98 protein-coding genes and 2 tRNA genes (1 of these 100 cut by a window edge) are annotated in these 96608 nt (G+C 69.0%); 41 read left to right on the forward strand and 59 right to left on the reverse strand.

Going from position 1 to position 96608, the window contains the following annotated elements; genetic code table 11:
• Together EJV46_RS23335 and EJV46_RS17820 are read left to right on the forward strand one after the other, a co-directional pair.
• On the forward strand, positions 1-452 hold the 3' portion of the coding sequence (locus tag EJV46_RS23335) for an SAF domain-containing protein (RefSeq protein ID WP_240782623.1). 52 nt of this gene lie to the left of the window's left edge; only the last 452 of its 504 coding nucleotides appear in the window; its start codon lies beyond the left edge, outside the window; the stop codon is at positions 450-452.
• Between the two features lie 29 nt (positions 453-481).
• On the forward strand, positions 482-1267 hold the full coding sequence (locus EJV46_RS17820) for an SDR family NAD(P)-dependent oxidoreductase (RefSeq protein WP_131550040.1): 786 nt from the start codon (positions 482-484) through the stop codon (positions 1265-1267).
• Between the two features lie 465 nt (positions 1268-1732).
• Here EJV46_RS17820 and speE read toward each other — a convergent pair whose 3' ends face one another.
• The 9 genes from speE to EJV46_RS17865 all read right to left on the reverse strand — a co-directional run bounded on the left by speE (position 1733) and on the right by EJV46_RS17865 (position 9938).
• Positions 1733-2596 carry a polyamine aminopropyltransferase gene (speE, locus tag EJV46_RS17825; protein ID WP_131550041.1) on the reverse strand — a complete coding sequence of 288 codons (864 nt, stop codon included), beginning with the start codon at positions 2594-2596 and terminating at the stop codon, positions 1733-1735.
• Positions 2597-2686: 90 nt separating this feature from the next.
• Positions 2687-3154 (reverse strand): adenosylmethionine decarboxylase, encoded by a 468-nt coding sequence (speD, locus tag EJV46_RS17830; RefSeq protein ID WP_131550042.1) that lies wholly within the window; start codon positions 3152-3154, stop codon positions 2687-2689.
• A gap of 179 nt (positions 3155-3333) precedes the next feature.
• Positions 3334-6378: a hypothetical protein gene (locus EJV46_RS17835; RefSeq protein WP_131550043.1), complete on the reverse strand. Its 3045-nt coding sequence runs from the start codon at positions 6376-6378 to the stop codon at positions 3334-3336.
• Positions 6378-6983 carry a protein phosphatase CheZ gene (locus EJV46_RS17840; protein ID WP_131550044.1) on the reverse strand — a complete coding sequence of 202 codons (606 nt, stop codon included), beginning with the start codon at positions 6981-6983 and terminating at the stop codon, positions 6378-6380. The genes EJV46_RS17835 and EJV46_RS17840 overlap by 1 nt, the downstream gene beginning before the upstream one ends.
• On the reverse strand, positions 6976-7362 hold the full coding sequence (locus EJV46_RS17845) for a chemotaxis response regulator CheY (RefSeq protein WP_131550045.1): 387 nt from the start codon (positions 7360-7362) through the stop codon (positions 6976-6978). Before EJV46_RS17845 ends, EJV46_RS17840 begins: the two co-directional genes overlap by 8 nt.
• Positions 7363-7398: 36 nt before the next feature.
• Positions 7399-8010 carry a MotE family protein gene (locus EJV46_RS17850; protein WP_165585598.1) on the reverse strand — a complete coding sequence of 204 codons (612 nt, stop codon included), beginning with the start codon at positions 8008-8010 and terminating at the stop codon, positions 7399-7401.
• Positions 8011-8012: 2 nt separating this feature from the next.
• On the reverse strand, positions 8013-8423 hold the full coding sequence (locus EJV46_RS17855; RefSeq protein ID WP_131550047.1) for a DUF6468 domain-containing protein: 411 nt from the start codon (positions 8421-8423) through the stop codon (positions 8013-8015).
• Complete coding sequence (fliM, locus tag EJV46_RS17860; protein WP_131550048.1) at positions 8420-9487, reverse strand: flagellar motor switch protein FliM; 1068 nt, start codon at positions 9485-9487, stop codon at positions 8420-8422. Before fliM ends, EJV46_RS17855 begins: the two co-directional genes overlap by 4 nt.
• A 10-nt stretch (positions 9488-9497) precedes the next feature.
• Positions 9498-9938 (reverse strand): flagellar basal body-associated FliL family protein, encoded by a 441-nt coding sequence (locus EJV46_RS17865; protein ID WP_240782624.1) that lies wholly within the window; start codon positions 9936-9938, stop codon positions 9498-9500.
• Between the two features lie 278 nt (positions 9939-10216).
• On the opposite strand from EJV46_RS17865, the gene flgF reads away from it, so the two are divergent.
• The 5 genes from flgF to EJV46_RS17890 all read left to right on the forward strand — a co-directional run bounded on the left by flgF (position 10217) and on the right by EJV46_RS17890 (position 15215).
• Entirely contained in the window at positions 10217-10960 is a 744-nt protein-coding gene (gene flgF, locus EJV46_RS17870; protein ID WP_131550050.1) for a flagellar basal-body rod protein FlgF, read from the forward strand.
• 71 nt (positions 10961-11031) lie between these two features.
• On the forward strand, positions 11032-11817 hold the full coding sequence (gene flgG, locus EJV46_RS17875; protein WP_131550051.1) for a flagellar basal-body rod protein FlgG: 786 nt from the start codon (positions 11032-11034) through the stop codon (positions 11815-11817).
• Positions 11817-12749, forward strand: a complete 933-nt coding sequence (gene flgA, locus EJV46_RS17880) for a flagellar basal body P-ring formation chaperone FlgA (RefSeq protein ID WP_131550052.1) — start codon at positions 11817-11819, stop codon at positions 12747-12749. Before flgG ends, flgA begins: the two co-directional genes overlap by 1 nt.
• Positions 12746-13480, forward strand: a complete 735-nt coding sequence (gene flgH, locus EJV46_RS17885) for a flagellar basal body L-ring protein FlgH (RefSeq protein WP_131550053.1) — start codon at positions 12746-12748, stop codon at positions 13478-13480. The genes flgA and flgH overlap by 4 nt, the downstream gene beginning before the upstream one ends.
• A gap of 106 nt (positions 13481-13586) precedes the next feature.
• Positions 13587-15215 (forward strand): GMC family oxidoreductase, encoded by a 1629-nt coding sequence (locus tag EJV46_RS17890; RefSeq protein ID WP_131550054.1) that lies wholly within the window; start codon positions 13587-13589, stop codon positions 15213-15215.
• A gap of 37 nt (positions 15216-15252) precedes the next feature.
• On the opposite strand, the gene EJV46_RS17895 is transcribed toward EJV46_RS17890, so the two are convergent.
• The 5 genes from EJV46_RS17895 to EJV46_RS17915 are packed head-to-tail and all read right to left on the reverse strand — an operon-like array spanning position 15253 to position 21800.
• A complete protein-coding gene (locus EJV46_RS17895) occupies positions 15253-16449 on the reverse strand; it encodes a M20 aminoacylase family protein (RefSeq protein ID WP_131550055.1) in 1197 nt (398 codons plus the stop codon).
• A gap of 22 nt (positions 16450-16471) precedes the next feature.
• Entirely contained in the window at positions 16472-18010 is a 1539-nt protein-coding gene (locus tag EJV46_RS17900; RefSeq protein ID WP_131550056.1) for a M81 family metallopeptidase, read from the reverse strand.
• Positions 18011-18013: 3 nt separating this feature from the next.
• Complete coding sequence (locus EJV46_RS17905) at positions 18014-19258, reverse strand: M20 family metallo-hydrolase (RefSeq protein ID WP_240782625.1); 1245 nt, start codon at positions 19256-19258, stop codon at positions 18014-18016.
• Positions 19255-20514, reverse strand: coding sequence for a Zn-dependent hydrolase (locus EJV46_RS17910; RefSeq protein ID WP_131550058.1), 1260 nt, complete (start codon positions 20512-20514; stop codon positions 19255-19257). Before EJV46_RS17910 ends, EJV46_RS17905 begins: the two co-directional genes overlap by 4 nt.
• A complete protein-coding gene (locus EJV46_RS17915) occupies positions 20511-21800 on the reverse strand; it encodes an ArgE/DapE family deacylase (RefSeq protein WP_131550059.1) in 1290 nt (429 codons plus the stop codon). The genes EJV46_RS17910 and EJV46_RS17915 overlap by 4 nt, the downstream gene beginning before the upstream one ends.
• A gap of 65 nt (positions 21801-21865) precedes the next feature.
• Between EJV46_RS17915 and EJV46_RS17920 the strand changes: the two genes are divergently transcribed.
• The 4 genes from EJV46_RS17920 to EJV46_RS17935 all read left to right on the forward strand — a co-directional run bounded on the left by EJV46_RS17920 (position 21866) and on the right by EJV46_RS17935 (position 24608).
• Positions 21866-22885 (forward strand): histone deacetylase family protein, encoded by a 1020-nt coding sequence (locus EJV46_RS17920; RefSeq protein ID WP_131550060.1) that lies wholly within the window; start codon positions 21866-21868, stop codon positions 22883-22885.
• Entirely contained in the window at positions 22885-23880 is a 996-nt protein-coding gene (locus tag EJV46_RS17925) for a dipeptidase (protein WP_131550061.1), read from the forward strand. Before EJV46_RS17920 ends, EJV46_RS17925 begins: the two co-directional genes overlap by 1 nt.
• Before the next feature lie 83 nt (positions 23881-23963).
• Entirely contained in the window at positions 23964-24257 is a 294-nt protein-coding gene (locus EJV46_RS17930) for a hypothetical protein (RefSeq protein WP_131550062.1), read from the forward strand.
• Positions 24258-24260: 3 nt separating this feature from the next.
• Complete coding sequence (locus tag EJV46_RS17935; RefSeq protein ID WP_131550063.1) at positions 24261-24608, forward strand: hypothetical protein; 348 nt, start codon at positions 24261-24263, stop codon at positions 24606-24608.
• Here EJV46_RS17935 and EJV46_RS17940 read toward each other — a convergent pair.
• The 7 genes from EJV46_RS17940 to minC form a co-directional block, all read right to left on the reverse strand.
• The gene (locus tag EJV46_RS17940) at positions 24605-25390 is read right to left on the reverse strand and encodes an FkbM family methyltransferase (protein WP_131550064.1); all 786 of its coding nucleotides are present in this window, start codon (positions 25388-25390) and stop codon (positions 24605-24607) included. The two genes, EJV46_RS17935 and EJV46_RS17940, sit on opposite strands and share 4 nt — an antisense overlap.
• Positions 25391-25398: 8 nt before the next feature.
• A complete protein-coding gene (ggt, locus tag EJV46_RS17945; protein WP_240782626.1) occupies positions 25399-27084 on the reverse strand; it encodes a gamma-glutamyltransferase in 1686 nt (561 codons plus the stop codon).
• Between the two features lie 31 nt (positions 27085-27115).
• Entirely contained in the window at positions 27116-28639 is a 1524-nt protein-coding gene (locus tag EJV46_RS17950; RefSeq protein WP_131550065.1) for a YifB family Mg chelatase-like AAA ATPase, read from the reverse strand.
• Positions 28640-28731: 92 nt separating this feature from the next.
• A complete protein-coding gene (locus EJV46_RS17955) occupies positions 28732-29772 on the reverse strand; it encodes a serine hydrolase (RefSeq protein ID WP_131550066.1) in 1041 nt (346 codons plus the stop codon).
• 109 nt (positions 29773-29881) lie between these two features.
• Complete coding sequence (minE, locus tag EJV46_RS17960; protein WP_131550067.1) at positions 29882-30163, reverse strand: cell division topological specificity factor MinE; 282 nt, start codon at positions 30161-30163, stop codon at positions 29882-29884.
• On the reverse strand, positions 30160-30981 hold the full coding sequence (gene minD / locus EJV46_RS17965) for a septum site-determining protein MinD (RefSeq protein ID WP_131550068.1): 822 nt from the start codon (positions 30979-30981) through the stop codon (positions 30160-30162). Before minD ends, minE begins: the two co-directional genes overlap by 4 nt.
• Before the next feature lie 43 nt (positions 30982-31024).
• Positions 31025-31780, reverse strand: coding sequence for a septum site-determining protein MinC (gene minC / locus EJV46_RS17970; protein WP_131550069.1), 756 nt, complete (start codon positions 31778-31780; stop codon positions 31025-31027).
• 127 nt (positions 31781-31907) lie between these two features.
• Here minC and EJV46_RS17975 point away from each other — a divergent pair, with 127 nt between their 5' ends.
• From EJV46_RS17975 to atzF, 9 genes are all read left to right on the forward strand, one after another.
• Positions 31908-32807: an ABC transporter substrate-binding protein gene (locus tag EJV46_RS17975; RefSeq protein ID WP_165585599.1), complete on the forward strand. Its 900-nt coding sequence runs from the start codon at positions 31908-31910 to the stop codon at positions 32805-32807.
• On the forward strand, positions 32804-33238 hold the full coding sequence (locus tag EJV46_RS17980) for a thioesterase family protein (protein ID WP_240782627.1): 435 nt from the start codon (positions 32804-32806) through the stop codon (positions 33236-33238). Before EJV46_RS17975 ends, EJV46_RS17980 begins: the two co-directional genes overlap by 4 nt.
• Positions 33239-33289: 51 nt before the next feature.
• Positions 33290-34246: a D-2-hydroxyacid dehydrogenase family protein gene (locus tag EJV46_RS17985; protein ID WP_131550071.1), complete on the forward strand. Its 957-nt coding sequence runs from the start codon at positions 33290-33292 to the stop codon at positions 34244-34246.
• A gap of 147 nt (positions 34247-34393) precedes the next feature.
• Complete coding sequence (locus EJV46_RS17990) at positions 34394-35347, forward strand: ABC transporter substrate-binding protein (RefSeq protein WP_131550072.1); 954 nt, start codon at positions 34394-34396, stop codon at positions 35345-35347.
• Complete coding sequence (locus EJV46_RS17995; RefSeq protein WP_131550073.1) at positions 35344-36141, forward strand: ABC transporter permease; 798 nt, start codon at positions 35344-35346, stop codon at positions 36139-36141. The genes EJV46_RS17990 and EJV46_RS17995 overlap by 4 nt, the downstream gene beginning before the upstream one ends.
• The gene (locus tag EJV46_RS18000) at positions 36134-36892 is read left to right on the forward strand and encodes an ABC transporter ATP-binding protein (RefSeq protein ID WP_131550074.1); all 759 of its coding nucleotides are present in this window, start codon (positions 36134-36136) and stop codon (positions 36890-36892) included. Before EJV46_RS17995 ends, EJV46_RS18000 begins: the two co-directional genes overlap by 8 nt.
• A complete protein-coding gene (locus tag EJV46_RS18005) occupies positions 36892-37758 on the forward strand; it encodes a polysaccharide deacetylase family protein (protein ID WP_131550075.1) in 867 nt (288 codons plus the stop codon). Before EJV46_RS18000 ends, EJV46_RS18005 begins: the two co-directional genes overlap by 1 nt.
• Entirely contained in the window at positions 37755-38576 is an 822-nt protein-coding gene (locus tag EJV46_RS18010; protein ID WP_240782628.1) for an alpha/beta hydrolase, read from the forward strand. The genes EJV46_RS18005 and EJV46_RS18010 overlap by 4 nt, the downstream gene beginning before the upstream one ends.
• Complete coding sequence (atzF, locus tag EJV46_RS18015; protein ID WP_131550077.1) at positions 38573-40327, forward strand: allophanate hydrolase; 1755 nt, start codon at positions 38573-38575, stop codon at positions 40325-40327. The genes EJV46_RS18010 and atzF overlap by 4 nt, the downstream gene beginning before the upstream one ends.
• A 15-nt stretch (positions 40328-40342) precedes the next feature.
• Here atzF and EJV46_RS18020 read toward each other — a convergent pair whose 3' ends face one another.
• Both EJV46_RS18020 and EJV46_RS18025 read right to left on the reverse strand, forming a co-directional pair.
• On the reverse strand, positions 40343-41542 hold the full coding sequence (locus EJV46_RS18020; protein WP_240782629.1) for a Zn-dependent hydrolase: 1200 nt from the start codon (positions 41540-41542) through the stop codon (positions 40343-40345).
• The gene (locus tag EJV46_RS18025) at positions 41535-42734 is read right to left on the reverse strand and encodes a Zn-dependent hydrolase (RefSeq protein ID WP_131550079.1); all 1200 of its coding nucleotides are present in this window, start codon (positions 42732-42734) and stop codon (positions 41535-41537) included. Before EJV46_RS18025 ends, EJV46_RS18020 begins: the two co-directional genes overlap by 8 nt.
• A gap of 63 nt (positions 42735-42797) precedes the next feature.
• On the opposite strand from EJV46_RS18025, the gene EJV46_RS18030 reads away from it, so the two are divergent.
• Complete coding sequence (locus tag EJV46_RS18030; protein ID WP_131550080.1) at positions 42798-43187, forward strand: RidA family protein; 390 nt, start codon at positions 42798-42800, stop codon at positions 43185-43187.
• Here the strand turns inward: EJV46_RS18030 and EJV46_RS18035 are convergent.
• From EJV46_RS18035 to htpX, 9 genes are all read right to left on the reverse strand, one after another.
• Complete coding sequence (locus tag EJV46_RS18035; protein WP_131550081.1) at positions 43184-43948, reverse strand: SDR family NAD(P)-dependent oxidoreductase; 765 nt, start codon at positions 43946-43948, stop codon at positions 43184-43186. The genes EJV46_RS18030 and EJV46_RS18035 overlap by 4 nt on opposite strands.
• Entirely contained in the window at positions 43945-44922 is a 978-nt protein-coding gene (locus tag EJV46_RS18040; protein WP_131550082.1) for a 3-hydroxyacyl-CoA dehydrogenase family protein, read from the reverse strand. The genes EJV46_RS18035 and EJV46_RS18040 overlap by 4 nt, the downstream gene beginning before the upstream one ends.
• A gap of 52 nt (positions 44923-44974) precedes the next feature.
• Positions 44975-45451 carry a MaoC family dehydratase gene (locus tag EJV46_RS18045; protein WP_240782630.1) on the reverse strand — a complete coding sequence of 159 codons (477 nt, stop codon included), beginning with the start codon at positions 45449-45451 and terminating at the stop codon, positions 44975-44977.
• Positions 45448-47067, reverse strand: a complete 1620-nt coding sequence (locus EJV46_RS18050) for a hydantoinase B/oxoprolinase family protein (RefSeq protein ID WP_131550083.1) — start codon at positions 47065-47067, stop codon at positions 45448-45450. Before EJV46_RS18050 ends, EJV46_RS18045 begins: the two co-directional genes overlap by 4 nt.
• The gene (locus tag EJV46_RS18055; protein ID WP_131550084.1) at positions 47067-49100 is read right to left on the reverse strand and encodes a hydantoinase/oxoprolinase family protein; all 2034 of its coding nucleotides are present in this window, start codon (positions 49098-49100) and stop codon (positions 47067-47069) included. Before EJV46_RS18055 ends, EJV46_RS18050 begins: the two co-directional genes overlap by 1 nt.
• A gap of 18 nt (positions 49101-49118) precedes the next feature.
• Positions 49119-50483 carry a TRAP transporter large permease gene (locus EJV46_RS18060; RefSeq protein WP_131550085.1) on the reverse strand — a complete coding sequence of 455 codons (1365 nt, stop codon included), beginning with the start codon at positions 50481-50483 and terminating at the stop codon, positions 49119-49121.
• Positions 50480-51088, reverse strand: coding sequence for a TRAP transporter small permease subunit (locus EJV46_RS18065; protein WP_131550086.1), 609 nt, complete (start codon positions 51086-51088; stop codon positions 50480-50482). Before EJV46_RS18065 ends, EJV46_RS18060 begins: the two co-directional genes overlap by 4 nt.
• Positions 51089-51090: 2 nt before the next feature.
• On the reverse strand, positions 51091-52167 hold the full coding sequence (locus tag EJV46_RS18070) for a TRAP transporter substrate-binding protein (protein ID WP_131550087.1): 1077 nt from the start codon (positions 52165-52167) through the stop codon (positions 51091-51093).
• A 123-nt stretch (positions 52168-52290) separates the two neighbouring features.
• Positions 52291-53205 carry a zinc metalloprotease HtpX gene (gene htpX / locus EJV46_RS18075; RefSeq protein ID WP_131550088.1) on the reverse strand — a complete coding sequence of 305 codons (915 nt, stop codon included), beginning with the start codon at positions 53203-53205 and terminating at the stop codon, positions 52291-52293.
• Between the two features lie 36 nt (positions 53206-53241).
• Here htpX and EJV46_RS18080 point away from each other — a divergent pair, with 36 nt between their 5' ends.
• Positions 53242-53436 (forward strand): DUF1674 domain-containing protein, encoded by a 195-nt coding sequence (locus EJV46_RS18080; RefSeq protein ID WP_131550089.1) that lies wholly within the window; start codon positions 53242-53244, stop codon positions 53434-53436.
• Between the two features lie 52 nt (positions 53437-53488).
• The gene (locus EJV46_RS18085) at positions 53489-54385 is read left to right on the forward strand and encodes an MBL fold metallo-hydrolase (RefSeq protein WP_131550090.1); all 897 of its coding nucleotides are present in this window, start codon (positions 53489-53491) and stop codon (positions 54383-54385) included.
• A gap of 22 nt (positions 54386-54407) precedes the next feature.
• Here EJV46_RS18085 and ychF read toward each other — a convergent pair whose 3' ends face one another.
• The 7 genes from ychF to EJV46_RS18120 all read right to left on the reverse strand — a co-directional run bounded on the left by ychF (position 54408) and on the right by EJV46_RS18120 (position 60244).
• Positions 54408-55502, reverse strand: coding sequence for a redox-regulated ATPase YchF (ychF, locus tag EJV46_RS18090; RefSeq protein ID WP_131550091.1), 1095 nt, complete (start codon positions 55500-55502; stop codon positions 54408-54410).
• Positions 55503-55513: 11 nt separating this feature from the next.
• Complete coding sequence (locus EJV46_RS18095; protein ID WP_131550092.1) at positions 55514-55960, reverse strand: hypothetical protein; 447 nt, start codon at positions 55958-55960, stop codon at positions 55514-55516.
• Positions 55960-56535, reverse strand: a complete 576-nt coding sequence (pth, locus tag EJV46_RS18100) for an aminoacyl-tRNA hydrolase (RefSeq protein ID WP_131550093.1) — start codon at positions 56533-56535, stop codon at positions 55960-55962. Before pth ends, EJV46_RS18095 begins: the two co-directional genes overlap by 1 nt.
• Before the next feature lie 9 nt (positions 56536-56544).
• A complete protein-coding gene (locus EJV46_RS18105; RefSeq protein ID WP_131550094.1) occupies positions 56545-57222 on the reverse strand; it encodes a 50S ribosomal protein L25/general stress protein Ctc in 678 nt (225 codons plus the stop codon).
• 178 nt (positions 57223-57400) lie between these two features.
• The gene (locus EJV46_RS18110; protein ID WP_131550095.1) at positions 57401-57934 is read right to left on the reverse strand and encodes a DUF1003 domain-containing protein; all 534 of its coding nucleotides are present in this window, start codon (positions 57932-57934) and stop codon (positions 57401-57403) included.
• A gap of 256 nt (positions 57935-58190) precedes the next feature.
• On the reverse strand, positions 58191-59081 hold the full coding sequence (locus tag EJV46_RS18115) for a hydroxymethylglutaryl-CoA lyase (RefSeq protein WP_131550096.1): 891 nt from the start codon (positions 59079-59081) through the stop codon (positions 58191-58193).
• Positions 59078-60244, reverse strand: coding sequence for a CaiB/BaiF CoA-transferase family protein (locus EJV46_RS18120; RefSeq protein ID WP_131550097.1), 1167 nt, complete (start codon positions 60242-60244; stop codon positions 59078-59080). The genes EJV46_RS18115 and EJV46_RS18120 overlap by 4 nt, the downstream gene beginning before the upstream one ends.
• Before the next feature lie 266 nt (positions 60245-60510).
• Here EJV46_RS18120 and EJV46_RS18125 point away from each other — a divergent pair, with 266 nt between their 5' ends.
• The 4 genes from EJV46_RS18125 (at position 60511) to EJV46_RS18140 (ending at position 63734) form a co-directional block, all read left to right on the forward strand.
• Positions 60511-60690, forward strand: coding sequence for a hypothetical protein (locus EJV46_RS18125; RefSeq protein ID WP_131550098.1), 180 nt, complete (start codon positions 60511-60513; stop codon positions 60688-60690).
• Entirely contained in the window at positions 60687-62051 is a 1365-nt protein-coding gene (locus EJV46_RS18130) for an amidase (RefSeq protein ID WP_131550099.1), read from the forward strand. The genes EJV46_RS18125 and EJV46_RS18130 overlap by 4 nt, the downstream gene beginning before the upstream one ends.
• The gene (locus EJV46_RS18135; RefSeq protein ID WP_131550100.1) at positions 62044-62688 is read left to right on the forward strand and encodes a nucleoside phosphorylase; all 645 of its coding nucleotides are present in this window, start codon (positions 62044-62046) and stop codon (positions 62686-62688) included. Before EJV46_RS18130 ends, EJV46_RS18135 begins: the two co-directional genes overlap by 8 nt.
• Before the next feature lie 83 nt (positions 62689-62771).
• Positions 62772-63734, forward strand: coding sequence for a tripartite tricarboxylate transporter substrate binding protein (locus tag EJV46_RS18140; protein WP_131550101.1), 963 nt, complete (start codon positions 62772-62774; stop codon positions 63732-63734).
• Positions 63735-63976: 242 nt separating this feature from the next.
• Here EJV46_RS18140 and EJV46_RS18145 read toward each other — a convergent pair.
• The 11 genes from EJV46_RS18145 to thrS all read right to left on the reverse strand — a co-directional run bounded on the left by EJV46_RS18145 (position 63977) and on the right by thrS (position 73543).
• Positions 63977-64052: transfer RNA gene (locus EJV46_RS18145), tRNA-Arg, on the reverse strand.
• A gap of 77 nt (positions 64053-64129) precedes the next feature.
• Positions 64130-65242 (reverse strand): 3-isopropylmalate dehydrogenase, encoded by a 1113-nt coding sequence (leuB, locus tag EJV46_RS18150; protein ID WP_131550102.1) that lies wholly within the window; start codon positions 65240-65242, stop codon positions 64130-64132.
• A gap of 10 nt (positions 65243-65252) precedes the next feature.
• Complete coding sequence (gene leuD, locus EJV46_RS18155) at positions 65253-65864, reverse strand: 3-isopropylmalate dehydratase small subunit (protein WP_131550103.1); 612 nt, start codon at positions 65862-65864, stop codon at positions 65253-65255.
• Between the two features lie 3 nt (positions 65865-65867).
• Positions 65868-67298 carry a 3-isopropylmalate dehydratase large subunit gene (gene leuC / locus EJV46_RS18160; RefSeq protein WP_131550104.1) on the reverse strand — a complete coding sequence of 477 codons (1431 nt, stop codon included), beginning with the start codon at positions 67296-67298 and terminating at the stop codon, positions 65868-65870.
• 69 nt (positions 67299-67367) lie between these two features.
• Complete coding sequence (gene rplS / locus EJV46_RS18165) at positions 67368-67775, reverse strand: 50S ribosomal protein L19 (protein WP_131550105.1); 408 nt, start codon at positions 67773-67775, stop codon at positions 67368-67370.
• Between the two features lie 26 nt (positions 67776-67801).
• Complete coding sequence (gene trmD / locus EJV46_RS18170) at positions 67802-68515, reverse strand: tRNA (guanosine(37)-N1)-methyltransferase TrmD (protein ID WP_131550106.1); 714 nt, start codon at positions 68513-68515, stop codon at positions 67802-67804.
• Complete coding sequence (gene rimM / locus EJV46_RS18175) at positions 68512-69036, reverse strand: ribosome maturation factor RimM (protein ID WP_131550107.1); 525 nt, start codon at positions 69034-69036, stop codon at positions 68512-68514. The genes trmD and rimM overlap by 4 nt, the downstream gene beginning before the upstream one ends.
• A 25-nt stretch (positions 69037-69061) precedes the next feature.
• The gene (gene rpsP / locus EJV46_RS18180; protein WP_131550108.1) at positions 69062-69394 is read right to left on the reverse strand and encodes a 30S ribosomal protein S16; all 333 of its coding nucleotides are present in this window, start codon (positions 69392-69394) and stop codon (positions 69062-69064) included.
• Between the two features lie 49 nt (positions 69395-69443).
• Entirely contained in the window at positions 69444-70817 is a 1374-nt protein-coding gene (gene ffh / locus EJV46_RS18185; protein ID WP_131550109.1) for a signal recognition particle protein, read from the reverse strand.
• A gap of 171 nt (positions 70818-70988) precedes the next feature.
• A complete protein-coding gene (gene infC / locus EJV46_RS18190; protein ID WP_131550110.1) occupies positions 70989-71513 on the reverse strand; it encodes a translation initiation factor IF-3 in 525 nt (174 codons plus the stop codon).
• Between the two features lie 71 nt (positions 71514-71584).
• Positions 71585-73543 (reverse strand): threonine--tRNA ligase, encoded by a 1959-nt coding sequence (gene thrS / locus EJV46_RS18195; RefSeq protein WP_131550111.1) that lies wholly within the window; start codon positions 73541-73543, stop codon positions 71585-71587.
• A 25-nt stretch (positions 73544-73568) separates the two neighbouring features.
• On the opposite strand from thrS, the gene EJV46_RS18200 reads away from it, so the two are divergent.
• Entirely contained in the window at positions 73569-74477 is a 909-nt protein-coding gene (locus EJV46_RS18200; protein WP_165585600.1) for an NYN domain-containing protein, read from the forward strand.
• On the opposite strand, the gene EJV46_RS18205 is transcribed toward EJV46_RS18200, so the two are convergent.
• Entirely contained in the window at positions 74459-75370 is a 912-nt protein-coding gene (locus tag EJV46_RS18205; protein ID WP_165585602.1) for a glycosyltransferase family 9 protein, read from the reverse strand. The two genes, EJV46_RS18200 and EJV46_RS18205, sit on opposite strands and share 19 nt — an antisense overlap.
• Positions 75361-76473, reverse strand: a complete 1113-nt coding sequence (locus EJV46_RS18210; RefSeq protein WP_131550114.1) for a glycosyltransferase family 4 protein — start codon at positions 76471-76473, stop codon at positions 75361-75363. The genes EJV46_RS18205 and EJV46_RS18210 overlap by 10 nt, the downstream gene beginning before the upstream one ends.
• A gap of 59 nt (positions 76474-76532) precedes the next feature.
• Here EJV46_RS18210 and EJV46_RS18215 point away from each other — a divergent pair, with 59 nt between their 5' ends.
• Positions 76533-77282, forward strand: coding sequence for a carboxylesterase (locus tag EJV46_RS18215; protein WP_131550115.1), 750 nt, complete (start codon positions 76533-76535; stop codon positions 77280-77282).
• On the opposite strand, the gene EJV46_RS18220 is transcribed toward EJV46_RS18215, so the two are convergent.
• Complete coding sequence (locus EJV46_RS18220) at positions 77235-78107, reverse strand: SDR family NAD(P)-dependent oxidoreductase (RefSeq protein WP_206020861.1); 873 nt, start codon at positions 78105-78107, stop codon at positions 77235-77237. The genes EJV46_RS18215 and EJV46_RS18220 overlap by 48 nt on opposite strands.
• A gap of 200 nt (positions 78108-78307) precedes the next feature.
• Here EJV46_RS18220 and lexA point away from each other — a divergent pair, with 200 nt between their 5' ends.
• The gene (gene lexA, locus EJV46_RS18225) at positions 78308-78997 is read left to right on the forward strand and encodes a transcriptional repressor LexA (RefSeq protein WP_131550157.1); all 690 of its coding nucleotides are present in this window, start codon (positions 78308-78310) and stop codon (positions 78995-78997) included.
• 4 nt (positions 78998-79001) lie between these two features.
• On the opposite strand, the gene EJV46_RS18230 is transcribed toward lexA, so the two are convergent.
• Entirely contained in the window at positions 79002-79865 is an 864-nt protein-coding gene (locus tag EJV46_RS18230; RefSeq protein ID WP_131550117.1) for an N-formylglutamate amidohydrolase, read from the reverse strand.
• Positions 79866-80017: 152 nt separating this feature from the next.
• On the opposite strand from EJV46_RS18230, the gene EJV46_RS18235 reads away from it, so the two are divergent.
• Positions 80018-80824, forward strand: a complete 807-nt coding sequence (locus EJV46_RS18235) for a DUF169 domain-containing protein (protein WP_131550118.1) — start codon at positions 80018-80020, stop codon at positions 80822-80824.
• Positions 80825-81007: 183 nt separating this feature from the next.
• On the opposite strand, the gene EJV46_RS18240 is transcribed toward EJV46_RS18235, so the two are convergent.
• The 3 genes from EJV46_RS18240 to EJV46_RS18250 all read right to left on the reverse strand — a co-directional run bounded on the left by EJV46_RS18240 (position 81008) and on the right by EJV46_RS18250 (position 83788).
• Positions 81008-81982, reverse strand: coding sequence for a tripartite tricarboxylate transporter substrate binding protein (locus EJV46_RS18240; RefSeq protein ID WP_131550119.1), 975 nt, complete (start codon positions 81980-81982; stop codon positions 81008-81010).
• Between the two features lie 147 nt (positions 81983-82129).
• The gene (pip, locus tag EJV46_RS18245; RefSeq protein WP_131550120.1) at positions 82130-83077 is read right to left on the reverse strand and encodes a prolyl aminopeptidase; all 948 of its coding nucleotides are present in this window, start codon (positions 83075-83077) and stop codon (positions 82130-82132) included.
• A gap of 72 nt (positions 83078-83149) precedes the next feature.
• The gene (locus EJV46_RS18250; RefSeq protein ID WP_131550121.1) at positions 83150-83788 is read right to left on the reverse strand and encodes a class I SAM-dependent methyltransferase; all 639 of its coding nucleotides are present in this window, start codon (positions 83786-83788) and stop codon (positions 83150-83152) included.
• A 308-nt stretch (positions 83789-84096) separates the two neighbouring features.
• On the opposite strand from EJV46_RS18250, the gene EJV46_RS18255 reads away from it, so the two are divergent.
• The 10 genes from EJV46_RS18255 to EJV46_RS18300 all read left to right on the forward strand — a co-directional run bounded on the left by EJV46_RS18255 (position 84097) and on the right by EJV46_RS18300 (position 95380).
• Entirely contained in the window at positions 84097-84687 is a 591-nt protein-coding gene (locus EJV46_RS18255; RefSeq protein WP_240782632.1) for a hypothetical protein, read from the forward strand.
• A gap of 52 nt (positions 84688-84739) precedes the next feature.
• Positions 84740-85636, forward strand: coding sequence for a metal ABC transporter solute-binding protein, Zn/Mn family (locus EJV46_RS18260; protein WP_131550123.1), 897 nt, complete (start codon positions 84740-84742; stop codon positions 85634-85636).
• A complete protein-coding gene (gene nfi, locus EJV46_RS18265; protein ID WP_131550124.1) occupies positions 85629-86294 on the forward strand; it encodes a deoxyribonuclease V in 666 nt (221 codons plus the stop codon). Before EJV46_RS18260 ends, nfi begins: the two co-directional genes overlap by 8 nt.
• Before the next feature lie 9 nt (positions 86295-86303).
• On the forward strand, positions 86304-86642 hold the full coding sequence (locus tag EJV46_RS18270) for a DUF423 domain-containing protein (protein ID WP_131550125.1): 339 nt from the start codon (positions 86304-86306) through the stop codon (positions 86640-86642).
• A complete protein-coding gene (locus EJV46_RS18275) occupies positions 86606-87535 on the forward strand; it encodes an SAM-dependent methyltransferase (RefSeq protein ID WP_131550126.1) in 930 nt (309 codons plus the stop codon). Before EJV46_RS18270 ends, EJV46_RS18275 begins: the two co-directional genes overlap by 37 nt.
• Positions 87536-87682: 147 nt before the next feature.
• Positions 87683-87757 (forward strand) — tRNA-Gly (locus EJV46_RS18280).
• Positions 87758-88242: 485 nt separating this feature from the next.
• Complete coding sequence (locus EJV46_RS18285) at positions 88243-90414, forward strand: class I SAM-dependent DNA methyltransferase (RefSeq protein WP_131550127.1); 2172 nt, start codon at positions 88243-88245, stop codon at positions 90412-90414.
• Entirely contained in the window at positions 90411-91655 is a 1245-nt protein-coding gene (locus tag EJV46_RS18290) for a restriction endonuclease subunit S (RefSeq protein WP_131550128.1), read from the forward strand. Before EJV46_RS18285 ends, EJV46_RS18290 begins: the two co-directional genes overlap by 4 nt.
• Positions 91652-92263, forward strand: coding sequence for a hypothetical protein (locus tag EJV46_RS18295; protein ID WP_131550129.1), 612 nt, complete (start codon positions 91652-91654; stop codon positions 92261-92263). Before EJV46_RS18290 ends, EJV46_RS18295 begins: the two co-directional genes overlap by 4 nt.
• 3 nt (positions 92264-92266) lie before the next feature.
• Positions 92267-95380 carry a type I restriction endonuclease subunit R gene (locus EJV46_RS18300; RefSeq protein WP_131550130.1) on the forward strand — a complete coding sequence of 1038 codons (3114 nt, stop codon included), beginning with the start codon at positions 92267-92269 and terminating at the stop codon, positions 95378-95380.
• Positions 95381-95524: 144 nt separating this feature from the next.
• Here EJV46_RS18300 and EJV46_RS18305 read toward each other — a convergent pair whose 3' ends face one another.
• Together EJV46_RS18305 and EJV46_RS18310 are read right to left on the reverse strand one after the other, a co-directional pair.
• Positions 95525-95953, reverse strand: a complete 429-nt coding sequence (locus EJV46_RS18305; RefSeq protein WP_131550131.1) for a hypothetical protein — start codon at positions 95951-95953, stop codon at positions 95525-95527.
• Positions 95950-96477 carry a hypothetical protein gene (locus EJV46_RS18310; RefSeq protein WP_240782633.1) on the reverse strand — a complete coding sequence of 176 codons (528 nt, stop codon included), beginning with the start codon at positions 96475-96477 and terminating at the stop codon, positions 95950-95952. The genes EJV46_RS18305 and EJV46_RS18310 overlap by 4 nt, the downstream gene beginning before the upstream one ends.
• Between the last annotated feature and the right edge of the window lie 131 nt (positions 96478-96608).

Genomic DNA, 96608 nt, shown 5'->3' on the forward strand with positions numbered 1-96608 from the left:
ACTACATCCGCCGCTGCTTTTCCGAATACGGCGTGCACACGGATTCGACCGGCCGCTACGCCGCGCTCTGGCGGCCCTACCACCTGATCGGCCTGGAACTCGGCGTCTCCGTCGCCTCGGCGGCGCTGCGGCGCGAGCCCACCGGCTGCGGCGAGGCCTGGCGCGGCGACGTCGCCGCCACCGCCAAGCGCGATCTGCGCGCCGGCGAGATCCTCGACGGCGAGGGCGGCGCCATGGTCTGGGGCAAGTGCATCCCCGCCGCGCGCAGCCTTGCCGCGAACGCGCTACCCATCGGCCTGGCGCATGGGGTGAAGCTGCTGCGCGACATCCCCAGGGGCGCTTCGCTGCGGCAGTCGGACGTGGCGCTCGACGGCGCGCTTGAGGCGGTGAAGCTGCGACGGGAGATGGAGGGCCTGACGCTGCCCCTTTTGACCGCGGAGCAAGGCGGTTAGGCTCGGGGAAACCGCATCTGGAGGAAGCCTTGCAGAACCTGTTCGACCTGACCGGCAAGGTCGCCATCGTCACCGGCGGCAGCCGCGGCATCGGCCGCGCGATCTGCGAGCGGCTGGCGCAGCACGGGGCGAAGGTCGTGGTGTCGTCGCGCAAGCTCGACGCCTGCCAGGAGGTGGTGGACGCCATCAAGGCCGCGGGCGGTACCGCCATGGCGATCGCCTGCAACATCGGCCGCAAGCCGGAGCTCCAGGCGCTGGTGGACCAGACGGTCGCGGCCTATGGGCAGGTGGACATCCTGGTCTGCAACGCGGCCGTGAACCCCTATTTCGGCCCGACCCAGGACATCCCGGACGAGTCCTACGACCGGATCATGAACTCCAACGTGCGGTCGAATCTGTGGCTCTGCCAGATGGCCATCCCGGCCATGGCCGAGCGCGGCCAGGGCTCGGTCATCATCGTAAGCTCGATCGGCGGGTTCCGGGGCTCGGCACGGCTCGGCATCTACGGCGTCTCCAAAGCCGCGGACATGCAGCTGGCGCGTGCGCTGGCCGTCGAATGGGGGCCCAAGGGCGTGCGCGTGAACGCGATCGCGCCCGGCCTGGTGAAGACCGACTTCGCGCGCGCGCTCTGGGAAGATCCGGCGAACCTGAAGAAGCGCACGCGCGACACGCCGCTGCTGCGCATCGGCGAGCCGGACGAGATCGCGGGCGCGGCGGTGTTCCTGGCGAGCGCGGCCTCCGGCTTCATGACGGGGCAGAGCATGGTGATCGACGGCGGCGTGCTGGCCGGCCCGCCGGTGCTCGACGAGGAATAGACGATACCGGCCGCCACCGGCCCCGACGTGAGCGGGGTGGACGAGATGTCCCCCCAGGCAACTTCTGTCCGCGACGCCCCTCCATCGAGGGGTGCGCCCAGCGGCGGCAGCCCGCGGGCCGCGACCGGTGGTGGCGGGACCGGCCCGCGACTGGCGCGGACCGGACAGGGAAGACGCCGCAAACACGCGCGGGGCCTGGTGGCAGCCGGAAACGGGTCGGGTTGATCGACGTTACCGGCCGCCGCCGGCCGTGACGTGAGCGGGCATCACGCCCTGGCGAGATCTTTCCGCAACGCCCCTCCATCGAGGGGAGCACCCGAACGAGGCGGCCCGCAGGCCGCGCCATCCGGTGGCGGGACCGATGCGCGACAAGATCGCGCATCGGACTGGAACCTCACCGCGAACACGCGCACCAGGCGCGACGGCGGCCGGAACTCGGGGCGTGATCGCGTCACGCCCTCAGCACTATGCCGGGAGATTTTCGGCGATGTACGGCGGGAGCTGGAAGGCGCCCGCATGAATCTCCGGCGTCCAGTACCGGGTCTTGCCGAGGATGCCCGAGGCCTCCGCCCGCTTCCGGATCTCGGCCGCCGGCACGTCCCGCAGGCCCTTGGCCTTTGCCGCCCAACCGAGCGTCATGTAGCCGCCGACATAGGTGGGGACGGCCGCCACATAGGCCCAGATGTCCGGGAAGAATTTTCCACGGCGCTCGGAGGTCTCGCGCAGCTCGTCGGCCTGCATGAAGGGCACGCCGCACTGGTTCACGATCAGCCCGTTAGCGCTCAGCAGCCGCGCGGCGTTCTGGTAGAACTCGTCGGTGAAGAGCACCTCGCCCACGCCGATTGGGTCCGTGCTGTCCACGATGACGACGTCGAAGGAACCGGCCTCCGCCTTGCGGACGTAGTCGATGCCGTCCCCGACGATCACCTCGGCGCGCTTGTCGTTCCAGGCGTCGCCGGCGATGCCCGGAAGGAACTCCTTGGCCAGCCGGATCACCTCGCCGTCGATCTCGACCATGACGGCCTTCTCGACATTGCGGTGCTCGAGCACGCGGCGCAGCACGCCGCCGTCGCCGGCGCCGATGATGAGCACGCGCTTGGCCGCGCCATGCGCCAGCAGCGGCACATGGGTCAGCATCTCCTGGTAGACGAACTCGTCGCGCTCGGTGATCTGGACCACGCCGTCCAGCAGCATCACGCGGCCATGCGTGAAGCTCTCGAAGATCATGATGTCCTGGAAGTCGCTCTTCACGCGGGCCAGCTCACGCTTGACCGCGAAGCGCTGGCCCCATTCGGGGTAGAGGGTCTCGTTCACCCAGGAATCGGTCATGGTCTCACCTCATCGACAGGCGGGGATCAGAAAGAAGAAGGGGCCGGACGTTGCCGCCCGGCCCCGCTTCGTATCCAACTCGGATTTACGTCAGCCGATCAGGCCGCGCTTGTGCTCGGCGAGCTGCACGCGCTCGGGCAGGAAGCCGCGCTTCAGCGCCGGGATCGCCTTGTAGGGATCGCAATCGCCGCAGACGAAGATGTCCAGCGCCGCATAGTCCCGCTCCGGCCAGGTGTGGATCGACACATGGCTCTCCGCCAGCACCAGCACGCCCGACACGCCGCCATTCGGCGAGAAGTGGTGGAAGTGCCCGTGCAGGATCGTCGCACCCGACGCCAGGGCGGCCTCGCGCAGCACCGCATCGATATGGCCGGGGTCGTCCAGGTTGGTGGCGCCCCAGAGGTCGATGATCAGATGCGTGCCGGCGTAGCGGACGCCGTTGCGCTCGACGAAGTAATCCTTCTGTTCCACCAAACCATTGGCAGCCGAAGCATGAGTCGTCTGGGCGTCGCTCGGAAGAAGATCCGAGTCCATCCCCAGTCGGACGAGAGAGTCCATTTCGGGTTCCCTTTCCCACCAGCAGATGACCAGGTGTATCGGCTGTGCGGCCACGGCGGCCGTCGGTTCGATCAGGTCAGCGGAGCGGGCATATGGGGCATGGGGGTCGGGGGGTCAAATGAAAATGCGCCTTTTCGGCCCGAAAAAATCGCGGACCTCCCCCCCACCCCACGCAAGACTCATCCTGTCGTCCGCAGGGCTGTCCGCAATGGCTCCAGACTTTGCGGCAATCGCCGGAAGAGATTCAGTTCCCGGGCCAGACGCGGCAGGTCCGCGAGGCCCCGCACTGGATCGGCCGTCAGCACCTCGAAGGCGGCAGCCAGCTCGGGCCGGGCCATCCGCGCCGCATAACGCGCCCGATGGGCGGCGAGGCCGGGCTCGTCGCCCGCCATCGCCAGAAACACCGCGTTGCGCAGCGCCAGCCGCTGAAGGGGCTCGGGCAGCGACGCCGGCCCTGCGGGGGCGAGGCCGGCCAGGTGACGGGACAGGGCCGCGGCGGCGCCGGCGAAGTCGCGCGCCTCGGCGAGGATGTCGGAAAGCGCCTCGTCTCCAGCCGGGCCGAGGGCCTTCAGGGCTTCGGCCGCCAGTTCGCGATGGCCGCGGCGGGCCTCTGCCTGGGCCGCGAGAAGGCTCCTTCGCTCGATCAGTTCCGGGGCCAGCCGCGGCGCGGAGCTGATCGCCAGGGCTTCCAACGCGCCCGCGGCATCCCGTTCGCCGAGACGCTGGGCTGCAAGCCGCGCTCCGAGGGCGGCGCGGCCCTCGCCGGCCGGAAGGCGCTCCATCGCGCGGCGCAGCAGGCCGGCGGCGCGATCCGGAAGATCGAGCGCGGTCAGGCGGTCGGCCAGCAGGGCGAGCGTCGCCTCCCCGGCCTCGCCGCTTGGCAGCAGCTCGGGATGGGCATCGTACAGGCCCACGGCGCCGAGCGGCGGCTCGGTCTCCAAGGCCTGCAGGAAGGCCTGCTGGGTCAGGTCGCGCAGGGCCGGCGCGCGATCGGGAAAGAGCGCCTCCGTCTCCCGCAGGAGAGCGAGTGCGGCGCGTGGGTCACCCGCCTGGCGACGCAGCGCAGCCAGGCGCTCGCGGGTGCTGATCTCCTGCGCGTCGCCGCGCCAGGCGAAGAGGGTTAGCTCCAGCTGCCTGGCGGCGCCGGCCGCGTCCAGGCGGCCCGTGGCGAGACGGAGCTCGATCCCGCGGCGCACGGCGCGGGCCCGCATCAACCTGTCCCGGCTGGCGGCGGCGGCCTCATAGGCTCCCAGCGCGGCATCGGTATTGCCCTGGGCTTCCTCCAGCAGCCCCTGGGCCAGAAGCAACGGCGGGTCCTCGCCCGCAGCCTCCAGGAGCCGTCGGGACGCGGCCGGCTGGCCTCCCTCGGCCAAGGCTTCGGCCGCGATCGGCAGGAGGCGCCGCCGCAGGCCCTCGGGATAGGACAGCAGCAGGGGAACCGTCGCGGCCAGACCAGGCGCCGCGGCGCCGGCCTCGCCCTGGATGGCGACGCGCAGGGCTCGCCAGAGGATGATCTCGTCCGAAGCCGGCAGCTCCGCATCCAGCCCCCGGGCTTCTGCGGAGCGGCCCGAGAGGAGAGCCGCCATGCCGGAGAGGAAAAGCTGCCGGCCATCCCGGGCGGCAGACGGACTCTCCTGCACCGCCAGGCGCAGCATCGCCTGCGCCTCCTGCGGCAGGCCGAGGGCCAGGAGCGTCTGCGCCGCCGCGATCCGCGGCTCGGCTCGCAGCAGCGGAGCGGCCGCACCGACGCTCGCCTGCTGCGACCGGAGCCGCTCCTGCAGCGCCGGAACGGGCTGCGACGGGATGTCGAAGCTGCGGGTCATGCCCGTCTCCGCCAGCCCGCCCTCGAGCGTCCCGTTCGCCACGGCCACCGCGCCGCCCTCGATGGAGAGCAGGAAGCGCCCGCTGCCGGCGCGCAGCGCGACCCGATCGGCCCGGGCCAGCACGGCGACGCCGAGGAAGGTCTCGAGCAGGTCGAATTCAGCGAGGTTCCGCGTCGCCATCTGGCGCGGTGCCGCCGCCGACACGGTGCCGATGAGAAGCGGCAGGCCGGTCAGCGGGTCGTTCACCGTCACCACGCGGGAGGGCCGCTCCGTATGCAGCACGGCCTGGCCGCCATCGATCTCGGCGCGCAAGGGAGCGGCGATCGTCGGCTGCTCGCGCGGCACCGGCACCACGAACCAGTCCGGCCCTTCCTGCCGCAGGACGAGTTGCCGGTCCGGCGCCAGGGTCCAGGAGATCAGCGTCGCGCCCGCCAGCCGCTGGGCCTGGATGCCGGCGAAGGCCGGGGCGCGGAGCAACGCCCCGAACTCGATGGGGCGTTCGGTCTCGAGAAGCACCAGGGCCTGCTCGCCGCGGCGTAGGGCCGCCGCGGCGACGCCGGCGCCGGCCGGGAGTCGAAGGGCGGCGCCCTGCCCCGCCTCCTCGACGAGACGGGCCCGGATGGGCTGGGGACCGGCCAGGCCGGCCAAGGGCGGGAGGACGCTCAACGGCGGCGGCGCGGAGGCGGTCGGCGCCACGTCCAGGAGCGAGCGCGGACCCACCGCGCCCGGAGTGGCGCGCGCAGCCTCGCGCGGCGGCGCGGCCGTGGCGGCGAGGTTGCGCGGCGTCTCGACCGCCGGAGCGGGCGCGGCCCCGACTGGAGGAGATGCCGGATTTGGCGGAGCTTCGGGCATCGGCGCGGGTCCGAATGCCAGGCGCGTGGACGGCGGCAGGGGAATGGGCGGCGGAGATGGCGGTGCTCCGGCGAGAGGCCCGCGCGCGGTGTCTTCGCGGCCGCTCGCGGGCGCGGGCGCTGCTTCGCGGGCGGGCCGCGCCTCGGCCTGGGCGCCGCCCCGCCGGGGCGCGGTTGCAGCCGCCGGCGGCCGTGCCGCCACATCTCCAGAGGGGTCCATGATGTCGAAGGCGACTTTGGGACCGTTCCGGAAGTGGCGGATGCGGGCCCCGGGGCGCAGCGTCAGCTCGATGGCGCCTGCGGTCCGGTTCACGGCCAGGAGATTGCGCGGAAGCCGGCGCGCGCCCGTCAGGTCGATCGCATCATTGTCGGGGAATCGGAGCAGGACGCGGTCGCCCTCCTGCTCCATCCGATAGCGTGGCGCGGCCGTCCAGTCGAAGACGATGCGCCCGAAGCCTGGGTGATCGCCCGTCCTGACGCCGATCCGGTCCTGCGCCGCGGCCGAGGCCGCGAGCAGGGCGAATGCCAGGCCAACCGTCGCGCGCCGCATCAGTCGAAGCTCGCCAGCAGCTTGTCGATCTCCTGCTGGCTGCTTGCGGAGGCCGGCAGCTGCGGGCCGTTCGCCAGCGCGCGCCCTTCCGTCACGGGGGTGACCGGCACGGCTTCCTCCGGCCGTGGCGGCGCGTCGGCGCCCGAGGAGAAGCGCGCCGTCACCGCGGCAACACGGCCCTCGATCGCCTTGAGCGCCGAGACGACCTTGCTGATGCGCTGCCCGGTGATGTCCTGGAAGCTGCAGGCCTCGTAGATGCGGGTCACCGCCGCCCCGAGCTTCTCACTCTCCGACGCCGGGACGCGCGACTGCATGGCCTCCAGCCCCTCGCAGACATCGAGGATCTCGTTCGTCGCATTGGCCGTGTGCTCGACCACGGCATCCAGCTCGTCGGTCGCGCGGGGGATGTGGCTCGCGTTGATGTCGTCCACGCGCAGCGCGGCGATCTCGGTCTTGGCCCGCTGCACCTCGCGGCCCAGCGCCTCAAGTTCCGAGAGCAGCGTGGCCTCGGTCATAGTCATATCGCCGGCGAGGCTGCCGAGCACCTGGCGCACGGCCTGCTCGATCGCGTCGGGATGGCCCTGGGACGGGTTCACGTCATGCATGGACCAGCACCTTCTCGATCTTCTCGCGCAGGGTCTCGGCGTTGAACGGCTTCACGATGTAGTTGGAGACACCGGCCTGCTTCGCGGCCACGACGTTCTCGGTCTTGCTCTCGGCGGTGATCATGATGAAGGGCAGGTGCTTGAGCCGGGCATCGGCGCGCACCTCCTTCAGCAGGTCGAGGCCCGTCATCGGCTCCATGTTCCAGTCGCTGATGACGAGGCCGAAATTGCCCGCGCGCAGCTTCGCCAGCGCCTCGGCCCCGTCGGTCGCTTCCTCGACATTGTCGAATTCGAGCTGCTTGAGCAGGTTGCGGATGATCCGCAGCATGGTCTTGTAGTCGTCCACGATGAGGACATTCATGCTCTTGTCCATGGCCATAGTCGTGCGGTCCTTTTCGCAACGGGTTCGGGAAGGTCAGTCGTTCGGGCGCGCGCGATGGCGGGCGAGCTCGGTCGTCACGAGCCGCGCCCGCTCGGGACGCATCGCGGCGAGCACCGGGGCGGCCTTGTTCTCGCGCATGCGGTCGACGACCTGGATCAGCACCGGCATGTCGAGATCGTCGAAGATGCCGGCGGCGTCACGCGGCCGCATGCCCTCGTAGAGTCGGACCATCTGGCGCCAGCCCTGCTCGGTGCGCTCGTCGCGCGAGCGGGCTTCCGCCTCCAGCCGCTGCTGCAGGGCCGCCAGCTCCTCGAGCCGCCCAGTCAGGCGGCGTTCCACGGCGGCGGCCAGCATCTCGCGCTGCGAGAGTGCGGCCTCCCGCCCCTCGATCTCGGCCCTGCGGGCCCGCAGGGCCTCGAGCACGGCGCGTTCGGCCAGGGCTTCGGGCGTGGGCGGCGCGGAAGCTTCGGCGACCTGCCGTGGCGGCGGCGGGCCCGCGGGCGGCGGCGCGGGCGCCGGCGCGCTCGCCACGGCCGGGCTCACCAGGGCCACGGACGGCGCCGAGCCGTGGCGAAGCGCCTGCAGCTTTACCCCGAGCAAGGTCAGCATGGCCAGCAGCGCCATCGGCAGAAGGCGGGGGCGCACGATCATTGGAGACCCAGCGCGCGGATCAGCTCGCGCTCGGCCTCGCTGCGGACAGGCTGCGGCGCGGGAGAGGTTGCGCTGGCGATGGGACGTGCGGCCTGGACTGCGCTTTCCAGCCGATCGGCAAGAACCTCGGACCGTTCGACCAGATAGCGGAGATCCTCGCGGATCGCCTCGGCGCCGGCGACGCGCTCGGCCACCTGCCGGCCCGCAAGCTCCGCCGTGGCGCGCAGGCGCATCAACGCGGCTTCGGCGTGGCGCGAGGCCTCGCCCAGGCCGGCGGCGCCCTGCTCCAATGCGGCGCGGTCCGCGCGGAGCGCCCGCAGCATGCGGTCGAGCCGCCAGGCCATGGGCAGCGTCGCGCCGAGAAGGCCGACGACCGCGATCTGCACGGCCCATTCGAGCATGCTCATGCTGCGGCCTCGTTCACCGCCCGCAGGGTGTCGGAGATGCGCACGGCCTGCCGGTTCTCCAGGCGCCCGAATTCGCCCTGGAAGAGCTGCACGGGGCCGCATTGCAGCCGGACGGGCGAGCCCGGCGCCGCGTTCAGCATGATCCGATCGCCGGGCTGCAGCGCGATGACGCTGGAGAGCGGCATCACCTGCTGGTCCAGCACCACGTCCAGCGAGACCTCGGTGTGGCGCAGCTGCTCGGCGAGATGGGTTTCCCAGATGCTGTCGCGGCCGAACTTCTCGCCCATGAACTGCTGCAGCAGCAGCTCGCGAACAGGCTCCAGCGTGGCATAGGGCAACAGCAGCTCGAGCCGGCCGCCGCGGTCCTCCATATCGACGCGGAGGCGGGTCAGAACGCAGGCATTGGAGAGGCGTGAGATGGCCGCGAAGCGCGGGTTCACCTCCAGCCGCTCGAAGAGGAACTCGACATCCGTGATGGGAGCGAAGGCGTCGCCCAGATCCTTCAGCACCACGCTGATCAGGCGCTCGACCAGCGTGCGCTCGATGGTCGTGTAGGGACGCCCCTCGATCCGCATCGCCGCCGTGCCGCGCCGGCCGCCGAGCAGCACGTCGACCACCGAGTAGATCATCGAGGAATCCACCACGATCAACCCGAAATTGTCCCATTCCTCCACCTTGAAGACGGCGAGCATCGCGGGCAGCGGCACGCTGTTCAGGTAGTCGCCGAAGCGCTGGCTGGCGATGCTGTCGATCGAGACCTCGACATTGTCGGAGGTGAAATTGCGCAGCGAGGTCGAGAGGATGCGAACCAGCCGGTCGAAGATGATCTCCAGCATCGGCAGGCGTTCGTAGGAGACGAGGCCCGAATGGATCATCCGCTCGATGCCGGTCTTGGAGGCATTGCCCCCCTCCCCGTCATCCTCGAAGCCCAGGAGGCTGTCGATCTCCGCCTGGTTCAGCACGCGGGCGGCGTCGGCCGAGACCTCCGGCTCGGGCGCCGCCGACCCCTGGTCCAGCGCGGCGCCCCAGGCGGCAGCCAGATCGTCGTCGTCCTCGCCGGTCATGGCGCGCCGCTCATTGAACCAGGATCTCGGTGAAGAGCACGTCGGTGACGCGCGCGGGCGAGGCCGCGATATTGGCGCGTGCGATCAGCTCCTCGCGCAGGCGGTGCGTGCCGGCGCTGCCGCGCAGCTCCTCCGGGCGGATCTCGCGCAGATAGGTCGTGAAGAGATCCACGAGCCGCGGCATGGCAGCCTGGAGCGTCGCCGCGTCCTGCGCGCCGGCGACCTCCATCTGGCTCTTCAGGCGGATGAAGGCCCGGCGGCCCGGAGCGTTGAGATTCGCCGTGATGTCGGGCATGGCCACGAAGACCGGCACGCGCGGCGCCGCGGGCTCGGCGTGCTCCCCCGCGGGATGCTCCGTCGCGTGGCGGCCGAGCATCCCCGGCAGGATTCCGCTGAACCAGAGGCCCGCGCCGACCCCGGCCAGGACCAGCGGCAGCGCGAGCAAGATCACCTTCTTCTTTCTCGCGCTACGCGGAGGCGGACCTTCCTTGCCCTCCTCGCTCTTCGTCGCCGCCATGGCGCCCACACCCTTCTGGTTTCCGGTGGGGCATCCTGGCGCGAAGGGGTTAACGAAGCGTTTCGCGCCGGAACCTCGCCTCGAACCTGCCGGCATCCGGCAATCCTTGCCGGTCCACGCCGGGCAATCCCTGCCGGACATCGCCGCCTGGGGCCGCCTGGGCTGGCACGCGCCTTGCGATCGCCGTTCCGAGCCTTCGACGGAGCGCCGCCATGGACAGCCCGAGCTACATCATCCTGTCTCGCCTCTCGGCGCAGATGCGCGCGAGCGACCTCGCCGCGAGCAACCTCGCCAATGCCGAGACGCCGGGCTATCGCGCCAGCCGGCCGGTCTTCGCCGAGGTGGTCACGCGGCAGGGGCGCGTCGCCGGGCCGCGGAACGCCAGCGAGGTCGGCTATGCCTGGGACCGCGCGAGTTGGCGCGACGTCGCCGCGGGGCCGATCACCACGACCGGAAATCCCTTCGACGTGGCGATCTCCGGCGAGGGCTACTTCGTTCTGGAGACGCCGCGCGGCGAGCGCTACACGCGCGCGGGACGCTTCGCCCTCGGCCAGGACGGCCGCCTCGTGGACCATGCCGGCCATGCCGTGCTGAACGCCAATTCCCAGCCTGTCGCCATCGCGCCCAACGACACGCGCATCGAGATCCAAGGCGACGGCACGATCCGCAGCGAGAACGGCGTCATCGGCCGCCTGCGCCTCGTGCGCTTCGAGAACCAGCAGGCGCTGCGAGCCGAGGGCGACCGCAACTTCGACGCCGCCGGCGAGCAGGCCGAGGAGATCGCGCGCCCGTCCGTCGTGCAGGGCGCGGTCGAGGGCAGCAACGTCCAGTCCGTGCTGGAGATGACGCGCATGATGGCCGAGCTGCGCGAGTTCCAGATGGCGAGCCAGTTCCTCGATCGCGAGGGCGAACGCCAGCAAAGCGCCATCGACCGCCTGCTGCGGCGGAGGAACTGAATATGCGGTCCCTGCACATCGCCGCCGACCCTTCCGTTCTGTGGCGGCTCCGCCGTCGGGAGTCTTGAACCATGCGATCCCTGCACATCGCCGCCACGGGCATGCTCGCGCAGCAGACCAACGTGGAGGTCATCTCGAACAACCTCGCGAATATGAGCACGACGGGCTACAAGCGCCGCCGCGCCGAGTTCCAGGACCTGATCTATCAGAACCTGCGCCGCGTCGGCTCGCAGAGCAGCGACACCGGCACCGTGCTCCCCTCCGGCGCGCAGATCGGCCTCGGCGTGCGGACGGCGGCCATCTACCGCGTCTCCGAGCAGGGTAGCCTGCAGCAGACCGAGAACCGCTTCGATCTCGCCATCCGCGGCAACGGCTACTTCCAGATCCAGCTGCCATCCGGTGAGATCGCCTATACGCGCGACGGCACCTTCGCGCTGAGCCCGGAGGGCGTGATCGTCACGGCCGAGGGCTATGTGGTGCAGCCGGGCATCACTATCCCGGCCGCGGCGCGCGACGTCACCATCAATGCGAGCGGCGAGGTGCTGGCCGCGCTCGACGGGCAGCTCGCGCCGCAGAATGTGGGGCAGATCCAGACCGCGATCTTCGCCAACGAGGGCGGGCTGGAGGCGGTGGGCGACAACCTGTTCCTGGCCACGCCGGGCTCCGGCCAGCCGCAGGCCGCGGCCCCGGGCCAGCCGGGGCATGGCGCCGTCTCGCAAGGCTTCATCGAGACCAGCAACGTGAACACGGTGCAGGAGATCACCTCGCTCATCACCGCACAGCGCGCCTACGAGATGAACAGCCGCGTCATCACCGCCTCGGATTCGATGCTCGAGACGCTGACGAGGCTGCGCTGATGTTGCGGCGCTCGCTCTTCATGCTGCCGGCGCTCGCCGCGCCGGCCCTGGCGGCAGAGCCCGCCCTGCTCCGCCCGCATGCCCTGCTGGAAGGCGACACGCTGCGCCTCTCCGACCTCTTCGATCCCGCGCCCGACACGGTGATCGCGGCCGCGCCGCAGCCCGGCCGCCGCATGGTGCTGGAGACCCAAAACCTCGTGAACATCGCCCGCCGCTACGGCGTGGCGTGGCGGCCGCTGACCGCCTCGGACCGGATCGTGGTCGAGCGCCCGGGGCGGCAGCTGCCGCGCGCCGACATCGAGGCCGTTCTCCGCGAGGCGCTGGCGCCTCAGGGCATCGATGCGGAGATGGAGATCGAGCTGCCAGGGCTGATCCCACCGTTGATCCCGGCCGGATCCTGGTTCCAGCTTGCGGTCGAGGGCGCGTCGGTGGAGGTTGCTGGCGGACGCTTCCAGGCGACGCTGGTGGTGCTGGCCGAAGGCACGGGCACCCAGCGGCTGCGCGTTGCGGGGCGGGCGGTCGCGACGGTGCCCGTGGTCGTCGCGACGCGACGCATGGCGCTGGGCGAGATCGTCGGCCGCAACGACGCGCGGCTCGTGCGGATGCGCGGCGAGCGCGTGCGGCCCGGCCACGCGCAGCAGCTGGAACAGGTGGTCGGGCAGGAGCTGCGGCGGCCCATGGCCGCGGAGCAGGGCTTCGCGGTGGTGGACCTCGGGCCGCCCTCCATCGTGCAGAAGAACGCGCTGGTGACGTTGCTGCTGGAATCGCCGGGCATCGCGCTCACCGCGCAGGGCCGCGCGCTGGAAGCGGCGGCGCGGGGCGGCACGGTGCCGGTGATGAACCTCGCCAGCCGCAGTATCGTGGAGGGCGTGGCGGTGGCGCCGGGGCGCGTGCGGGTGGCCATGGGCACCATTCCGATGGCCGCCCGATGAGCGCCCGCCTGGCCCTCCTCGCCCTGCTGGCCATGGCCGGATGCGGCCAGGCGGAGCGGCTCTCCCGCATCGGCCGCGCGCCGGACATGTCGCCGGTGACGAACCCGACGGAGGATCCGCGCTGGCGGCCCGTCACCATGCCCATGCCGCAGCCGCGCGAGGCGCCGCCCATGGCGAACTCGCTCTGGCGGCCGGGCAGCAGCACCTTCCTCCGCGATCAGCGGGCCGCGCAGGTGGGCGACCTCATCACCATCCTGGTGGATATCCAGGACGCGGCGCAGTTGCAGAACCGCACCCAGCGCAGCCGCAACGGGACCGAGACCATGGGCGTGCCGAACCTGCTGGGGCTCGAGACCCAGACGCGCCGGCTGCTGCCGCGCGGCGCCGATCCGGCGAACCTCGTCAACACCAACAGCACGGGCACGACCGACGGCAACGGAGCGGTCCGCCGCAACGAGCAGATCACCCTGCGCCTTGCGGCGACGGTCACGCAGTCGCTGCCCAATGGCAACATGGTGGTGGCCGGGCGGCAGGAGGTGCGCGTGAACAACGAGCTGCGCGAGCTCTCGCTGCAGGGGATCGTGCGGACGCAGGATATCGGGAGCGACAACACCGTCCGGCACGACCGGCTCGCGGAGGCCCGGATCGCCTATGGCGGGAGAGGGTCGCTGTCGGACATCCAGCAGCCGAGGCTGGGGCAGCAGCTCCTCGACATCCTGTCGCCGTTCTAGCCGCCGGATGGTGGTGGGCCGTCATCCGTCCCGACCTTGCGTCGTCGGTTCCGTGAAGTCCCGCGACGCGCTACCCTGGGCCGAATGTCGGGGAGACGGGGCCAAAATGGACGAGTTCGACTACGTCATCGTGGGCTGCGGCGCAGCGGGCTCGCTTCTCGCGGCCCGGCTCAGCGAGGATCCGGCGGTCTCCGTCTGCGTGCTCGAGGCGGGGCCGAAGGACCGCAACCCCTTCATCCATATCCCGGCCGGCTTCATCAAGACACTGAAGGACCCCGGCGTCACCTGGCAGTTCAGCACGGAACCCACCGAGCGCACCGGCGGGCGGCGAATCGCCACCGTCCAGGGACGCACGCTGGGCGGCAGCTCCTCCGTCAATGGGATGATCTACAACCGCGGCCAGCCGGCGGATCTCGACCAATGGGCACAGATGGGCAACCGCGGCTGGGGCTATGCCGACAGCCTGCCCTATTACCGGCGCACCGAGCGGCGCATCGGCTTCGGCGACGACAGCCGGCGCGGGCGGAGCCAGGGTATCCCGGTCACGGACATGGACTGGATCCATCCGCTTTCCGAGGCCTTCATCGCGGGCTGCGTCGGTATGGGCATCCCGCGCAACCCGGACTACAACAGCGGCGACCAGGCGGGCGTGGGCTATTTCCAGCGCGCGATCCTGAACGGGAAGCGGGTCAGCTCGTACCGGGCCTTCCTGCATGGGGCGCTGAACCGGCCGAACCTTTCGCTGCGCACCAATGCGCGGGCCAATGCGATCGTGCTGGAGGGCAGGAAGGCCGTCGGCGTGCGCTATATCTCCGAACGCGGCGGCGCGGCCGTCGAGGTGCGGGCGCGGCGCGAGGTCATCCTGTCCGGCGGCACCGCCAACACGGCGCGGCTGATGCAGGTCTCGGGCATCGGCCCGGCCTGGCTGCTCCAGAAGCTCGGCGTCGAGGTGAAGCACGAGCTGGCCGGCGTCGGCGAGAACTTCCGCGACCATTACGCCAGCCGCTTCGTGATGCGCGCCAGGCCCGGCGTCGAGACGCTGAACGAGCTCTCGCGCGGGCTGAAGCTCGGCAATCAGATCCTGCGCTGGGGCATGAAGCGCGACAGCATCCTCGCCACCGCGCCCTCGCATGTCCACGTCTTCTGGAAGAGCTTCGAGGGGCTCGACGAGCCGGACCTGCAATGCGTCTTCACCCCCGGTTCCTACAAGGAGGGCATGGTCTATGTGCTGGACGACTATCCCGGCATGACCGCCGGCGCCTGGCAGCACCGGCCGGAGAGCAAGGGCTGGGTGCGCGCGCGCAGCATGGACGTCTTCGAAGATCCGGAGATCCAGCCCAACTACCTTGCCGACGAGATGGACCGGCGGGTGCATATCGGCGGCATGCGGCTGCTGCGGCGGATGCTCTCCACGCCCGAGCTGGCGCCCTTCGTGGACGCCGAGACCCTGCCCGGCCCGGAGGTGCAGACCGACGACGAGCTGCTGGACTTCGCTTTCCGGAACGGCAGCACGACCTACCACCTCATCGGCACGGCGCGGATGGGGCCGGAGACCGACCCCATGGCCGTGGTGGACGACCGGCTGCGCGTGCGCGGGCTGGACGGGCTGCGCGTGGTGGACGCCTCGATCATGCCGTCGATGACCAGCGCCAACACCTATGCGACGACGCTGATGATCGCGGAGAAGGCCAGCGACTTCATCCGCGGGCGGGAGCTGGAGACGGCGGCGGCCTGAGATCGGGAGAGCGATTCGCGGCTTCGGCGAAGCCGCCTCAGCCGATCGCGCTCTGGCCCCGCGACAACTCCTTCTCCACGATGCCGACGAAGCAGCTCGCGCCGATCGGCAGGAGATCGTCGTTGAAGTCGTAGCGGCCATTATGGACCGGCACGGCATGGCTGCCATCGGCGCCGGCCTGGCCCAGCAGGAGGAAGGCGCCGCCTGGCGAGGCCTGGAGCATGTAGGAAAAATCCTCCCCGGCGGTGAGCGAGGGCAGGTCGTCCTTGATGCCCTCCTCGCCGACCACGGCCGTAGCCGCCTCGCGCGCCAGCGCGGACTGCTCCGGCGTGTTGATCGTGGGCGGGTAGGAGCGGCGGTAGTCGAGCTGCAGCTCCAGCCCATGCGCGGCGCCGGTGCCCTGGACCATGGTGTGGAAGAGCTCGTCCATCTGCTTCCGGTTCTCGGGTGTCAGCGTGCGGATGGTGCCGCGCATCTCGACCACCTCGGGCAGCACGATGTCGGAGGTGCCGGCGTGGAACTGGCCGATGCTGAGCACCGCCGTGCTGTGCGGATTCATCCGCCGGCTCACCAGCGATTGCAGCGCGCTGTAGAGCTGCGTCGCGCCCGGAAGCGGATCGAGGCCGAGATGGGGGGCGGCCGCGTGGCTGCTGCGGCCCTTCAGCTTGATCGAGAAATAATCCACGGCCGCGAGCACCGTGCCCGGGCGGATCGCGACGATGCCGAGCGGCAGGGTCGGCTGGTTGTGGAGGCCGTAGACCGCGTCGCAGGGAAAACGCTGGAACAGCCCGTCCTCGATCATGGCGAGCGCCCCGGTCAGACCCTCCTCCGCGGGCTGGAAGATGAAGTGGACGGTCCCCGCGAAGTCGCGCGTCGCGGCCAGGTGCTTCGCGGTGCCGAGCAGCATGGCCGTGTGCCCGTCATGGCCGCAGGCATGCATGGCATGGGGATTGGTGCTGCGATGGGCGAAGTCGTTCAGCTCCGGCATGGGCAGCGCGTCCATGTCGGCCCGCAGGCCGATGCTGCGATTGCCCGGGTGCCTGCCGCGCAGCACGCCGACGACCCCTGTCTTCCCGAGCCCGCGATGCACCTCGATCCCCCAGGATTCGAGCTTCTCGGCCACCAGGCCGGAGGTGCGGACCTCCTCGTAGCCGATCTCCGGATGGGCGTGGATGTCGCGGCGCCACTCCCGCATCTCGGGCTTCAGCGCTGCGAGGGCTTCGAGGATCGGCATGGGAGTGCTCCGTGGCTGATGGCTATTCCGCGCCGCCCTCGGGAGCGGTCGGGCGTCGATACTGGCGCCAGCCGAAGCGGCGGTTGTCGCCGGGCCGGAGACGCATCTCCTCGCGCAGGGCGGTGAAGGGGAGCGTCGCGGGATCGGCCACCACGGGGCCGGGCGCCGCGGCGACGACCACCGTCTCCGCGATCGGCTGGAAATGCGCGCGGAAATGCACGCTGGACTTCACCGCGACGATCTTCTGCTCGGAGGGCTCGACGCCGATGTGCCGGAACATCGACTGGTCATGCGCCTGCATCTTCCGGCTGACGATGACCACGCGAACGCCGCCGATGCGCAGCAGAGCGGAGGGGCCGAGATCGGCGGGGTTCCCCTTCCCCATCGGGCCGGTCAGCGTGAACTTCCCGTCGCCCAGCCGCTCGACCACGCCGGTGACCTGCAGGGGCGCGCCGTCGCTCTTGCCGCCCAGGGCAAGGCTGACCGTGGCTCCCTCCCCCGCCGCGTGGCAGGCCAGGGCCGCCTCGGCGTCGTTCATCGGGGCGATGACGGCGCCCTGCGCGTCCTGGCGGATCAGCTCGGCCAGCAGGCCGGTGGTGTCGCCATGGCCGCCGCCGCCGGGATTGTCCTGCGTGTCGGCGATCACCACCGGCTTGCCGGCCCGGGAGGCCACGCGGATGGCCTCGGCCACGGCGTCGGGCGCCTCCTGCACGCCGCCGATGAAGGCGCTCTCCCGGCCCGCGATGTGCTTCGCCAGCGCGTCGGCGGCCGCCGTGGCGCCCTCCTTCGTCTCGGCATAGGCGGCGATCGCCTGGCCGCAGCCCGGGAAGTCCGCATAGGGAAAGCCGAAGCAATAGGCGAGCTCGACGATGTCCTGCTCCAGCTCCAGGCGCCTGGCCATGACGCCGGCCATGGGCTCGACCATGGTGCATTGGCTGGTGATGGGGATGAGGAAGTCGAGCTCACGGAAGGCCATGGCCCAGGGCCTGCCGCGCGCGATGCGTTGCAGCAATAGGCTCATGGAGCGCCGGCCGACCGCGAGCATGTCGATATGCGGATAGGTGCGGTATGGCACGATGACGTCGGCGAGTTCGGCCATCTGTCGCGTCATATTGGCGTGCGGGTCGAGCGTGATGGCGAGCGGGACGTCGTGGCCGGCGACGGCGCGCACGCGGCGCATGACCTCGCCCTCGGCATCCGGATGGTCCTCGCTGACCATGGCGCCGTGGAGGTCGAGGAAGATGCCGTCGAGCGGCCCCTCCATCAGCGCCTGGGAGAGCGCGTCGACGATCATAGCGCTGATGCGTTCGAAGGCCTCGCGCGTCACGGGGCCGGCGGGCTGGGCGAAGGTCCAGCCGAGCGGGACGATCTCCGCTCCCCGGCCGGTCGCCTCGGTGATGGCGGCGGCGGCGCAGGCCGAAGTTCCGCGCAGCCCGTCGAGCATCGTCGCCGGGCGCTGCAGCGGCGGCAGGCCGCCCGGCTGGAGGAAGTTCAACCAGTTCGTGGCGACGGGGGCGAAGGAATGGCTCTCGTGCAGGAAGCCGCCGACGGCGATGCGCATCTCTTACTGGTCCTTGGAATTCGCGGTGGCGATGACGGCGTCGGCGAGCACCCGCAAGCCCTTCTCCGCCCATTCGCGGGAGATGGATTCGCTGGGATGATGGCTGACGCCGCCATGGCAGGGGATAAAGAGCATCACCGCCGGCATGCGCGCGGCGGCGTGATAGGCGTCGTGCCCGGCGCCGGAAAGGATGTCACGGTGGCGGGCGCCGTGTCGCTCGGCGGCCTCCCGCAGACGGGCGGCCAGGGTCTCGTCGAAGGCGACGCGCGGGAAGGACCAGTAGGGCTCGCGCACGACGCTCACCTTCCGGCGCGCGGCGATCGCGGCCATGGCGGCGTCGGCCTCGTCGAGAAGCCGGCGGAGCGTCTCGTTGGAGGGATGGCGATATTCGAAGGCGAAGCGGGCGCCGCCGGGCACCACGCCATCCGCGCCGGGATCGGCCATGAAGCGGCAGACCGTCATGCGCCCCTCGGGCGCGAGGCGATACAGGATCGCCTCGCCGGCCGCGATCATCTCGCAGGCCGCGAGCACGCCGTCGCGGCGCATCTCCATAGGGGTGGTGCCGGCATGGCTGGTCTCGCCGGTGACGGTGACGAGGGCGCGCTCGGTGGCGAAGCCGCCGGTGACGATGCCGAGGTCATGGCCTTCCGCCTCCAGAACGGGCCCCTGCTCGATATGCGCCTCGAAATAGGCGGCGGCGTTCTGCAGGGCCGCGGGATCGGCGGCGCCGGCCCAGCCCGTGGCCTGCAGCGCGTCGCCATAGCGCTCGCCATCGTCGATCGCGGGCGCGTTCAGCACCGTTTCCTCGGAGAGAATGCCCATGGCGCCGGCCGCGCCGATCATGGAAGGGCTGAAGCGGCAGCCCTCCTCGCTGGTCCAGTTCACCAGAACGATCGGCGCCTCGGTGACGGTGCCGCTTTCGTGCAGCGCATGCAGGATCTCGAGGCCCGCGAGCACGCCATAGGGCCCGTCGAACTTCCCGCCCGAGGGTTGCGTGTCGAGATGGCTGCCGACCAGCACCGGCTTGCGCGCGGGATCCCGGCCCTCGCGCCGCAGCGCCATGTTGCCGAGCCGGTCGACCGTGACCGACAGGCCGATCTCCTCGCCCCAGCGTTGCAGCAGCGCGCGCGCCTCGCCGTCCAGCTTCGAGAGCGCGGGGCGGTTGTTGCCGCCCCCGGGGATCGGGCCGATCCGTGCCATCTCCATGAGGCGGTCCCAGAGCCGGTCGGGCGAGAGCGGCAGGTTCAAGGCTTCACGAGCCCCGCCGTGGCCAGCGCCGCATCGGCCAGCACCTGCAGGCCGGCCGTGGCCCATTCGGGGGTGATGCTCTCGGCCTCGTTGTGGCTGAGCCCGCCATGGCAGGGGCAGAAGACCATCACGGTAGGCACCTTGCGCGCCATGTAGACGGCGTCATGGCCGATGCCGGTCGGGATGTCGCGCCATTTCAGCCCGCGCGCCGTGGCGCCGTCCCGGGCGCGCTGGATCAGCACGGGGTCGAAGGGCGTGTTGGGCGAGTGCCAGAAATTCGTCACGGTGATCGTCACGCCGCGCACCAGCGCAAGCTCCGCGGCGCGCGCCTTCAGCCTGGCTTCCATCGCCGCCAGGCATTCGGGATCGCCGTGGCGCATGTCGATGGTGAAGAAGACGCGGCTGGGCGCAATATTGCGGCTGGCTGGATAGATGTCCACGACGCCGACCGTGCCGCGGCCCGGCTCGCCGGTGGGCGAGACGGTGCCGAGCGCGATCTCCTCGACGGCGGCCATGAGCGGCGCCGCGGCCATGAGCGCGTCGCGACGCCCGGCCATGGGCGAGCCGCCATGCGCCTCCTCGCCCTCCACCACCACCTCGAACCAGGTCTGGCCGAGCGCGTGGGTCACCACGCCGACGTCGAAGCCGCCATCCTCCAGCAGCTTGCCCTGCTCAATATGCAGCTCCAGGTAATGTCCGACCTTCTGCAGATCGTCCGGGTCGGCCGCGCCCTGCCAGCCGATGCGCCGCAGCTCCTCGCCGAAGACGGCGCCGTCGAAGGCGGTTTTCGCCAGCACCTCCGCCTCGGTGAAGACGCCCATCGCCGCGCCGCTGCCCATCATGGGGGGCGAGAAGCGCGAGCCCTCCTCATTGGTCCAGTTGATGAGGAGGAGCGCCGCCTCGGTCTCCGCGCCGGCCTCGTGCAGGGCGCGCATGATCTCCAGGCCCGCGAGCACGCCGAGCACCCCGTCGTACTTGCCGCCCGTGGGCTGGGTGTCGAGATGGCTGCCAAGGGCGACGGGCGGCAGCGACGGGTTCTTCCCCTCGCGGCGGAAGATCATGTTGCCGAGGCGATCGACGCTCAGCGTCAGGCCGACGGCCTCGCCCCACTTCCGGAACAGCGCGCGCCCCTCCGCGTCGACGTCGGTCAGCGTCTGGCGGTTGCAGCCGCCCTTGGGCGTGCCGCCGATCTTCGCCATCTCCATCAGGCTGTCCCAGAGCCGGGCGCCGGACAGAGGAAGATTGGTCTGGCTCATGCGCTCTCCACCCCGCACCACTCCGCCATGGTCAGTGCGATGCTGCGCGTGATGCCATGCAGGCTCTCGATGCCGACGCTCTCGTCGATGCCATGGATCTCCTGCGCATCCGGCCCGAAGACCATGCAGGGGATCTCGCCGTGGAGCACGAAATGGCGCGCGTCGGTGAGGCCCAGGATGGGCATGCCGCGCAGCTCCCGGCCCGTGGCCTCGGCATAGCTGCGGCGGCAGAGCCGGCCGATATCGGTCTCCACCGAGAGCTCGCAGGCCTCGGCCATGAAGCCCTTGAATTCCAGCTTCACCTGCGTGCCGCGCAGGCGCTCGTCCGTCGCGGCCCGGGCCACCAGCCGCTCGATATCCTCGCGCACCCGGCGGGCGGGATAGCCGAGCATGACGCCGACGCGCATGCCGATGCGGCAGCGCGTCGCGACCGAGCTGTTCCACTCGCCGCCCTGGATCGTGCCGAAATTGACGTTGACCGGGTGGTTCACGCCATGGAAGGCAGCGTGGATGTTCTCGGCCCGGTTCCGCTCGGCCTCGTAGTCCTTGAAGGCGGCGGCGATCACGTTCGCCGCCTCGATCGCATTGATGCCCGACTGCATGTCCCGCACATGCGCGGGGCGCCCGCTGACCGTGACCCAGGCCCAGACCACGCCCACCTCGGCGGAGTAGTAGGCGTCCACGCCCGGCCCGGGCTCGGGGATGATGGCGGCGTCGGCCCTCGGCATCGCCAGCATGGTCGCCAGCGCGCCGTTGCCGGTGCACTCCTCCTCGATCACCGCCTGGAGCTGGACCTCGGCCGCGGGCTGGAGGCCGGCTCGCCGGAGCGCCTCGAAGGCCATGCAATAGGAGACCACGCCGGCCTTCATGTCGCCGGCGCCGCGTCCATAGACCCGGCCGTCGCGGATGGACGGGACATAGGGCGGGGTCTCCCACATGTCGGCCGCGCCCTCGGGCACCACGTCGACATGGCCTTGCAGGACCAGGCTGCGGCCCTTCGCCGCCTTCGGCCGATGGATCGCGGCGACATTGTCCCGTCCCTCGTAGGAGATCAGCGGCGGCGAGAAGCCGGGATGGTCCTTCAGCTGCTCCGGCACCGTCGGCACGCGGAAGGGCGAAAGGCCGAGGCGACGGTACAGCCGCTCCATCTCGTTCAGCGCCGGGGCCTCGTTGCCCAGCGTCGAGGGACAGCGCACCAGCCGGAACAGCCAGTCCAGCGTCTCGTCGCGCAGGGAATCGGCGGCATCCAGGATGGCGCGCCGGGCGCCGGCATCGAGGGAGTTCATGCAGGGCAGCATGGCCGTCGCCCGGCGCGGTTGTCCAGGCCACCAAGGCGCGCTTCACTCGCGGAATGAAAGCCTTCCACCATCCTGACGAAGCGCGGCATTCCCCTCGGTTCTTCCTGACGCGCGGCACCCTGCGCCCGAACTTCGAGATTCCGGCGCGCGCCGCCTCGCTGCGGGCCGGGCTGGATGGGCTGGGCATCGTGCCTGAGGCGACGAAGCCCGCCACGCGCGAGGAGCTGCTGACGCTCAACACGCCGGATTATCTGGACTTCCTCGAGCAGGCCGCCGCGCAATGGGCCGAACTGCCCGGGGCCGGCGCGGAGATCGTGGCCAATATCCACCCGACGCCGGAGATGCTGGCGCAGATGGCGCGCGCGCCCGGCCATGTCATCTCACGGGCCGGCATGCACATGGCCGACACCGCCTGCCCCATCGGCCCCGGCACCTGGGAGGCCTCGATCGGCGCCGCCGGCTGCGCGCTGGCGGCGGCGGATGCCGTCGCGAAAGGGGGCGTCGCCTATGCTCTTTGCCGCCCGCCCGGCCACCATGCCTATGCGAGCCGCGCCGGCGGCCATTGCTACATCAACAACAGCGCGCTCGCCGCCCAGCGCCTGCGGGATTCGGGCGCCGCGCGCGTGGCCGTGCTCGACATCGACAGCCACCACGGCAACGGCACGCAGGGCATCTTCTGGGAGCGCGAGGACGTGCTCACCGTTTCGATTCACGGCGACCCGACGCGCTACTATCCGTGGTACGTCGGCTTCGCCGAGGAGACGGGAACGGCCAACCTCAACCTTCCGCAGCCCTTCGGCACCGGCGACGAGGGCTGGCTGGCCGCGCTCGACACCGCCATCGCCGCGATCCGCCGCTTCCGCCCCGATGCGCTCGTCGTGCCTCTGGGCTTCGATGCCAGCGAGTTCGAGCCACTGGCCGCGCTGAAGGTCACGCAGGAGGGCTTCGCCCGCGCCGGCGCGGCCATCGGCGCGCTGAGGCTGCCGACCGTGCTCTGCCAGGAGGGCGGCTACAACGTGGATCTGCTCGGCACCCTGCTGCAGCGCTTCCTCACCGGCTTCGGAGAAGCGTGATGAACCAACTGGCCCCCCTCGTCCTCGACACCCATATCGACATCCGCTGGCCCGAGACGCCCGACTGGCTCTCCGACACCCCGCAATGCGTGGACCTGCCGAAAATGATCGCCGGCGGCATGAGCGCCGCGGTCTTCATCGCCTATGTCGGCCAGGGCGCGCGCGACCATGCGGGCCATGCGGCGGCCGCGGCGCGGGCCGAGGCCATGCTGCACCACATCCGAGCCCGCGCCGACGGCGTCGCCAGCCGCTTCTGCGCCACGCCGGACGAGGTGGAGGCCGCCTTCGCGGCCGGCACCCCCGCCGTGCTCTCCGCCGTGGAGAACGGCTATGCCATGGGGCTGGACCTGGGCCGGATCACCCAATGGCGGCGGCTCGGCGCCATTTACCTCACGTTCACCCATGACGGGCACAACGCCCTGTCGGACAGCGCGCGGCCGCGCAAGAATCTTGGCGACAGCGAGAGCGAGCATGGCGGCCTCTCCGCCCTGGGCCGCAGTGCGATCCGCGAGATGAACCGCGCGGGGCTGATGCTCGATGCCTCGCATGTCTCCAAGGCCGGCATGATGCAGGCGGCCGAGCTCTCGCGCGTGCCCATCGCCGTGACGCATACGGCCTGCGCCGCGCTCTGCCCGCATCCGCGCAACCTGGACGACGAGCAGCTCGACATGATCCGCCAGGTGGGCGGTGTCGCGCAGGTCACCGCCGTCGCCTCCTTCCTCAAGGCGCCGGGCGCGAACGGCGTGACGCAGGCGAGCGTCGCGGACCTCGTGGACCATGTGGAGCACGCGATCCGCCGCATCGGCCTCGACCATGTCGGCATCTCGTCCGACTTCGACGGCGGCGGCAGCGTGGTCGGCTGGGCGAACGCCTCCGAGACGCGGAACATCACGGCCGAGCTGGAGCGCCGCGGCTATGGCGCGCGCGAGATCGGGCTGTTGTGGTCGGGGAATTTTCTCCGCGTCTGGCGCCACGTGCTGCGAGGGGCCGGCTGAGGCCGCGACCCACGCGACAGAGCGCGCGATCCGCCTGCCACGCGGTCCGGGCCATGTTCGGCGCTCCAGAAAGGGGGCCGAACATGACCCGCTTCCGCATTCTCTTCGCCTTCGACGCGCTCATCGCGCTCTTCGTGCTGCAGCAGGTTCTTTCCCTTCTCGCGGAGCGCTACAGCTATCCCTCTCTGATGGCGGCCGAGCTCCTGGTCCTCGCGGTCTGCGTGGGCTCCCTTTGGGGGGCCGCGACGCTGAATGGCCAGGGACGATTCTGCCTCGCCAGCCTGGTCCTGCTGATTCCCGCGGTCCCGGCCATGCTGGCGCTGCTGGGGCTCGGCCTCATCATCTTCCTCTTCAGCATCGGCGGGGGCCATCACTAGGCCATGACGAAGTTCCGTCTCCTCTTCGGCATCGACCTGCTCATCCTGGCTTTCGCGATCTGGCAATGCCTCGCGCTCTCGACGTCCCGGCTGGTCTCGACCAACCTGGCGGACGGCACGCGGACGGTGATCCCGCGCGCCTCGGGCGAGATCTGGCTCATGATCTCGCCCATGGTCACGGTGATGGCGTTGGCCTTGGCGGTGCTCGGCGGCGCGGCGATGCTGCATCGGCGCGGGCGGACGGGGCTGGCGACGCTCCTGCTTCTGGCCCTGGCCGTACCGGTCGTGGTGGGCGTGCTGCTGATGCTGGGGCTGATGATCCTCTTCACCCTCGGCACGCCGGGCCGTTAGCCCCTCACGAATCTCCGGTTGCGCGCGGCGCCCTCGATCGGCGCCTCGAGAAACCCGCAGGAGGCGAGAATCTCCGGGATCCCGTTGCCTCCCGCCGCCGCATTCGCGCCGTCGATCTCGACCAGCACCTCGCGCACGTGATCGCCGAGCGTAGCTCGCGCGCCGCGCAGGATCATGGGCTCGATCCCATCCACGTCGAGCTTGATCGCATAGGGCGCCGGCGCGTCCATGTGCCGGAGAAAATCGTCGATCGCGAAGCCGGGCACAGCCTGCCGGAAGCCGCCCTCGCGCGCCTCGATGCTGTGCATGGAGTGGCCCGCCGCCGTGCTCGCCATGTTCAGCGAGACGAGTCGCGTATCCTGCGCGAAGGCCAGGCAATAGGCGGCGATTCGGTCGTCGAAGCCGTTGATCTCGATGTTGCGCACCAGGGCGGCGAAGCTGGAGGCGGAGGGCTCGAAGGCCAGCACGCGCAGGCCCCGCTTCGCCGCGAAAAGGCTGTACAAGCCGATATTCGCGCCGATGTCCCACAGCACCGTGTCCGGCGGCAGGCCCGCGATCCAGGCCACCGTCTCCGGCTCGTCCTGCCCGAAGCCCTGCGGGTCGTGCAGCGCGCGCGCCGAGGGGCATTCCACCAGGATCGGCCCGGCCGGCGTCTCCACGGTCACGCGCTGCAGCAGCGCCTCGGCGACGAGCGCGCGCGTGGAAGCCGCGCGGCGGGGCTTCATGGGCGCGGTCGCCTTGAGCACGAGGCCCGTGAGGAAACGCGCGAGGCTGCGGCTCATGGGATCTTTCAGTCTCCAGCCACGGCGCCCTCGCGCCGCGGGTCGGTGCCGCCGAGCAGCCGGCGCGATTCGCCGTCGCGCTGCACGCGGATGATGTTGGTGCCGGAATTCATCTCGCGCGCCTCGACCGGCACGCCGCGGCCGATCAGGGCCGCCGCCAGGCTCGCCGCCACGGTGCCCTGCTCCAGCTCCGTCAGCGCGTTGAGCGCGCCGACATGCGGCAGCGCTGCGGCGGCCTGCGGGTCGAGGTTCCAGTCGAGCGTAGCGGCCAGGGACTGCACCACATAGCCGATGATGCGCGAGCCCCCGGCGGAGCCGGTGATCAGTTCCAGGTCCCCGCCGCGGAAGGCGATCAGCGGCGACATGGAGGAGCGCGGACGCTTGCCGCCCTCCACGCGATTGGCGACCGGCCGGCCTTCCACCTCGGGCAGGAAGGAAAAGTCGCTCAGCTGGTTGTTCAGCACGAAGCCGCGCACCACCAGGCGCGCGCCGAAGGCGCTCTCGACCGTGGTGGTCATCGACAGCGCGCGCCCCTCCGCATCGACGATGGCGATATGCGCGGTGCCGTTCTCCGGCTGCGGCGGCTGGCTCGCGAGCGGCGGGCCGAAGCGGCGTGGATTGCCCGGGCGCGGCGCGCTGTTCGCGCGATCCAGCGAGAGCATCTGCGCGCGCAGCGTGACATAGGCGGGATCCAGCAGCCCGACGGTCGGCACGGGCGAGAAGCCGGGATCGGCCATGTAGCGGTTGCGGTCGGCGAAGGCGAGGCGGCCGGCCTCGCCGAGCAGCATCGCGGCGTCGATGCCCGCCGGATCGGCATCCATGTCGAAATGGCCGAGCAGGCCGAGGATCTGCAGCACCACCGCGCCGCCCGAGGGCGGCGGCGGCGAACAGACCGTGTAGGCCCGATACGGCAGGCAGATGGCGGCAGCCCGGCGGGGCGCGTAGCCGGCCAGGTCGTCGGCCGTCATCAGCCCCGGATTGGCATGGCGGCGGACGGTGTTGACGATATCGGCCGCGATGGGTCCGCGATGCAGCGCATCGGCCCCCTGCTCGGCGAGCGCGCGCAGCGTCTCGGCGAGCGCGGGATTGCGCAGCGTCGCGCCCTCCGCGAGGGGCGCGCCGGCGGCGTCGAGGAAGAGCGCCCGCGCGGCGGGATCGCGGCGCAGGGTCTCGGCGCTGGTGGCGATGGCCTGCGCGAGCCGGGGCGAGATCGGGAAGCCCTCCTCCGCGAGCCGGATGGCCGGGGCGAAGAGATCGGCCCAGGGCAGCTTGCCATGCGCGCGATGCGCATCCTCCAGCATGCGCATCGCCCCCGGCACGCCGACCGCGCGGCCGCCGACGATCGCTTCCAGAAAGGCCATGGGGCGGCCATCCCGGAGAAAGAGATCGCCGCGCACGGCGGCCGGCGCCGTCTCCCGCCCGTCCCAGGCGGCGAGCTCGCGCGAGCCGGGATTCCAGTGCAGCAGGAAGGCGCCGCCGCCGATGCCCGAGGCCTGCGGCTCCACCAGGCTCAGCACGGCCTGCACCGCGACGGCCGCATCGACCGCCGAGCCGCCGGCGCGGAGCATGGCCCGGCCCGCCTCGGCCGCGAGCGGATGCGAGGCCACCACCATCTGACGCTCCGCCACGACCGGCTGGGCCAGCGTGGCGGCCGGAAGCAGCAGCAGCAAGGCAAGGAGCGGCGCGCGGATCACGCCGCCGGCTTAGCGCGGTTTCGGCGGCCGGTCACGCGGCGCGGCGCAGCCCCCGCCTTCCGCGATAGGCGAGCGCCTCGGCGACATGCGCGCGCCGAACATCGGCGAAGCCCGCGAGGTCGGCGATGGTGCGCGACAGCCGGATCGTGCGCACGAAGCCGCGCGCGGAGAGGCCCAGCCGCTCGGCCGCCTGCTCCAGCAGATGCTTCGCCTCAACGTCGAGCCGTGCCGTGTCCTGCAGGATCGTGCCGTCGGCCGCCGCGTTGTGGCGCGGGCCCTCCTCGCCGTAGCGCGCGCGCTGGATGCCGCGCGCGGCCTGCACGCGCGCGGCGACGTTGCGCGTGGGCTCGCCGGCGGGGGCTCGGGCCATCTCGGCGGCCGGCACGCCCTGCACCTCGATCGTGATGTCCATGCGGTCGAGCAGCGGGCCGCTCAGCTTGTCGGAATATTCCTCGCCGCAGCGCGGCGCGCGCGAGCACTCGCGCGCCGTCTCGCCGAGATGGCCGCAGCGGCAGGGGTTCATCGCCGCGATGCACTGGAAGCGCGCGGGATAGCTCACATGCGCATTGGCGCGCGCGATGACGGCGCGGCCCGTCTCCATGGGCTGGCGAAGCGCCTCCAGCGCGGGGCGCGGGAATTCCGGCCATTCGTCGAGGAAGAGCACACCGTGATGCGCCAGGCTGATCTCGCCCGGCCGCGCGCGGTTGCCGCCGCCGATGAGCGCCGCCTGGCTCGCGGAATGGTGCGGCTCACGGAAGGGCGGACGGGTGAGCAGGCGGCCGTCGCGCAGCAGGCCGGCGACGGAGTGGATCATCGAGAGCTCCAGCGCCTCCGAGGGCGTGAGCTCCGGCAGCAGGCCCGGCAGCCGGGCGGCGAGCATGGACTTCCCCGCGCCCGGCGGGCCGATCATCAGCAGATTGTGCCCCCCGGCCGCCGCGATCTCCAGGCCCCGCTTGGCCGTTTCCTGGCCCTTCACCTCGGAGAGGCAGGGCCCGCGCCACTCCTCGTGCTGCAACGCCGGGGGCTGCGGCGGGCTCATCACCTGCACGCCGCGGAAGTGGTTGAGCAGCATGGGCAGGTCGGCGGGCGCCAGCACCTCGCCGCGTCCGGCCCAGGCCGCCTCCCCGCCCTGCGCCGCCGGGCAGATCAGGCCGAGGCTGCGGGCGGAGGCACCGAGGGCCGCCGGCAGCACGCCCGCCACCGGCAGGATGGAGCCGTCCAGCGACAGCTCGCCCAGCGCCGCGAAGCCCGCCAGTTCGTCGCGCGGGATGACCTCCATCGCGGCCAGCAGCGCCAGCGCGATGGGAAGATCGTAATGGCTCCCCTCCTTCGCGAGATCGGCCGGCGCCAGGTTCACCAGCACGCGCTTGGCGGGCAAAGCGAGACCGAGGCCGGTCAGCGCCGCGCGGACCCGTTCCCGGCTCTCGGCGACGGCCTTGTCGGCGAGTCCCACCACCAGGAAGGCCGGGAGGCCGGGTGCCAGTTGCACCTGCACCTCCACGGGCACGGCCTGGATGCCGGCAAAGGCGAAGGTGGCGATGCGCGCGAGGCTCATGCGCTTCTGGGTCCCATCCACAACGTCCGGTTGCAACACGTCTTCTCGCGCCATTCCGGCGCCCGGGTCACGCCCCGCCCAGGACGGAAGCACTAGCCCGCGAGAGCTGCCCGAACCATTCGCATGAACTCATCGAGCTTCGCGCCGTCGAGCCAGCGCGAGACGGCGACGATCTCCTCCGCAGGCTCCATCCAGGTCGTGGCGCCGCCGGCGCCGGAGAAGCAGACGGCCTTCTCGCTCGAACTGGGCCATTTCGTGCGGCCGGTGTTGAGCCAGAAAAGGAAGCCGTAATGCGGGTTCAGCGCGCAGGGGGTTCTGCAGAGGTCGAGCCATTCCTTCCGGATGAGCTCGCGCCCCTTCCACTGGCCGTCCGCCGCGACGAGGAGACCGACCTTCACCTGGTCCTCGGCGCTGATGATGAGGCCGCCGCCCCAGTGGCCGCCGCCCGAGACGCTCTCGATCATCCCGCCGCCGACCTCGACCTGCGAGGTGGTATAGCCGCGCCAGGTCCAGTCCTTGCTGGCCCCGATCGGGTCCATGATGCGCTCGGCGAAGACCTCCGGCAGGGGCCGCCTGAAGAGGTAGAGCAGCGCCACCGACAGCGCGTTCACCCGGACGTCGTTGTATTCCCAATAGCCTCCGGGCTCGGCCAGCGGGCGTGTGCTGCGCTTCTTTCCCTGTCCTTCCACGCCGAGGCTGCGGCCGCGGTCGATCAGGTCGCTCTTGCCGAAGAGCGTGCCCTCCCATTCCGATGTGTTCGTGAGCAGGTGCCGCCAGGTCACCGCGCCGTTGCGCGGGCCGGCGAACGCCTCGTGCGGCACCGTCCCGGACACCTTCGCATCAAGGTCCGGCAACAGCCCGTCGCGCCAGGCGAGACCGGCGAGGATGGCCAGGTAGCTCTTGGCCACGCTGAAGGTCATGTCCGCGCGGGCGGGGTCGCCCCATTCGGCGACGCGCTTGCCGTGCCAGTAGATGACGCCGTTCGGCCCGCCGCGCGGCGCGGTCGGGCCGATCACCTCGTTGTCGGGCGCCGGCTCGAAGAATCCGGATTCCAGATGGGCCAGGATGTCGCGGGGCCAGGGCGTCTCGTTCGCCGCCGCAAAATCGACGGCAGCCTTCAATGCGGGAGTCATGCGGTGGGCCTTAGGTGCTTTCTCGGGCCCGCATCTGACCCGCGCGCGCGGGCATCGGCAAGAGGCCCGCGCCCATTGTCCAGGTCCGGGACGCCTCGCCCCAGATCCGTCAGGCCGCGCGGCCGCCGACGCCGGCCGGGCCCGGCAGCTCGATGTCGATCGCAAGGGTGGAGAAGTCGCCCCCGCGCTCGAGGTTCACCTGCACCTTGTCGGGATCGATCGAGACATAGCGCGCGACCACCTGCACCAGCTCCTGCTGCAGCTTGGGCAGGAAATCGTCCTTGGTGCGGCTCACCCGCTCATGGCTGATGATGACCTGCAACCGGTCCTTCGCCGTGGACGCGGAGCCCTGGGTCTCGCGTTCCTTGCGGAAGAAGTTCAGCCAGCTCATGCGGCCCTCCCACCGAAGAGCCGCCCGAGGAGGCCCTTCTTCTTCTCGACCTCGATGAAACGGTGCGGCTTCTCCTCCCCGAGGAAACGGGACACCGCATCAGCATAAGCCTGTCCCGCCTGGCTTTCCGTGTCCATGATAACCGGACTGCCGGCGTTGGAAGCCTTGAGCACGCTCTCGCTCTCGGGGATCACGCCGAGCAGCGGGATCGCCAGGATCTCCAGCACGTCCTCCAGCTTCAGCATCTCGCCGCGCTCGACGCGGACAGGATCGTAGCGGGTGAGCAGCAGATGCTGCTTGACCGGCTCCTTCTTCTCCTCGGCGCGCTTCGACTTGGACTGCAGCACGCCCAGGATGCGGTCGCTGTCCCGGACCGAGCTGACCTCGGGATTGGTGACCACGATCGCCTGGTCGGCGAAGTAGAGCGCCAGCAGCGCGCCCTTCTCGATGCCGGCAGGGCTGTCGCAGAGGATATAGTCGAATTCCTTCGACAGCTCCTCGATGATGGTCGCGACGCCCTCCTTGGTCAGCGCGTCCTTGTCGCGCGTCTGGGACGCGGGAAGGATGCTAAGGCCGGGGACGCGCTTGTCCTTGATGAGGGCCTGCGAGAGCTTCGCCTCGCCCTGCACGACGTTCACGATGTCGAAGACCACCCGCCGCTCGACGCCCATGATGAGGTCGAGGTTGCGCAGGCCGACGTCGAAGTCGATGACCACGGTCTTCTTGCCGCGCTGTGCGAGGCCGGTGGCGATGGCGGCGGAGCTCGTGGTCTTGCCCACTCCCCCCTTGCCCGACGTGACGACGATCACCTGCGCCATGTTTGGTTCCTTGCTGAAATGGGGGGCTGGAGTTGTCACCGGCTCACCCAAGGGGATCGAACCGCAATTGCTCGCCGTCGAGGCGCACCTGCACCCCGCGGCCAATGGGGGTCGCGGAAAGGCCCTCGCGCACCGCGTAGAAGCCGGAGATGGCGACCAGCTCGGGGTCGAAATTCTGCGCGAAGATCCGCGCCTCGGCATCCTCGGAAGCGCCGGCCACGGCCCGGCCGCGCAGCGATCCGTAGATATGGATGTTCCCGTCCGCGATGACCTCGGAGCCGGCATTCACCGAGCCCACGACGATCAGGTCGCTGCCCTGGGCATAGATGCGCTGCCCGGCGCGGATATTCTGGGTGATCATCATGCTGCGCGCCATCGCGGGGCGCGGCGCTTCCGGCGCCGGCGCGGGAGCCATGTTCACCGGCGGCGCGCCGACCGGCGAGGGGGCCTCGACCTCGGTCTCGCGCTGCCCCGCGGGGCGCAGCGTGGGCAGGCCGGCGCCGGCGGCGGCCGCGCGCAGCGGCTGGGCACCGCCGACCACGCCGATCGGCAGGATCTCGAGCGCGCGAAGCCCCTGGATCAGCGCGGGAAAGTCCACCTGCTCGCCGCCCAGATCGTCGAGGCCAATGGCAATGGGGGCGAAGCGCAGGAAGCCGGGGGCCTTGCGGAACTGGTCTCCGAGCGCCGGCAGCACCGCCTGCACGTCGCCCGTCAGCAGGCGCAGCGTGAGCAGGCTGTAGTTGCTCGCGCGCAGTCGGAAGGTCTCGGGGGGCGAGGCGGGCCTCGCGGTGGCTGACATGGGTTCCTGGGGCTTCCCGGACGAAGATGGCGAAGGGACCGTGATAGCCGGCCCGGGGCCGCCAGCGAAGCCCCAACTGTCGGGAGGGTGGGTGGAATCCGCGCCGAATCGGCCTCATGCTGCCCGCATGACCGAGATCGTGACCCTCGCCGAGCCCTTTCGTGCCCTGTTCTATGCGCCTTATTATCTGGCGGAGGTCCGCGGCGCCTTCGCCCGCCAGGGGCTGGAGGTGCGGATGGAGACCGCCGGCACCACCGTCCTGGCGGCGGAAGCCGTCTTCTCCGGCCGGGCGGACGTGGCCTGGAGCGGGCCGATGCGCGTGATGCAGCACCGGGCCGCCGACCCGGCCTCTCCCATCACGGCCTTCTGCGCGGTGATCATGCGCGACCCCTTCCTGGTGGTGGGGCGCGCGCCGCGCGAGGGGCTGCACCTGGCGGAGCTGCCGCTGATGCGGCTCGGGCTGGTGACGGAGGTTCCCACGCCGGTCTGGTGCCTGGCCAATGCGGTGGCCAAGGCCGGCGGCCAGAAGCTCAAGGACCGCTCCGGCGGGACCATGGCGCAGAACATGGCGCGGCTGCTGGACGGGACGCTGGATGCCATCCAGGTCTTCGAGCCCTTCGCCGCCGAGGCCGAGGCGGCCGGGGCCAGCGTCTGGTACGCCCAGGCGGAAGCGGGGCTGATGGCCTATTCCTCGCTCTACGCCAGGCAGGAGACGCTGACGGAGCGGCGGGAGGCGATGCGCGGCATGGTGCGCGCGCTTTCCGAGACGCTGGACTGGCTGGCCCGTGCCGATGCGGCCGAGGTCGCGGCGCTGCTGGAGCCCTATTTCCCGGATGTCCCGCCGGAGATCCGGATGCGGGCCGTCGCGCGCTACCGGGATGTCGGCCTCTGGGGCGACGGGCCGCGCTTTCCGCGCGCCGCCTTCGACGCGCTGGGCGAGGCCATGCTGCGGGCGAAGACGCTCCCGCATCTCCCGGCCTTCGAGATCTGCGTCGACGAGGCGGTGGTCGAGGAGGCGCTGGCTTGAGGACGCCCCCTGGCACCCGCGCCGACTACCGCTGGTTCCGGCCGCTACCGCTGCGCTGGATGGACAACGACATCTACGGCCACATGAACAACGTCCAGCACTACAGCCTCTTCGACACGCTGGTCGCGCATTTCCTGCTGGCGAACGGTGTGCTGGACCTGAAGACCAGCACTGAGGTCGGCCTCGTCGTCGAGACAGGCTGCCGCTACCACGCGCCGGCCGCCTTCCCCGACGGGATCACCGGCGGGCTGCGCGTCACGCGGCTCGGCGGCTCCTCCATCACCTATGGGCTGGCGCTGTTCCGTAACGACGGGGATCAGGCGATCGCCGAGGGCCACTTCACCCATGTCTATGTGAAGCGCAACGAACAGTCCCGGACGGTGCCACTCCCGCCGGCGCTGCGGGCGGCGGCGGAGCCCCTGCTGGCTTGACGGCGGGCGGATTCCCAGCGTCCCTCGCGGCGAAATTCCCGGGAGCCAGACATGCCTGAGCTGAAGAACCTCGCCATCCTCGACGACTACCAGGGCGTCACCCTGAAGCTCGGCCCCTGGGACCGGCTGCCCGGCCTGACGAAGACCGTCTTCCGCGACACCATCGCCGACCAGGACCGGCTGGTGGAGCGGCTGCTGCCCTTCGACGCCATCCTCGCCATGCGCGAGCGCACCCCCTTTCAGCGTGCGCTGATCGAGCGCCTGCCGAACCTGAAGCTCCTCATGACCACGGGCGAGCGGAACCGCGGCATCGACGCGGCCGCCTGCGCCGAGCGCGGCATCACCTTCAGCGGCACGCCCAGCTTCGGTGCGCCCACGGTGGAGATCACCATCGGGCTGATCATCTCGCTGGCGAGAAAGTTCCCATCAGAGACGGCGTCGCTGCTCGCGGGGCGATGGCAGTCCGGGCTGGGCACGACGCTGGAGGGCAAGACGCTCGGCGTGGTGGGCCTGGGCAAGCTCGGCAGCAAGGTGGCCAAGGTGGGCCAGGCGCTGGGCATGAAGGTCATCGCCTGGAGCCAGAACCTAACGGAGGACACCGCCGCCTCGCACGGCGCGACCCGCGTGGACAAGGCGACGCTCTTCGCCGAGGCCGATGTGGTGACGCTGCACCTCATCCTATCCGAGCGATCCCGCGGCGTCGTCGGCACCGGGGACCTCGCGCGGATGAAGCCGACCGCCTTCCTGGTGAATACCTCGCGCGGGCCCCTGGTGGATGAGGACGCGCTGATCTCCGCCCTCAAGGGCGGGCGGATCGCCGGCGCCGGCATCGACGTCTTCGACATCGAGCCTCTGCCGGCGGGCCATCCGCTGCTCTCCGCGCCGAACACGCTGCTGACCCCGCATCTCGGCTATTCCACGGAGGAGAACTACCGCCGCTACTTTACCGGCGCGGTCGAAGCCATTGAGGCCTTCAATGCCGGCGCACCGATCCGCGTCATCACTTGAGGCGGTCACTGCCCGGCCCTTGGGCGGGCAGCCCAGAGGAGAGGCAGTCCGGCGCCTGACTGACGCCGGATGCGGCCGCAGACCCCTTGCTTGCGGCCGGGGCGGGCTCAAAAACGGAGCGCGCCATCAACAAGGGAGACGCATGCCATGAGCCTCGATCGCCGGACGCTTCTTGTCGCCTCCACCGCCGCCGCATCGTTGTCCACTCCCGCAATCGTCGCGGCCCAGGGCACGCGGGTGAAGATGGGCGCGCTGCGCCTGATCCACTCGATCACCCCCTTCTTCTACGAGCGCTTCATGCCCGAGGGGATGACAGTCGAGGTCATTCCCTTCGAGAGCCCGACCGAGGGCAAGAATGCCGTCGTCACCCGCTCCGTCGATTTCGGTGCCTTCGGCGTGGCCGCCGGCATCCTGGGCGCCGCGGCGCGCGAGCCGGTGACTGTCATCGGCTCCTGCTGCGACAAGGGCATGGCCATCGTCGCCCGCAAGGACGGGCCGATCAACACGCTGGCCGACCTGCGCGGCAAGCGCGTCGGCATCTGGCCGGGCTCGACGCAGGAGGTCTTCGTGCGCGAGCGGCTGCGAATGGAGGGGATGAACATCCGCGACATCACGAACATCCGCGTGAGCTTCAGCGAGATGCATGCGGCGCTGGCCCGCGGCGACATCGATGCCTATGTGGGCGCCGAGCCGGGGCCGGGCATCAGCCAGGTGACCGGCATCGGCAAGGTGGTGGAATTCCCCTACTCGACCGCCATGGGCACGCTGAACATGATCTTCGCGACCCATTACGAGACGGCCCAGCGCAATCCGCAGCTCTGCGCGGCGATGATGGGGGTGCACAGGCGCGCCTCGGTCTTCGCTTCGGGCAACAAGCCGGCGGCGATCGAAATGGCAGTCCAGAAGCTCGGCATGCAGCGACCGGCGCTGGAGGTCAGCATCGAGAATGTGGACCTGAACTGGCAGATGACGCCGGTGATGATCGAGCGCAGCCGCACCTACGCCCAGCACATGCTGGAACTGCAGCAGATCCGGGCCATCCCCGACTTCAACCTCTTCTTCAACACCCGCTTCTCCGACGAGGCGGCGCGCGCCGCTTGAGCCCGCCGGCTTCCCGGTTCGGCACGCAGAACGTCATCCTAGCGCTCTGCGCACCGGTCCTCTTCCTGATCTTTTGGCACGTCTCCACGGCAGGGCGGGCCTTCAGCCTGATCCCGCCGCCGCTGGAGGTGGGCAAGCAGCTCTGGGATCTCGCCTTCGGCGGCGTCTGGGACGATCTTTATTCGGCGACGCTGCTGGAGCATGCGGTGGCGAGCGTCAGCCGTGTCTACGGAGGGTTCCTGCTGGCGGCCGCCTGCGCGCTGCCGCTGGGCATGCTGATCGGCCGCGTGGCGCTGGTGCGGGCCACGCTGGATCCGACGTTGCAGCTGATGCGTCCCATCCCTGTCACGGCCTGGCTGCCGCTGGCGATGATCGTCTTCGGCATCGGCCCGACCTCGGCCTTCTTCCTGGTTTTTCTGGGCGCCTTCTACCCCATGCTGGTCAACACCATCTTCGGCGTGCGCAACGTGGAGCCCCGGCTCTTCGAGGCGGCGGTGATGCTGGGCGTCAGCCCTTCCGCGCTGTTCTGGAAGGTGGTGCTGCCGGCCTCGCTGCCCTCCATCTTCACGGGGCTGCGGCTCGGCCTCGGCTTCGCCTGGGTGGTGATCGTCGTGGGCGAGATGACCGGAGTGCAGACCGGGCTGGGGGCCATCATCATGGAGGCGCGGCAGCTCTCGCGCACGGAGATCGTCATCAGCGGGATGATCGCCATCGGGCTGCTCGGCTACGTGTCGGACTACCTGGTGCAGCTCCTGGGCAAGCGCCTGCTTCGCTGGAGCCCGCAGCATGGCTGAGCCGCTCAATATCCTCGACATCACCCATGTCACGAAGCGCTTCGACTTCCAGGGCACGCAGATCGTCGCGCTCTCGGACGCCTCGCTCACCATCCGCAAGGGCGAGTTCGTCTGCCTGATCGGGCCATCCGGCTGCGGCAAGTCCACGCTGCTGCGGATGATCGGCGGCTTCGAGACAGCCAGCGAAGGTCGGCTCGCCATGTGGGACACGCCCATCGGCAAGCCTGGCCCGGATCGCGGCATGGTGTTCCAGGATTACGGCCTCTTTCCCTGGCTGACGGTGGCGAAGAATGTCGGCTTCGGGCCGGCGGCGCGCGGGCGGCCCTCTGCCGAGGTCGCGGAGACCACCAAGCGCTTCGTGGACATGGTGGGGCTGACCCGCTTCGCCGACGCCTATCCGCACCAGCTCTCGGGCGGCATGAAGCAGCGCGTCGCCATCGCGCGCGTGCTGGCCAACGAGGCCGAGGTCGTGCTGATGGACGAGCCCTTCGGCGCGCTCGATGCCATGACACGCGAGAATCTCCAGCAGGAGCTGCTGGAGATCTGGGAGCGGACCAGGCTCACCGTGATCTTCGTGACGCACGCCATCGAGGAGGCCATCCTGCTCGCCGACCGGATCGTGGTCATGTCGCCTGGCCCGGGGCGTATCGTGGCCGACGAGCACGTGGAGCTGCCGCGCCCGCGCGACCCGACCGATCCGGACTTCAACGCGCTGCGCCGCCACTTCTCCGGGATGCTGGGACACCACTGATGAAGCCTGTCGATCGCATCGACTATGCGGCGCCGCAGGACCGCCCGCGGCGCTCGGGGCCGGATGGCGCGAAGGTACTCGTCTTCTTCGTCGTCAACGTCGAGGAATGGGGCATCGAGCGCCCCATGCCGCGCCAGGTGCTGCCGGCGCCGACCAACCTGCCCGTGGTGCCGGACCTCGCGAACTGGGCCTGGCACGAATACGGGATGCGCGTAGGCTTCTGGCGCCTGCTCAAGGCCTGCGAGGCGCGTGGGATCAGGCCCACGCTCTCGATCAACGGCAATGTCTGCAACGCCTATCCGGCGGTGGCCCAGGCCGCGCACGAGGCCGGCTGGGAGTTCATGGGTCACGGCTTCAAGCAGGTCCCGACGCATCAGATCGAGGACCAGCGCGCCATGGTGCGCGAGACCGTGGAGACCATCGCGCGCTTCACCGGCAAGCCGCCGGTGGGCTGGCTCGGGCCGGGACTGACGCAGACGCTGGAAACGACGGACATCCTCGCCGGGCATGGCATCCGCTACTGCGCCGACTATGTGGTGGACGACGTGCCCGTGCCGGTACGGACCGCGCATGACCCCATCTGGTCCATGCCCTATTCCGTCGAACTCAACGACATCCCAATGATCATGGTGCAGCACCATCGCGCGGCCGAACTGCAGGAGCGCACCATGGCCCAGCTCAACCGGCTGCTCGACGAGGCGCAGACCGAGGGGTGCAAGGTCATGGGCCTCGCCGTGCACCCCTATATCTCGGGCGTGCCGCATCGGATCGGCGTGTTGGAAGCCACGCTCGACGCCATTGCCAGCCGGCCCGGGGCAGTGTTCGCTCAGGGCCGGGACATTCTGGAATGGTGGGAAGCCGCATGAGCCTCGACTGGGGACGTCTAACGCAACGCGAGCGGGACGCTGCTTATAACAACTCCGCAGCCGTGCCCGACAGCCCGAATCTGGTCGAGGAGCGCAACCTCGCCTCCGCGCCATTCCGGCAAGGTTTCGCCCGCACGCTGGATCTGCCCTACGGCGAGGGCCAGCGCGAGCAGTGGGACCTCTATCCGGGCAAGGACCCCTCCGCGCCGACGCTGGCCTTCATCCATGGCGGCTACTGGCAGCGCAACCGGCGCGAGGACTTCGCCATCCTCGCCGAGGGCGCGCTGGCCATGGGCTGGAACGTGGCCATCTGCGGCTACAGCCTCTGCCCCGAGGTCACCATGACGCGCATCGCCTACCAGATCCACGCGGCGCTGGACTGGCTCTCGGCGCATGGGGCGGAGCATGGTCTGGCGGGGCCGATCGTGCTGAGCGGCTGGAGCGCCGGCGGCCACCTGACGGCGCTGGGCGCCGAGCATCCGGCCGTGACGGCGGCCATCGCGATCTCAGGCATCTACGAGTTGGGGCCGGTGCGCGACACATACCTCAATGCCGCCCTGAAGCTGACCGACGAGGAGATCGTCGAGCTCTCGCCGATGCGGCGGCCCGTGGTGCAGAAGCCGATCGCCATCGTCTATGGCGGCGCCGAACTGCCGGAGCTCTGCCGCCAGTCGCGCGAGTTCTACGCGCTGCGCGCCGATGCGCAGGCGCCGGGCCCGCTGCTGCACATCCCCGGCGCCGATCATTTCCGCGTGCTCGAGGCGCTGCGGCAGCCCGGCGGCATCATGCTGCGCGTCGCGGCAGAACTGCTGCTTTGACCCCACCGGCCGCGTTCACCCTGGACGCGCTGGCTGGCTTCTACACCGCCGGCGGCTCGCCCGTCGCGGTGGCGCAGGAAGCGCTGGCCCGGATCGAGGCCTATGCCGATCCGGCGCTGTTCATCACGCAGGTGCCGCGCGAGGAGCTTCTCGCCCGCGCGGCGTCGCTGCCGAAGGGACCGCTTTACGGCTGCCCCTTCGTCGTGAAGGACAATATCGACGTGGCCGGCCTGCCGACCACCTCGGCCTGCCCGGACTATCGCTACATGGCCGGCGACGACGCGCCGGTCGTGGCCCGGCTGCTGGCGGCGGGCGCGCTGCTGCTGGGCAAGGTCAACCTCGACCAGCTCGCGGCGGGGCTGAACGGCACGCGCAGCCCCTATGGCACGCCCCGCAACGCCATCCGGGCGGACCTCATCCCTGGCGGCTCGTCGAGCGGATCGGCGACGGCCGTTGCGGCCGGCATTGCAGCCTTCAGCCTCGGCACAGATACGGCCGGCTCCGGCCGGGTCCCCGCCGCCGCGCAGAACCTCGTCGGGCTGAAGCCGAGCCTCGGGCTGATCCCGACGCGCGGCACGGTGCCGGCCTGCCGCTCGTTGGACTGCGTTTCCATCTTCGCCCGCAGCGTGGCGGAAGCCAGCGCGGTGCTGGCGGTCGCAGCCGGCCCGGATACGGCGGATCCCTACAGCCGCGCGGCGCCGCCCTCCTGGCGCGCGATGGAGGCCGCCCCGCCGGCGCTGCGCCTCGCCGTCCCCGAGGCCGCGCAGCTCGTCTTCGATACGCCGGAGGATGCGGCGCTCTTCGACGGAGCCGTCGCGCGCGCCGAGGCCATGGGCGCCACCGTCACGCGCGTGGACATCGGCTCCCTCCTCGGCGTTGCGAAGCGGCTCTACGATGGCGCCTGGGTGGCCGAGAGGACCTCGGCCGTGCGCGAGATGGTGCTGCAAAAGCCGGGCTCGCTGCACCCCGTCACCCGTGGCATTCTCGAAAGCGGCCTGGACCGGAAGACGGTCGACGCCTTCGACGATTTCCACGCCGTGGCCCAGGCACGGCTACTGGCCCGAAGGCTGTTCGCAAGCTGCGACGCGCTGCTGCTGCCCACCTGCCCGGGCGTGCCGACCGTCGCGACGGTGCTGGCCGAACCGGTGGCGGCGAACAGCCGGCTTGGAGTCTACACGAACTTCGTGAACCTCTGCGACCTTGCGGCGCTCGCGATCCCCTCGGGCTTTCGCGCCGACGGCGTGCCGTCCGGCGTGACCTTGGTAGGTCCGGCCTTCAGCGACGGACGCCTGGCCGGCATCGGCGCGGCCATGCATGCGTGGGCCGGGCTCGGCGCGCCTCCTGCCCCGCCACCCCCGGCGCTCGCCGCCGACGAGCTCGCGCTGTTCTGCATCGGCGCGCATATGTCTGGCCTGCCGCTGAACGGTCAGCTGCGCGGCCATGGCGGGCGCTTCCTGCACGCCGCCAGCTCTGCCCCGTGCTACCGGCTCTTCGACCTTGGCAACCGTCCCGGCATGATCCGCATGGCCGAGGGCGGCGCTTCCATCCTCGGCGAGGTCTGGGCGGTTCCGGCGGCGAAACTCGGGCCCTTCCTGGCGGAGATCCCGCCGCCGCTGGGCTTCGGCCGGGTGACGCTCTCCACCGGCGCCACGGTGCTCGGCTTCGTCGCTGAGAGCGAGGGCGTGGCGGGCGCGCCCGAGATCACCACTCGCGGCGGCTGGCGCGCCCATCTGGCCTCCAAAGCCGGCTGAGGCTCGCGATCGGACTCAGGAGTTGAGGTAGCTCTCCGCCGCATCCGCGAGGATGCGGATGGCGAGCACCAGATCCTCCTCCTTCGTATCCTCGCTCCAATGGTGGCTGATGCCGCCGATCGAGGGCGTGAAAAGCATCGCCATGGGCATGACGCGCGCCATGTGCTGCGCGTCATGGATCGCGCCGCTCGGCATGGGCTGCCATTGACCGTTGGCATGCTTCGTCGCCGCCCCTTCCAACGCGGATCGCATGGCCGGCGTACTGAGCGCGGCGGCCGAGCGACTCACCTGCTCGACGGTGATGCCGCACCGGTCGCGGCGATCCACTTCCCGCACGATGGAGAGCAAGGTCTCCGACATGCGGTCCATCAGCCCCTCATCTACATCGCGGAACTGGAAGGTCAGCTCCGCCTTGCCCGGAATGACGTGTGGCGAGTTGGGTTCGAGGACGATACGGGCGCAGGTCCAGACAGATCGCGGCCCCGCAACCATCGGGAAGCGCTCGTCGATCATTGCGAGCACACGCATGGCGGCTACGGCCGCATCCTTGCGCTCGGCCATGGTGGTGCCGCCGGTGTGGTCCTGGTTGCCGATGCAGGTGATGCGCCAGATGGCGACGCCCGCGATGCCGGTCACCACACCGCTCCGCAACCCGGCCTTCTCCAGCTGGGTGCCCTGCTCGATGTGCAGTTCGAAGAAACCCTTGTAGCGGGGGGGATCCAGACGCGCGCGCGGGATGCCGGCAAGGCCAGCATCGTTCAGGGCCTCGCGCAGCGGCTGGCCCGTTTGGAAGTGCTTCGCCGCCTCCAACTCGGCCTCGTCGACCTTGCCGATGAGGCTGCGGCTGCCGAGGAAGCTGCCGAAATGCGCCTCCTCGTCAGCGAAGGCGACGACGTCGACGGGCAGGCCCGCTCGCGCCAGTGCCAGGCCAGCCATGACGCCGAGCGCGCCATCGAGCCAGCCCGCCTCGTTCTGCGTCTCGATATGGCTGCCGACGAGCAGGCGCGGCCCCTCGCCCTGATGACGGCCGATGACATTGCCGATGCCATCGATGCTCGGCTCCAGCCCTACATCCGCCATGCGGTCCATGAGCCAGCGGCGGCTTTCCATGTCCTGCGGCGTGTAGGTCGGGCGGTGCACGCCCGTCTTGAACTCGCCGATCTTCCGAAGCTCGTGCAGGTCGGCGAGAAAGCGCGCGGTATCGACTTCAGCCACGAAGGAAGGCCTCCGCGGCATCGGCGAGGATTCGGATGTTCAGCGCCAGATCCTCTTCCTTCGTGTCCTCGGCCCAGTGATGGCTGATGCCGTTGATTGAGGGGGTGAAAAGCATCGCGGAGGGCATCACGCGCGCCATGTACTGCGCGTCGTGGCCGGCGCCGCTGGGCATGTGCTGCCATTGGCCGTTGGCGTGCTTGGTCGCGGCCTCGGCGAGCCTGGCCTGCATCGCGGGATCGCAGGGCGCGGGCTTGCTGCGGCTCATCGCCTCGACTGTGGAGACGGTGCGCTCCGTTCGGTTCATCTCCTGCACGACGGAGCGCAGGCAGGCCTCCAGCCGCTCCAGCGTCGGCACGTCGATGTCGCGGAACTGGAAGAGGACCTCGGCCTTGCCGGGAATGATCGAGGGCGCGCCGGGGTCCAGTGCGATGCGCCCGCAGGTCCAGACCGTGCGTGGGCCGCAGAGCATGGGGAACTCGCGGTCGATCCGCGCCAGCAAGCGAACGGCGGTGAGGCCTGCATCCTTGCGCTCTGCCATGGTGGTGCCGCCGGCATGATCCTGCATGCCTTCGATCGTGATGCGGAACTGCCAGATGGCGACGATGCCTGTCACGACGCCGGAGCGCAGATTCTGCGACTCCAACTGCGTCCCCTGCTCGATATGCATCTCGAAGAAGCCCTTGTAGCGGGCGGGATCGAGGCGCAGTCGCGACTTGCCTTCGAGGCCGGCCTCCTTCAGCGCCTGGCGCAGCGGCTTGCCGTGATAACGGTTGCTGAGCGTGTCGATCTCGACCTCGTCCAAGGCGCCGATCAGCGAGCGGCTGCCGATGAAGCTGCCGTAATGGCCTTCCTCATCGGCGAAGGCGACGACGTCCACGGGCAGGCCGGCGCGCGCCAGCGCCACGCCCGACATCACGCCCAACGCGCCATCCAGCCAGCCGGCCTCGTTCTGGCTCTCGATATGGCTGCCGACGAGCAGATGCGGGCCCGGGCCGGGATGCCGGCCGAAGACATTGCCGATACCGTCGATGGTCGGCTCCAGCCCACATTCCTTCATGCGGTCCATCAGCCAATAGCGGCTCTGCATGTCCACGTCCGAGAAGGTCGGGCGATGAACGCCGGTCTTGAACTCTCCGAACTTCCGAAGATCGTTGAGGTCCTTCAAAAACCGATCGGTATCCACCTGCGCCATGCCACGCTCCTTCGCGAAAGCGGCAGGATAGGACAGGATTTCCGTCCGACAAGGAGCACAGGCATGCCAACCATCACGCGCTACGCGACACCTGCGAGCGGACGCGCCTTCCCGCCTTTCTCGATGGCAGTCCGCCATGGCGGCACGCTCTATGTGTCGGGGCTCGGGCCATTGGATGTTCAAGGTCGTATCCACCGCGCCGACTTCGCGGCGCAGTTCGCGCAGGTGATCGAGAACCTGAAGACCGTGCTGGCCGATGCGGGCGCGGACATGACGCGCATCCTCAAGACGAGCGTGCTGCTGGTCCGCGCAACGGACGTGCCGGAGATGAACCGCCTCTACGCCGCGGCCTTCCCGGCGGAGCATATGCCCGCCCGAACGACCAGCGTGGTGGCGGCGCTGCCCGTGCCGGATTTCCTGCTGGAGATCGAGGCCTTCGTCGCGGTCGATTAATCCAGCGTGAGGCCGCCATCCACGACGATCGTCTGGCCCGTGACCATGGCGGCGCCGGCCAGCAGGAAGACGATCACCTCGGCCAGATCCTCCGGTTCGCAGCGGCGCTTGAGCAGGGCTTCGTCGATGGAGCTGGCGCGCTGCTCATTGGTCCATTCGATCATCCAGCTGGAGTTCACCGCGCCCGGCGCGACGGCATTGGCCCGGGCCTCCGGGCCCAGCGTCCGCGCCAGGTTCTTGGTCAGCGAGATCACGGCGGCCTTGGTCGCGCCATAGGCCATCGATGAGCCTGGCGCATCGAGGCCGGCGATGGAGGCGACGGAGACCAGCGCGCCGCCCGACTTCTTCAGATGCGGCGCCGCCGCCTTGGCGCAGCGGAAGACGCCGAGCAAGTTCACCTCGATCACGGCGGACCATAGCTCCTCCGTCAGCCGCTCGAGCTCCGAGGGCGCGATGGTGGTGCGCGTGCCGGGCGTGCCGGCATTGTTCACGAGGTAGTCGAGCCGGCCGAGATCCTTCACCGCCTGCTCGATCATGCGCGGGCCGTCCGCCGCATCGCCGACATTGCCGGGCGCGGAGAGAACGTCGAGGCCCTCGGCCCTCAGCGCCTCCACCCGATCAAGGCCCCGCGGATCGTCGGCCAGATGGTTGATCGCGACCTTGCAGCCGTTCCGCGCCAACATGCGAACGGTGGCGAGGCCGATGCCCGAGGCGCCGCCCGTGACAATGGCCGTCTTGCCTTTCAGCTCGTAGCGGATCATGCGTCGTTCGCCTTCACGTCGAAGCCCGCCATGAAGCCGATGCCGCGAAGGCTCTGCTTGAGCTTGATGAGGCGCCGGTCGCGCTCCTCGAAAAGCTCGGCGGGCGGCTTTCCGCCCCAGTCGTAATAGCCCTTGCCGTCGAAGACGCCGGCTTCGCCCTTGGCGACCAGCGCGTCCATGCTCGGGCTCGTGCCCGGCGCCGGCGGCGTGTAGGTGCCGTTGCGCGCCGCGTGCTGCAGCATGCGCAGCCCGGTGAAGTCCGCCTTTGCCATGACCCCGATGATCTGAAGCCGAAGGCCGATGCCATGGATCACGGCCGCGTCGATCTCCTGCGCGGTGGCATAGCCATTGTCGATCAGGAACTGCACCTCGGCCTGCACGGCCGCCTGGATGCGGTTCGCGACATAGCCCGAGATGAACTTCCGCATGACGATCGGCACCTTGCCCATCGCCTCCACGACCGACTTCACCTCCTGCAGCACGGCCTCGTCGGTCTCGGCGTTCGGGACGAGGTCGACCAGGTCGACCAGATAGGGCGGCGTGTACCAATGTGCGATCAGCGCGCGCTTCAGCCGCGACGGCGGCATGAGGGGGAAGACGTCGAGGTAGCTGGTATTGCTGGCCCAGATGGCGTCGGCCGGGGCGCAGGCGTCGAGGCGCTGGTAGAGGTCGGTCTTCGCCTCGGGATTTTCCACGATGGCCTCGACGATCAGTTCCGCGCCGTCCACGCATTCCTCCAACGAGGCATGGCGCGTGCAGGCCTGGGCGAGTTGCGCGCTGCCCCAGCCCTTCGGGGCCTCGCCGACCTCCTCGAGCGTGGCGAGCGCCTTCTCCATCAGGCCCTGGGAGCGGGCGAGCGTGGCGGAATCGGAATCGGTCAGCCGGACGCGATGCCCGCCCATGGCGAAGACCAGAGCCAGCGCATGGCCCATGGTGCCCGCCCCCAAGACCGCGACGCGCAACTGCTTTGCCATTCCGTCCTCCCCGGATTTTCTGGTGGGAGGGTGTCGCGCAGGCGGGCGACGGTCAATCGGCGGGGCGCTTCCGAAGCAGGTAGCGCTGGCGGCCCTCCATCACGAGGACGCCCTCCTGGTTGTGGACGGTGGAGGTCAGGCCGAGCACGCCCGTCGTCCGTCCGGGGGTGAGCTCATCGACCGTAAGCGTGCCGTAGAGCGTATCGCCGACGAAGACCGGATGCAGGAACTTGCTGGACTGATCGAGGAACCCCTTGAGGCTGTCCTCCATCAGGAAAGGCAGCATCCCGGCGCCGGCCGCCGTCTGGATCAATACCTGGAAGCCATGGGCGAGCATATGCGGCATGCCGCGCGCCCGGCAGAACTCCACATCGTAATGGACGGGGTGATTGTCGCCGGAAGCCGCCTGGAAGGCGAGGAAGATGGCATCCGTCATGGTGCGGCTGGGGAGGCGGAAGGCCTCGCCCATCACGAAATCCTCGAACCAGCGCTGGGGCGCAAGGCGGTGCTGCCTCGGGTCGAAACTCACAGGTACCTCATCTCCTCGTCATGCGCCTTGGCGGCCGTCGGGCGCTCGGCTGCGGGACCGAAACCGCCGCCGCCCGAAGTCTCCAGCCGCACCACATCGCCCTTCCGCAAAGGCAGGTTGTCCGTCTTGGGCGGGATCGGGCTCTCCACCCCGTCGCGGCGCAGGACGAGCTTACCCACCGCCGCCGGTCCGCCGCCGGCCAGCCCGTAGGGCGCATGGTCGAAGCGGTCCATATTGGCGGTGAAGAAGCAGCGCGGGCTGTCGATGCGCCATTCCCGCGCCAGACCCAGGCCGCCGCGGAACTTGCCCTCGCCGCCGCTGCCCTCGCGCAACCCGTAGCGCAGGATCGTGAGCGGCAGCTGCGCCTCGATCATCTCGATCGGGATATTGCTGTTGTTGTGCATGCCGCTGGCATAGGCGTTCACGCCGTCCTTGGACGGATGCGCGCCGGATCCGCCGATCTCGATCTCCACCAGCACCTCGCGCGTCTCGGCGACGGTCTGGAAGGTGGTGACGTAGCTGTTGCCGTAATAGGCGGCGGGGATCAGCTCCGGCACCGCCTGGTGCAGGGCGCCGTTCATGGTGCCGAGCAGCCGGTGCGTCACCGCCACGCGATGCGCGACGGGCGCCGGATGGCGGGCATTCACCACGAGCCCCTCGGGCGCGATCACCGTGATGGGGCGGTAGCAGCCGGCGCTCATATGCAGCGAGGAATCGGCGCAGCACATGAGGGCGAACATCACGGCGGCATTGGTGCTGGCAAGCGTGGCGTTGGTGGGCCCGGCCACCTGCGGACTGCAGCCGGAGAGGTCGACCGAGGCCAGATCGCCCTGGATGGTCACGGCGACATGCAGGCGGATCGGCTGGCCGAGGTCAATTCCGTCATCGTCCAGGAAGTCGGTGAACTCGTAGGTGCCGTCAGGCATGCGGGCAATGGCGGCGCGCATGCCGGCCTCGCTCATGTCGAGGATGCGCGCGCCCGCCTCGATCATCGCCTCCGCGCCGAAGCGTCGCGCGAGGCGCAACAGCGCGGCCGCGCCCACGTCGAGGCTTGCGAGCTGCGAGGAGAGGTCGCCCAGCAGCAGGTCCGGCTTGCGGATGTTCTGCCGGATCATCGCCCAGACGCCTTCGTTGCGGATGCCCCTGTCGAGGATCTTCAGCGGCGGGATGCGCAGCCCTTCCTGGAAGATCTCGGTGGCCTTGGCCGCGTAGCTGCCGGCCGCGAGGCCGCCCACATCGATATGGTGGCAGAGCGTGCCAACGAAGGCGATCCGCCGGCCCTCATGGAAGACAGGCTTGTAGGCAATGATGTCCGGCAGATGCTGGCCACCGCAATAGGGATCGTTGGTGACGACCACATCCCCCTCATGCCACTGCCCGCTCGGCACGAAGTTCGCGAGGATCTCGCGCAATGCGTGGCTCATGGAGTTCAGATGGCCGGGGATGCGCGCCGACTGCGCGAGATTCCAGCCTTCGGCGTCGAAGACGGCGGTGGAGTAGTCCAGCAGCTCCCGCACGATGGTGCTTCGGCTGGTGCGCCAGACGGTGACGTCCATCTCCGCCGCCGCCGCATTGAGGGCGTTGCGGATGACCTCGATCTCGATGGGGCCAAGCATCAGGCCGTCCTCCGTGCGATCAATGCCCCTTCGGGGTCGAGCCTGGCCTGCCATCCGGCCGAGATGACATGGGTGGCGAAGGCTTCCTCGACGATGGCAGGCCCTTGGACCACGTCACTCGCGTGCAGGGCCTCGCGGCGCCAGACGGGCCAGGGCGCGGCGACGCCGCCCTGCGAGACCTTGCGCGAGCCGGGCGTGGCGGGCTTGTCGGCGGCCGTGCCGGAGGTTTCCGCAGGCTTCGGCAGGCGGCCGATCGCCGACATGCGCAGCGTCACGATCTCCACCTTCTCCTCCTCGGCGGCGTAGGAGAAGCGGGCGCGGTGCGTCTCGTGGAAGCGCGCGAGCAAGGCCGGCAGGTCGGGCGCTTCGGGCCAAGGGACGAGCAGCTCGAAGGCCTGGCCGTGATAGCGCAGGTCCGCGGAGATCTCCGTCGCCCGCTGATCCTCCGGCACGCCGTCGGCGACAAGACGGGCGACGGCCTCCTCGCGCAGCGTGGCGATGGCGGCCTCGATCTCGGGCAGCGCATCCGGCTCGGCGCGGAGCAGGCGCGAGCGCGCGAGGTCCTGCACCAGCTCGGAGAAGAGGATGCCGTAGGCGGAGAGCGTGCCGGGTTCGCGCGGCAGAATGACCTCGGTGATGCCGAGCTCGTCGGCCACATCGGTCGCATGCAGGCCGCCAGCGCCGCCGAAAGAGAGCAGCGAGAAATCGCGCGGATCGAGGCCCTTCTCGAAGAGCGAGAGCCGCACCGCCGAGGCCAGCTGCACATTGGTCACGCGCAGCACGCCCTCGGCCGCGGCCTCGACGTTCAGGGCGAGCGGCGCGCCGACATGCTCGGCCACCGCGTGGCGCGCGGCGCCGATGTCGAGCGCCATGGCGCCGCCCAGGAAGAAGTCCGGATCGAGGCGGCCGAGGACCGCATTAGCGTCCGTCACGGTCGGCAGCGTGCCGCCGCGGCCATAGCAGACCGGCCCGGGGCGCGCGCCGGCGCTGCGCGGGCCGGCGGTGAGACGCCCCGACGCATCGACGGCCGCGATGGAGCCGCCGCCCGCGCCGATGGTGCGCATCTCGACCATGGGCAGGCGCACGGGCAGGCGATCAACCTCGCCCTGGGTAACGAGGCCGATGCGATGGTCCTGCACCACGCTCACGTCGAAGCTGGTGCCGCCCATGTCCACCGCGACGAGGTTGGGGCGCGCGAGCCGGCGCGACAGCCGCTCGGCGGCAAGCGCGCCGCCAGAGGGGCCGGAGAGCAGCAGCCGGGCCGGCTGCGCCGCGGCGCGGGCGAGGCTGCACATGCCGCCATTGGACTGCACCAGGAAGATGCGTGGCGAGAAGCCGCCTTCGCCCAACCGCGTCTCCAGCCGCGCCAGGTAATTCTGCACGACCGGCATCAGCACCGCGTTCAGCACCGTGGTGGAGAGGCGCTCGTACTCGCGGATCTCGGGGCTGATCTCCGAGGAAAGGCTGATCGGGATGCCGGGCAGCGCGGCCCCCACCGCCTCGGCGAGGGCAAGCTCATGCGCCGGGTTCGCATAGGCGTGCAGCAGGCCGATCGCGATGGCCTCCGGCTTCGCAGCCTTCAGCTTCTCCAGCACGGGCGCGAGATCGCCGAGCGGAAGCTCTACGCTGCCATCGGCGCGCACCCGCTCCGGCACGCCGAAGCGCAAATTGCGCCCGATCAGGCAGGGGAACGGATCCGGCGCCAGCCCGTAGAGGTCGCGCCGGAAGTGCCGCGTGATCTCCAGCACGTCCTCGAATCCGGCCGTCGTCAGCAGCACGCCGCGGGCGAGCTTGCGCTCCAGCACCGCATTGGTCGCGATGGTCGTTCCGTGCAGGAGCAGCCCCACATCGGCCAGCGCGAAGCCGAAGCGCTCGGCGGACTCGCGCACGCCGACAAGCAGGCCCTCGGACGGGTCGGCCGGCGTGGTCGGCGTCTTCCAGGCGACGACGCGGCCCTGGCGGGCATCGAAGATCTGCAGGTCGGTGAAGGTCCCGCCGATATCGACGGCGATGCGGACCGGCCGTTGTTCCATGGAGTCAATTCCAGAAGATCAGGACATCGCACGGGGCAGCCAAAGCGCGATCTCCGGGAAGACGAGAAGCAGGATCACCGCCGCGAGATAGGCGAGGAGGAAGGGCATGACGCCGATGAAGACATCGGTGATCGGCCCGGCGCGTCGTCGCATTCCCTGCAGCACGTACATCACGGTTCCATCGGGCGGGCTGATCTGCGCGATCTCGACGAGCATCGTGACGATCACGCCGAACCAGATGGGATCGTAGCCCAGGGCCACCACGATCGGGAAGATGACCGGCACGGTGGTGATGATCATGGAGAAGCCCTCCATGAAGGTGCCGAGCGCGAAGTAGAGCCCGATGATGCAGAGCATGATGGCCCAGGGCGGCAGCGGCAGGTCGGCGATCAGCGCGGCCAGCGCCTGGGGCACGTTGATGGTGGTCAGGATATAGTTCAGCAGATAGGCGCCGAAGATGATGAGCCCCAGCAGCGCCGTGTTGCGCGCCGTCGCTTCCGCCGAGGCGTGCAGCATGCGGAAGGTCAGCCTGCGTTCGATCGCTGCGAAGAACATGGCGCCAGTGACGCCCAGCGCGGCGGCCTCGGTCGGCGTCGCCCATCCGGCGTAGATCGAGCCGAGGACGAGCACGATCAGCAGCGCCGTCGGGATCAGGTCCACCAGCGCGCGGATCTTCATGGCGAGCGGCAGCCTGGGCGGCTTCTCCATGGGGTTGCGCAGGCCGTGCCAGGCGATCAGCGCCAGGAAGAGTCCCGTGACCAGGATCGAGGGCAGCAGCGCCGCGATATAGAGCGCGCCCACCGAGGTCTCGGTGATCAGCCCGTAGATGATGAAGGTGATGCCGGGCGGGATCAGGTTCCCCAATGCGCCGCCGGCTGCCAGCGAGCCCAGGACCCAGCGCTGGTTGTATTTCGTCCCCTGGAAGAAGGGCAGCGCCACCGAGCCCATGGTGGCGGCGGTGGCCACGCTCGATCCGCTGATGGCGCTGAACACCGCGCAGCTGACGATATTCGTGTGGAGCAGCCCGCCGGGCAGGCGGTTCAGCCAGACGTTCAGCGCGCGATACAATCGGTCCGACAGCCCGGCGCGCAGCAGGATCTCGCCCATCAGCAGGAATAGCGGCACCGCCACCAGCACGAAGTTGGAGGAAGGCCCCCAGAGCGTCTGGCCGGCAAAGTTCCACCAGGGGCGGTCGCTGAAGAGGAAGCCGGTCAGGAAGGCCAGGACACCCAGCACGGCGGCGATGTAGACGCCCGAGCTGAAGAAGATGACGAAAACGCCGATCAGCATCAGGATCTCGGCGATCGGCAGGGCCTGTGCCCCCGAGGCCGCGGCGAAGACGACGACGCCGAGCAGCCCCAGCAGGAAGACGATGGCGATCAAGCGGCGGAACCTCCCTCGCGCGCCATGGCCACGGCTTCCAGCGCCTCCTCCGCCTCGTCGTCGATCGTCCGCGAGCCCAGCAGCCGGTCGAGTTGGGCACCCTGGCCGGTCACGAGCGCCAGGGCGCTCTCCAGCAGCAGCACCAGCGTCATCGCGAGGAAGGCGACGAGGCCCGCAAGCCAGATGCCCTGCGGGATCACCATCGGGATGCGCAGCGCCGAATTGTCGTGCGCGTCAAACAGCGCGCTCTCGTCGAAGAGCGCATAACCCGCCCAGGCGGCAAAGGCGGCGAAGAGCGCCAGGAGCGCGAGCGAGAAGAAATGAAGCGGCGCGCGCAGCCTCACCGGCAGCCGCGTCACCAGCACGTCCACGCGGATATGCGCGCGGCAGGCCAGCGTATGCGCCAGCGCCCAGGCGATGCCGCAGGCCAGCATATAACCCGTGACCTCTACCGTCGCCGCCGAGGAGACGCCGAAGACGTTGCGCCCCACGATGTCGCCGGTGATGAAGAGGGCGCAGGCCACGTAGTTCCAGCCCGCGACCCAGGCCATGAAAGCCGCCACCGCCGCGACTCCGCGGCGGAGCTGCGTGGCGGCGCGCAGCACCCTCAGCCGCCGAACCGGACGCCCGAGAGCGGCGCGATGGTCTGGTTGTAGATCTCGCCGCAGCGCGCCCCGCAGCGGCGGACGAAGCCGGGCAGCACCACCCGCTCGAAGATGCGGCGGGTTTCCGCCTTGTCGGCGTCCGAAGCCCTCACCTCGGTCATGGGGCGCGTGGCCAGGCTGTGGATGCGGCAATTGTCGCGGTTGCCGATGGCGCAGTCGATGCCGTCGCGGGTCGCATCGGCACCGAGCTGCCACTGCGCGTCGCTCACCTGGCGGAAGGTCGCCTCGATCAGCTCGCGCACCGGCGGCTCCAGCCGGTTGAACCAGTTCAGGTTGACAATATAGGCGGCGACCGCCCAGCTCACCGGCAGGTCGCTGATATGGGTGGAGACCTCGGGCCAGCGGGCGGCAACGCCCGAGCCGGAGCCGGTGATGGCGCAATCCACCACGCCGCGCTCCAGCGCCGAATAGACCTCGGGGAAGCCGATTGAGGTCGGCTGGGCGCCCAGCGCCGTATAGAAATCGACGAGGCTGTTGCCGAAGGTGCGAATCCGGCGGCCGCGCAGGTCGGCCATCGTGGTGAAGGGCGCGCGGCAGAAGAGCACCTGCGCCGGAAACGGGTACATCGCCATGATGCGGACGCCGAAGCGTTCCAGGTCGCGGTTGGCGACCGGGGTCATGGCGTCGGCGATGCGGCGGGCCAGGGCAATGTCGGGCGCGAGGCCCGAGAGGTCCACGCCGTCCAGGATCGGCACGTCGCCCGACAGGGTGGAGAGCGTGCCGGCGCCGATCTCGGCCTGGCCGGCGCGCACGAGGCGGACGATCTCGTTGCCCGCGAGGTTCCGCTCGGCATGGCTGGCCAGCGTCACTTCGATCCGGCCGCCGCTCCGCTCGCGCAGGCCGTCACGCAGGATGCGCTGGTCGACCAGAATGAATTGTGGCTGCGTCGGCAGCGGCTGCGTGACCGCCGTGATGGCGATGCGCGGTCCTGGCGGGATGGTCTGGGCCAGCGCCGGGAAGGCGAGAGTTGCGACGCCGAGAAGGGCGGCTAGGCCGGTGTGCAGAAATGGGCGGAACATGGGGCTTCCTCCAATTCGATGGAGGCAGCATGGCACGGTCCGCGGAATGCAACACCCCGCCCTCTGCGGCAGGCCCGGCGCCCGGGGGGCCCGCTGCCTCGCCGGGCGGCAATCGGGGGAGGGTCATGCCCAAGGGTTGCGCTTGCCGGGAGCCGCCCAGGGCGAGGCGCCACGACGGGGCGCCGGCAGCGGCGGCGCCATCGGCCGGCCCGCCATCGCCATGAGGCGGGCGATGCGCTCCTCGGTCGGCGGATGGGTGGAGAAGAGCCTGTCCAGGCGAAGGCCCGAGAGCGGGTTGATGATGAACATATGGGCGCTGGCCGGGTTCGCCTCGGCCGTCTGATTCACCCGGCCGATCTTACCCTGTTCCAGCTTCGCGAGGCTGCTGGCGAGCCAGGCCGGGTCGCCGCAGATGCGGGCGCCCTCGGCATCGGCCTCGTATTCCCGCGCGCGGCTGATGGCCATCTGCACCAGCGCGGCGGCGAGCGGGCCGAGGATCATGAGCAGCAGCCCGCCGATGAGGCCAGGCCCGCCGCGCTGGTCGCCGCGGCCATGCGCCATCATGCCGAATTGCGTGAGGAAGCCGATGGCGCCGGCCAGCGTCGCGGTCACGGCCATGATGAGCGTGTCGCGGTGCTTGATATGGGCGAGTTCGTGCGCGATCACGCCCGCCACCTCCTGTTCGTTCATCAGATCGAGGAGGCCGGTGTTGACGGCGACCGCCGCCCGCTCCGGGCTTCGGCCGGTGGCGAAGGCGTTCGGCTGATCCTCGTGGATAACGTAGAGCGCCGGCATGGGCAGGCCGGCCCGCGCGGCCAGCCCCTCCACCATGCGGTAGAGCTGCGGCGCCTCGGCCGGGGTCACCGGCTGGGCATTGTGCATGCGCAGCACGACCCCGTCGCTTCCCCACCAGGCGAAGAGATTCATGCCGGCCGCGATGAGGAAGGCGATGGTCGCCCCGCCGCTGCCGCCCAGCATGTAGCCGATGCCGACGAAGAGCGCCGTCAGCCCCGCCAGCAGAATGAAGGTCCTGAACATCTTTCCTAAAGCCTCCTTTGGCCCCAGATCGGGAGGATGACCGAGGATGAAAAGCCCCCTGCCTCTCCCCCTGGCCCTTCCGCAACGCCGCGTACCGCGCCGCCGTTGACGAAGCTGGACCGGCCCAAGCGACCCTACTCCTCCCCCCAGGAGGAGGATGGCGGGCCGAAGGGTCCGGAGCCCACGCGCTACAATGACTGGGAACGGAAGGGCCGCGTCAGCGATTTCTGATGGGGCACGCAGCCGGAAACCGCTAGGGTCGGATTCCGACGGAGGGCAGACCATGCGTCCCCACATCCAGGCCTTCTTCGACCTCTCGACGAACACGGTGAGCTACCTGCTGGGCGCCCCCGCCACGCGCGAGGCCGCCATCATCGACCCCGTGCTCGACTGGGATCACAAGGCCGGCACGGCCGACACGCGCTCGGCCGAGAACATCCTGACCGCCGCCGATTCGGAGGGGTGGCGCATCACCCACATCCTCGAGACGCATGTGCATGCGGATCACCTCTCGGCCGCGCCCTTCCTCAAGGCCCGCACCGGGGCGCCGATCGGCATCGGCTCCCGGATCACCGAGGTGCAGCGGATCTTTCGGCCCGTCTTCAACCTGGAGGGAATGGCGCCCGATGGCGGCGATTTCGACCTGCGCTTCGAGAACGGGGCGCGCCTACGCCTGGGCGGGCTGGACATCGAGGTGATGCACCTGCCCGGCCATACCCCAGCCTGCATCGGCTACCACGTGCGCGTGGGCAATGCGGACACCGGCGACGTCTTCGTCGGCGACACGCTCTTCATGCACGACTATGGCACGGCCCGCTGCGACTTCCCCGGCGGCGATGCGCGCACCCTGTTCCACTCGATCCAACGGCTGCTGGCGCTGCCGCCTGAAACCCGCCTCTGGATGTGTCATGACTACAAGGCCCCGGGCCGCGACAGCTTTGCCTGGCAGAGCACCGTGGCCGAGCAGCGCGCGCACAATCCGCATGTGAGGGACGGCAAGACGGAGGAAGAGTTCGTCGCCTTCCGCACGACACGGGACGCGACGCTCGCCGCACCCACGCTGCTGCTGCCTTCGATCCAGGTGAACGTCCGCGCCGGGCGCTTTCCGCCGGCGGAGAGCAACGGCGTGCGCTATCTGAAGGTGCCGGTCACGGCGGCGGCCACGGCGGTCCTGGAATAGCGCCGCCGCGCGGGTTCGGCGATCAGACGTTGAAGCGGAAGAGCATCACGTCACCGTCGCGCACCAGATAGGTCTTGCCTTCGACGCGCATCTTGCCGGCTTCCTTGGCGCCCTGCTCGCCCTTGAGGGCGATGTAGTCGTCATAGCCGATGGTCTCGGCCGCGATGAAGCCACGCTCGAAGTCGCCATGGATGACGCCGGCCGCCTGGGGCGCGGTCATGCCCTTGGTGATGGTCCAGGCCCGCGTCTCCTTCGGGCCCACGGTGAAGTAGGTGATAAGACCGAGCAGATCGTGGCCCGCGCGGATCACGCGGTCGAGGCCGCTATCCTCCAGCCCCAGCGTCTCCAGGAACTCGCCGCGGTCGGCCTCCGCCATCTGCGCGATCTCCGCCTCGATGGCCGCGCTGACGATCACGGCGCGGGCGCCCTCGGCCTTGGCGAATTCCATCACCCGCGCGCTATGAGCATTGCCGGTGGCCGCCGAGCCTTCCTCCACGTTGCAGACGTAGAGCACGGGCTTGCTGGTCATGAGGCCGAGCTTGGAGACCGCGATCTCCTCGCCCTTGGGCACGGCGGTGCGCGCGGCGCGGCCGGCCTGCAGGGCGGCCAGGATCGGTTCCATCAGCGCGAGCTGCGCGGCCGATTCCTTATCGTTACCGCGCGCCTTCTTCTGCAGCGCCGGCACGCGCTTCTCCAGGCTGTCGAGGTCGGCCAGCATGAGCTCGGTCTCGACCGTTTCGGCATCGCGGATAGGATCGACGCCGCCGTCGACATGGGTGACGTCGCCATCCTCGAAGCAGCGGAGCACGTGGACGATGGCGTCCACCTCCCGGATGTTGCCCAGGAACTGGTTGCCCAGCCCCTCGCCCTTGGAGGCGCCGCGGACCAGGCCCGCGATATCCACGAATTCCAGGCTGGTCGGGACGATCTTCTGGCTCTTGCCGATCTCGGCCAGCTTCTGCAGCCGCGGGTCGGGCACCGCCACGCGGCCCACATTGGGCTCGATGGTGCAGAAGGGATAATTGGCCGCCTGCGCCGCGACCGTCTGGGTCAGGGCGTTGAAGAGGGTGGACTTGCCGACATTGGGCAGTCCGACGATGCCGCAGTTGAAACCCATTTCTCGTCCGATCAGGCGTTGAGCGCGGCAGCCAGTTCCTGCACGCGGATGGCGGCGGCGATGCGCGCGGAGGCGTCGTCCGTCGGCAGGGAGAGGGCGGCGGCGCGCAGTTGCGGCACCAGGATCGTGGGCGGCAGGCCGGCGCGCTTGGTGGCGGTGGCGAGCGCCGCGGCAAGCCCGGCGACCGTGCCGCCGGGGGCCAGGATATCGGCAGCCTCGAGCAGCAGGGCGGCGCGGCTCGCGGCCTCGGCGGCAGCCTGCGCCACGGATTTCGCGCGGCGGATATCGCTGATCGGACCGGGATCCGTCGCGCCCGGCAGGCAGGCGCGCAGCCCGCCGGCGGCCTGGGCCTCGACGGCGGCGAACTGACGCAGCGCCTGCGCGATGGCGGCTGCCGCGTTCAGCAGGTCCTCGGGGCCGGGACCGCCGAAGAACTCTTCCACCACCATGGGCTCCATCAGGTGTTCTCCTGGGTGAGCAGCGCCACCCGCGTCATGAAATCCTCGGGCTTGCCCTGGGCCAGCTGGGAAGCGCCATCGGCCAAGGCATCGAGCAACGGCTCCACCCAGGTGTCCACCTTGGCGAAGTTGCCCAGCACATGGCCAGTCACGCGGTCCTTGTGGCCGGGATGTCCAATGCCAAGGCGGATGCGGCCGAAATCCGGCGTGGCCAAGGCGCGCTGCATGTCGCGCAGCCCGTTATGGCCGGCGGCACCGCCGCCCTTCTTCACCCGGACCTTGCCCGGCGCGAGGTCGAGCTCGTCGTGCCAGGCCCAGATGTCGGCGGCGGGAATCTTGTGAAAGCCGGCGGCGGCCTGAACCGCGTCGCCGCTGGCATTCATGTAGGTCATGGGCTTGAGGAGGAGGATCTTCCGCCCCCCAAGGGAGCCTTCCGACACCTCGCCCTTGAACTTGGACCGCCACGGGGAGAACCCGTGGCGGCGCGAAATGGCGTCCAGCGCCATGAAGCCGATATTGTGCCGCTGCTTCGCGTGTTCCGGCCCGGGATTGCCGAGCCCCACCCAGAGCAGCATGGCCCAACCTTACTTCTTCTTCGCAGGACCCTTGGTGGAGGCCGAAGCCGCTCCCGCCGGGTTCTTCTGCTTGGCGGCCTCAGGCGCGGCGGGGGCAGCGGCGGGCGCGTCCTCCACCACCGTCGGCGCGGCCAGCGTGGCCACCACGAAGTCACGGCCCGCGATCACGGGCTTGGTGCCGGCGGTTTCCTTCACGGCAGACCAGCGAAGGCTGTCACCGATCTTGGCCTCGGCCAGATCGATCTCGAACTTTTCCGGCACCGCATCCGGATCGGCCAGGACCTCGACCTCGCGGCGAACGACGTTCAGCACGCCACCCGCCTTGATGCCGGGGCAGGTCTCCTCGTTGAGGAAGGCCACCGGCACCTTCACGCGGATGCGCGCGCCGGGTGCGAGGCGTTGGAAGTCGATGTGCAGCGGACGATCCGTGACGGGATCGAACTGGATGTCGCGCATCAGGGCGCGCTCGGTCGGGCCGTCCTTGACCGCCACCTCATAGAGGTGCGACTGCCAGCCGCCCTTGTGCAATTCCTTCATGATGTCCCGGGGATCGAAGGCGACCAGGGTGGCCTCCTGCTTCGCACCGTAGACAACACCGGGGACAAGCCCCTCTCGCCGGGTCGCGCGCGCCGCCCCCTTACCGGCACGCCCGCGCGCCGCAGCTTCGATCCGGATGGTTTGGACCATGCCACTCGCTCCTATTCGGGTGTGTTTGCTTCCGCACAAACGGAAACGGGCGGCCTCCAGGGGTGCCACCTTGCAGGGGTGTCTAGGGGATCGGGGCTGGGACGCCAAGTCCCGAATCGCGCATGCCTTGTGGGTCATTGCGCAGGGCTTCGCCCCCTCCTCGCCCGATCGGCTGACTCTAATCGGCCTTCCGCTGCTGCGCCTCGATCTCATCCAAAATGGTGCCCGGCTGCACAACGCGCGTGATCTCGTCCACCTCGTCGCTGGAAGCGGCGACGCCAAGATGCTGCGCGATGCCCGCCACGATCTGCGCCAGCTTGGTGAGCTCCTGCTCGGCCAGCATGCTGATCTGGAGGTCGAGGTCTGCTCGCTTCTCCTCGGCGGCGGCGCTGCGATTCTGGCTGATGAGCACGAAGGTCGACAGGAAGATGGCCTCGACCGAGGCAATCATGGCCAGCGTCACGAAGGACGGGTCGAAGGGGTGCAGGCCCGGCAGAAGCCCCAAGTTGGCTATGATCCACCCACCATAGATGACCAGGTGCAGATAGACGAAGCGCATGCTGCCGACGAAGCCGGTGATAGCCTCCGCGACGCGCTCTTCCCGGGTTGCGGTACGAGCCTCCTCGCGGCGGCGCTCCTCGATGGCCCGGATGTTCTGCCGGAGAGAGGGACTCAGCTCTTGATCGGACTGGCCCGATGCGGCGGCCGGCATGGCGGCGTTTCCTTGAAGCGACGCAGGAACTAAGCCGCTGGGGAGCGCCGGGTTTCGTCCGCTCCGTCGACCATTCCCGCATACGCCGATTCAAGCGCAAAGCCCGGCGCGGATCGATCGGCGGGCCGGACGATCAGGAATCGGCGCTGCGCTGTCCGCTTGGGTGCAGGGCTCCGTCCCGACAGCCGACGAGGCTCATGCTGCCGGACGTGCGACGCAAGATGGGGCCCGGAAACCCGGGCGCGCCACAGTGCCCTCAAGCCGCCCTTGCCGCAGGCACGCCCCGCACCCGCCCACCCGGCAGCGCGCCCGGAATGGCGGCCGCCATGTCGGCCGCGGCGATCAGCCGCAGCCAATTCATCCCGGTCTCGACGCCCATGCGGCCGAACATCCAGACCGCGTCCTCCATGGCCGTGTTGCCCGTGGCACCCGGGGCGTAAGGGCAGCCGCCGATCCCGCCCGAGCCCGCGTCGAAGACCCGGCACCCGGCCTTCCAGGCGGCGGCCATGTTGGCGAGGCCCATTCCGTAGGTGTCGTGCCCGTGGAAGGCGAAGCGCGGCCCCCAGTGCTCGATGGCGTGGCGCATCAGCCGCCCCACCTGGTCCGGCGCCGCATTGCCCGTGGTGTCGCAAAGCGCGACCTCCATCTCCGGGTGGAGCGCCTGGATGCGCTCCACCCATTCCAGCGCCTCCGCCTCGTCCACCACGCCCTCGAAGGGGCAGTGGAAGGTGCAGGAGAGGTTGAAGCGGATCTTCGTGCTCTTGGGCGTGTCGCGCACGATGGCAGCGAGGTCGGTGAAGCTCTCCACGCGGGTCCGGTTGAGGTTGGCCTTGTTGTGCCCCTCCGTCGCCGACATGAAGAGGCCCAGCCGATCGGCGCCGGCCGCGATAGCGGTCTCGAAGCCGCGGCGGTTGGGCACAAGCACCGTGCATTCGAGCCCCTCCAGCTGCTTCGCGACCTTCAGCACCTCCCCGGTATCGGCCATCTGCGGGATGGCGCGGGGGCTGACGAAGCTCCCGACCTCCATGCGGGTGACGCCAGCCTCATGCAGGGCACGGACAAGCGCGATCTTCGTCTCGGTCGGGACGAAGCTGGTGATCGGCTGCAGCCCGTCGCGCGGGCTGACCTCGGAGAGCGTGACCTTCATCGGGTTTCCCCCAGCAATTCGTGAAACACATGGTCGTTGTCCGCGCCGGCCGCACGTCCCGTCCATCGGACCATGTCCGAGGGCGCGACGCCATCCAGCCGGAAGGGCGGCGCAGGATGCAGCACGGGGCCGAGCAGCGGGTCCTGCACCTCCATCACCATCTCGCGGGCGCGGAAATGCGGATCGGTGGCGCAATCGGCGATGTCGTAGAGGCGCGAGCACGGCACCTCGGCGGCTTCCAGCGCCGATTCGGCGGCAACCGCCGGGAGCGTCCTCGTCCACTCGCCGATAGCGGCGTCGAGTTCGCCAGCATGGGCGCAGCGGCCGCCATTGGTCGCCATGCGAGGATCCGCGGCGAGTTCCGGGCGGCCGATCATCTCCATCAGCCGCCGGAAGATCAGGTCCGAATTCCCGGCGATGCAGAGCCATTTCCCGTCGCCGCAGAGATAGGTGTTGGTGGGCGCCGCCGTCGGGATCGCCGCGCCGGCGGGCTGACGGACCCAGCCGAAGAGCCCGTGCTCGGGCAGCATGCCCTCGGTGAGGCTGAAGACGCTGCTCACCAGGTCGAGGTCCAGGATCCGGCCCTGACCCGACCCGCGGTCGCGGCCCCAGCAGGAGGAGACCAGAGCCAGCGCAGCGTACATGCCGGCCAGATCGTCGCTGATGGAGACGCCGCAGCGGGGCGGCGGATGGTCGGTCACGCCCGGATTGGCGGTGAGGTGGCGCAAGCCGCCCATCGCCTCGCCGATCGCGCCGAAGGCGGGCTTGTCGCGATAGGGACCGTCCTGCCCGTAGCCGCTGATGCGCGCTATCACCAGACCGGGATTGTCGGCCTGCAGAACGGCGGGGCCGAGGCCGATCCGCTCCAGGTAGCCAGGGCGGAAATTCTCCACCATGGCGTCGGCGCGGCCGCAGAGCGCCTTCACGCGCCGCTTCCCCTCCTCGCTCTTCAGATCGAGCGTGACGGAGAGCTTGTTGCGGCCATGAACGCTGAACCAGACGGAATGCCCGTCCTTCTGCGCCCCCCAGCCCCTGAATGGATCGCCCCCGGGCGGCTCGACCTTGATGACCTCGGCACCCAGATCGGCCAGCAGCCGCGTGCAGAAGGGAGCGGCGATGTAATGGCCGAGCTCCACGATCTTCATTCCTTGCAGCGGCAGCATGCGTCATCCCCCAACGGCTCAAAGTGGATAGCGAAAAGCCGGGCCGTGCGGAACCTCGTGAGATTTTTCGATGACGCTAACCGGGCGTTAAGCGCCCCGCCGCTTTATGGCTCCGGGAGCTGTCCCTCCGACGCTCCCGCCTCTCAAGGATCGCTCCCGGCCAGGCAGCGTCCTGACTTCAGGGGGCGGATGCCCCTGTCCGCCCCCTGCTTTTCGTGCAGGGTGGCCTGGGCCAAGCTGCGGCCGTCAAGCACGAGAGAACCCCGATGGATGACGCAACCCTGGCGGCACTGATCCGCGCCGCCGGCCTGGAAGAGACCGCGCGCGAGTTCCCGGACGACGTGCGCGACGCCCTGGCCACCGTCGCCCGGCAACGCGCCGCCCTTCCACGCAGCAGTCATCCCAGGCTGGAGCCCACGCCCGGCTATCTGGCGCCCCGCCGATGAGCGCGCCGCACCAGCTCAGCCTCGCCGAGGCCAGCACGCAGATCGCCGCGCGCAAGCTCTCGCCCGTGGAGCTGCTGGAGGATTGCCTGGCGCGCATCGCCGCGCAGGATCCCAAGCTCAACGCCGTCATCCGCCTCACCGAGGAGGAGGCGCGCGCCGGCGCCCAGGCGGCGGAGGAGGAGATCGCGCGGAGCGGGCCCCGCTCGGCGCTACACGGCATCCCGGTCGGGATCAAGGACATCATCGACCTCGCGGGCCATCCGACGACCTGCCATTCCCGCCAACGCCTGGATCACAGGGCGGATCAGGACGCCACGGTCGTTGCGCTGCTGCGCGCTGCGGGCGCCGTCTTCCCGGCAAAGCTCGCCACGCACGAGTTCGCGATCGGCGGGCCGGCCTTCGACCTGCCCTTTCCGCCCGCGCGCAACCCCTGGAACCCGGCGCACCATCCGGGCGGCTCCTCCTCCGGCTCCGGCGTGGCGGTGGCGGCGCGCATGATGCCGACGGCGCTCGGCACCGACACGGGCGGCAGCGTGCGTCACCCGGCCTCGCATTGCGGCCTCGTCGGGCTGAAGCCGACCTATGGGCTGGTCTCGCGCGAGGGCGTCTTCCCCCTCGCCTTCTCGCTCGACCATGTCGGCCCGCTGACCCGCACGGTGCAGGATTCGGCACTGATGCTGAACGCCATGTCCGGCGGGCGCGAGGATTTTTCCCGCGACCTCGGACGCGGGCTGAAGGGTCTGCGCATAGGCTTCGTCCGCCATTTCCATGAGGCCGACATGCCGGCCGATGCCGAAATGGCGGAGGCCCTGGAGACCGCATCGAAGCTAATGGAGGCCGAAGGCGCCGTTATCAGCACGATCAGGCTGCCACCGCTCAGCGAATTCGCCGCCGTCAACCGCACCATCCTCCAGTCCGAGGCGGCCGTGGTGCATGAGGAATGGCTGAAGACCCGCCCCAGCTTTTACGCCGGCGTCACGCGTCGCCGTCTGCTGCCGGGCCTTTTCATCCCGGCCGTGGACCTGATGCACGCCGCGCGCGACCGGACGAGGCTGATCGCCGCCGTAGAGACTGCCTTCAACGAGGTGGACCTGCTCCTCACGGCCAGCAGCATGGATCCCGCCTGCCGCATCGATGACGAGGAGGCGGTGGAGCGCACCTATCCGCGCCAGGCGCGCACGCCCTTCAACGTGACCGGCCATCCGGCGGTGACGGTCATGGCCGGCCTGTCCTCGGGCGGCCTGCCGCTCTCGCTCCAGCTGGCGAGCCCTTCCTTCAGCGAGGCGCTGCTGCTGCGCGCGGCCGAGGGCTACGAACGCGCCGCCCCCTGGAAGGACCGGGCCCCGCCGCTCGATGTCTGATCCGCTGGTCCCGAAGGGCGCGGTCGTCACCGTTGGGCTGAAGAGCGAGGCGGCGCTCTTGCCCAAGGGCACGCGCATCCTTGTCTCCGGCGGCGCGCCGGCCCGGCTCGCGGCGCTGCTGGAGGCGCTGCCGGGCGACGTGACGGGCGTGCTCTCCTTCGGCATCGCCGGGGGGCTGGCGCCGAACGCGGCCACGGGCGACGTCTTCGTCGCCACGGCGCTGCGCTCGCTCTCCGAGAGCCTGCCGGTCGATCCGGCCTGGCGCGCGGCGCTCGTGCGACGGACCTCGGCGGCCTCGGCGATCCTGGCGGCGAGCGACACGCTGCTCGCCTCGGTGGAGGCCAAGCGCGCCCTGCATCGCGCGACGCGCGCCACGGCCGTGGACATGGAAAGCGGCGTCGCCGCGCGCTTCGCGCTGGCGCGCGGCATCCCCTTCGCGGCGCTGCGGGTGGTGGCTGACGGGCCGGGGGATGTCCTGCCCGGCGCGGCCGCGGTCGGGCTCCGGCCGGACGGGTCGCCCGCGCCGCTGCGCGTGCTCGCCGCGCTCGCCCGCCGGCCCTGGGAGCTGCCGGCGCTGATCCGCCTCGCCAAAGCGAGCGCGGCCGCGCACGAGGCCTTGCGCCGGGCCATCGCCTGACCTCTGGCGCCGGCGCTTCTCGGCTGATCTTGCCGGCAGTCGGCCTGCCGCCTATGCCGGAATGAATCTGGAGGAAGACCCATATGCACCGCCGCGCGCTCCTCGCCGCCGCCACCTCGGGCCTGGCCTGGCCCGCTTTTGCGCAGGATTGGCCGAATGCGCCCGTGCGGGGCATCGTCCCCTTCGCCGCCGGCAGTGCCACCGACATCGTTGCCCGCCTCTTCGCCGAGCGCATGCGCGAGGTCCTCGGCCAGCCCTTGGTGGTCGAGAACCGTGCTGGCGCCTCGGGGCTCATCGGCGCCGAATCCGTGGCCCGGGCGGCGCCGGACGGGCTGACCGTGCTCTTCGGCACCAACTCGACCAATGCCGCAGCCAACGCCCTCTTCCGCCGCGTGCCCTTCGACATGGAGCGCGACTTCGCCCCGGTCTCGCTGCTCGCCACGGTGCCGCTGCTGGTGGCGGTACCGCAGAACAGCCCCTACCGCACGCTGAATGACCTCCTGGCCGCCGCGCGCGTCCGGCCCGAAGCGATCTCCTATGCCTCCACCTCCGCCTCGCAGCGCGTGGCGACGGAGATGCTGGCCTCCATGGCCGGCGTGAAGATGCTGCACGTGCCCTACCGTTCCTCCCCGCTCGCGGTGCAGGACCTTGTCGCCGGCCGCGTCGACGTCTTCGTGGCGGATCAGGCCGTGATCCTGCCCTCGACGCAGAACGGCCAGCTCCGCGTGCTGGCGGCGACCACCAAGACGCGCTCGCCGCAGCTTCCCGACGTGCCCACGGTGGCCCAAGCCGCGAATCTTCCGGACTACGAGCTCTTCGCCTGGTTCGTGATGGTGGTGCCCGCGGCGACGCCCGCGCCGGCCATCGCACGCCTGAACGCCGCCGTGCGGCATGCCGCGGCCAATGCCGAGCTGCGCCAGCGCCTCGGCGACACGCTCGGCATGGCGGTCAGGCCCTCCTCGCCGGAAGAGGCCGCCGCCTTCGTCCGCAGCGAGACGGTCAAGTGGACGAACGCGATCCGCGCGGCCGGGATCGAGCCCGAGTAGGCCAGCCTACTTCGACGCGGCGCCGAGCCGGTTCTGGAGAAGATCGACGCATGTCGCGCCGATACGCCGAGCCGTCATCGGCGCATCCGCCGCATGCCGCGCGCGGGATCCGACCGATCGCGCCTCCAGTGCAGGAACAGCGAGGAGAGGCGCGCACAGCTGGCTATCGAGGTTCATTTCACGCGGCGGCGTCATACCGCCGGGACGGAGCAGGAACGGATTCGCCTGTCACGTCGGAAATTTGGCGCACCCGGAAGGACTCGAACCTCCAACCCCCAGATTCGTAGTCTGGTGCTCTATCCATTGAGCTACGGGTGCTTGCCGTGGGCCGGGGAAATACCGCTCCCGATCGAGGCGCGCAACCCCCCGATCCGAGCTTTGTCGCGAAAAGGAAATCAGACGGCGATCTTGTCGAGCTCACGGACGACGCTCTCACCCATCACCGCCGTGCTGATGCGCGCCATCCCCGCCTGCATGATGTCCGCAGTCCGCATTCCGCCGGCCAGGACCTGCTCCACGGCGCGCTCGATCAACCGCGCATCCTCCTCCATGCCGAAGGACCAGCGCAGCAGCATCGCGAAGGAGAGGATCTGCGCGCAGGGATTCGCGATGCCACGACCGGCAATGTCCGGCGCCGAGCCATGGATCGGCTCGTAAAGCGCGTAGCGCTTCCCGTCCGCGCCCACGGCGCCCAGCGTGGCCGAAGGCAGCATGCCCAGGGAGCCCGTCAGGGCCGCCGCAAGGTCGCTAAGCACGTCGCCGAAGAGGTTGGAGGCCAGGATCACATCGAACTGCTTGGGGCGCGAGCAGAGCTGCATGGCGGCATTGTCCGCGTACATGTGCTCCAGCTCGACATCGGCGAATTCGGCCTTGTGGACCTCGCTGACCACGGCGCGCCAGAGCCGGCCGCTCTGCATGACATTGGCCTTCTCGGTGCTCGTCACCTTGTTGCGGCGCTTGCGGGCAAGGTCGAAGGCGACCCGCGCCACGCGCGCGATCTCGTCTTCCGAATAGACTTCGGTGTCGATGCCGACGCGCTTGCCGCTGGAGTCGGTGTGCACGCCGCGCGGCTCGCCGAAATAGATGCCGCCCGTGCTCTCGCGCACGATGATGATGTCGAGGCCCCGCACGACATCGGCCTTCAGCGAGGAAGCATCGGCCAGCGGATCGAACACGATGGCCGGGCGCAGATTCGCGAAAAGGCCGAGATCCTTGCGCAGGCGCAGGATGCCGAGCTCGGGACGGCGGTCGAAGGGGAGGCTGTCCCATTTCGGCCCGCCCACGCTCCCAAACAGCACGGCATCCGCGTCGCGGGCCGCAGCGACGGTCCGATCGGGACACGGCGTGCCTTCCGCATCGAGCGCCGCGCCTCCCACGAGGCCCTCCGTGATCTCGAAGCTCACGCGGCGGCGGCGCTCCATCCAGTCGATCACACGGCGCACCTCGGCCATGACCTCGGGGCCAATCCCGTCCCCAGGAAGGACGAGCAGCTTCTTGTTCGCAGGCATCAGGATTCTTTCAGGCGTAGAGCCAGGGCTGCGCGGCGCGCTGACGCGCCTCGAAGCTGTCGATGGCGGGCTTGTGCTGCAGCGTCTGGCCGATATCGTCGAGTCCGTTCAGTAGGCAGTGCCGGCGGAACGGATCGATCTCGAAGGGGATCTCCTCGCCATTCGGACGCACCACCACCGAACGCTCCAGGTCCACCGTGAGACGGGCGTTGCCGCCCAACCTCGCATCGTCCATCAGCTTCTCGCAGATCTCGCGCGGCAGCCGGATGGGCAGGATGCCGTTCTTGAAGCTGTTGTTGTGGAAGATGTCGGCGAAATCCGGCGCGATGACGCAGCGGATTCCGAAGTCCAGGAGCGCCCATGGCGCATGCTCGCGCGAGCTGCCGCAGCCGAAATTCTCGTAGGCAATAAGGATCTCGGAGTTGCGGTAGGCGGGCTGGTTCAGCACGAAGTCCGGCTTCTCCGAGCCGTCCTCGTTGAAACGCATATTCGCGAAGAGATGCTGGCCGAGCCCCGTGCGCGCGATCGTCTTGAGGAAGCGCGCCGGGATGATCTTGTCGGTGTCGATGTTCGCCGCCGGAAGGGGCGCGGCGACGCCGGTCAGGGTCGTGAAAGGCTTCATGGATCAGGCGCTCCCTACGGGTTGCCAGTCGCGTACATCGGCCAGGTGACCGGCCAGCGCTGCCGCGGCGGCCATGGCGGGCGAGAGCAGGTGCGTACGACCGCCCGGCCCCTGGCGCCCCTCGAAGTTGCGGTTGGAGGTGCTGGCCGAGCGCTGGCCCGGCGTCAGCTTGTCCGGGTTCATGCCGAGGCACATCGAGCAGCCCGCCTCCCGCCATTCGAAGCCGGCATCGAGGAAGACGCGGTCCAAACCTTCCTGCTCAGCCTGCAGCTTCACCAGGCCCGAGCCCGGCACGACCATGGCGCGCACGCCCTCGGCGACATGACGGCCCTTGGCGATGGCGGCGGCGGCGCGCATGTCCTCGATGCGGCTATTGGTGCAGCTGCCGATGAAGACGACGTCCACCTTGAGGTCGGTCAGCTTCTGCCCGGGCGTCAGGCCCATGTATTCGACCATGCGCTGAAGCTGGGCGCGGCGCGTCTCGTCCACCGCCGCCGCGGGATCGGGCACCGATGCCGTGATGGGGGCCACATCCTCGGGGCTGGTGCCCCAGGTCACCATGGGCACGATGTCCTCGGCGCGGAGGAAAACCTCCTTGTCGAAATGCGCGCCTGGGTCGCTCGGCAAGGTCGACCACCACGCCACGGCACGGTCGAAAGCCTCGCCCTTGGGCGCGAAGGGCCGGCCCTTCACATAATCGAAGGTCGTCTGGTCCGGCGCCACCATGCCGGCGCGCGCGCCGGCCTCGATGCTCATGTTGCACACCGTCATGCGGCCCGCCATGTCGAGCGCACGGATCGCCTCGCCGGCGAACTCGATCACATGGCCAGTGCCGCCGGCCGTGCCGATCTTCCCGATGATCGCCAGCACAATGTCCTTGGCCGTGCAGCCGAGCGGCAGCTGGCCGTCGACCGTGACGCGCATGTTCTTCGCGGGCTTCTGCAGCAGCGTCTGCGTAGCGAGCACGTGCTCCACCTCGCTCGTGCCGATGCCGAAGGCGAGCGCGCCCATGGCGCCGTGGGTCGAGGTGTGGCTGTCGCCGCAGACGATGGTCATGCCAGGAAGCGAGAGTCCCTGCTCCGGCCCGATCACGTGGACGATGCCCTGCCGCGCGTCGAGCAGCGGGATGAAGGGCACCCCGAACTCGACGACATTGTGCTCGAGCGTCTCGACCTGCAGGCGGCTCTCGGGATCCAGGATGCCCGTGCGGCGCGTCTCGTCGGTGGCGATGTTGTGATCGATGACGGCCATCGTCGCATCCGGGCGATGCACCGGGCGGCCGGCGACGCGCAGGCCCTCGAAGGCCTGCGGGCTCGTCACCTCATGAACGAGGTGGCGGTCGATGTAGAGGAGCGCGGTGCCGTCGGGCAGTGTGTCGACGACATGATGCGCCCAGATCTTGTCGAACAAGGTGCGCGGCTTTTCGGCGCTCATTTGCATTTCCCCCAAACCGGGTATCGATCAAAAAAGGCCGCGCCTCGCGGCGCGGCCTGCGAGAGGGCCTCAGGCCTCCTCGGCTTCCTTCGAGGCGGCAGCCGGTGCCTGGGTCCGCAGACCCAGCTTCTCGGCGATGCGGGCCGACTTACCCGTGCGGCCACGCAGGTAGTACAGCTTGGCGCGACGCACCTTGCCGCGGCGCACCACGGAGATGTCCGCAATCGCCGGAGAATGCAGCGGGAAGACGCGCTCCACGCCCTCGCCGTAGGAGAGCTTGCGCACCGTGAAGTTGCTGTGCAGGCCGCGGTTGGACCGCGCGATCACGACGCCCTCATAGGCCTGGGTGCGGACGCGCTCGCCCTCGACCACCCTGACCATGACGCGAACGGTATCGCCCGGCGCGAAGTCCGGAACGGGACGCGTGGCGACGAGGCGGGCCTTCTGGTCGGCGTCGAATTGCTGCAACAGGTTCATGGGCTTAGTCCTTTCAGGATAGGGATTTAGGCTGCGGCGCCGCCGCCGGCAACCTGCATTCGGGTCCAGAGGTCAGGCCGGCGCTCGCGCGTCACGGCCTCGGATTGCTGCCGCCGCCAACGGGCCACCTCGGCATGATGGCCGGAGAGCAGCACCTGCGGCACGGCGCGGCCCTGCCATTCGGCGGGCCGCGTATATTGCGCGTATTCGAGCATGCCGGCGCTGTGACTCTCCTCGACGGCGCTCTCGGCCGCGCCCATCACGCCAGGCAGCAGGCGGACGCAGGCATCGAGCAGCGTCAGCGCCGCGAGCTCGCCACCGGAGAGCACGTAGTCGCCGATGGAGACCTCCATCATGCCCCGGGCCTCGATCACGCGCTGATCGACGCCCTCATAGCGGCCGCAGAGCATCACCACGCCGGCTCCCGCGGCGAGCTGCTGCACCAGCTTCTGGTCCAGCAGCCTACCGCGCGGCGTCAGGTAGATCAGCGGGCGGGCGTCCCCCGCCGGCATGGCCGCGGCAATGGCCGTGTCCACCACGTCGGGACGCATCACCATCCCGGCGCCGCCGCCGAAGGGCGTGTCGTCCACCGTGCGATGGCGGTCCAGCGCATGCGCGCGGATGTCGCGCGCCTCGCAGGACCAGATGCCCTCGCGCAGCGCACGCCCCGCCAGGGACACGCCAAGAGGTCCGGGAAACATCTGCGGGAAGAGCGTCAGGACGGTGGCGGACCAGCTCATGCCGCCCCCTGCCCATCGACCGGAGCCTCTCCCACGACGATCTCTGCCGGCGGCACCACGGTGATCCGCCCCCCATCCAGATCGATGGCGGGAACGGCCGCGCGCGTGAAGGGAACCAGCCGCTCGGGCGGCCCCTCCAGGACGAGAAAGGCCCCTGCCCCGTGATCCTCGACCGCGCGGACGCGGCCCAAGGGAGCCCCTGCCTCGGTGAAGGCCGACAGCCCCTCCAGGTCGGAGAGATAAAACTCGTCCGGATCCTCGGTGGGCGGCAGCGCAGCGCGCGACGCGTAGAGCCGCGTTCCGGTGAGCCGCGCGGCGGCGTCCCGATCGGCCACACCCTCGATCCGCGCCAGATCGGCCGCGACCAACTCCAGCGCGAAGTGCCTGGTGCCGCTCTCATCCGTCAGTGGGCCATAGGCGGTCAGGCCTTCCGGCTCGGCGGTGAAGCTGCGGACGCGCACCAGGCCCCGCACGCCGTGCGGCCTCCCGATCTCGCCCAACAGGACCTTCCCGCCCGCCATCTGCCTTCAGCCCGATGCCTTCAGATCAGCGCGCAGCGGCCGCGGCGCGTTCCTGCGCCTTCTTCTTCGGCGCCGACTGCTTGGGCTGCTCGGGGAACACGGGCATCTCGATGATGCCGGCCTTGCCCAGGAACTTGGCGACGCGGTCGGTCGCGAGCGCGCCCTTGCCGAGCCACTCCTTGATCTTCTCTTCCTGCAGGCGGATGCGATCCTCGTGCTCGGCCGGCAGCATCGGGTTGTAGCTGCCCAGCTTCTCGATGAAGCGGCCGTCGCGCGGCGAGCGGCTGTCGGCCACCACGATGTGGTAGTAGGGGCGCTTCTTGGCGCCGGCGCGGGCAAGGCGGATCTTAAGGCCCATTGGGCTCTCTCCTCAGGTAAAGCTTGGGAAGGGGTTCGGCCGGCTCATCTCAGAACGGCCTGCGGCCTTGGGGGAGGAGCGCGGCGAGCCCGCCACGCATCAGCCCCTTCTGGCCCATCTTGTTCATGCGCTTCATCATGTCGCGCATGTCCTCGAACTGCTTGAGCAGCTTGTTCACCTCCTGCACGGAGGAACCGGAGCCGCTGGCGATGCGCTTCTTGCGCGACGCCTTGATGATCTCGGGCTTGCGGCGCTCGCCGACCGTCATGCTGCCGATGATCGCGGCCTGACGCTTCAGGATCGACTGATCCAGATTGGCGTCGCCGAGCTGCTGCTTGATCTTCTGGGCGCCCGGCAGCATGCCCATGATGCCCGAAAGATTGCCCATCTTGCCGATCTGCTTCAGCTGGCTCGCATAGTCCTCGAGGCTGAACTGCCCCTTCTGCATGCGCGCCGCGAGCTTCTCGGCCTCGGCCTGGTCGATGGTCTCGGCCGCGCGCTCCACGAGCGAGACGATGTCGCCCATGCCGAGGATGCGGTTGGCGATGCGGTCCGGGTGGAAGTCCTCCAGCGCGTCGAGCTTCTCGCCCGCGCCCAGCAGCTTGATGGGCGCGCCGGTCACGGCCCGCATGGAGAGCGCCGCGCCGCCGCGCGCATCGCCGTCGACGCGCGTCATGACGATGCCGGTGACGCCGACGCGCTCGTTGAAGGCGCGCGCGGTGTTCACCGAATCCTGCCCCGTCATGGCGTCCACGACGAGCAGCGTCTCATGCGGCTTCACCGCGGCCTTGACGGCGGCCACCTCGTCCATCAGCGCATCGTCGATCGCGAGGCGGCCGGCGGTGTCGAGGATGACGATGTCGTAAAGCTCGCGCCGGCCGAGATCCATCGCGCGCTCGGCGATCTGCAGCGGCGACTGACCGGCGATGATGGGCAGGCTGACGACTTCGGCGCGCTCCGCCAGCTGAGCAAGCTGGAGCTGGGCGGCCGGGCGATGTACGTCCAGGCTGGCCAGCAGCACCTTCTTCCGCTCACGCATGCGCAGGCGGAGGGCGATCTTGCCGGAAGTGGTCGTCTTGCCCGAGCCCTGCAGGCCGACCATCAGGATCGGCACCGGCGAGGCTGCGTTCAGGTCGAGCCCACGGGGCCCCTCATCGCCACCGCCCAGCGCCTCGACCAGCGCGTCATGGACGATCTTGACGACCTGCTGGCCGGGCTGGATCGAGCGGATGACCTCCTGCCCGACGGCCCCCTCGCGAACCTTGGCAATGATATCGCGGACGACCGGCAGCGCGACATCGGCCTCGAGCAGGGCCACGCGCACCTCACGCAGCGCATCGGAGACATCGGCCTCGGACAGCGCGCCACGGCCGCGCAGCCGGTCGAACACCCCTTGAAGCCTGTTGCCCAACGCCTCGAACACGCGAAAGCCACTCCAAACAAAATCGCGCCGCTGCGCGATACTCGCGGAGCGACGGGGATCCCGCCTCATGCGGGACCCAAGCCGGACGATCCCGGCAAGAGGCGCCTAAACCCCACACCGCGAAAAGTCAACAGAGAACGGGACGCCGCGCCGCTGGCTCGGCTTCGACCGCTACTTCGGCGCCAGCACCATGATCATCTGCCGGTTCTCGAGCCGAGGCATGGACTCGACCTTCACCAGCTCGACCAGCTCAGCCCGGATCCGTTCCAGCAGTTTCACGCCGAGCTCCTGGTGGGCCATCTCCCGCCCCCGGAAACGCAGGGTGACCTTCACCTTGTCGCCCTCGCCGATGAAGCTCTTGGCCTGCTTCATCTTCACGTCGTAGTCATGGTCATCAATGTTCGGGCGAACCTTGATTTCTTTGATTTCGACGACCTTCTGCTTCTTCCTGGCCTCGTTGGCCTTCTTCTGCTGCTCGTACTTGAACTTTCCGTAGTCGGTGATCTTGCAGACAGGCGGCACCGCATTCGGGCTGATCTCGAGCAGGTCAAGCCCCGACTGGTACGCCTTGTACAGCGCATCGCGAATACTCATCACGCCAAGCATCTCGCCCGCCTCGTCAATCAGGCGCACCTGCGGAACACGGATCTCCTCGTTCACGCGGGGCCCCTCGCGTGAGGGGGGCGTCGGGGGCATAGGGCCTCGTGCTATGGTCGTCTCCTGTCTCAGTTACGGCAAATCAGGCGCGCGTTATGGAACGTGGCGCGTCACGCTGCAACAGCATCCGCAGGCAGGTCACCCATATCGGGAGGGGTCGCCTCCTTTGCCAGATGGTCCACCGCCTCCGCCAGAGAAAACACCTCCTGCTCCCGCCCTGGCAGGCGGCGGAGCACGACTTGGCCGAGTTCGGCCTCCCTGCGGCCCAGAATCGCAAGGACCGGGACCCGCTGCTCGATATGATCCACCACCTTGCGATTGATCTTCTCGTTCCGCAGGTCGAGTTCCACCCGCAGCCCGGCCTTAGCGAAGGCGGCCTTCACCTCTTGCGCATAGCTGTCGGCGTCCGAAACGATGGTCGCCACGACCACCTGCACCGGCGCCAGCCAGAGCGGGAAGCGCCCGGCGTGCTGTTCGATCAGGATGCCCAGGAAGCGCTCGAAGCTGCCGAGGATGGCGCGGTGCAGCATGACGGGCCGCTTGCGCGTGCCGTCCTCCGCGACATAAAGCGCGTCCAGCCGTTCCGGCATGACGAAATCCACCTGAAGCGTGCCGCATTGCCAATCCCGGCCGATGGCGTCGCGCAGGACGAATTCCAGCTTCGGCCCGTAGAAAGCGCCCTCGCCCGGGTTCAGCTCGAATTGGACACCGGCAATGGAGCACGCCTCCTTCAGCGCGCCCTCGGCGCGGTCCCAGGTGGCGTCGTCGCCGGCGCGCACATCCGGACGGTCGCTGAACTTCACCCGAAAATCGACGAAGCCCAGATCCTTGTAGATGCCGGAAAGGAGCGCCACGAAGCGGACCGTCTCCGCCGCGATCTGGTGCTCCTCGCAGAAGATGTGGGCGTCGTCCTGCGTGAAGGCCCGCACGCGCATGATGCCGTGCAGCGCGCCAGAGGGCTCGAAGCGATGGCAGGCGCCGAACTCCGCCATGCGAAGCGGCAGCTCACGATAGCTGCGCAGGCCCTGGTTGAAGATCTGCACGTGGCAGGGGCAATTCATTGGCTTGAGCGCATAGATGCGATCGGCCTCGTCCTTGTCCTCGACCTTGGCCTGGAACATGGCGTGGCGGAACTTTTCCCAATGGCCCGAAGCCTCCCACAGCCGCCGGTCGACAAGCTGCGGGGTCTTCACCTCCTGATAGTCCGCCGCGTCCAGCCGGCGGCGCATGTAGTCCTCGACGGTGCGATAGAGCTTCCAGCCCTTCGGATGCCAGAAGATGCTGCCGGTCGCCTCTTCCTGAAGATGGAAGAGGTTCATCTCCTTGCCGATGCGGCGGTGGTCACGCTTCTCCGCCTCTTCCAGCATGTGGAGATAGGCGTCGAGTTCCTTCTGGTCGCGCCAGGCGGTGCCGTAGATGCGCGACAGCACCGGGTTCTCCGGCTTGCCGCGCCAATAGGCGCCGGCGACCTTGGTCAGCTTGAAGGCACCGCCGATATCGGCCGTACTGCGCATGTGCGGACCGCGACAGAGATCTATCCAATCGCCCTGGCTGTAGAGGCTGATGGTTTCGCCCTCGGGCAGATCCTGGATGAGCTCGACCTTGAAGCGCTCCCCTTTTCCCTTGAAGAGCTCGATCGCCTCCTCGCGGCTCACCACGCTGCGCTGGAAGCGGGCGCCACGGCCGATGATCTCGCGCATCTTCGCCTCGATGGCGGCGAAGTCCTCGGGGGTGAAAGGCTCGTTGCGCGCAAAGTCGTAGTAGAAGCCGTTCTCGATCGACGGCCCGATGGTGACCTGCGTTCCCGGGAACAGCTCCTGCACGGCCTCGGCCAGAACATGGGCGGTGTCGTGCCGGATCAGGTCCAGCGCCTCGGGATCCCGGCGGGTAATGAAGCGCAGCGAGGCATCGGACGCGATCGGCTCGGAAAGGTCGGCGAGCTTGCCATCTATCTCCATGGCCAGCGCCGCCTTGGCCAGACCAGGGCCGATGGCCGCGGCCACCTCCGTGCCGGTCACCGCGCCGTCGAACTGGCGGATCGAACCGTCGGGAAGGGTGATCGCGGGCATCTAGATTTCTCTTGCTATGTCTGGCGTGGAAGCGAACGGCGGACCATGGGGAGACGGCCTTGCCCGGTCAAGGCCCGGTGATTGCCCGAAAGGCCCCGAAGCTGCAAAATCAGGCATGTCCCCAATGCCCGAATTGCGTAGCGCTCTCTTCCTCGATTTCGACAACCTGATCTCGGGCTTGCGGGATGGCGCCGGCAGCGAGGTCGCGCTGCGCTTCGCCCAGCAGCCGGAAACATGGCTGGAACGGCTGCTCGGCGATCGGCCCCGCCGGGCGCTGCTCCGCCGATGCTATATGAACCCGGCCGGCAGCCTCGATGACGAGGACGGCTCCCGCTTCCGGTATTCGGAGTTCCGGTGGGCTTTCATGGCCGCTGGCTTCGAGGTGATCGACTGCCCCAAGCTCACCCGGCTGAAGAACGCGGCGGATGTCCGCATCGCGCTCGACGCGATGGAGGCCATGCTGTCCCCCGCGCATTTCGACGAATTCAACCTTCTCTCCACCGATTCCGATTTCGTGCCCCTGTTGCTGCGGCTGCGGGCCGCTGATCGGCGCACGAGGCTCGTGGCCCATCCGGAGGTGGGACGCATCGTCCGATCGGCCGCCGACGAGGTGATCGGGCTCGACCTGCTCGCGGGCTGGCTCGGCTGGCAGGCCTCACCGGAGCCGGGGAAGCCCTTTGGCGGGCAGGTGGCCGCGGACCTGCTGGGCGTGGTGCGGGACATTATGTCGGACGCCCAGGACCCGGTGCACGTTCCTCATCTCGGGCAGATGGTGCGGAACCGGACGGGACGGACCCTGCGCGGCAGCGACTTCGCGGGCTACGGCTCGCTTGATGCCTTGCTGGCCGCGGCCGGGGGCTTCGTCCGGCGCGACGGGCCGGGCGGCGGCCATGTGCTGCGACCGGAATGGGCCGATCAGCCGCCGGCGGCCTGAAGCACTTCGTCCACCGACAGCCCGGAGATGGGCTGCCGTCGCAGGATCGTCACCGCCTGTCCGCGCGGCGCGCAAAGGGCAGGTTCGCTCTCGGACCCGAAGAGCGCGACCGTCGGGCATCCGATCGCCGCCGCCAGGTGCGTGGGGCCGCTGTCATTCCCGATCGCCAGATCCGCCCGCCGCGCCACCGCCGCGAGTTGCCGCAGGTCCGTGCGTCCGGTGAGGTCGACGGCCTGCGGCGCCAGCCGCCGGATTTCCGCCGCCAACGGGGCCTCGCCGGCGACGCCGCAGACCACCGTGGGCAGGTCGAGCCGCGCCGCCAGCGTGCCGAACCGCGCGGCAGGCCATCGCTTCCCCGGGCGAGCCGCGGATGCGCCGGGAAGCAGCAGCGCGAAACGGGGCAGCAGGCCCAAGGCCGAGACATCCGTGTCCAGCCAGCCGAGATCCGGCCTCGGGAAATCGGTGATCCCGGCCGCGACCAGCTGCCCGCGTTGCCGGTCCACCGTGTGCAGGAGATCGCGTTGCGGGTCTGCATCCGGGTGAGAGGCGCCGCGCGCGATGCCCGACCACTCGGCCCCGCGCCCGACGAACATCCGGTATCGCGAGGACCTCCCGGAGGTCTGCAGGTCGTAGACACGGTCGAAACCCGCATCCCGAAGCTTTCGGGCCAGACGCAGGACGGCGGCGAGGTTCCACCAGTTGGGCCGCCCCTCGGACCATACCCGGTCGAACCAGGGACTTTCAGCGGCAAGCGTCGCGAATAGCCTCGTCGTCAGAAGCGTGATCTCGGCGTCGGGATGGTGCTTCCGGATTGCCGCGAAGGGACCGAAGGCCTGCACGAAGTCCCCCAGCGCGGCGAGTTTGATGACAAGAATTCGCTCGGTCACAGCAATTCCCGATACACGGCCAGAGTCGCGTTCTGCATCGCCTCGAGCGTCGGCACGCCGCGGCGGGCGGCCTCGCCTATCGCCGCCAGTTCTTCCGCGCGCATCGCCAGCACGCGAGCGATGGCGTCCGACAGCGCGACCGCATCGCCTGGCGGGATCAGCCAGCCGGTGACGCCGTCCTCCACCGTTTCGCGCGGCCCGCCGAGATCCGATGCGATGACCGGCCTGCCCAGGGCCTGCGCTTCCGTCACGGTCCGCCCGAAGGCCTCGGGCTCCGTGCTGGCATGGATCACCACGTCCGCGGCGAGCATGGCCGCCGGCATGTCCGAGACATGGCCGGCAAAGCGGAGACGACCCGCAACGCCGCGCCCTTCCGCCAGGGCGCGAAGCTCCTCGACGTATCGCTGGCGGCCCGCCACATCGCCGGCGAGAACGGCGACCACTCCGGGCAGACGGTCCAATGCCCGGATGAGCACGTCGTGTCCCTTCCAACGCGTCATGCGCGCGGGCAGCAGCGCGACCTGGGCGCCGTCGGGCAAGGACCATGCAGCGCGCAGGGCGGCGACGCGCGACGGCTCCACCCGCGCGGCGTCGAAACGGCGGGGGTCCACGCCGCGTGGGATCACGCGGATCCGTTCCCCATCGCCATAGAGGCGCCGGATGTGGTCGGCGATATGCCGGCTGATGGCGATGACCCGCTCCCCACGCGCCATCACCGAGTTGTAGAGCCGCTTTCCGGGCCAGCCCTCGCCATAGGTGCCGTGGTATGTGGTGACGAAATGCGCCCCGCTCCGCCGCGCCGCCCGCAGGGCGGACCAGGCGGGGGCCCTGGAGCGCGCATGGATGATGGAGACCTGTTCCCGGGTCGCGATCTCCGCCAGACGGGCAGCGTTGCGCCAGATGCCCATCGGCGACTTGGTGAGGAGCGGGAGCGTCACATGCGTGGCCCCCAATGCCTCCAGTTCCGGCACGAGCCGTCCACCGGCCGATGCGACGATGGCCCGGTACCCTGCGGCCGCGATCGCCTCTGCGATCTCCAGCGTTCCGCGCTCCACGCCGCCCGACTCCAGAGCGGGCAGGACCTGCAGGATGGCGGGAGGGCGTGACATATGGCGCGTTGCTAATCCCGGGCATGGACGACGGCAACCATGCATGCCATCCGAGGGCCATGCAGGAACGCAGCGGCACTCTCGGCGAAACGCCCCTCGCCTATCGCGCCTTGGCGGGGAAGGAGCCCGGCGTGGTCTTCCTGGGCGGCTTCCACAGCGACATGACCGGCAGCAAGGCGGCCTATCTCGCGGAATGGTGCGCCACCCGAGGCCGGGCCTATCTGCGCTTCGACTACAGCGGCCATGGCGCCTCGGGAGGCCGCTTCGAAGATGGGACCATCGGCGGCTGGCTCGCGGACGCCGCAGCTGTGCTGGCGGAGCTGACCAAGGGGCCGCAGATCCTGATCGGCTCCTCGATGGGGGGCTGGATCGCCCTCCTGCTGGCGCTACGCCATCCGGAGCGCGTGGCGGGCCTGATCGGCATCGCCGCGGCGCCCGACTTCACGGAAGAGCTGATGTGGGCGCAATTTCCGCAGTCCGTCCGCGATCAGATCCAGCATGAGGGATTCTGGACCAGGCCCAGCGCCTATGGGGACGGCTACCCGATCACGCGCGCGCTCATCGAGGACGGGCGGGACCACCTGATTCTCGGCGGACCGATCACCCTGGACCGGCCCGTCCGATTCCTGCACGGTCAGGACGACCCGGATGTGCCGTGGCAGCACAGCCTGCGCCTCGCGGAGCGCATCACCAGCCGCGATGTCGAGGTGACGCTGATCAAGGGCGGCGATCATCGGCTCTCGACCCCGGACAATCTCGCGCTACTGGGACGCACCCTCGGCGCGCTCCTGAGCGAGAATGGCACGTAGACCTTCCCGATAACTGGGATAGGCCCATTCGAGACCAAGAGCTGCCTTCGTGTACGCATTGCTGACGCGGCGATTCTCGGCCCAGAAACTTCGGCCCATTTCGCTCATTCCGGCCCAGGCCTCGGCGAAGGCCATGCTGCGGGGCGCTGCGACGCCGAGAAGACGGGCGGCTTCGGCCGTGACCTCGGCCGGTTCCGCGGGCTCGTCATCGGCGAGGTGAAGGATCCGGGTGCCGGTTCCCGATGAGCTCGTCAGGGCTGCCAGCACCGCCCGGGCGATGTCGTCCCGATGGATCCGGCCGAAGGCGTGGCCGGGACGGGCGACCCGGCGCGCCGTTCCGGCGCGCAGGTCGTCGATCGTGCTGCGGCCCGGCCCGTAGATGCCGGCGGTGCGGAAGATGTCGACCGCGACACGGGACTCCAGCGCCGTCCATTGGCACTCCGCGGCCAGCCGCCTTTCGCTCCGAGGCTGGGCCGGCGCGGGCGCGGCCGTCTCGTCCACCCAGGCACCCCCGCGATCGCCGTAGACGCCCGTGGTGGAAAGATAGCCGGCCCAGCGCAGCGGCGCGGTGCGCAGAGCTTCCTCGTGAAGCCTCCAGACCGGATCGCCCGCCGGGCCAGGGGGGGCGGTGACGACGAGATGGGTCGCGAGGGCGTAGGGCGCCGGATCGGCGAAGCTGACCAGTTCGACCCCCCGGGGGGCGGAGGCTGCCGCTGGCTCACGCGCCGTCGCCAGCACGCGCAGGCCGGCGCGCAAGGCGAGCAAAGCGATGGCGGTACCGCTGTAGCCCAGGCCGACCACGAGAAGGGTCGTGTTCAAGTTCATGGGGCAATCTGTCCTCTGGTGCCGCCTCGCGCCAGCGCCCGACCGGTTCGAAGCTCGACGCGGACAAAACATTGGCTCAATGGCGTTTTCCGATTGACCGATTCGGAAGAACCTTTCTAGAACGAATTTCGAGTTGCCGGTTTGTTCACGCCGGCCCAAGGGGAATCAAGGTTTCCCATTTTGGGAAGGGTTCAGATTCAATGTTAACGCGCAAGCAGCATGAATTGCTCATGTTCATTAACCATCATCTCGAGGAGACGGGGTTCTCCCCCTCCTTCGACGAGATGAAGGCGGCGCTCGACCTGAAATCGAAATCGGGCATCCACCGGCTCATCACAGCTCTCGAGGAACGCGGCTTCCTGCGGCGTCGGGCGCATCGCGCCCGGGCGCTGGAGGTCATGCGGCTGCCCGGCAGCGCCGTGCCTCCGCGCGTGGACAGCCCTGAAGAGGTCGCGGCGAATGTCGTGCAGGGCAATTTCGGCCGGCCGCCGAAGCCGGACAAGCCCAATGCGATCACGCTTCCGCTTTTCGGCCGCATCGCGGCAGGCATCCCGATCGAGGCCCTGCGCGATCAAGGGCAGGGCGTGGACGTGCCGATCAGCATGCTGGGCAGCGGCGAGCATTATGCTCTCGAGGTGGCCGGCGATTCCATGATCGAGGCGGGTATCCTGGATGGAGACACCGTGGTGATCCGCCGCGGCGACTCGGCGGAGAATGGCGATATCGTCGTGGCCCTGGTGGATGAAAACGAGGTCACGCTGAAACGCCTTCGGCGGCGCGGCAATTCCGTGGCGCTCGAGCCCGCGAACCGGAATCACGAGATCCGGATTTTCGGGCCGGACCGGGTTCAGGTTCAGGGCAGGCTGATCGGGCTGATCCGCAGCTACTGAGGAGCTATCTCGCGGTCAGGAGATGCCAGTCCTCCGCCGCGAGCCTTTCCACAAGGCCGGAAAGATCGGTCTGGAGCCTGGCGAAGTTCGCGCTGCGCCGGATGTGCTGCTCATCCATGTAGAGCGGCCGGGCGATCTCCATCTGGATGACGTGAATCCCCTCCCGCGGCCGCCCGTAATGCCGGGTGATATAGCCGCCCGCGTAGGGGTCGTTGCGCCGGACCCGGTATCCGAGATTTTGTAGCCCGGCCTCCAGCACGCGCGTGACCCTTGGGGCGCAGGTCGTGCCATGGACGTCGCCGAGAACGAAATCGGGGGGATCCAGCGCCTGTGCCGGGTGCGCGGGCATGGAATGGCAGTCGATCATGAGGCAGAGGCCGAAGCGGTCGCGGGTCTCCGCGAGCAGCTTCGCGAGGGCCGCGTGATAGGGCTCCCAACAGGAGCGGACGCGGCGCTCGGCTTCCCAGAAGGAGAGCCGGTGGCGGTAGATCGTCTCGCCAGTGGCGACGACCCGCGCGATCGTCCCCAGGCCGGCGCCGACCCGCGGGCTCGCGCTATTCACCCAACTCGGCAGAGGGGCGTCGAACATGCCCGGGTCCAGTTCCCAGGGCTCGCGGTTGGCATCGCACCAGGCGCGCGGAAAGCGTGCGGCGAGGAGGGGGGCGCCGAAGGCGGGGACCGCGGCAAAAAGCTCGTCCACGAAGGCGTCCTCACTCCGGCGGATCCCTACGGCGTCCAGCCGGGTCGAGGCCAGAAACTCTTCCGGATAGTCGCGGCCCGAATGGGGCGAGGCAAAGACGAGCGGGCTCGTCTGTCGCTCCGGTCGCAACAGGTCATAGGGCGGGGAGTGAGTGGCGAGATCATCCATATGAGAGGGCCATTAGGCCATGGCGGCCTGTTTTTGTCACTCGGCCGCGCGTCGGACCTGTGCTTACGCAGCACCTTCACACGGTCGCCCAATCGGCTTCTTATCGACGCGTCCTTGTGCAAGGCTCGAACCCATCACAAGGAGGATATGTCATGCCCGACGGCTCGAGCGAGGCATCCACGCCAAATGCGGCAGTCGTCGCAGATCTCGCGAGTGCGCTATCCGACCTGCTCCGGCTGCGCACGCTACCATTCGGCATGAAGCTCTTCCGCGACCAGGCCGCGATGGAGGCCATTCCAGGACTGCGCCGGCCGCAGGAGGGGAAGCGCTTCTCGACCTGCCAGCTTGTGACCCAGGCCCGCATGGCCGGCTTCACCCTCGCCATCACGCATGAGAATGTCCCGGAATTCAGCAATTGCGGTGGCGTCGTCGGACTGAACGCCCCCTCCGAGCTCTACACCTCCGGCCGGAAGATGGAGGGGGTCTGGTTCGAGAACATCGAGGCCTCCGCCGCGCATCAGGCGCAGATGCCGCGCGTTCCGCCGGAGTATCACGGACTCGTCGTCTCGCCGCTGCGCTCGGCGCGGCTCGACCCGCCGGATGTCTGCCTCTTCTACGGCAACCCCGCCCAGATGATCCTTTTCATCAATGGGCTGCAGTGGCGGAACTATCGCCGCTACGACTTCTCTATCACCGGCGAGAGCGCCTGCGCCGACAGTTGGGGCCGGGCACTGCGGGACCGGACGGTCTGCCTCTCCCTGCCCTGCTACGCGGAACGCCGCTATGGCGGCGTCGCCGATGACGAGATGCTGATGGCCTGCCCGCCGGCCGATCTCGCCCGGGCCGTCGAAGGGCTGAAGGGCCTCTCCAAGGCCGGGCTGCGCTATCCCATCATGCCTTACGGGCCGCAGGCGGACCCGGCCATGGGCATGGGAAAGAGCTACGCTGGGAAAGCCTAATTCGCGCTGCACATCGCAGCCGGGCAAGGCCTTCCTCGACGAGGAAGGCCAATTCGCGGGCGTCGTCAGGCAAGATGATGGTCGTCTTTCGGCAGAGCCGGCAGAGTTCGTTCGCAGGATCGGATCGGCGTCACCTGCCCCCAGATATGGACCTGCGCGTCGACGATCCGCATTCAGCTTCCCTCAGGCCGGCCGCAGCCGGGCGCGCACCGCCGCCGCCTGGGTGCGGCGCAGCTCGGCATCCAGGAAGGCGGCGAAGCCCGCCGGCGTGCGCTCCTCCTCGGCCGCCACCTCGCTGCCCGACTCGTTGAGCCGGCGGACGGTGTCGGGCCGCGCCAGCGCCGCCGCCAGTGCCGCCGCGAGCGTCGCCTGCGCCTCGGCGGGCGGATTGGCGGGCTGCACCACGCCGATGAAGGCAGCTTCCCGGAAGCCGGCCGCGCCAGCCTCACCGGCCGTCGGGATGTCGGGCGCCAGCACCGAGCGCCCGGCCGTCGCGACGGCCAGGATACGGACCTGACCGGCCCTGTGGAGCGGCATGATGGTGCTGATCTCCGTGATGGAGGCATCCACATTGCCGGCCAGCAGGTCCGGCAGGATCTGCCCGCCGCTGGGGTAGGGCACGTGCTGCAAGGTGAGCCCGGTGAGGGCGGCGAAGCTGGCGATGGCGAGATGGCCGCTGCTGCCCACGCCGGAACTGCCCACCGTCACCTGGCCACGGCGCTCCTGGGCATAGGTGATGAACTCGCGGAGATCCCGCACCGGCAGACCGTTCTTCACCACGATCGTGTGCGGCGTGCGGCAGGCGAGCCCGATGGGGGCGAAGTCCCGCAACGGGTCGTAGCCGGGATTGGGCTGGATGGACGGATTCACCGTCATTGGGCCGTTGCTGCCGATCATCAGGGAGTAGCCATCCGCCCGGCTGCGCGCCATTGCCAGCGAGGCGACGCTGCCGCCCGCCCCGGGCCGGTTCTCCACGACGACGGGCTGGCCGAGAATCTCCGACATGGGCGCCGCCAAGATGCGGGCCACGACATCGGAGTTTCCGCCCGCCGCATAGGGCACCACGAGGCGGACCGCGCGCTCGGGAAAGGCCGCGGCCGCCGGACGGGCCACGAGGAGCATCGGCAGCGCCAGCAGGGCGCGGCGTGGGGCAGACATGGGCGTTCCTCCAGATTTTGGAGAAAGCCTAAATCACGATCCGGTGGCTTGGGAATCGCAGCGGCGCCGAAGTGCCGTCGTCTGCGGACCGTCGGTCCTGACCGAGAGCGCGTCACGGTGTCCGCAGCCCTCCCTGGCCGGAGCGTCCTACCGCCGCCGGAACCGCTCCACCGCGCTCACCAGCGCAGTCCGGATGCCCGGCTCCAGCGCGGAATGCCCCGCATCCGGCACCACCGTCAGCCGCGCGCGCGGCCAGTTGAGCGCGAGTTCGAAGGCCGTCTCGGCCGGGCAGACCATGTCGTAGCGGCCTTGGATGATCTCGGCCGGAATCTGCGCGATGGACTGCATGCCGGCCAGCAGCCCGCCCTCACGCAGGAACAGCTTATGGGCGAAGTAGTGCGCCTCGATCCGCGCGAGGCCCAGCGCCGTGCGGTCCTGCGCGAAGGAGGCCACCGTCTCGGGGCTCGGCAGCAGCGTGGAGCAGCTGCCCTCGTAATGGCTCCAGGAGCGAGCGGCGAGCAGGTGCACCGAGGGATCGGGGTCGGTGAGCCGGCGCAGATAGGCGCCCAGCAGGTCGTGCCGCTCGGCTTCGGGGATGTGCTCGGCGAAGGCGGCCCAGGCATCGGGGAAGAAGCGGCGCAGCCCGTGGAGGAACCAGTCCACCTCCTCGTCGCGCCCCAGGAACACACCGCGCAGCACGCAGCCCGTCACGCATTGCGGATGCGCCTGCGCGTAGGCCAGCGCCAGGGTCGAGCCCCAGGAGCCGCCGAAGAGCAGCCACTTCTCCAGGCCGAGGAAGCGCCGCAGCGTCTCGATGTCCTCGACCAGATGCGGCGTGGTGTTGGCCTTGAGCTCGCCGAGCGGGCGGGAGCGGCCGGCGCCGCGCTGGTCGAAGACGATCAGCCGCCAATGCGCCGGGTCGAAGAAGCGGCGATGCACGGCCCCCGCGCCCGCGCCGGGGCCTCCATGGAGGAAGAGCACGGGCTGGCCGCGCGGGTTGCCGACCTGCTCCCAGTACATGACGTGGCCGTCGCCCAAAGGCAGCAGGCCCGTCTCGAAGGGGGCTATGTCGGGGAAAAGATCGCCGCGCGGCATTGGGTTCCGGTTCAGGGGCCGAAGTGAAGCGGCGTCAATGTAGGTCAGACGGCGCGCCGCCTCCAGACCCAATCACGCGGGACGTTCCAGCAGCATCAGCCCGTCGATCTCCCGCGCGCCGGGCCAGTCCAGCACGCGGCTGTCGAGCAGGATGAAGCCGAGGCGGTCGGCCAGATGCAGGAAGACGTCGAGGCTGCCGAAATTCCGCCAATGGGTGTTCTGCTGGTAGAAGCCGCCCGGATTCTGCCGGTTGTTCGAGACATGCAGCAGGGCCCGGCCACCCGGGCGTAGGACGCGATGCGTCTCCCGCAGATAGGCGATCACGTCCAGAAGCTCGAAATGCACCATGGCGTCGTAGCAGAAGAGGGCGCTGTAGCCGCCATCCTCGCAGCCTGGCAGGTCGTTGCCGGCATTGACGATATACCGGAGTTTTCCGTGGCCGGCGAAGCGCCTGCGGCAGGCCTCGATGTTGCGGGGTTCGAAGTCGATCAGGGTGATCTCGCCCGCCTGGTCGAGGATCTGCGCGGCATGCCGGCCATGGCCGCAGGCCAGCTCGATCACCCGCGTCAGGTCGAGCTGGCGGAACAGGGGCAGGAAGGGGCTGCGTGGCGCCCAGAAGGTGTCGAGCCAGCCCTCGGCATCGCGATAATAGGGCGGGTCGATCCAGTCCTTCGCGATGGCCTGGCGCATCTCGGCGTTGCGGTCGCGCATGCAGAACGGTTCCTCGACCGGAGGGGATGAAGGCTAGGCCTCGCTGCGCCGCAGCGGAACCCGGCGGCGCCGGAGGAAGGAAGAAATGATCGACCTGCCCGCTTTGCCCCTTCGCCTGACGCCTTCTCTTCCCTAATTTAGGGGGAATGTCACAACCACGGCCCGCACAGAGCTCCGCCTCCGTCGCTTCGCGCGACGCAATCTGCGGCGTCTGCGGAACGGAGAGCCGGCAGAACCCCTTCCGGCCCGGGGCACCCGAGCAGGCACCGGACCTCGATCTGCGGCCTGGCCATCCCGTGCGCGGGACGATGCCGCGATGGCTGCAGCAATGCCCCCATTGCGGCTATGCGGCGCCCGACATCACCCAGGCGCATCCGGCGGCCGCCCAGGCCGTGGGCGCAGCCAATTTCCGCGCGCTGCTGAACGACGCCTCGCATCCCCCTCTGGCCCGCCGCTTCCTCGCCTGGGCGCTGGTGCTGGAGGAGACGGGCGCGCTGCACGCTGCCGCCGAGGCCACGCTGCACGCAGCCTGGACGGCCGACGACCTCGGCAAGCTGGACCTGGCGCGCGCCTGGCGGCTGGAGTCGGTCGCGCTCTGGCGCAGCGGGCCGCCGCTGGACGCCGAGCAGAAGGTCCGCGTCGTGGACGCGCTGCGCCGCGCCGAGGAATGGGACGACGCGGCCAACACCGCCCGCGCCCTGCTGCGCGAGGATCCGCCCGAGGCGGTGGCCCAGGTGCTGCTGCTCGAGCTCCGGCTGATCGAGGCCGAGGACACCACGCGCCACAGCGTGGCCACCGCCCTGCCCCCGCCCCTCCGCCGGCCGCATGTGGCGCACCAGAAGAGCATTAAGCGCGGCGAAGGGCTGCGTGGCTGGATCAAGCGCCTGCTCGGACGTTGACCTTCCGGCCCATTGGGCGATAGGTTATAAAGTAACACACCCCGGATCTCCCATGCTCCGCCGTTCCCTTCTTGCCGCGGCCGCCTTTGTCGGCCTGCCCCGCAGTGACACCCGCGCCCAATCCGCAGTATCGGCGGTCGCCTCCTTCTCCATCCTCCACGACATGCTGCGCGAAGTGGGCGGCGAGCGCGCGGCGGCGCAGGTCATCGTCGGGCCGGACATGGACGCGCATCATTTCCAGCCCCGCCCCTCGCACGCCGAGGCGCTGCGCGGCGCGCGGGTCGCGATCCGCAACGGCGCCGGATTCGACGGCTGGTTCGACCGGCTGTTGGCCTCCACGCGCTTCGCCGGCGTGGCGGTGACGGCGACCGAGGGGTTGACGCTGCGCCGCGCCTCGGGGGGGCACAGCCATGGCGGGCAGGACCCGCATGCTTGGCAGGACGTGCGGCTGGCGATTCGGTACGTGCGCAACATCGAGGCGGGGCTGATGCGCGCCGATCCCGCCGGCCTGGAGCACTACCGCGCCCGCGCGGCCGATTACGTCCGGCGGCTGGAAGCCACCGATGCCTGGATTCGCGAGCAGGTCGCGACCGTGCCGGAAGCGCGGCGCGTGGTGATCACGGGGCATGAGGCCTTCGGCTACTTCGGCGCGGCCTACGGGGTGCGCTTCCGCGCGCCGCAGGGCGTCTCGTCGAACGCGGAGCCCTCGGCGCAGCAGGTGGCGGCGTTGATCCGCCTGATCCGCGCCGAGCGCGTCAGTTCCGTATTCCTGGAGAATATCGGCAATCCCGCGACGCTGCGGCGGCTGGCCGAGGAGGCCGGCGCCCGAATCCGCGGCCGGCTCTATGCCGACGCGCTTTCCGCGACCGGCGGCCCGGCCGCGAGTTACGAGGCCATGATGCGGCACAATACAAGCGCGATGGTCTCCGCGATGCGCGGGGATGGCTGACCTCGCCTCCCTGCGCGAGGAGCAGCGCGTGCTCGCCGCGCGCGTGATCGCCGAGGATGCGCTGTCGGAGCCGCTGCGCTTCATCGGCGGCGTGGATGTTTCCTGCTCGCGCTTCGACCCGACGCTGCGCGTCTACGCGGCCATCGTCGTGCTGGAATGGCCGGGGCTGACGGAGGTGGATCGGGCCGGCTTCACCGCCACGCCGGATCTGCACTACATCACTGGCCTCCTGGGCTTCCGCGAGGTTCCAGCCGCGGTGCAGGCCTTCGGCGCGCTGAGGGTGAAGCCCGATCTGCTGATGGTCGACGGCCAGGGCATCGCGCATCCGCGGCGGCTCGGGATCGCGTCGCATCTCGGCGTGAAGCTGGATCTGCCGACAATCGGCGTCGGCAAGTCGCGGCTGGTGGGCACGCCGGTCGAGCCGCTCGGCGAGGCTATCGGCAGCGAGGCCCGCCTTTACGACCGCGGCGAGGAGGTCGGCGCCCTGCTGCGCACGCGGGAGCGCGCCAATCCGCTCTGGATCTCCATCGGCCATCGCATCTCGCTGCCGACGGCGCTGCGCTGGGTGCGCGCGACCACGGCCGGGCGACGACTCCCCGAGCCCACGCGACTCGCCCATGAGGCGGCCGGCATGGTGCGGCGCGCCGCGGGCGCGTAGTTTCGCCGGATGCAACGTCTCTGCTTCAGCCTCGCCGGCGTCTTCGGACTCGCCGCCGTCGGTCTCGCCGCCATCGGCGCGCACCTGCCCATGGACGCGCCGGAAATGGTGCGAAGCGTCGCCATGCTGCTGGGCTGGCACGCTCCGGCGCTGATCGGGCTCGGCCTGTGGAACCGGCGGCAAGGGTTCCTCGTCGCGGGCGTGCTGGCGCTGGGGATGATCCTCTTCGCGGGGGCGGTTCTGTTCCGCGCCTTTGGCGGAACTTCCCTTGGCCCCGTCGCGCCGGCGGGCGGGATGGTCCTGATGGCCGGATGGGCCCTGCTCGCCCTATTGGCCTGGCGCCGGTGATCGCCGCCGCCTACCTCGCGGACGAGGGGCTGGAGCAGCCCTTGGCCGAGGAGCTGGAGCGCTCCGGCCGGTCCGTCTCGTCCTGGCACGGGCGGCTGGCGCTGTCGCCCGAGCCGGCGTCGCCGGCGGCCTGGGCGCTCGATATCTGGGACGCGCCAAGGGTGATCGAGGCGCCTTCCGTGAAGCTGGCCGCCGACGGGCTGCGGGCCATCCAGCGCAACTGGTCGCTCGTGCCTGGCGTGGCGCATCACCGCCGGGCCGCGCTCATCGCGGAGCGGCTGCCGCCTGTGAAGGCGCGCGCCCTGGCCTTCCCCGAGGCGCCGCCCAAAGGGCATCTCGGCGGCTGGACGCTGCTGACGGCGGAAGCGATCCTCGCCTCTCCCACGAAATCCTCCCCCTTTCCCGGCGGCGCACCGCGCTTCGTCGAGGATCGCGAGGGGCCGCCCTCCCGCGCCTATCTCAAGCTTTGGGAGGGGCTGACGCGAATCGGACGGCATCCTGGCCCGGGCGAGACCTGCCTCGACCTTGGGGCGTCGCCGGGCGGCTGGAGCTGGGCCCTGGCGAAGCTGGGCGCCACGGTTACGGCAGTGGACAAGGCGCCGATCGACGATCGCGTGATGGCCATGCCGGGCGTGTCCTGGCGGCAGGAGAGCGCCTTCGGCCTTGCGCCGGAGCCCGTCGACTGGCTGTTCAGCGACGTGATCTGCTACCCGAGGCGGCTGCTCGGCCTCGTGGGTCGATGGCAGGGCTTCGCCCGCAATTTCTTCTGCTCGATCAAGTTCCAGGGCGAGACGGATCACGACATCGCAGCCGAGTTCGCGGCGATCCCAGGCGCGAGGCTGTTCCACTCGGCGCACAACAAGCACGAGCTGACTTTCGTCCTCCTGGGCTGACCTGCCGCTGCCCAAGGACGGCCGGCGGCGATGCTGAACGGCCTGTTCGAGCGGGATAAGCGATCTCGATGCATCATTCTGCAAAAGCTTCACGGGGCCGGGTTGCAAAGCGCCGGAGCCCGTGGCACATGCTCCCCCACGGAGCGGGCGGGCGTAGCTCAGGGGTAGAGCACGACCTTGCCAAGGTCGGGGTCGAGGGTTCGAATCCCTTCGCCCGCTCCAGTCGCTCTTCCAACCTCACGCTTCCAGGCGTCGTATGGTGGCCTGAGCCCCAGGTTTCCTGGGGTTTTGCCGATCCGGCTTGAGGGTTGGAGAACGCAACGACCCCGGAAACCGCTCTCCGGAGGCTCGGAAGTCTCCGAAGCTCGGGGGTGGGGTGATTCTACCCTCAAGCCTCATCCCATTGAAATTAGGTCATTTCCCCGGATCGAAGCTCGGGGTGTTTCCGCACCTCGTTTGGTCGGCGAAGGGCACTGGAAAGCGGACGTCCGGTAGCTGGTTCATCGGTCCCGGATCGATGAGGAGAGGAACCGGCCGAGGGCCAAACGAGCGACACCCTCCTCCCCTCCACTGGTCATCGGCGGGCAGTCCCATGCCTGGCACAAGCGCGGCCGCTGCCCGCTTCTCTTCCGCATCCGCCGCATCGCGACCTATGACATTCCGGCTGAGTGCATAAAAATGCCCGCTCAGGGGAATCGAACCGACAGATGCTCACCGAGAACCACAAAGCGATTGCCGGCACGATCTGGGACATAGCCAACCGTCTGCGGGGCCCCTACCGGCCCCCACAGTACCGGCTGGTGATGCTGCCCATGGTGGTGCTGCGTCGGTTCGATTGCGTGCTGGAACCCAGCAAGGAAGCGGTCATCCGCGAGCACGCGAGGCTCACCGCGGCCGGCACACCTGAACGGGCTATACCGCGTCTCCTCACGAAGATCGTTGGGCCGGACCGCAAGCAGCCACTCTACAACATCAGCCCATACACCTTCGAGAAGCTGCTCGGCGACAGCGAGAATATTGCGCCCAACCTGGTCTCCTACATCAATGGGTTCTCGGAGACGGCCCGGCGCATCTTCGACAAGTTCAAATTTGGAGAGCAGATCGAGAAGCTCGACGCGAGCAACCGCCTCTTCAACATCGTGAAGCTGATGTCCGACGTGGACCTCCACCCGGACAAAATCAGCAACCTTGAGATGGGCTACATCTTCGAGCACCTCGTCATGCGCTTCAACGAGCAGGCGAACGAGGAGGCCGGTGATCACTTCACGCCGCGTGAGGTCATCCGGCTGATGACGCACCTGATCTACACGGGCGAAGAGGACGTCTACAAGGCTGGCGTCTACCGCGAGATCTACGATCCAACCTGCGGCACGGGCGGCATGCTGTCGGTGTCGGAGGAGACGATCAGGGCTCAGAATCTCAAGGCGAACCTCGGGCTCTACGGCCAGGAATACAACGACGAGAGTTGGGCGATCTGCTGCGCCGACATGCTCATCAAGGATGAGGAGACGGGCAACATCGTCCTTGGTGACACGCTCGGCGATGGCAAGACCAAGGATGGCTTCCCCGACAAGAAGTTCCACTACATGCTGGCCAACCCTCCCTTCGGCGTCGAATGGAAGGAACAGCAGCGGATAGTCACCAAGGAGCATGAGGAGGTCGGCTTCGACGGGCGCTTCGGAGCGGGCCTGCCTGCGATTAATGACGGATCGCTGCTCTTCCTGCAGCACATGATCTCCAAGATGCATGACGCGCCGAGCCGTGGCGGAGACGGCTCTAGGATCGCCATCATCTTCAATGGCTCGCCTCTCTTCAGCGGTGATGCAGGCTCGGGTCCATCCAACATCCGGCGCTGGATCATCGAGAAGGACTGGCTTGAAGCCATCATCGCCCTGCCGGACCAGCTTTTCTACAACACGGGCATCTTCACCTACGTCTGGCTCGTGTCCAATCGGAAGCCTCCGGAGCGCCGGGGCAAGGTTCAGCTGATCGATGGCACGCGCTTCTTCCAGAAAATGAAGAAGAGCCTGAACAACAAGCGGAATGAGCTCTCCGACGCCCACATCGCGCGGCTAACCGAGTTGTACGGCAATTTCCGGGATGGTGAGACAGAGCGGGTGCTGGTGGATGGCGCGTGGGAGGAGCGGGTCGTTTCCCGCATCTTCGACAATGCAGAGTTCGGCTTCCTGAAAGTGACGGTCGAGCGCCCGTTGCGGCTCAACTTCGAGGCGACCCCCGAGCGCATCGCGCGGCTGGAGGAGCAGTCGGCTTTCGCCAACCTCGCGGTTTCGAAGAAGCGCAAGGACGCAAAGGCGGTCGAAGCGGACGAGGCCGCGGGCCAGGCGCAGCAAGAGGCGATCAGGGCCATGCTGGCCACGCTGGCGAACAAGGGCCGCTTCATGGACCGAGCCCAGTTCGAGGTGGACCTCGACAAAGCTGCCAAGCGTGCCCGGCTGAAGCTGCCCGCCCCTGTGCGGAAGGCGGTCTTGTCCGCACTCGGGGAGCGCGATCCCAGGGCGGAGATATGCCGCGACGCAAAGGGCCATCCTGAGCCCGACAGCGAGCTGCGCGACACAGAAAGCGTCCCGCTGCACAAGGGAACAGACTTGCCACTCCCCATGGAGTTCGGGCCGGATATGCCCAACGATAAGCTCGTGGCGGCTATGCGCGGTGCGATTGACGCCTATATGCGGGCCGAAGTGCTGCCGCATGTCCCCGATGCCTGGGTCGACTATTCCAAGACCAAGGTCGGCTACGAGATCCCGATCAATCGGCATTTTTATGTTTACAAGCCGCCACGGCCGCTCGCCGAAATTGGAGCCGACATCACCAGCCTGGAAGGCAAAATTGCTGATCTACTGAAGGGGCTTGTGGCGTGAACACCCGCGCCGGCGCACTGCGATACTTCGCAAGAATCAAGAACGGTACCACACCGGCGAGTGGCGATTTGAGCTACTGGGACGGAGAAATTTCCTGGGCAACACCAGATGACCTGGGGCGCCTCGATGGGGGCTATATTTCTGACACCAGGAGAAAGGTTACCGATTTAGCGGTAAGCGAAAACAACCTGAATTTGGTTCCAGCGGGGACATTAATAATGTCTACGCGGGCGCCAATCGGCCATATGGCAATTGCCGCGAATTCCCTAGTCTTCAACCAGGGATGCCGCGCACTCATACCCGAGACGGAAACATGGGCGCGCTACTTACTCTATCTGCTGAAATCTCGTGTGCCCGAAATGAACGCCTCTGCCAACGGCACGACCTTCGTCGAACTGTCTCGCGACGACCTAGCGTCTGTCCGTATCTCGCTTCCTGCGCTTGAAACCCAAAAGCGGATTGCCGCCTTCCTCGATGAGAAGACCGCTCAGATTGACGCTCTGATCGCGGGAAAGCAGGCACTACTAGACCGGCTGGCCGAAAAGCGGCAGGCGATCATCACGCAGGCAGTCACGAAGGGCCTGAACCCCAAAGTGGCTGTGAAAGACAGCGGTACGGAATGGCTCGGGCAAATTCCGGCTCACTGGGAGGCATTGCCGCTCCGCAGGCAGGCGGATTGGGTCATGACCGGGCGAACACCCGCGGCGGCGGCGGGAGACTTCTTTTCGGATGGTGAGATTCCCTGGTTCACGCCCGGCGATTTCGACACCTTGATCATGGATAGGTCTGCAAAGTCCCTCACCCGTGAGGCATTTGAAGCCGGCCACGCCATCCTGTACCCAGCTAATTCAATCCTTTTGGTGGGTATCGGCGCTACGCTGGGCAAAGTGGCATTAGCCCCAATGCCTTGCGCATCGAATCAGCAGATAAATGCTATTGTGCCTGGGCTCAATTCAGATCCACTTTTTCTGACATACTTCCTGCATGCCTTTCGGGCAGAAGTTCGGATGTCCGCAAGCGGAAATACGCTACCAATACTCAATCAAGATAAGACTAAAAATATTATTGTGACACGACCGCCCCACGCAGAACAGGTTTCGATCGCCCGGCATCTGGAGCAAGAAGATAATCGTATCCTATTTGTAGCTAAGGCAATCGAGAAAAGCTTATCACTTCTAAGTGAGCACCGCGCTGCTCTTATTACCAACGCCGTTACCGGCCAGATCGAGGGACTGCAATGAGCCTCGATGCGGCCACTTATTTCCGACACCTCAGGGCGTACGTAAACAAAGACTATATTTTACACGATGGAACGGGAGAAAAGGTTATTCTCGTTGAAAACTATTTTCGCCCTGAAGATGTGAAACCTCAGCTGCGCAAGATCGAGCTAAAGCTCCCTGGCATTGGGATGGCATTTAAGCTTGATAACGATGATTTTGAAAATACCAATAAGAAATCAAAGCCGGCTCTTTTTCATTTTCTTGATGACACCGCAAAGCAGTGGTCGAAGCGCTGTGATTTCGTCGTTTTCTATGTCAACCAGAGATCGTTCCATGCAGACTGCATTGAATTCAAATCCAAGAGCTTAACTGCCGAAAAAATTGTACCACAACTCAAGGCGGGGGCGTGTTGGGTTAGCAGTCTGAAAAGAATCGTCGAGAACTATACTGGAGACCGGCGCCGTATCAGGCTGCGCAAATTCGTATTCGCAGAGAACGACAATCCGAATGCGTATCTTGATGCCAACAGGCAGTTGGTCGCTGATCCGTCGATTCGTTATTATCACTTCGATGAGGTCCAGGGGCGGTTGCTTACCGACCTCCAGAACGCATCAGTGCAGGAGATTTGATCGGTGGCAGGCCACACCGAACATGCCTTCGAAGCCGCCATCGAGCATGGCCTGCTCACCCACGGGGGATTCACACGGGGTGATCCCGCGGGCTTCGAGCCCAATTCCGCCCTCTTCCCTGATGAGGTGATCGCCTTCATCCGGGCCAGCCAGCCTACGCGGTGGGATCAGCTCGAGGCGATGCTCAAGGAGCGCACCTCGGCGACCATTCTCGATAGCCTGGTCAAGGAACTGGCGAGCAAGGGCGCCCTCGGCGTGCTGCGCCACGGCTTCAAGTGCTACGGCAAGGAGCTGCGCCTTGCCTACTTCCGGCCGAATTCCGGCATGAACCCGGAGGCAGCGCAGCGATACGCCGCCAATCGTCTCACCATCACCCGCCAGGTCGCCTTCACCTCGAAGGTGTTGAAGCGACCCGAGGGGACGCCGCGGAAATGCATCATTGACGTAGTGCTCAGCGTCAATGGCCTGCCGGTGGTGACGGCCGAGCTGAAGAACCCGCTCACCGGGCAGCGCGCTGTGGATGCCCACAAGCAGTACATGCATGACCGCGACGGGCGCGACCCCCTTTTTTGCTTCAAGGAGCGGGCGCTAGTGCACTTCGCGGTGGATCCCGACGAGGCCTGGATGACCACGCAGTTGCAGGGCGCGGAGACCTCCTTCCTTCCCTTCAACCGCGGCTGCAACTTCGGCGCTGGGAACCCGCCGGTGGAGGGTAACTGGAAGACGCACTACCTGTGGGACGAGGTGCTCCACGCCGACAGCCTGTTGGACATCCTCCAGCGCTTCATGCACCTCGACGTCAGTGAACGGGTCGTCGACACGCCAGCGGGCAAGCGCACGGTGCGACGTGAGCGGATGATCTTCCCGCGATATCACCAGCTCGATGCGGTGCGGAAGCTGGTTGGCCATGCGCGCAACCATGGATCAGGGCGCAACTACCTCATTCAGCATTCTGCTGGCTCGGGTAAGTCGAACAGCATCGCGTGGCTAGCTCATCGCCTCGCCTCCCTGCACGACGCTCGGGACGAGAAGGTGTTCCACTCGGTCATCGTCATTACCGACCGCCTGGTGCTCGACCAGCAGCTGCAGGACACCATCTATCAGTTCGAGCACAAGACCGGGGTCGTCGAGAAGATCGACGAGAACACGCAGCAGCTCGCCAAGGCGCTGGCAATCGGCACGCCGATCATCATCTCCACGATCCAGAAGTTCCCATTCATCAGCCAGGCCATTCGCACGATGGAAGCGAAGGGCGAGAACGTGTCGATTGACACGCAAGGCAAGCGCTTCGCCGTGATCGTCGACGAGGCGCACAGCTCGCAGTCGGGCGAGACGGTGTCCGCGCTGAAGGGCATCCTCAACAAGGACGGCATCGCCGAGGCCATCGCGAGCCAGATCGGCGAGGAGGAGGACGATCAGCTCACGGAGGAAGCCCGAGCCGCGATCCTGAAGGAGATGATGCAGCGCGCCCGTCAGCCGAACCTGAGCTTCTTCGCGTTCACCGCCACGCCGAAATTCAAGACCAAGGCGGTTTTCGACGAGCCCGGGCCTTCCGGCGCATCGCCGTTCCACGAGTACTCGATGCGGCAGGCTATCGAGGAGGGCTTCATCCTCGACGTACTGCAGAACTACACCACCTACAAGCGCTTCTTTGGCCTGGTGAAGCAGGTTGAGGACGATCCGGACGTGCCTCAGAAGGCCGCGGCGCGCGCGCTGGGCCAGTTCCTGGAACTGCACCCAGTCAACATTGAGCAGGTGGTGCAGGTCATCATCGAGCATTTCCGCCTGAAGGTGATGCACGAGTTGGGCGGACGCGCCAAAGCGATGGTGGTCACTGGATCCCGCCTCGCGGCGGTGAAGTACAAGATGGCCTTCGATCGCTACATCCAGGAGAAGGGCTACACCGGTATCAGGGCGCTGGTGGCCTTTTCTGGAACGGTGGAGGACCCGGCGGATCCAGGCTCCGCCTACACCGAGACCAGCATGAATGACGGGCTGCCGGAGCGCGAACTGCCTGAGCGCTTCGCCGGTGACAACTACCGCGTCTTGATTGTCGCGGAGAAGTATCAGACAGGTTTCGACCAACCTCTTTTGCAAACTATGTACGTGGTGAAGAGGCTCGCTGGCGTGCAGGCCGTGCAGACCCTGTCTCGCCTTAACCGCACCGCGCCCGGGAAGACCCGCACCTTCGTTCTGGATTTCAGAAACGAAGAGGAAGACATCTTCAAGGCGTTCAAGCCCTACTACGAGGCGACGCCCATGGGCGAGAACGCGGATCCGCAGAAACTCAATGAGCTACACCACAAGCTGCTACAGCCGGCGATTGTGACGCCCGGCGACGTGACCGAGTTCGCGGCAGTGTGGTTCAAGGCGCGACGCGATCCAAGCGGTCAAGACCACAAGCTCATGAATGCAATCATGGACCGCTGCGTCGCGCGCTTCAACGAGCGCGCCGAGGCGGAACAGGAGGAGTTTCGCGGGCAACTCACGGCGTTCCGCAACCTCTATGGCTTCCTGTCCCAAATCCTTCCCTACTTCGACAGCGAGCTGGAGCAGCTGTACGCCTTCCTGCGCAACCTGGCGCCGAAGCTGCCGCCACCAGGCGACGGCGCAAAGTTCACGCTCGACGACGATGTCGCTCTGAAGTTCTTCCGACTTCAACAGGTGAGTGAAGGCACCATCGATCTGTCGGCCGGCGAGGCTGATCCGCTCAAGGGGCCAACGGACGTCGGCACTGCGAGGGAGAAGGATACCGACGTCCCGCTTTCGACCCTCGTCGACAAGCTGAATGAGCGGTTTGGGACTGACTTCACTGAGGCTGATCAGCTTTTCTTCGACCAAGTCCGGGCGACGGCCGAGCGCGACGACAAGATCGTCGAGGCCGCTAAGGCCAACAACGAGGCCAATTTTGCTGCGTTCTTCGGGCGCGTTCTGGATGACCTGTTCATTCAGCGCATGGAAGGAAACGACGAGATCTTCAGCCGTGTCATGAGTGACAGGCAGTTTCGTGCCGCTGCTCAGGAACATCTCGCACGTGCGGTCTACGAGCGCGTCCGGAAGAGAGATGCGGGCGATGACGACCCGTCTGCGAAGGAGCGGCAGGGGCCGGAAACCTGACCGCGGCTCGGGGGGCAAGTAGCTGGTGAAATCAGAAACAGGTTTGGTCGCTCGGCCATCCCAATGAACGGCGACTTTCAATCCGGGCTGAGCAAGGAAGGTTTCCGCCCTCTTCCTTTCATTAAGTTGTCGATCCGCCAGCCTTCATCGTGACCTGCCGCTTCTCCCGGTTGGTGCAGCACCGAGACTGTTCGCTCCTAACATGGTGCGCTGGACATCCCAGCCCACCGGCACCCCTCCGGCCAGCACAGCGCAGGTCAGCCCCTCGGGCTGCCGTCCGTCCAGGATGGCCGACACGAGGTCCGGCGCCAGGAGGGTCAGCCGAAGAAGGCTGCCCAAGTATCCCCGCTCGAGGCGCTCGGCGGCTGCCATCTCGGTGATAGAGGCGTACCGCCCCTGATCGAGCATGCGCTGATATCGGAATGCCCGTGCCAGCGCCTTCACCAGTGCCGGGTCGGCCCGCATCGTGACCGGCGCCACGCCGTCGGTCATCGGTGTCACGACCGTCTTCCGCCCTGGCCTGTGGCGGACAGCCAGCGGCACCCGGACGGTGATGCTGGTGGCGGCGGTCATGCCGCGGCCCTCAGGGCAACCGGCCGGATGGCGGTGAGGTCGCGGACCAGGCCGCCGAGCCCTTCCAGCCGCAGCCGAATGTCTGCGCCGGCCGGGCCGACCACCACCCGCTCGACTAGCGATCGCACAATGCGCGCCTGCTCCGCCGGAAACAGGTGCTCCCAGAGCGGGTCGAGTCGGTGCAACGCATCCTGGGTCTCGCCCTCGGTCAGGTCCGGCGCATCCCTGCGCGCAGCCCGCCAGGTGCCAACCACGATCTCCGGTTGGCGCAGCAGCGCACGAACCTGGTCCACCACCGCCGCCTCGATCTCTGCCGCCGACACCCGGCGCACCATGCTATCGTCAACGGCGGCGTCGCCCTTCAGGACCCGCTGAGCCACGTAGTAGCGATAGAGCCGGCCATTCTTCCTGGCGTGGGTCGGCGACAGCGCCCGGCCATCCAATCCAAAGATCAGCCCCTTCAGCAGCGCCGGCGTCTGCGCCCGATTCTGGTTGGCGCGGACGCGAGGGCTGACCTGCAGCACGGCAGTACCCATCCGGCGACGGCCGCCTACCACAATGATGTTGAACCTGCCTTGTGTTTGTACGGGCGTTCTTTGGAGCGCCGGTAAGGACGGAGGCGGGAGGCGTAGTGGAAATCATCACCGGGGTGGAG

Origin of the sequence: Roseococcus sp. SYP-B2431 (assembly GCF_004336745.1) — a bacterium.
In the GTDB taxonomy this organism is placed as follows: domain Bacteria; phylum Pseudomonadota; class Alphaproteobacteria; order Acetobacterales; family Acetobacteraceae; genus Roseococcus.

Excerpts from the sequence above, each read along its gene's own strand:
- speE (WP_131550041.1), bottom strand. The coding sequence starts at position 2,596 with ATGACCGATTCCTGGGTGAACGAGACCCTCTACCCCGAATGGGGCCAG.
- speD (WP_131550042.1), bottom strand. The coding sequence starts at position 3,154 with ATGGACTCTCTCGTCCGACTGGGGATGGACTCGGATCTTCTTCCGAGC.
- EJV46_RS17835 (WP_131550043.1), bottom strand. The coding sequence starts at position 6,378 with ATGCGGCGCGCGACGGTTGGCCTGGCATTCGCCCTGCTCGCGGCCTCG.
- EJV46_RS17840 (WP_131550044.1), bottom strand. The coding sequence starts at position 6,983 with ATGCATGACGTGAACCCGTCCCAGGGCCATCCCGACGCGATCGAGCAG.
- EJV46_RS17845 (WP_131550045.1), bottom strand. The coding sequence starts at position 7,362 with ATGGCCATGGACAAGAGCATGAATGTCCTCATCGTGGACGACTACAAG.
- EJV46_RS17855 (WP_131550047.1), bottom strand. The coding sequence starts at position 8,423 with ATGAGCATGCTCGAATGGGCCGTGCAGATCGCGGTCGTCGGCCTTCTC.
- fliM (WP_131550048.1), bottom strand. The coding sequence starts at position 9,487 with ATGACCGGCGAGGACGACGACGATCTGGCTGCCGCCTGGGGCGCCGCG.
- flgF (WP_131550050.1), top strand. The coding sequence starts at position 10,217 with ATGGACAGCCCGAGCTACATCATCCTGTCTCGCCTCTCGGCGCAGATG.
- flgG (WP_131550051.1), top strand. The coding sequence starts at position 11,032 with ATGCGATCCCTGCACATCGCCGCCACGGGCATGCTCGCGCAGCAGACC.
- flgA (WP_131550052.1), top strand. The coding sequence starts at position 11,817 with ATGTTGCGGCGCTCGCTCTTCATGCTGCCGGCGCTCGCCGCGCCGGCC.
- flgH (WP_131550053.1), top strand. The coding sequence starts at position 12,746 with ATGAGCGCCCGCCTGGCCCTCCTCGCCCTGCTGGCCATGGCCGGATGC.
- EJV46_RS17890 (WP_131550054.1), top strand. The coding sequence starts at position 13,587 with ATGGACGAGTTCGACTACGTCATCGTGGGCTGCGGCGCAGCGGGCTCG.
- EJV46_RS17895 (WP_131550055.1), bottom strand. The coding sequence starts at position 16,449 with ATGCCGATCCTCGAAGCCCTCGCAGCGCTGAAGCCCGAGATGCGGGAG.
- EJV46_RS17900 (WP_131550056.1), bottom strand. The coding sequence starts at position 18,010 with ATGCGCATCGCCGTCGGCGGCTTCCTGCACGAGAGCCATTCCTTCGCC.
- EJV46_RS17910 (WP_131550058.1), bottom strand. The coding sequence starts at position 20,514 with ATGAGCCAGACCAATCTTCCTCTGTCCGGCGCCCGGCTCTGGGACAGC.
- EJV46_RS17915 (WP_131550059.1), bottom strand. The coding sequence starts at position 21,800 with ATGAACTCCCTCGATGCCGGCGCCCGGCGCGCCATCCTGGATGCCGCC.
- EJV46_RS17920 (WP_131550060.1), top strand. The coding sequence starts at position 21,866 with ATGAAAGCCTTCCACCATCCTGACGAAGCGCGGCATTCCCCTCGGTTC.
- EJV46_RS17925 (WP_131550061.1), top strand. The coding sequence starts at position 22,885 with ATGAACCAACTGGCCCCCCTCGTCCTCGACACCCATATCGACATCCGC.
- EJV46_RS17930 (WP_131550062.1), top strand. The coding sequence starts at position 23,964 with ATGACCCGCTTCCGCATTCTCTTCGCCTTCGACGCGCTCATCGCGCTC.
- EJV46_RS17935 (WP_131550063.1), top strand. The coding sequence starts at position 24,261 with ATGACGAAGTTCCGTCTCCTCTTCGGCATCGACCTGCTCATCCTGGCT.
- EJV46_RS17940 (WP_131550064.1), bottom strand. The coding sequence starts at position 25,390 with ATGAGCCGCAGCCTCGCGCGTTTCCTCACGGGCCTCGTGCTCAAGGCG.
- EJV46_RS17950 (WP_131550065.1), bottom strand. The coding sequence starts at position 28,639 with ATGAGCCTCGCGCGCATCGCCACCTTCGCCTTTGCCGGCATCCAGGCC.
- EJV46_RS17955 (WP_131550066.1), bottom strand. The coding sequence starts at position 29,772 with ATGACTCCCGCATTGAAGGCTGCCGTCGATTTTGCGGCGGCGAACGAG.
- minE (WP_131550067.1), bottom strand. The coding sequence starts at position 30,163 with ATGAGCTGGCTGAACTTCTTCCGCAAGGAACGCGAGACCCAGGGCTCC.
- minD (WP_131550068.1), bottom strand. The coding sequence starts at position 30,981 with ATGGCGCAGGTGATCGTCGTCACGTCGGGCAAGGGGGGAGTGGGCAAG.
- minC (WP_131550069.1), bottom strand. The coding sequence starts at position 31,780 with ATGTCAGCCACCGCGAGGCCCGCCTCGCCCCCCGAGACCTTCCGACTG.
- EJV46_RS17975 (WP_165585599.1), top strand. The coding sequence starts at position 31,908 with ATGACCGAGATCGTGACCCTCGCCGAGCCCTTTCGTGCCCTGTTCTAT.
- EJV46_RS17985 (WP_131550071.1), top strand. The coding sequence starts at position 33,290 with ATGCCTGAGCTGAAGAACCTCGCCATCCTCGACGACTACCAGGGCGTC.
- EJV46_RS17990 (WP_131550072.1), top strand. The coding sequence starts at position 34,394 with ATGAGCCTCGATCGCCGGACGCTTCTTGTCGCCTCCACCGCCGCCGCA.
- EJV46_RS18000 (WP_131550074.1), top strand. The coding sequence starts at position 36,134 with ATGGCTGAGCCGCTCAATATCCTCGACATCACCCATGTCACGAAGCGC.
- EJV46_RS18005 (WP_131550075.1), top strand. The coding sequence starts at position 36,892 with ATGAAGCCTGTCGATCGCATCGACTATGCGGCGCCGCAGGACCGCCCG.
- EJV46_RS18010 (WP_240782628.1), top strand. The coding sequence starts at position 37,755 with ATGAGCCTCGACTGGGGACGTCTAACGCAACGCGAGCGGGACGCTGCT.
- EJV46_RS18025 (WP_131550079.1), bottom strand. The coding sequence starts at position 42,734 with ATGGCGCAGGTGGATACCGATCGGTTTTTGAAGGACCTCAACGATCTT.
- EJV46_RS18030 (WP_131550080.1), top strand. The coding sequence starts at position 42,798 with ATGCCAACCATCACGCGCTACGCGACACCTGCGAGCGGACGCGCCTTC.
- EJV46_RS18035 (WP_131550081.1), bottom strand. The coding sequence starts at position 43,948 with ATGATCCGCTACGAGCTGAAAGGCAAGACGGCCATTGTCACGGGCGGC.
- EJV46_RS18040 (WP_131550082.1), bottom strand. The coding sequence starts at position 44,922 with ATGGCAAAGCAGTTGCGCGTCGCGGTCTTGGGGGCGGGCACCATGGGC.
- EJV46_RS18050 (WP_131550083.1), bottom strand. The coding sequence starts at position 47,067 with ATGCTTGGCCCCATCGAGATCGAGGTCATCCGCAACGCCCTCAATGCG.
- EJV46_RS18055 (WP_131550084.1), bottom strand. The coding sequence starts at position 49,100 with ATGGAACAACGGCCGGTCCGCATCGCCGTCGATATCGGCGGGACCTTC.
- EJV46_RS18070 (WP_131550087.1), bottom strand. The coding sequence starts at position 52,167 with ATGTTCCGCCCATTTCTGCACACCGGCCTAGCCGCCCTTCTCGGCGTC.
- htpX (WP_131550088.1), bottom strand. The coding sequence starts at position 53,205 with ATGTTCAGGACCTTCATTCTGCTGGCGGGGCTGACGGCGCTCTTCGTC.
- EJV46_RS18080 (WP_131550089.1), top strand. The coding sequence starts at position 53,242 with ATGACCGAGGATGAAAAGCCCCCTGCCTCTCCCCCTGGCCCTTCCGCA.
- EJV46_RS18085 (WP_131550090.1), top strand. The coding sequence starts at position 53,489 with ATGCGTCCCCACATCCAGGCCTTCTTCGACCTCTCGACGAACACGGTG.
- ychF (WP_131550091.1), bottom strand. The coding sequence starts at position 55,502 with ATGGGTTTCAACTGCGGCATCGTCGGACTGCCCAATGTCGGCAAGTCC.
- EJV46_RS18095 (WP_131550092.1), bottom strand. The coding sequence starts at position 55,960 with ATGGAGCCCATGGTGGTGGAAGAGTTCTTCGGCGGTCCCGGCCCCGAG.
- pth (WP_131550093.1), bottom strand. The coding sequence starts at position 56,535 with ATGCTGCTCTGGGTGGGGCTCGGCAATCCCGGGCCGGAACACGCGAAG.
- EJV46_RS18105 (WP_131550094.1), bottom strand. The coding sequence starts at position 57,222 with ATGGTCCAAACCATCCGGATCGAAGCTGCGGCGCGCGGGCGTGCCGGT.
- EJV46_RS18110 (WP_131550095.1), bottom strand. The coding sequence starts at position 57,934 with ATGCCGGCCGCCGCATCGGGCCAGTCCGATCAAGAGCTGAGTCCCTCT.
- EJV46_RS18115 (WP_131550096.1), bottom strand. The coding sequence starts at position 59,081 with ATGAAGGTCACGCTCTCCGAGGTCAGCCCGCGCGACGGGCTGCAGCCG.
- EJV46_RS18120 (WP_131550097.1), bottom strand. The coding sequence starts at position 60,244 with ATGCTGCCGCTGCAAGGAATGAAGATCGTGGAGCTCGGCCATTACATC.
- EJV46_RS18125 (WP_131550098.1), top strand. The coding sequence starts at position 60,511 with ATGGATGACGCAACCCTGGCGGCACTGATCCGCGCCGCCGGCCTGGAA.
- EJV46_RS18130 (WP_131550099.1), top strand. The coding sequence starts at position 60,687 with ATGAGCGCGCCGCACCAGCTCAGCCTCGCCGAGGCCAGCACGCAGATC.
- EJV46_RS18135 (WP_131550100.1), top strand. The coding sequence starts at position 62,044 with ATGTCTGATCCGCTGGTCCCGAAGGGCGCGGTCGTCACCGTTGGGCTG.
- EJV46_RS18140 (WP_131550101.1), top strand. The coding sequence starts at position 62,772 with ATGCACCGCCGCGCGCTCCTCGCCGCCGCCACCTCGGGCCTGGCCTGG.
- leuB (WP_131550102.1), bottom strand. The coding sequence starts at position 65,242 with ATGCCTGCGAACAAGAAGCTGCTCGTCCTTCCTGGGGACGGGATTGGC.
- leuD (WP_131550103.1), bottom strand. The coding sequence starts at position 65,864 with ATGAAGCCTTTCACGACCCTGACCGGCGTCGCCGCGCCCCTTCCGGCG.
- leuC (WP_131550104.1), bottom strand. The coding sequence starts at position 67,298 with ATGAGCGCCGAAAAGCCGCGCACCTTGTTCGACAAGATCTGGGCGCAT.
- rplS (WP_131550105.1), bottom strand. The coding sequence starts at position 67,775 with ATGAACCTGTTGCAGCAATTCGACGCCGACCAGAAGGCCCGCCTCGTC.
- trmD (WP_131550106.1), bottom strand. The coding sequence starts at position 68,515 with ATGAGCTGGTCCGCCACCGTCCTGACGCTCTTCCCGCAGATGTTTCCC.
- rimM (WP_131550107.1), bottom strand. The coding sequence starts at position 69,036 with ATGGCGGGCGGGAAGGTCCTGTTGGGCGAGATCGGGAGGCCGCACGGC.
- rpsP (WP_131550108.1), bottom strand. The coding sequence starts at position 69,394 with ATGGGCCTTAAGATCCGCCTTGCCCGCGCCGGCGCCAAGAAGCGCCCC.
- infC (WP_131550110.1), bottom strand. The coding sequence starts at position 71,513 with ATGCCCCCGACGCCCCCCTCACGCGAGGGGCCCCGCGTGAACGAGGAG.
- thrS (WP_131550111.1), bottom strand. The coding sequence starts at position 73,543 with ATGCCCGCGATCACCCTTCCCGACGGTTCGATCCGCCAGTTCGACGGC.
- EJV46_RS18210 (WP_131550114.1), bottom strand. The coding sequence starts at position 76,473 with ATGTCACGCCCTCCCGCCATCCTGCAGGTCCTGCCCGCTCTGGAGTCG.
- EJV46_RS18215 (WP_131550115.1), top strand. The coding sequence starts at position 76,533 with ATGCAGGAACGCAGCGGCACTCTCGGCGAAACGCCCCTCGCCTATCGC.
- EJV46_RS18220 (WP_206020861.1), bottom strand. The coding sequence starts at position 78,107 with ATGAACTTGAACACGACCCTTCTCGTGGTCGGCCTGGGCTACAGCGGT.
- lexA (WP_131550157.1), top strand. The coding sequence starts at position 78,308 with ATGTTAACGCGCAAGCAGCATGAATTGCTCATGTTCATTAACCATCAT.
- EJV46_RS18230 (WP_131550117.1), bottom strand. The coding sequence starts at position 79,865 with ATGGATGATCTCGCCACTCACTCCCCGCCCTATGACCTGTTGCGACCG.
- EJV46_RS18235 (WP_131550118.1), top strand. The coding sequence starts at position 80,018 with ATGCCCGACGGCTCGAGCGAGGCATCCACGCCAAATGCGGCAGTCGTC.
- EJV46_RS18240 (WP_131550119.1), bottom strand. The coding sequence starts at position 81,982 with ATGTCTGCCCCACGCCGCGCCCTGCTGGCGCTGCCGATGCTCCTCGTG.
- pip (WP_131550120.1), bottom strand. The coding sequence starts at position 83,077 with ATGCCGCGCGGCGATCTTTTCCCCGACATAGCCCCCTTCGAGACGGGC.
- EJV46_RS18250 (WP_131550121.1), bottom strand. The coding sequence starts at position 83,788 with ATGCGCGACCGCAACGCCGAGATGCGCCAGGCCATCGCGAAGGACTGG.
- EJV46_RS18255 (WP_240782632.1), top strand. The coding sequence starts at position 84,097 with ATGCCGCGATGGCTGCAGCAATGCCCCCATTGCGGCTATGCGGCGCCC.
- EJV46_RS18260 (WP_131550123.1), top strand. The coding sequence starts at position 84,740 with ATGCTCCGCCGTTCCCTTCTTGCCGCGGCCGCCTTTGTCGGCCTGCCC.
- nfi (WP_131550124.1), top strand. The coding sequence starts at position 85,629 with ATGGCTGACCTCGCCTCCCTGCGCGAGGAGCAGCGCGTGCTCGCCGCG.
- EJV46_RS18270 (WP_131550125.1), top strand. The coding sequence starts at position 86,304 with ATGCAACGTCTCTGCTTCAGCCTCGCCGGCGTCTTCGGACTCGCCGCC.
- EJV46_RS18275 (WP_131550126.1), top strand. The coding sequence starts at position 86,606 with ATGGGCCCTGCTCGCCCTATTGGCCTGGCGCCGGTGATCGCCGCCGCC.
- EJV46_RS18285 (WP_131550127.1), top strand. The coding sequence starts at position 88,243 with ATGCTCACCGAGAACCACAAAGCGATTGCCGGCACGATCTGGGACATA.
- EJV46_RS18295 (WP_131550129.1), top strand. The coding sequence starts at position 91,652 with ATGAGCCTCGATGCGGCCACTTATTTCCGACACCTCAGGGCGTACGTA.
- EJV46_RS18305 (WP_131550131.1), bottom strand. The coding sequence starts at position 95,953 with ATGACCGCCGCCACCAGCATCACCGTCCGGGTGCCGCTGGCTGTCCGC.